Here is a 114031-nt window from a genome sequence, read left to right on the forward strand (position 1 = left end):
TTGCCGTCGGCGAAGGCCTCGTTGACCACGTCCCAGGCGTAGATCTTGCCCTTGTAGTGGGCCATGACGCCGTTGATGTGGTCGATCATCGCCTGCCGCAGACTGCTGCCGGACAGGGACTGCATCCAGCCGGGCTGCTGGCCGTGCCAGGCCAGCGTGTGCCCGCGGACCCGCTTGCCGTTCTGCACGGCCCAGTTGTAGATGCGGTCGCCGTTGCCGAAGCTGAACTGGCCCCGGTTCGGCTCGGTGGCGTCGATCTTCATCTCGTTCTCGGCCGTCACCATGTTGAACTCGCGGTTGGCGATCGTGGTGTACTGCGAGTCGCCGAGCCGGCCCGCGCTGATGGCGGTGCCGAAGTACCGCCCGCTCTGCGCGGCCGCCGCGCCGAGCGTGCTCGCCGCCGCACCGGCCGGCGTGGTCGGTAGCGTCACCGCGGTGACCACGCCGAGCACGCCGACGGCGGCGGCGATCAGAAATCGCGGGCTCCTGCGAGGCCGCGGCGGAAGTATGGCTGTGATGCCCATAGCTGAGGTGCTCCAGACTGAATCACGGAAATCGGACACGCGGGGTCACCCCGCGCAATCGACGCCGCGTCCCGGGATCAGGGAACGCACACCACAAGGGCATCGCAAACGGCGGTTCTCACCGCGCCACCACCTGGCAGGAGAAGGCCGCCTCTGGGACAGAGTCTGAAAACGCGGCCGAAAGTTGTCAAGTTCTAAAGAAAGTTTCAGAGAGACGCTCCCGCCCACACGGGCGGAGGCCCCTATAACGCCTGATGAGCCGTATGACCGCCCGCCTTCCCCCGCAGGCGCGAGGTGCCGTCCTTGACGTCGCCTCTTCGTCTCGTATTGGCTCGACCTGCCACCGCAGCCATCTGCCAGAGAAGGAACCGCGACAGGGAAGAAGATATGTGAGCGCTAACAGCCGGCCTGGGGCCACCACCCCGGCGGCCATGGCGCGGGCGGCCCGGCGGGCAGACACCACGCCCCTGGAGCCGCCCCCTCGGAGGGTCACCGATGAGGAGGTTCACTCCATTACGTGACGGGTAATCGCGCTCCCTACGTGCCGGCTGACATCGTTCAGGTGTCGCAAACAAGCCGTCGCCAAGGGAGCACGACATGGCCACCGCCCTGACCGTCACCGCCGACCGGACGAAGTTCCTGCGCCTCGCGCTGACCGCCGACGCCGTCGTCACCGGCGTCAACGGGCTGGTCTACCTCGCCTTCGCGGCCCCGGTGAGCGAGCTGCTCGGCCCCGGCCCGGGCCTCCTGCGCGAGATCGGCGCCTTCCTCCTCGTGTACGGCGCCGCGGTCGGCCTCCTGGCCACCCGCCGCGCGATCAGCCCGGCCGCCACCAAGGCGGTCATCGCGCTGAACATCATCTGGACCCTGGGCAGCGTCGCCACCGTCGTCACCGGCGTCGCCGGCCTCACCACGCTCGGCGCGATCTGGACCATCGCCCAGGCCCTGGTGGTCGGAGCGTTCGCCGAACTCCAGATCACCGGCCTCCGCAAGACCCGCAGCAACTAAGAATCCATTGAAAGCAGAAGGAATGACCATGAGCCTCATCGACCGCTACATCGCCGCCTGGAACGAGACCGACGCCGACGCCCGCGCCAAGGGCGTGGCCGAGCTGTGGACCGAGGACGCCACCTACACCGACCCGCTGGCCGACGTGAGCGGCCACGCCGGGATCGCCGCGGTGATCGAGGGCGCGCAGGGCATGTTCCCCGGCCTGGTGTTCACCCCGGGCGAGGTGTACGACGCCCACCACCACATCGCCCGCTTCACCTGGCACCTCGGCCCTGAGGGCGGGGAGCCGGTCGCGGTCGGGTTCGACGTGGTGGAGCTCGCCGAGGACGGCCGGATCCGCTCGGTCCTCGGCTTCCTGGACAAGGTCCCGGCCGCCTGACCCCCGAACGTCCCACTCTCCAGGCCCCCGCTTCCCGCGGGGGCCTGTCCGCTTTCCGGCAGGCACGCACCTGAAAACGATTTGCCCAGATCACCCGCCACCTCGGACAATTAACCCTCGTGCCCGATGGACTGAAGCGCCTGCTGCGTCACCTCTCCATAGACGTGAGCCCCCTCCGCGACTCCCGCGACTACCGCCTCCTCTTCAGCTCAGGCGTCGTCACGATGTTCGGCACGTTGATCACCATGGTGGCGGTGCCGTACCAGATGAAGGAGCTCACCGGCTCCTACCTGGCGGTCGGCCTGGTGAGCCTCGCGGAGTTCGTCCCGATGGTGGTGGGCGGCCTGTGGGGCGGGGCGATCGCCGACGCGCTCGACCGCCGCAAGATCATCGTGCTGAGCGAGCTCGGCCTGCTCGTCACCTCCGCCGTCCTCATGGTCAACGCGCTCCTCCCGAGCCCCCAGGTCTGGGTCCTGTACGTGATAGGCGGCATCTCCACGGGCATCGCCTCCCTGCAGCGGCCGAGCCTGGAGGCCGTCTTCCAGCAGGTGGTCAAGCACGACCAGCAGGGCGCGGCGGCGGTGCTCTCGAGCATGCGCTGGAACTTCGGCGCCATCGTGGCCCCGGCCCTGGGCGGCCTGCTGGTGACGGCGTACGGCCCGGCGGCGGCGTACGGCATCGACACGCTGAGCTTCGTGCTGTCGCTGGCCCTGCTGTGGCGGATCAGGTCGCTGCCGCCCGCCGAGAACGCCGCCCCGGCGTCGCTGCAGTCGCTGGTCGAGGGCATGCGGTACGCGGTGCGCCGCAGCGACCTGATGGGGACGTACCTGGTGGACATCGCGGCCATGGTGTTCGCGATGGCGACCTCGCTCTTCCCGTTCCTGGCCGACGAGCTGCACGCCCCGCAGTCGCTGGGGCTGCTGTACTCGGCGGCGGCGGTGGGCGCGCTGATCGCCTCGCTCACCGGCGCCTGGACGGCCCGCGTGCAGCGCCAGGGCCTCGGCGTGATCGTGGCGGCGACTCTGTGGGGCGCGGGGGTGGCCCTGAGCGCGCTGGCCCCGAACGTCTGGGTGCTGGTCGTCTGCATCGCGTTCGCGGGGGCGGCCGACATGATCAGCGGCATCTTCCGCACGACGATGTGGAACCAGACCATCCCCCAGGAGCTGCGCGGCCGCCTGGCCGGGATCGAGCTCCTGTCGTACGCGTCCGGCCCGATGCTGGGCAACGCTCGCGCCAGCCTGATGGCCAACATCGGCGGCACCCGCTTCTCCCTGGGGTCGGGCGGCCTGCTCTGCGTGGCCGCCGTCCTCGGCCTGGCCGCCGCGCTGCCGAAGTTCCGCAGGTACGACGCCCGCACGGACGAACACGCCCTCGCGGAGAAGGCCCGCAGGGAGGCGGCCGCGGCCTAGAGGTCGGGTCCCCTCGGCGCACCGCGCCTCTGATGACCTGGGCGTACGATCCCGCGTGCCGTGCCGCTACGGGCGCGGCGGCCGTGGCGCGGTCACGGCTGGGATGACCGGGGCGGCGGCGAGCAAGAGGCGGATGCCGACGACCGCGCCGATGATCAGCCAGGGTAGGACCGCGCCCACGGTCATGCCGTGCCCCGGCGGGGGCACGCTCACCTGCCCTCCACCCCGGCGAACACCCGCAACGCCTCCGCGTCGGAGTGAACGCCGGTCACGTAGTCGGCCACCCACTCCTCGATCCCGTCGAACCCGCTCTCCCGGACCAGCCGCTCCCCTACCTGCGCGGCATCGAACGGGGTCCGCCGCAGGGTCACGGCCCCGCTCTCCCCGTCCAGCAACGCCCAGTGCGCGCCGCTCAGCCCGTACGGCATGCCGATCGATCCCGGATTCACCACCAGCACCCGATCGGCCAGCCGCACGAACGGCATGTGCGTGTTCCCCAGCACCACGGTGTCGGCACTCTCACCCGCCAGCACCTCACTCCACCGCTCCAGTGAACTGTCCACCAGGATCATCTCGTCATCCCTGCGCGGCGTCGCATGCACGAACAACGTGCTCCCCAGCCGCCCCAGCTCCACCACCTGCCGATCGGGCAGCCCGGCCAGCAACTCGACCTGATCGTCCCGAAGCTGTTCGGCGGCCCACTGCGACACGGGATAGGGGCACTCCTTCCCCCGGACCGCCTCCACCAGCTCCCTGTCGGCGTTCCCGTTGACCCACAGCGCCCGCTCACCCAGCGAGACGAGCACGTCAAGCGTCTGGACCGGCATCGGCCCCGCGGCCATGTCCCCGGTCAACGCGATCAGATCGGCCCCGGCCACGTCGGGCTCGGCCAGCACGGCCTCGAGAGCGGGCAGGACTCCATGGATGTCGGACAACACAGCGATACGCATGCACCCACTCTCCTACGCCACACCTTCACCATGAAGCCCGTTCGCGTCAAACGAACGCTCACGCTTCGTATGTATGCATTCACAGACAGTGAGAACCCTAGATTGCTAGCGTTGGAGCATGACGGCCGAAGCGGTGATCCAGGAAACGACGCATCCCTCGCTGCCCGACTGGGTATTTCCTCCGCCGCGAGGATTCGTCGCGGAAGATCGTCGTCGCACTACGCCAAACCACCCCGAAGGACTTCCGGGTACGACGCGACATGAGCATCATTCTGGGCACACGCCAGCGCCCTGAGCCTGACCTGATGGTGATCAAGGCCGAAGCCGTGCGCGACGGCGACGAGACCTTCTACGAGGCGCGAGATGTGGTCCTCGTTGTAGAGGTCGTCTGTCCTGCGTCCGAGGTCCGCGACCGTCACCGCAAACCGCAGCTCTACGCCCAAGCCGCGATTCAACATCTGTGGCGGATCGAGAAGAACGCCGGCAAACCCGTGGTCTATGTCTACGAGCTGGACCTGGCATCAAAGACATACGCCATCACCGGCATTCACCGCGACTTTCTGAAGGTATCGGTGCCCTTCGAGATTGCCCTCGACCTGACCGAGCTCGACCAACTCTGAGTCGGCTCACCCCTCCTCCCGCCACCCTTCGTACCGCTCCACCAACTCATCCACCTTGGCCAGCGCACCCTCGTCCAGCCCTTCGACGACGACCAGCCACTGCGCGTCCTCGGCGTCATCCTCCCCGGCCAGCGTCTCCCGCACCACCTGCGGGGCCCCGAGCGCCGGGAACCACTCCTCGAGCGTCTCCGCCACCTCCTCGGCGTCGTCCCGCTCGGCGAACACCAGAAACTGCCTCATCGTCCCCCCGCCTTCACATCCACAAGCGTATGCAGTCGTTTACCTGGCGTAAGCGCAATACATTGGTAGCGTTGGATCGTGACTGCCGAAGCGGTGATCGAAAAGATGACGCCTCCCTCTGTACCCGACTGGATCATCCCGCCGCCGGAGGGCTTCGTAGCAGAAGATCTCGATCACCTTCCGGATTTGCCTGCGCACACAGAGTTGATTGATGGAAGCTTGGTCTTCGTGAGCCCCCAGCGACGCTTCCATCAGACGGTCATACATCGCCTGCACAACGAGTTGGAAGAGCTCGTGCCAGCAGGCCACGATGTGGTCCAAGAGATGAGCGTCAAGCTAGCCCGCCGGCAGCGCCCAGAGCCTGACCTCCTCATCCTGGGCCCCGACGCGCCGTCCGGCCTCGACGTCACGTGTTTCCAGCCCGAGGACGTCTTCCTTGCTGTTGAAGTGGTCTCACCCGACTCAGAGGACCGCGACCGAACTCGCAAACCTCTCCTCTACGCAGCGGCGGGGATCCCTCATTTCTGGCTGATCGAGGAAGTCAACGGCAAGCCGGTCGTCCACGTCTACGAGCTTGATCTCGTCGTGAAGTCCTATGTCGTCACCGGCGTCCATCACGACAGGCTGAAGGTCTCCGTTCCCTTCGACATCGACATCGACCTCACCAAGCTGTGCGAGCGCAGAACGCGATGAGGGCTGGTATGGCAGCCGCCATACCAGCCCTCACCCGCATCAGGCGCTGCGCAGCTGAGCCCCGACGCGGTCGGCCGCCATGGCCACCGCCGCGTCGCGAGCCGCCGTCGTCTCCTCCACCGTCAACGTCCGGTCCGCGGCCCGGAAGCGCATCGTGTACGCGAGCGACTTGTTGCCCTCGCCCACCTGCTCCCCCACGTACACGTCGAACAGCCGGATCGACTCCAGCAGCTCGCCCGCCCCGTCGCGCAGGGCCGCCTCCACGTCCGCGACGGGCGTGAAGTCGGGGACGATCAGCGCGACGTCCTGCGTGGCCACCGGGTAGGCCGACACCGCCGGCGTCTGGACCGGCCCGGGCATGGCCGCCTCCAGGCGGGAGATCTCCAGCTCCATGGCCACGGTCCGCTTGGGCAGCCCGTACGCCTCGATGACGCGCGGGTGCAGCTCGCCCGCGTGCCCCACCAGCGTGTCACCCACGTAGAGGGCAGCGCAGCGGCCGGGGTGCCAGGGCTCGTGCTGGTCGGCGCTGATCGACAGCTCCAGCCGGGCCTCGCCCGCGACCGCCCGGGCGGCCTGCACCGCGTCGGCCCACGAGGCCGCGCGCCCGCCGCCCCACCAGCCGGAGCGCTCGAACTCCCCGGCCAGCACCACCCCGACCCGCAGCGGCTGGTCGGGCAGGGCCGCCTCGATCGAGGCCAGCTCCTCGGCGGTCGGCCGGCGCTCGACCCCGAGCACCGGCGCCACCTCGGGAGCGCCCTCGCGCGGCCGGTAGACCGGCCCCGTCTCGAACAGCGCCACGTCCGAGAAGCCGCGGCCGACGTTGCGCACCAGGGTCTTGAGCAGCCCCGGCAGCAGCGTCGTGCGCATCAGCGGCTCGTCCTCCGACAGCGGGTTGGCCAGCCGCATGGCGTGGCGGCGCGCGTCGTCGGCGGGCAGCAGCAGCCGGTCGAAGTCGTCGGGGCTGATGAACGGGTAGTTGAGCACCTCGACGTAGCCGGCCTCGGCCAGCGCCCGGCCGATCCGCCTGCGCAGCCGCTGCCCTTCGGTGAGGCCCGCGCCGGCGGGGGCGGACGGCAGCACCGACGGCAGGCTCTCGTAGCCCTCCAGCCGGATGACCTCTTCGGCCAGGTCGTTGGGGTCGGTGAGGTCGGGACGCCACGACGGCGGCGTCACCGTGATCATGTCGTCGCCGGTGACGGCCAGCTTGGCCGCCAGCGCGCCGCCGGTGACGACGCCGGTCGGGTCGACACCGCCCTTGCGCACGGCCGGGTCGCTGCCGGGCGTCACGACGCAGCCGACCTGCTCCAGCCGGGCGATCACGGTGTCCCTGGAGTAATCGACGCCGGCGACGGTGCCGGGGTAGCCGGACGGGATCGCGATGCGCGGCGGCGACACCTCGACCTCGGCGTGCGTGACGCCGGGCTGGATGGTCGCGCCGCCCAGCTCGGCCAGCAGCTGCACGGCCCGCCACGAGGCGACGAGCGGCAGCTCCCGGTCGACGCCGCGCTCGAACCGCTTGGACGCCTCCGACACCAGCCCGTGCCTGCGCGACTCGCGCGAGATGCCGGTCGCGGAGAAGTGGGCGGCCTCGATGACGATGTCGGTCGAGCCGTCGGAGATCTCGGTCTCGAGCCCGCCCATGGTGCCGGCCATCGAGATCGGACCCGACTGGTCGGTGATGAGGATGTCGTCGGGGTCGAGCTCGCGTACGACGTGGTCGAGCGTCTCCAGGCGCTCGCCCGCCGCGGCCCGGCGCACGACGATCTCGCCGCGCAGCTTGTCGCGGTCGAACGCGTGCAGCGGCTGGCCCAGCTCCAGCATCAGGTAGTTGGTGATGTCGACGGCCAGCGACACGGGCCGCATGCCGGCGCGCGTGAGGCGTACCCGCATCCAGAGCGGGCTCTGGGCGGCCGGGTCGAAGCCGCGGACCTCGCGCAGCACGAACCTGTCGCAGGCGGTCGGGTCGGCGATCGAGGCCGGCCACGAGGGGCCGGTCTCGGCGGGCGGCTCGACGGCGGCGGGGTCGCGGAACTCCACCCCGAACGCGGTCGCCACCTCGCGCGCGACGCCCCTGATCGACAGCGCGTAGCCGATGTCGGGCGTGATCTCCAGCTCGATGACCTCGTCACGCAGGCCGAGCAGCTCGACCACGTCCGCGCCGATCGGGGTGCCGGGCGGCAGCACCATGATGCCGCCGTGATCGTCACCGAGCCCGAGCTCGCGCTCGGAGCAGATCATGCCCTCCGACATGCGCCCGTACGTCTTGCGCGCCCCGACCTCGAACCCGCCGGGCAGCACCCCGCCGGGCAGCACGACGGGCACGCGGTCGCCGGCGACGAAGTTGGTGGCGCCACAGACGATCTCGCGGGGCGTCGCCTCGCCCGTCTCGACCTTGCAGTGCCTGATCGGCTTCTTGAAGCCGGTCAGCTCCTCGATCTCGAGCACCTCGCCGACGACGACGTTCTTGACGTCGTGGCCGTGCGAGGTGATCGCCTCGAGCTTGAGCCCGGCGGCGGTGAGCTTCTCGGCCACCTCGTGGGCGGTGGCCGCCGGGAGATCGACATACTCCCGCAGCCAGGAAAGCGGGACCTTCATCAGATCTCCATTCCGAACGGGAGGGTGAAGCGCATGTCCCCCTCGACCATGTCACGCATGTCCTCGGCGTTGTGGCGGAACATCAGCGTCCGCTCGATGCCCATGCCGAACGCGAACCCTGAATACCGCGACGGATCGACCCCGCAGGCGATCAGCACGCGCGGGTTGACCATGCCGCAGCCGCCCCACTCGATCCAGCCCTCCGACTTGCAGGTGCGGCAGGGTGGGTTGCCGGGGACCGCCGAGGCGCCCCGGCAGACGAAGCACTTGAGGTCCATCTCGGCGGACGGCTCGGTGAACGGGAAGTAGTTGGGCCGGAACCGGGTCGTGATGCCCTTGCCGAACATCACCTCGGCGAACCGGTCGAGCGTCCCCTTCAGGTGGGCCATGGTCAGGCCCTCGTCCACGGCCAGCCCCTCGGTCTGGTGGAAGACCGGCGTGTGGGTGGCGTCGAGCTCGTCGGTGCGGAACGTCTTGCCCGGCGAGATCACGTAGACCGGCAGCTCGCGCTGGAGCAGCGCGCGGATCTGCACCGGCGAGGTCTGCGTGCGCAGCACCATGCCGGAGTCGGTGGACCCCACGAAGAACGTGTCGTGGTCGGAACGGGCCGGGTGGTCCTTCGCGATGTTGAGCGCGTCGAAGTTGAACCACTCGCCTTCGAGGTCGGGCCCCTCGGCCACCTCGTATCCCATGGCGACGAACGCGTCGGCGATGCGCTCCTGCAGCGTGGTCAGCGGGTGGCGGGCGCCGCGCGGCCGCCGGTCCCACGGCAGGGTGACGTCGACGCTCTCCTCGACGAGCACCCGCGCGTCACGCTCGGCCTCCAGCTCGGCCTGGCGGCCGGCGAGCGCCTCGTTGATCGCCTTGCGGGCGGCGCCGACGCGCTTGCCGGCCTCGGCGCGGGCGGCCGGCGGCAGGGCGCCGATCTCGCGGTTGGCCAGGGCGATGGGCGAGCGGTCGCCGGCATGCGCCAGCCTGGCCTGCTTGAGTGCGTCGAGGCTGTCGGCCGCCTTGATCGCCACGATGGCGTCGGCCTCCATGCGCGACACCTCGTCGGCATGCAACGGTGTCACCTCGACGGGGTCGTAGTCAGACAAGAGTGAGCTCCGTATCCAGGGCTTGAGCGGAAAAGAGTCTAGTGGGCCCGCCCACCGGGGCCGACTCGATCGCTACGGGGTGGCGAAGTCGGGCGTGCCGGTGGGCACGGTAAATCGGAACTCCGCCCCGCCCTCGGGCGCGCGCTGCACGGTGATCGTGCCGCCGTGCGCCTCGACCAGGCCCTTGACGATGAAGAGGCCGAGCCCGGTGCCGCCGCGCCTGCGGCTGTTGCCGCCGCGCCAGAACTGCCTGAAGACGCGCGGGGCCAGCTCGGGCTCGATGCCCTCGCCCTCGTCGCGCACCGACACGGCAACTCCCCATCCGACGGACTCGATCTCTATTGTCACAGTGCCACGCCCGTGACGCAGCGCGTTCTCCACCAGATTACCCAGGATCTGGTCGATCTTGTCCTGGTCGAGCCACATTTCCGGCAGGTCATCGCCGACCAGCAGGCGAAAGCGGTCCTCGGCCTCCCCCGCCGCGACACGCCCGGCGATGAGCCGGCGCGCCCTGGCGGGGACGTCGACGACCTGGCGGCGCACCTCCAGCCGGCCCGACTCGATGCGCGAGACGTCGAGCAGCTCGGTGATGAGCCGGGTGACGCGGTCGGCGTCGTTGTTGACGGTCTCGAGCATGACCCGCTTCTGCTCGTCGGTGAAGCGGGACCACTTGGCCAGCATGGTCGCGGTGAACCCCTTGACGCTGGTCAGCGGCGAGCGCAGCTCGTGGGCCACGGTGGAGACCAGGTCGGCGCGGCTGCGCTCCAGCCGGGCGCGGGCGCCGCCGTCGCGCAGGGTGATCGTGACGCGCTCGACCTCGCCGCAGCGCTCGGGCTCGCGTACGAGCCTGGCCGCGACGTAGAGCTCCTGGCCCCCGGGCAGGTGCAGCGGACGCTCCGGCACCCTGCTCCTGATGGGCAGCCCGCCCTCGGGGTCGAGCGCCTTCCACCAGTCGCGCCCGTCGTGGTCGCGGAAGGGGAAGACGTCGTTCATGTGCCTGCCGACGGCGCGCTCCACGGCCACGCCGGTGAGCCTGGCGGCGGCCCGGTTGACGGCCACCACGCAGCCATATCGGTCGGTCACGATGAGGCCGTCGGGAAGGTCGTCGATGGCTATCGTGCACGCGGCGGCCACTACTCGCCCGTCGGTGTCTGCGCCGTGCACGACCTGCCTCCTCCGCCTACAACGCCGACAATAGCGGGTTTCCCGCCGCCTAGGGCACTCGCTGCGCCCTAGCAGAGGAGTAAAGGCATACCGCCGCGGCGGCGGCCAGGTTCAGGCTTTCAGCCTGTCCGTAGATGGGCACTCTGACCACATCGTCCGCCTCGGACAGTATCTCCTCCGGCAGCCCCCAAGCCTCGTTGCCGAAGATCCACGCGGTGGGTCCCGTGAGATCGACATCGTCGAGCGTGTGCTTGCCCGCGCCATCAGCCGCCAGCACGCGCAGTCCCCGCTCCTTCAGTTGACGCACGGCGGCGCTCACCGGTGCACCGATGACGACGGGCAAGTGAAAGAGGCTGCCGGCGCTGGCGCGTACGCATTTCCCGTTGTACGGGTCGACGGAGGCGTCGGTGAAGATCACGGCGTCGGCGCCGGCCGCGTCGGCGGCCCGCATGACGGTGCCGGCGTTGCCCGGGTCGCGCACGTGGGCGAGCACGGCGACCAGGCGGGGCGTGCCTTGCAGGGCTTCGTCCAGGGGCACGTGCACCAGCTTGCAGACGGCCACCAGTCCCTGCGGGGTCACGGTCTGGGAGAGCTCCGACATGACCTCGCCGCTGGCCCGGTGCACGGGCACGCCCTTGAGCGTGGCCTCGGTGATCAGCTCGGGGTGGCGCAGCTCGGCGTCGGCGGTGCTGAACAGCTCGAGCGGCACGCCCTCGAGCTTGAGCGCCTCGCGCACCGCCTGCGGTCCCTCGGCCAGGAACCTGCGGTCCTGCTCTCTGAAGGCCCGCTTGGTGAGCCGCCTGGCCGCTTTCACCCGCGGCGACTTCACGTTGGTCAGCTCGGACCCGGCCATGGTCTCCCCCGTCGCATACAGCACTGTCACATACAGCAAAGGGCCCACCGTCATCGGTGGGCCCCTCTGGTTAGAGCAATTGCCTCAGCTCGCGGCTTGTCAGCTCGCGGCCGGAGCGTTCACGTTCGCCGGCAGCGCCTTCTTGGCGGCCTCGACGAGCGTGGCAAACGTCTGGGCGTCGTTGACCGCGAGGTCCGCGAGGATCTTGCGGTCGACCTCGACGCCGGCCAGGCGCAGACCTTGGATCAGTCGGTTGTAGGTCATGCCGTTCTGGCGGGCAGCGGCGTTGATCCGCTGGATCCACAGACGGCGGAACGCACCCTTACGGTCCTTGCGGTCCCGGTAGGCGTACGTCATCGAGTGGAGCATCTGCTCCTTGGCCTTGCGGTAAAGACGTGACCGCTGGCCACGGTAACCGCTCGCCCTCTCGAGGACGACCCTGCGCTTCTTCTTGGCGTTGAGCGCCCGCTTCACGCGTGCCATGTTTCTTCTCCCCGGGGAATCGCGCTACTTACTTGGCGAGCAGCTTCTTGATCTTCTTGGAATCGGCGTCGGAAAGGACGACCTCGTTCTTGAGACGGCGCGTCAGCGTGGACGACTTCCACTCGTTGTAGTGCGCGCGGTTGGCACGGCGGCGCTTGATCTTGCCGGTGCCGGTGAGCCGGAACCGCTTCTTCGCACCGCTGTGCGTCTTCATCTTCGGCATGTCGCCGTCTCTCCTCGTTTCGGTCGTGCCTGGGGCCGGGCCGGTGCTGGGCCGACCCGGTCGCGGCGTCCTTCGTCTGCTGGTGGCTGAATCGGGGTGCTCTGTAAGGCTAACCCCAACCGCAGGTCATCCTTCCTGTGGGGAAGTGTCCTCGCTGCCACGCTGTGCCTTGGCGGCGGCCTTTTCGGCCTTGGCCTCGGCCTTCTTCTTGTGCGGACCGATCACCATGATCATGTTACGACCGTCCTGCTTGGCGTGGGACTCCACGAACCCCAGCTCCTGGACGTCGTCCGCCAGCCGCTGCAGCAGCCGGAAGCCGAGCTCCGGCCTGGACTGCTCGCGACCACGGAACATGATCGTGACTTTGACCTTGTCCCCCGCCTTGAGGAACCGCACCACGTGACCCTTCTTGGTCTCGTAGTCGTGCGGGTCGATCTTCGGCCGGAGCTTGATCTCCTTGATGATCGTGTGCGCCTGATTCTTGCGCGCTTCGCGCGCCTTCATCGCGGACTCGTACTTGAACTTGCCGTAGTCCATGAGCTTGCACACGGGCGGTCGAGCCGTGGCCGCGACCTCGACGAGGTCAAGGTCGGCCTCCTGGGCGAGCTTGAGGGCGTCGTGAATCGAGACGATGCCTACCTGCTCGCCGTTCGGGCCCACGAGGCGAACCTCGGGAACTCGGATACGCTCGTTGATGCGGGGCTCAGTGCTGATGGGGCCTCCTAGGTTTGCGATCCCTACGTGCTCGTCGTGGCAGGGACTCCTCGCTGAACGCGAAAAGCCCCGCACGTCGCGCATGCGGGGCCACTGAGCTCTATGGCTTCGTGGCCTTTGAGCTCCCCGGAGTAGTCCGGCGTGATCCTGGACCCGGACGCCCTTTCGGCGACTCAGGTGGGAGGGAGACCTCCGCTTGCGCGTCCAGCAAGGCATGCCGGACCGATCAGAGAGCTACATTACCACAACCACGAGACCCTCTCGAATCATCCCTCCTGGCCAGCACCTCCGCGCTAAAATTCTGTCCAGACAGGACAGAAAGTGAGTTATATGACCCCGATCCCGGCAGAAGTGACCAGATGGCAGCTGCAGGAGGCCAAGCAGCACTTCAGCGAAGTCGTCAGGAAGGCTCACGACGAAGGCCCGCAGATCGTCACCAGGCACGGAAAGGACGTGGCGGTGATCCTGGACATGGAGGAGTACCGTCGACTCAAGGGCAAGCAGCCCGACTTCAAGGAGTTCCTGCTCAGCGATCCGGACTGGCCGGACGATCTGGAGTTCCCACGCGACAAGGGTCTACCGCGAGAAGTGGACCTCGGCTGGTGAGCGTCGGCTACATCCTCGACACCGACATCATCTCCGAGGTACGCAAGCCACACGGCAACTCGCAGGTGAAAGGTTGGGTCGACGCGTCCCTGGGACCGACTCTCTACCTCAGCGTCATCTCCATCGGCGAGATCCGCTGGGGAATCGAGCAGCGTCGCAAGAGCGATCCCCGGCAGGCCTTGGCACTCGAGAACTGGCTCGCCCGGCTCTACCGGTCGTTTCAGGATCGGATCATCCCGATCAGCACCGACGTCGTTGAGGAATGGGGGCGCATGCGTTGCATACGCCCGCTCCCCTTCTCCGACGCGTTAATCGCGGCCACAGCCAGGATTCACGGCTGGAGTGTGGTCACCCGGAACGTCAAGGACTTCGCGGACACCGGCGTGACCGTGATCAACCCGTTCGAGATGACCGCCTAGCGAGCTCCGCCTCGCCGGCCGCACGCATGGCCTCCACCGGCACGTCCGTACGGCCCGTCATCAGCTCCACCTGCCGCACCGCCTGGTGGAGCAGCATCGAGAACCCGCCGACCACGGTGCCGCCCGCAGCCCGGACGGCCGCCGCCGCGCTGGTCGGCCAGGGCGAGTAGACCACGTCGAAGAGCGCGGGCACCCGCGCCAGCCGGTCGGCGAACACGTCGGCCGCCCCGCCGGGCAGCGTCGACACCACCAGGTCCACCCGGGTCAGGGCGTCGAGCTTGTCGAACGTCTCGACCGCCAGCGCCACGCCCAGCCGCTCGGCCACCTCCACCGTCTCGCCCGCCCGTGCGGGGTCGCGCACCAGCAGCGTCGCCGAGAACAGCCCCAGGTTGCGCAGCGCCGCCAGCGCCGAGGCCGCCGTGGCCCCGCCGCCCAGCACGGTCGCCGAGCGCGGCGCGGGGACCCCGGCCTCGGCCAGCGCCTGCTCGATGCCGTAGATGTCGGTGTTGTGGCCGTGCCGCTGCCCGTCGCGGAACACCACGGTGTTGGCGCCGCCCACCTCCAGGGCGAGCTCGGACACGGTGTCGAGCAGGGGCAGCACGGCCCGCTTGAGCGGCATGGTCAGCGACAGCCCCGCCCAGGCGTCCTCGTCGCCGGCCTGCTTGCCGCGCACCGGCACCAGCTCATCCAGCAGCCCGGGCAGCCGCGCCTCGTCGCACTCGAACGCCTCGTAGCTCCACCCGTCGAGCCCCATCGCCTGGTACGCCGCCCGATGCAGGTAGGGCGAGAGCGAATGACCGATGGGCGAGCCCATCACCGCAGCCCGCATCCCTACTCCTTTCGACCAGGAAGACCTTATCGCCATCCGCCCAGAGCGCTGCGCACCTGGACGGACGGCGCTTCCCGGCCGGGACGGTCAGCCGCCGCAGCCCCCGTTCTTGGCGCACTTGGCCAGCAGCGCCTGACGCTCGGCCTCGGTGGTGGCGAACTCCGTGACGCCGCCGCCATTGGGGTCGGTGGCCACGAAGAACAGCCAGGGGCCCTTCGCCGGGTTGAGCGCGGCCTCGATGGCGTGGTCGCCGGGGTTGGCGATGGGGCCGGGCGGCAGTCCCTCGTACATGTAGGTGTTGTAGCGGGACTTGGTCTGCAGTTCGGCGTGGGTGGCGTAGGTGCGGTACTTGCCGAGCGCGTACATGACCGTGCTGTCCATCGACAGCTTCATCGGCGGCTTGCGCTCGAGCCGGTTGTAGATGACCCGGGCGATCTTCGGCATGTCCTCGGGCCGGCCGGCCTCGGCCTGCACGATGCTCGCGATGACCATGATTTCGTGCGGCGTGTGGCCGAGCGCCTTGGCGCTGCCCGGGAGGTCCATGGTCTCGGCGGTCTGGTTGAACCGCTTGACCATGGCCGCCAGCATCTGCGTGGGCGTGGTCTTGGGCTGGAACTCGTACGTGGCCGGGAAGGCGTACCCCTCGAGATTCTTCCTGGCGTACGGCGGCAGGTCGAGCGCGCCGACGTCCTTGGCCGCGGCGGCGAACTCCTTGACGGGCTTGCCCGTCGCCTTGGCGAGCGTGTTCAAGGTGTCGGAGAGGCGCAGGCCCTCCTTGATCGTCACCTTGGCCAGCAGCCGGTTCTCCGGGCCGAGCATCGACACGGCCTGCGCGGCCGACATCCGCTTGCGCAGCTTGTACGAGCCCGGCTGCAGCGAGCCGCTCTTGTTGGCGTTGCCGATCGCGTTGGTGAACGCCTTGACGCTGGCCACGACCCCCAGCCGCTCGAGCTCCACCGCCACGTCCGAGGCGCTCTGGCCGTCCTTGATCTCCACGACGACCTCGCCGCTGCCCTGACCGGTGTAGTCGTCGGGCACGAGCGCGTCGCTGAGCCACAGGTAGCCGTAGTATCCGCCGCCGCCGATGATGCCCGCCAGCACGACGAAGGCGAGCAGCGGCGCTATGAAGCCGCCCCGGTTGCGGCGTCTGCGCCGCCGGCGTCCGCCGCCGCGCTTGCCGGAACCGCGAGTACGGCGCCGGGCACGACCCTCGTCGTCCTCGGCGCCGAGCAGAGTGTTCAGATCGAGATCGTTCATAGGTGCGCTGGCCAATCTCCCGGTACGGCCAGCCGGACGTCAAGCGAAACTGCTGAACCGGCTGGTGTCGTCACCGAGCGGAACGGGGGGATCCGCCGGACATGCTCCCACGACCAGCGGAGAGCACTCAGAGTAGCCATGCTAAGGGATGGAAAGAGGGCGCATGTCCCGTTTGTGGCCATTTGCGCCGGAACGGGGGGAGTTCCGTCGAACATCAGTTCGTCCCGAGGTTCTTTTTCAACTCTTCCCGGTATCTCACGAACTCGCTCTCTTTGTTAGTGAATTTGGTGATTCTATGCGCCGGATCCGTCGTGACAAACCAGTGCCAATCGCCCTTTGCCGGGTTCAGGGCCGCTAGCAGCGCCTTCTCCCCCGGATTCGCGATGGGTCCCGGCGGCAGTCCCTTGTGACGGTAAGTGTTGTAAGGGGAGTCGACCTTGGTGTCGCTCTCCGTGATCCTCAGGCTCCGGCGGTTCTGGGCGTACAGGATGGTGCTGTCGATCTCCAGCTTGGTGCCCTTCTGCAGGCGGTTGTAGATCACTCTGGAGATCTTCGGGTAGTCCGCGTCGGTCCCGCCCTCCGCCTGGATCATGCTGGCCACCGTGACCGCCTCCAGCGGCGTCAGGTGCCTGCGCGCCGCCTGCTCCTCCAGGCCCACCTGCCGCGCGGCCACGCCGAACCGCTCCACCATCGCCGCCAGCACGTCCACGGCCGAGTCGCCGGGCTCGATCTCGTACGTCGCCGGGAACAGGAACCCTTCGAGTCCCGGGGCGTATTTGGGCAGCCCGACGAGGCCCTTGTCGACGCCCTGCAACTCCTTGAGCGGCAGCCCGGTCTGCTTGGCGACCCGGGCGAGCACCTCGGACGTGCGCATGCCCTCGGGGATCGTGACACGCCGCACGACCCTGGAGGCCGGGGCGAGGAGCAGGTCGAGCGCCGCCCCGGCCGCCATGCCCTTGCGCAGCCGGTAGTGTCCCGGCCGCAGCCGGTTGGCGACCGCGCGCTCCTCCGCCACCCGCACGAACGACCGCGCGCTCGCCACCACTCCGGCGTCCGCCAGCGTGGAGCCGACGTCCTCCGCGCTGGAGCCCGGCGCGATCCGCACCGTCACGACGCCGCTGCCGGGCCCGTCGAAGTCGTCGGGGCTGAGGTACGGCTTGAGCACCACGATCGCACCCGCCCCCAGCGCCACCAGGGACGCGACCAGGCCCGCGGAAACGATCCCGGCCTTGCGGAGGGCCTGCCTGCGGCGCGCCGGCACCGACGGGGCCTCCCCCGACCCAGCATCCGCCTTCCCAACCTCTGCCGCTTCAGGCCCTGGCGCGCCCTCCACCTCCGGTCCGCGCCCCGCTTCCGGCCCGCGCCCCGCTTCCGGCCCGCGCCCCGCTTCCGGCCCGCGCCCCGCCTCCGCGTATGGCACGGCCGGCCCTTTGAGCTCTGGCTCCGCTTCGGGCACGGCCCGCCCTTTGAGCTCGGCGTACGCTTCCGGCTCCCCTGCGGCCTCAACGGCGGCGCCGGCCGCACGAGCGGCCACTGCCTCAGGCGTGGTCTCTCCCTCACGAGCGGCCCCTGCCTCAGGCACGGCCCCCGACTCGGGCACAGCCCTCACCTCAGGTGTGGCCCCCGACTCGGCCGCGATCCCCGCTCCCGGCGAGGACTCCGTCTCGAGGTCGGCCGCTCCGGCCCCCGGCTCCGACCGGAGATCGGCATGCGGCTCGTGACCGAACTCCGCCCCGGCCTGGGGCTGCGGCGGCTCCGATTCCTCCGGCGTGGAGTCGTCGGAGCTGAACGGGATCACATCGCCGATGTCGTACTCGTCCTCAGGCGGCCGGTTCACGCGACCACCCCCGGATAGGAGACCGAGGATCGGGACTCCGGTGAGAGCCGCACGGACCGGGGTCCCATCGCGGCCTCCGACGGCCCGCATGGGCACGCCTTCGGCGCGGGTGCGACCCCCGGGACGCGCGCGCTCATGAGGCAGGTCCGTCGGCCGCTGGGGGCGGTGCGACGGGCCTGCCTGGGGGTCTTTCCGTGGCACGCTCGGAGTCGAGCGCGTCCTGCAGCAGCACGACCGCGGCCGCCTGGTCGACGACGCCGCGCTGCTTCTTGGCCTTCACGCCGCTGGCCCGCAGCCCCTGCGTCGCGGCGACCGTGGTCAGCCGCTCGTCGAAGAGCCGCACGGGCGTGGGCGCGAGCCGGACCGCGAGGTCGGCGGCGAACTGGCGGGCCAGCGCGGCCGCCTGCCCCTCGCGTCCGGACAGCGAGGTGGGCAGCCCCACGATCACCTCGATCGCCTCGTGCTCGGAGGCGATCTCGGCGATGCGGGCGAGGTCGCCCCTGCCCCGCTTGACGGTCTCGACCGGCGTGGCCAGCATCCCGGAAGGGTCGCTACGGGCCACGCCGATGCGTACGGACCCGACGTCCACGCCGATCCGTGTGCCGAACCTCATGTCAGCCGAGCTGATCGGCGATGGCCTGCTCGACCAGCTGCAGCGCCTCGCCGATCCCCTCCGGTCGTGTGCCGCCACCCTGCGCGACATCATCCTTGCCGCCACCGCCACCCCCAAGAGCCTTGGCGGCGACGCCGACCAGCCGTCCGGCCTTGAGCCCCCGCTCGCGCCCCGCCTCGTTGACCGCGGCAACCACCACTGGACGGTCGGAGGGGACGCCAGCGATCACGATGACCGCCGGCCGGTCGGCCGGGAACCTGCCACGCACGTCAAGCGCGAGCTTACGCAGATCGTCGGCACCGGTGCCATCAGGCGCGCGGTGTGTCACAACGGAGACTTCCCGCAGGTCACGGGCCTTGGCCGCCAAATCACCCGCAACCTGGAGCACCTGCGCGGAGCGGAGCTTCTCCAGCTCCTTCTCCGCGGTGCGCAGCCGGGTGACGATGCCGTCGATGCGCTCGGGCAGCTCCTCGCGGCGCGCCTTGAGCTGCTCGGTGAGCTGCGCGACCAGCACGCTCTCGCGGGCCAGGAAGCGGAAGGCGTCGATGCCGACGAGCGCCTCGACGCGGCGCACGCCCGCGCCGACCGACTGCTCGCCCAGCACCTTGACCAGGCCGAGCTGGCCGGAGCTGTGGACGTGGGTGCCGCCGCACAGCTCGCGCGAGTAGTCGCCGATCTCGACCACGCGGACCTCGTCGCCGTACTTCTCGCCGAACATCGCCAGCGCGCCCATCGCCCTGGCCTCCGCCTGCGAGGTGTAGAAGGCGTTGACCTGGAGGTCGTTGATGAGCACGGCGTTGACCTCGTCCTCGACGTCGCGCAGCACGCTCTGCGGCACCGCGCCCGCCGCGGTGAAGTCGAAGCGGAAGCGGCCGGGAGAGTTCTCCGAGCCCGCCTGCGCGGCCGTCTCACCCAGCGCGTTCTTGAAGCCGCGGTGGACGAGGTGGGTCGCGCTGTGGCTGCGTGAGATCGCGCGCCGGCGCTCGACGTCGATCTCCGCCTGCGCCTCGTCGCCGACCTTGACCTCGCCGCTGCGGACCTTGCCCCGGTGCACGACGAGACCCGCGAGCGGCGACTGCACGTCGACGATCTCGATCTCGCCGCCGCTGGTGCGGATCACACCCTGGTCGGCGAGCTGGCCACCGCCCTCGGCGTAGAACGGGGTGCGCGCCAGCACGACCTCCACGGTCGCCCCCGTGCCCGCCACCGGCACGTTCACGCCGTCGACGAGGATGCCGACCACGCTCGTGTCGGCCTCGGTCTGGTCGTAGCCGAGGAACTCGACCTTGCCGGCCTTCTCCAGCAGCTGCCCGAAGACGGAGATGTCGGCGTTGCCGGTCTTCTTCGCCGCGGCGTCGGCCTTGGCGCGCTGCCGCTGCTCCTTCATGAGCCTGCGGAAGCCCTCCTCGTCGACCTGGAGCCCCTGCTCGGCCGCCATCTCCAGCGTCAGGTCGATCGGGAAGCCGTAGGTGTCGTGGAGCTGGAACGCCTGGTCGCCGGAGAGCGAGGTGCCCGACTTGCGCTTGGTCTCCTCGACCGCCACGTCGAAGATCGCCGTGCCGGTGCGGAGGGTGCCCAGGAACGACGCCTCCTCGGCGTCGATGACCGCGTGGATCTGCGGCGCGTCGGTCTTGAGCTCGGGGTACTGCTCGCCCATGACGTTGATCGCGACGTCGGTCAGCTCGTGCATGTAGCGGTCGTCGCCGGAGCCGAGCAGCCGCAGGTTGCGTACGCTTCTGCGCAGGATGCGGCGGAGCACGTAGCCGCGGCCCTCGTTGCTCGGCAGGACGCCGTCGGCCACCAGCATGGTGCCGGTGCGGACGTGGTCGGCGATCACCCGCAGGCTCACGTCGGCCCGCTGGTCGCGCCCGTAACGGGTCTTGGTGAGCTCGGCCGCCTTGTCGAGGATCTTGTACGTGGTGTCGATCTCGTAGATGTTGTCGACACCCTGCAGGATCGCCGCCATGCGCTCCAGGCCCATGCCGGTGTCGATGTTCTTCGCCGGCAGCTCGCCCGCCACGTCGAAGTCGACCTTGGTGCGGACCGCGCTGAGCTGGTACTGCATGAAGACGAGGTTCCACACCTCGAGGTAGCGGTCCTCGTCGGCGACGGGGCCGCCCTCCTTGCCGTATTCGGCGCCGCGGTCGTAGTAGATCTCCGAGCAGGGGCCGCCGGGGCCGGGCACGCCCATGTGCCAGTAGTTGTCCTCCAGGCCGCGGCGCTGGATGCGGTGCTCGGGGAGGCCGACCTTGTTACGCCAGATGTCGAACGCCTCGTCGTCCTCGAGGTAGACGGTCGCCCACAGCTTGTCCTCGGGGAAACCGAAGCCGCCGTCGGACTCGGAGCGGGTGAGCAGCTCCCACGCGAACGGGATCACTTCGGACTTGAAGTAGTCGCCGATCGAGAAGTTGCCCAGCATCTGGAAGAACGTGGCGTGGCGGGTCGTCTTGCCGACCTCGTCGATGTCGGGGGTCCGCACACACTTCTGCGCCGTGGCCAACCTGGACGCCGGAGGCTTGCGCTGCCCCAGGAAGTACGGCTTGAACGGCGCCATACCGGCATTGACCAGGAGAAGCGTGGGGTCCTCAGCGATCAGGCTGGCCGAGGGCAGGACCTTGTGCCCACGCTCCTCGAAGAAGCGCAGGAAGCGGCGGGCGATCTCTGCCGACTCCATGTTGGCCATCCTTTGCGTTAGTTGTTTTCTTCAGCCTTGTCGAGCCCGAAGCGGGCTCGCAACTCGGTTTCGCGCTCCGCGGCCTCGCCGAGCGCGTCGAAAGTAAAGTCTCTCACCTGCCGGAGCATCCCCGCGGCGCTGTCGGCCGTCCTGCGCGCGACGTGGTTGGGGTGCAGCGCCTGCAGCCTGCGCATCACCCAGAAGGTGATGAACGCCCCCAGCGACAGGTAGAACAGCCGCCTGATCATCGGGTCCGCCTCGGTGCGGCCTTGAGCCTGGGCGCCCGCCGGGCCTCGAGGGCGCGCCGCACGCCGTACGCGAGCGACGACACCTTGACCAGCGGCCCGGTGAAGATCGTCTGGGTGACCGCGCTGAGCTTGGCGGCGTGCCCGCTGACCTGCTTGACGTCCTTGGCGATGGCCTCGACGGCGACCAGCTGCCTGTTGGTCTCGTTGACCGTGACGCTCATGTCGTCGAGCAGCGGCATCAGGCGTTCGTTCAGGTCGGACACCGCCTTGGTGGTCTCGGTGAGCAGCCTGGCGAGCTTGACGAGCACCATGGCGAGAACGCAGACCAGGACTATCCAGCCGGTGGCCGCGATCAGCCCGGCGAGCTCTCCAGCGGTAAGCATCCGCTCATCTCCCTCGTACGCTGGGCCGGAACGGCAAGACCCTATCGCGTCACGGCGACAACCTTGGTGAGGTCACCGAGCTTGATCGGCACGCCGCGCCGGACGCCGGCACTCTTGCGACCACCTGCCCGCCGCGCCCGCCCGGCTTCGCGAGCCACTGCGAACCTCATGAGCCGAGACCGCGCGCCGCCTGGACACCATGGGCCGCAGTCGGGCGGGGCCTGGCACGTCCGCACACCCAAACTTACGCCATCTCGGACCCTGGCCCGCCGTCCGTGCGCCGTGGTCCCGACGTCGACGCCTTTACAGTGTAGATCAAATAGTGGGGTCAGGATCCCCGGAGGAAGTCGCGGATCTTGGCCCAGCGGTCGGCCACCGGAGCCTCGGCGCCGTGGCGGGTCGGCTCGTAGTAGCGGCGGTCACGCACCTGCTCCGGCGCGTACTCCTGCCGCACGAGCCCGTGCTCGAAGTCGTGCGGGTACTTGTAGCCGTCGCCGTGGCCGAGCTTGGCCGCGCCCGGATAGTGGGCGTCGCGAAGGTGGCCGGGCACCTGGCCGATCAGGCCGCGCCGGACGTCGCCGACGGCCGCCCCGATCGCCTTGACCACGGCGTTGGACTTGGGGGCCATGGCGCAGTGGATGACGGCGTGCGCCAGGTTGATCTGCCCCTCGGGCAGCCCGATCAGCTGCACCGCCTGGGCGACGGCCACCGCGGTCTGCAGGCACGTGGGGTCGGCCATGCCCACGTCCTCGGAGGCGAAGATGACGATGCGGCGGGCGATGAAGCGCGGGTCCTCCCCCGCCTCGATCATGCGGGCCAGGTAGTGGAGCGCCGCGTCGGCGTCGGATCCGCGCATCGACTTGATGAACGCGCTGATCACGTCGTAGTGCTGGTCGCCCTGCCGGTCATAGCGTACGGCCGCCTTGTCGACGGCCTTCTCCACCACCTCGACGGTGATGTCGTCGGCCAGCAGCGCGGCGGCCTCCAGGTACGTCAGCGACCTGCGCGCGTCGCCGCCCGCCAGGCGTACCAGGTGATCGAGGGCCTGCGGCGCGAGCGTGGCGCGCCCGCCGAGGCCGCGCGGGTCGGAGACGGCCCGCTCCAGCACGGCGCGCACGTCGTCGTCGGAGAGCGACTCCAGGGTGAGCAGCAGCGAGCGCGACAGCAGCGGCGAGATGACGGAGAAGAACGGATTTTCGGTGGTGGCGCCGATGAAGGTGACCCAGCGGTTCTCGACGGCGGGCAGCAGCGCGTCCTGCTGGGCCTTGTTGAAGCGGTGCACCTCGTCCACGAAGAGCACGGTCTGGCGGCCCGTCATGCCCAGCTCGCGCCGCGCGTTGTCGATGGCGGCCCGCACGTCCTTGACGCCGGCGGAGACGGCGGAGATCTCGACGAAGCGGCGCTTGGTGACGTTGGAGACGACGTAGGCGAGCGTGGTCTTGCCGGTGCCCGGCGGCCCCCACAGGAACAGCGACATGGGAGCCTCGCTCTCGACCAGGCGTCGCAGCGGGGTGCCGGGGCCGAGCAGGTGCCGCTGGCCGATCACCTCGTCGAGCGTGCGCGGGCGCATCCGCACCGCGAGGGGCTGCGGGGTGGCCTCCTCGGCCGCCGAATCGAACAGGCTATCCACAACGCGAGATTACAGGCCCCAGACGGCTCTCGCTCCCGAGTCGCCGGCACGGAAGACGTAGTAGCCGGCGACTCCGGCCAGCACCAGCGTCACCGCCGACAGGGCCAGCGTGGTGGGCCGGCCGAACCTGTCGCGGCCGAGCGAGTCGCGGGCGGGACGGGTCGCGTACACGAGCAGGAGCGCCGAGGCGGCCAGCCCGAGCACCGACAGCAGCAGCGGATCGGCGAAGCTCTCGTGCGTGGAGATGCGGCTCCCGAGCTCGCCGTCCGCCGTCGCGAAGCGGGCCTCCTTGAGGCGCTCGCCGCTCTCCTTCGCCGCGAAAACCGTCACCGGCGCCGCCAGGGAGAGCAGGACCACCGCCCAGGCCGCGTAGGTGCGCCAGCGCGGCACCAGGGCGTAGCCGGCCGCGGTGGCGACCAGCAGCGGGGTCAGCACCACGGCGAAGTGGATGATCAGGGGGTGTGCCGGCAGGCCGAGGATCTGGTCGAACACGAGGGGCTCCTTAGTTCTCATTTCAACTACGAATCGGAGCACCATATGGTTCGCGACCTCAGCTGTCGCATGCGCGGCTTTCGCCACTTACGTCCGGCACATATCGGGGGCCGGTAGCATGCGCGGAAGCTGTTTGGTCATGCACTGGCAAAATGAGAGGACATAGCGGTGAGCGGCGACGACCGCCAGAACGAGGAAGACCGCCAGAAAGAGCTGGCGCGGGAGCACAAGGAACGGCAGGCGCAGCGCGCCGCCGCCCAGACCGCCAAGGCGAGGCGGAACACCTTCATCGGCGCCGGCGTGGCCGTCGTGGTGGTCGCGGGCGGCGTCTTCGCCGCGACCACGCTGGTCAACAGGAACCCCGCGAACGAGGTGGCCGCCAAGAGCAGCGCCTCCCCGAGCGCGAGCGCCTCCCCCAGTGAGCCGGCGCCGTCCACTCCGGCCAAGACGGGCCCGGTGACCTGCACCTACAAGCGGGACACCTCGGTGCCGAACAAGTTCGTCGGTCTGCCCGGCAAGAAGCCCAACATGAAGCTGAAGAAGATGACGGTGGTCACCAACCGCGGCACCGTCGTCGTCGACCTCATGACCGACGCCGCGCCGTGCTCGATCAACTCGCTCGCCTTCCTCGCGAAGAAGAAGTTCTACAACAACATGAAGTGCCACCGCCTGGTCACGCCCGACGTGTCCGGCGTGCACATGCTGCAGTGCGGCGACCCGCAGGCCAAGGCCGACGGCAAGAACCCGACCGACGGCCAGGGCACCGCGGGGTACGTCTACGGCGACGAGAACATCGACATCCCCCTGGGCAAGGGCGTGGTGTTCATGACGCAGCCGGGTGAGGCGGCGGGCCAGAACAACAGCCAGTTCGCCTTCTCGCTGTCGGACGAGAACACGCAGATCGGCTCGGGCTACAACGTCATCGGCATGGTCAGCGAGGGCATGGACATGCTGCTGGGGCTGGCCTCCAGCGGCAAGGACCTGCTCGTCAACGACGCCGACATCACCGGTGACGGCGGCACCACCGCGCCCAAGAACCCGGTGATCATCAAGAGCATCACGTTCAAGTAGGAGACACGAGAACGGCGGGCACCCCACCACGGGGCGCCCGCCGTTCTCACATGCCTAGACCTCGGCCTTGGGCTGGGCGTCGACGCCCGCCTCCTTGCGCTGCTCGGCCGTGATCGGCGTGGGCGCGCCCGTGAGCGGGTCGAAGCCGGAGGCGGTCTTCGGGAACGCGATCACGTCGCGGATCGACTCGCCGCCGGACAGCAGCATGCAGATGCGGTCCCAGCCGTAGGCGATGCCGCCGTGCGGCGGGGGGCCGTACTTGAACGCCTCCAGCAGGAAGCCGAACTTGCTCTCCGCCTCCTCCTTGGAGATGCCCAGCACGTCGAAGACGCGCTGCTGCATCTCGGCCCGGTGGATACGGATCGAGCCGCCGCCGATCTCCATGCCGTTGCAGACCATGTCGTACGCGTAGGCCAGCGCCTCGCCCGGGTGGTCCTGGAAGTTGTCGGCCCACTCCGGCTTGGGGCCGGTGAACGGGTGGTGCACGGCCGTCCAGCCGGTCTCGCGGCCCACCTCGTCGTGCACGGGCTCGAACATGGGGGCGTCGACCACCCACAGGAACGCCCACGCGGACTCGTCGATCAGGCCGCAGCGGCGGCCGATCTCCAGGCGGGCGGCGCCGAGCAGCTCGCGGGAGGCGTGCTGGAGGCCGGCCGCGAAGAAGATCGCGTCGCCCGGCTCGGCGCCGACCTTGGCCGCGAGCCCGGAGAGCTCCTCCTCCGAGAGGTTCTTGGCGACCGGGCCGCCCAGCGTGCCGTCCTCCTGGACGAGCACGTAGGCCAGGCCCCTGGCGCCGCGGCTGCGGGCCCACTCCTGCCAGCCGTCGAGCTCCTTGCGCGTCTGGGAGGCGCCGCCGGGCATGACCACGGCGCCGACGTACTCGGCCTGGAAGACGCGGAAGGAGGTGTTGGCGAAGTAGCCGGTCATCTCGACCAGCTCCTGGCCGAAGCGCAGGTCGGGCTTGTCGGAGCCGTAGCGGGCCATGGCGTCGGCGTACGTCATGCGCGGCAGCGGCGTCGGCAGGTCGTAGCCGGCGATCTCCTTCCACAGCCGGCCGATCAGCCGCTCACCGACCGCGATGACGTCCTCCTGGTCCACGAAGGACATCTCGACGTCGATCTGGGTGAACTCCGGCTGCCGGTCGGCGCGCAGGTCCTCGTCGCGGTAGCACTTGGCGAGCTGGTAGTAGCGCTCGAGACCGGCGACCTGGAGCAGCTGCTTGAACAGCTGGGGCGACTGGGGCAGGGCGTACCAGCTGCCGGGCTGCAGGCGCACCGGGACCAGGAAGTCGCGCGCGCCCTCGGGCGTGGAGCGGGTCAGGGTCGGCGTCTCGACATAGACGAAGCCGAGCTCGTGCATCACCTCGTGGGCGAGGTAGGTGGCCTTGGAGCGAGTGCGCATCGCGTTGGCCACCTGCTGGCGGCGGATGTCGAGGTAGCGGTACTTGAGCCGGGCCTCCTCCGACACGCCCACGTTGCCCTCGATGGGGAACGGCAGCGGCGCGGACTCGCTCAGCACCTCCACCCGCTCGGCCACGACCTCGATCGCGCCGGTGGGCAGGTCGGGGTTCTCGTTGCCCTCGGGGCGCACCCTGACCTGGCCGACGACCTTCACGCAGTATTCGGCCCGCAGGTCGTGGGCGTGGTCCTCCTCGCGGAAGACCACCTGCGCCGAGCCGGAGGCGTCGCGCAGGTCGATGAAGACCACGCCGCCATGGTCACGGCGGCGGGCCACCCATCCTGCGAGCGTCACCTGCTGCCCGGTGTGCTCCTCGCGGAGCGACCCGGCCTGATGCGTGCGGATCACTGCACTTTCCCTTTCAAAATGTCGACGACCTCGGCCAAGGGCACCTCGGTCTGCTCAGCGGTGGTCAGGTCCTTCACTTGCACGGCCTCGGCCGCCAGATCACGCTCGCCCAGGATCAGCGCGAAGCGGGCCCCGGAACGGTCGGCCCCCTTCATCGCCCCCTTGAGCCCCTTGCCGCCGAAGGACATGTCGGCGGCGACACCGGCCGCGCGCAGCTCGCTCACGAGCTTGAACATGGCCCGCGCCGCCTCGTCGCCCAGCGCCACACCGTACACCTCGCAGCGGGCCCGGGTGGCGAGCTCGATGCCTTCGCGCTCAAGGGCGATGACGGTGCGGTCGAGGCCGAGCCCGAAGCCGATGCCGGGCAGCGGCGGCCCGCCGATGGCCTCGGAGAGCCCGTCGTAGCGGCCGCCGCCGCCGATGCCGGACTGCGCGCCCAGCAGCGGGTGGTCGAACTCGAAGGTGGTGCGGGTGTAGTAGTCGAGCCCGCGCACCAGCCTGGGCGTGTCCTCCCACGGGATGCCGAGGTCGGCCAGGAGCTGCTTGACCCGGTCGTGGTACGCCTTGCAGTCGGCGCAGAGGTGGTCGCCGATGAGCGGCGCGTTCTCGAGCTGCGCGCGCACCTCGGGGCGCCGGTCGTCGAGCACGCGCAACGGATTGATCTCGATCCGCGCCCTGGTGGCCTCGTCGAGGTCGAGCCCGCGCAGGAACTCCTGCAGCCGCGCGCGGTAGATCGGCCGGCACTCCTTGCAGCCCAGCGAGTTGAGCAGCAGCCGGACCTGCGTGAGACCGAGCGCGGAATACCACTGCCAGGCCAGGGCGATCGTCTCGGCGTCGACGGCCGGGTCCTCGCTGCCGATGGCCTCCAGGTCGAGCTGGTAGAACTGCCGGTAGCGGCCCTCCTGGGGCGCCTCGGCGCGGAACACCGGGCCGTCGGTCCAGACCTTCACCGGGAGCTGGCCGCGGTGCAGGCCGTACTCCAGGACGGCGCGCAGCACGCCGGCGGTGAACTCCGGGCGCAGCGTCAGCGACCTGCCGCCGCGGTCGGTGAAGGTGTACATCTCCTTGCTCACGACGTCGGTGGACTCGCCGACGCCGCGCGCGAACAGCTGGGTGTCCTCGAAGACCGCGGTCTCGAGGTAGGCGTATCCCGCGCGCCTGGCCGTCTCCGCGAACGCTCCGCGGATCGCGTAGAACGTCGAGGCCTGCGGTGGAACGTATTCCTTGACCCCTTTGGGTGCTTGGAAGCTCATTAGATCCCTCGTGTGGGACCGGCTTGCGGCGCCGCTTCCTTCAAGTATGGATTGGTAGCGCGCTCGCGGCCGATCGTGGTCTGTGGTCCGTGGCCCGGCAGGACGACCGTATCGTCAGGCAGCGGCAGACACTTGGTGGCCAGGCTGCTCAGGATGGTCGCGTAGTCGCCGCCGGGAAGGTCGGTGCGGCCGATGGAGCCGGCGAACAGCAGGTCGCCCGAGAACATGATCTCGTCACCGGGCAGCCGGAAGCTCACCGACCCCCTGGTATGGCCGGGCGTGTGGTCGACCACGAGCTCGAGGCCGGCGAGCTCGAGCACGGCGCCGTCGGACAGCTCGCGCACGTCGTCGGGCTCGCTCAGCTCCAGCCCGCCGAAGAGGGAGGCGCTCGTGCCGGACCAGCCCGCGGCCGGGTCGCTCAGCAGGTGACGGTCGTCCGGGTGGATCCACGCGGGGACGTCGCGCGCGCCGCAGACCGGGGCCACCGACCAGACGTGATCGAGGTGGCCGTGGGTGAGCAGGACCGCGACCGGCTTGAGCCGGTGCTCGCGCAGCAGCTCGTCGACGCCTTCTGTCGCGTCCTGACCTGGGTCGACGATCACGCATTCCTCGCCGGGGGCAGGCGCGACAACGTAACAATTGGTCTGGAAGGCCCCTGCGGGGAAGCCGGCGATGAGCATCTGCCTCAGGTGATCTCGTCGAAAAGCCAATGGGAATGTAACCGAAGGGTACCGGTGCGGGTCGCCGGGCTGCGAATCATTACCCGTTGGCCGATACGATTCGCCCACCTCAGTTGATTGACTATGGGAGGCAAAGCGGTGGCCACGGGGAAGGACCGGCAGAAGCAGCTGGCGCGCGAGCACTACGAGCGGCAGATGCAGCGCCGGCTCGAGCGCGAGCAGAAGGCCAAGCGCACGGCGATCATCGGCTCCACTGTGGGCGTCGTGATCGTCGTCGGCGGCATCGTGGCCGCGGTCGCGCTGTTGGGCGGCAACAGCACGGGGACCGACGCGGCCTCCTCGCCCACGGCGTCCGCCGCCGACAGCGCCACGGCGGCGCCGAGCGCGAGCGCGAGCGCGAACACGGGGCCCAAGCCGTACGACGCGGCCACGGGCACCTGCGACTACGTCAAGGACACGGCCGGCGGGCAGATCAAGGACGTCGGCCTGCCGCCGAAGAAGGTCAAGACCACCCCGGCGACGAAGACGATGACGCTCAAGACGAACCTGGGCGACATCGTGGTCGAGCTCAACAACGCCAAGGCGCCCTGCACGACCAACTCGCTGGAGTACCTGGCGAAGAAGAAGTACTACGACGGCAGCAAGTGCCACCGGCTCGGCAGCGACAAGTTCCCGATGCTGCAGTGCGGCGACCCGGCGGCCAAGGCCGACGGCAAGAGCCAGGACGGCACCGGCGGCCCCGGCTACGTCATGGCCGAGGAGAACCTCCAGGGCGCCCAGTACAAGCGCGGCGTGATGGCGATGGCCAAAACGCAGGCGCCGGGGAGCACGGGCAGCCAGTTCTTCCTCGTTTTCGGAGACATCGGACTCACCCCGGATTACACGCCGGTGGGTACGATCACCAAGGGACTCGACATCCTGGACAAGGTGAACAAAGCGGGCGTCATCGCCGACATGGGCGACGGGACGGGAGCACCGAAGCAAACCGTCGAAATCAAAGACGTGACAATCGCCAGCAAGAGCTGACGTAATACAAACTAGGGACGAAGTAGTCCCGAAGGGTCTGATGGAAAGTGCGGGAGGACACGGTGAGCACCGACCCGTGGGGCCGGGTAGACGACGACGGCACCGTCTACGTGCGTACGGCTGAGGGAGAGCGGGCCGTCGGCTCCTGGCAGGCCGGTGAACCCGAAGAGGCACTGGCCTACTTCCATCGCAAGTACGACGAGCTGGCCGGTCAGGTGCAGCTGCTGGAGCAGCGCGTCAAGGGCACGGACCTGGCTCCGGCCCAGGCCGAGTCGAGCATCGCCAAGCTGCGGGAGGCCGTCGCCGACGCCCACGCCGTCGGCGACCTGGCCGCGCTGACGGCCCGGCTCGACGGCCTGACGGAGCTGGTCGCCCAGCGCCGCGAGGAGGTCAAGGCCGCGCGCGAGCACGCGCGCGCCGAGGCCAGGGCGGTCAAGGAGCGCATCGTCGCCGAGGCCGAGCGCATCGCCGACGAGACCACTCACTGGAAGTCCGGCGGCGAACGGCTGCGCCAGCTCGTCGAGGAGTGGAAGGCCGCCGACCGCATCGACAGGGTCACCGAGGCCGCGCTGTGGAAGCGGCTGTCGGCGGCGCGCACGGCGTTCGCCAAGCGGCGCAAGGCGTACTTCGCGGGGCTGGACGAGCAGCGCGAGGGCGTTCGCGCGGCCAAGGAGCGCATCGTCGCCGAGGCCGAGGCGCTGGCCGACTCGACCGACTGGGGCCAGACCGCGGCCGTCTACCGCGAGCTGATGCAGCAGTGGAAGAGCGCGGGGCGGGCCTCGCGCGAGGTCGAGGACGAGCTGTGGGCCCGCTTCAAGGGCGCTCAGGACCAGTTCTTCCAGGCCCGTTCGGCCGTCTTCGCCGAGCGGGACGCCTCGCTGGCCGCCAACGCGGAGGTCAAGGAGGTGCTGCTCGCCGAGGCCGAGAAGATCCTCCCGGTCACGGACGTGCGCACGGCCCGCGCGGCGCTGCGGAGCATCCTGGAGCGCTGGGAGGCGGCCGGCCCGGTGCCGCGCGAGCAGCGCGACCGGCTGGAGGGCGGCCTGCGCAAGGTCGACGAGGCCGTGCGCAAGGCCGAGGACGCGGAGTGGAAGCGCTCCAACCCTGAGGCCAGGGCCCGGGCGCAGAGCACCGTCGACCAGCTGCGCACCTCGATCGAGCAGCTGGAGAAGCGGCTGGCCAAGGCGCAGGACGCCGGTCGCGCCAAGGACATCAAGGAGACCGAGGAGGCGCTGACCGCCCGCCGTTCGTGGCTGGAGGAGGCCGAGCGCACGCTCGCCGAGTTCAGCTGACCCGGTGGAGGCCCCGCACGGCCTCCACCGGCTCACGGCCCTACGGCCGGTTTCGGCGCTACGGCTGGGGCTGGCTTCGGCGCTCCAGCCTGCTTCGGCGGCCGGGCTTCTGCGGCTCGGCGGGCGCGCGTCCTGCATGTGCCCCCCGGCGTGTGCCGCCCTCCCCATGCCACGGTGCCCGGAGCGCCGCCTCGACGGCGCGAGGGGCCGGTGCGGGAAATGGGGCAACGGCGGAGGGGGCGGAGACCTAGGCTGGCGGGCATGGATCCGGTCAGCGCCGCGCGTGCCCTCGTCGAGGACATGTTCCCGGGAGCCCTGTACGCCTTCGTCGGCGGCAGCGCGCTCACCGAGCACCGCACCAGCACCTCCGACCTCGACGTCGTGGTGGTGCTCGACGGTCTGCCCACCCCCTATCGCGAGTCGCTGCGGTGGCGCGAGTGGCCCGTCGAGCTGTTCGTGCACAGCGAGACCAGCCTCCACGCCTATCTCGACAAGGACTTCGACAGGCGCCAGCCGAGCCTGGCCCGCATGTGCGCCGAGGGCGCGGTGGTGACCGACCGGACGAGCGGACGGGCCAGCGACCTGCAGGCGGCGCTGAGCGAGCGCCTGGCGGCCGGACCGGGCGGTCTGACCAGCTCACAGGCCGAACGGTCCAGATACGCCCTCTCTGACCTCCTGGACGACCTGTCGGGGGCGACCGATCCGGGCGAGCAGACGTTCATCCGCTGGCAGGTGGTGCAGGAGACGGCCAGGATGGCGCTCGGCCTGGGGCGCAGGTGGCAGGGGAGCGGCAAGTGGCTGCTGCGCGAGCTGCGCGCCCACGACCCCGAGCTGGCCGAGAAGCTGCTCACCGCGCACGACGACTCCGTACGGCTGTCCGGCGTGGCCTCGGACGTGCTGGAACGCGCCGGAGGGCGCCTCTGGGAGGGTTACCGGGCCGAGGGGGACCCCTTCCACCGGCCGCTGCGTCACGTGCCCTCTGGGGAGCTCTCAGGCGATACGGCGCAGAGCTCCGGCATGCGCCGGCTGGCCGCGATCAGCGGCGCCACCGCCGGGTCCTCGCGCCTGTGGATGGGCCAGACCCACGTCGCCCCCGCCACCCGCTCGTCCGACCACCACCACGGGGCCTCCGAGACGGCCATTTACGTGGTCAGCGGCACGCCGTCGTTCGTGTTCCTGGAGGACGACCAAGAGGTGCGCCTGGACACCAAGCCGGGCGACTACATCTTCGTCCCGCCCTACGTGCCCCATCGCGAGGAGAACCCCGATCCGTCCCAGGAAGCCGTGGTCGTCATCGCCCGCAGCACCCAGGAGGCCATCGTGGTCAACCTCCCCGACCTCCGCCCTCGCTGAGCCAGGTCGCGGGGAGGGTCAGCCGCCCGCGCCGCTGACCCGGTAGACGTCGAACACGCCCTGGATGCTGCGCACCGCCTTGAGCACGTGCCCCAGGTGCTTGGGGTCTCCCATCTCGAACGTGAACTTGCTGATCGCCACCCGGTCGCGCGACGTCGTCACGGACGCGCTCAGGATGTTGACGTGCTGATCGGAGAGCGTACGCGTGACGTCCGACAGCAGCCGCGGCCGATCCAGCGCCTCCACCTGGATCGCCACCAGGAACACGCTGTCGTCGCTGGGCGACCACGACACCTCGACCAGCCGGTCCGGCTGCGTCTTGAGCTGCTGCACGTTGGTGCAGTCGGCCCGGTGCACCGACACCCCGTGCCCTCGGGTGACGAAACCGACGATCTCGTCGCCGGGCACCGGGGTGCAGCACTTGGACAGGCGTACCCACACGTCGGCGTCGCCGGCCACGACCACGCCCGCGCCGCCGCCGCGGGGGCGGCCGCGGAGCCGGGTGGGCAGGGAGGTCTCGGCGATGTCCTCCTCGGCGCTGTCGACGCCGCCGATCGAGGCCACGAGCTTCTGCACGACGGCCTGGGCCGCGATGTGCCCCTCCCCCACGGCCGCGTAGAGCGCGGACACGTCGGGATAGCGCAGGTCGCGGGCGAGCGCGAGCAGCGCCTCGCCGGACATCAGCCGCTGCAGCGGCAGGCCCTGCTTGCGCATGGCCCGCCCGATGGCCTCCTTGCCCGCCTCGATCGCGGTCTCGCGGCGCTCCTTGGAGAACCACTGCCGGATCTTGTTACGGGCCCGGCCCGACTTGACGAACTTCAGCCAGTCACGCGACGGCCCGGCGTCGGGCGACTTGGAGGTGAAGATCTCGACCGTGTCGCCGTTGCCGAGCCGCGACTCCAGCGGCACCAGCCGGCCGTTGACCCGCGCGCCGATGCAGCGGTGGCCCACCTCGGTGTGCACGGCGTACGCGAAGTCGACCGGCGTGCCCCCCTCGGGCAGCGCGATGACCTGCCCCTTCGGGGTGAACACGTAGACCTCGGAGACCGACAGGTCGAAGCGGAGCGACTCCAGGAACTCGCCCGGGTCGGAGGTCTCCTTCTGCCAGTCGAGGAGCTGGCGCAGCCAGGCCATGTCGCTGCCCGGCTTGACCTTGCCCGTGGGACCGGCGGAGCCGACCTCCTCCTTGTACTTCCAGTGGGCGGCCACGCCGTACTCGGCCCTGTGGTGCATCGCGTGGGTGCGGATCTGCAGCTCCACCGGCTTGCCCTCGGGACCGATCACCGTCGTGTGCAGCGACTGGTACATGTTGAACTTGGGCATCGCTATGTAGTCTTTGAACCGCCCCGGCACCGGGTTCCACCGGGCGTGGATGGTGCCGAGCGCGGCATAGCAGTCGCGCACGCTGTCGACCAGCACGCGGATGCCCACCAGGTCGTAGATGTCGTCGAACGCCACGTCACGGGCGATCATCTTCTGGTAGACCGAGTAGTAGTGCTTGGGCCGCCCCTTGACCACGGCGCGGATCTTGGCCTCGCGCAGGTCCCCGGAGACCTTCTCGATGACCTCCTGCAGGAACAGGTCGCGGCGCGGCGCGCGCTCCGACACCATGCGGGCGATCTCGTCGTAGCGCTTGGGGTAGAGCATCGCGAAGGCGAGGTCCTCGAGCTCCCACTTGATCGTGTTCATGCCCAGGCGGTGGGCCAGCGGGGCGAAGATCTCGAGGGTCTCGCGCGACTTCTGGTGGCGCTTGTGCTCGGGCAGGTAGCGCATGGTGCGCATGTTGTGGAGCCGGTCGGCGAGCTTGATGATCAGCACCCGGATGTCGCGCGACATGGCCACGACCATCTTGCGCACGGTCTCGGCCTGGGCGGCGTCGCCGAACTTCACCTTGTCCAGCTTGGTGACGCCGTCGACCAGGGAGCCGATGGTGTCGCCGAAGTCGCCGCGCAGCTCGTCGAGGCTGTAGGCGGTGTCCTCCACCGTGTCGTGCAGCAGCGCGGCGCACAGGGTCTCGTCGTCGGTGCCGAGCTCGGCCAGGATCGTGGCCACGGCCAGCGGGTGCGTGATGTACGGGTCGCCGGACTTCCGCTTCTGGTCGCGGTGGTGGTAGGCGGCGACATCGTACGCACGCTCGATCAGGCGCAGGTCAGCCTTGGGGTGGGTGGCGCGGACCGTGCGGAACAGCGGCTCCAGCACCGGATTCATGGCCCCACCCCCAAACCGCCTTCGACGCACCGCCGGAACGCCGGGCGCCTCGGCACCACCGGCGTCGGTTACGTCGGATGCGACCACGTCACGGGGCACACAGACTCCTCACGCAATGGCTCCTCACGTTCGAGTCCAGGCTCCCCAGTGTATCCAGGCGGCGAACCTGGACCGTCGCGGGCCGGGCTCAGACGATCACGAGGGAGTGCAGCTCCACTCCCGGCAGACGCTCGCGTCCCTTGAGAAAGGCCAGCTCCATGAGGACGGCGATGCCGACGACCTCGCCTCCGGCCCTCTTCACCAGCTCCACCGCCGCCTGCGCGGTGCCGCCCGTCGCGAGCACGTCGTCGACCACGAGAACGCGGTCGCCGGGCCTGAACGCGTCACGGTGGACCTCGATGGTGGCGGAGCCGTACTCCAGATCGTAGGACTCCTCCAGGGTCGCGGCGGGCAGTTTCCCCTTCTTGCGCACGGGCACGAACCCGGCCGCCGCCCGGTACGCCACCGGCGCCGCGAGGATGAACCCGCGCGCCTCGATCCCCACGATCTTGTCCACTTCGGCGAGGCCGGCCAGCTCCTCCACCACGGCCGCCATGGCGACCGGGTCGGCCAGCAGCGGGGTGATGTCCTTGAACAGCACGCCCGGCTTGGGATAGTCGGGCACGTCCCTGATCTTCTCCAGGATCATCGTGCTGAGCTCGGTCATGACATTTCCTCGCAATTCTCCACCGGCGGTCTGCCGGGCTCCATGATGCTGCATTCTCACCGCACACGACGACGCCCCCGGCCGGTGAAGACCGAGGGCGTCGTACGTGTGCTCTGGCTACCCCTTGGCTACGGCTGCGCTTTTGGGGCCCTTCGGGCCCTTGCCCCCTCCCGTGGAGGCGAGCCTCTTGGCGATGGCCTGGTACTTCGGCTCCCGCTCCTTCAGCGTCACCAGCAGCGGCGTGGCGACGCAGAGCGAGGAGTACGTACCGACGATCATGCCGACGAACAGCGCCAGCGACAGGTCCTTCAGCACGCCCGCGCCCAGCAGCGTGGTGCCGATGAACAGGATCGCCGCCACCGGCAGGATCGCGACCAGCGAGGTGTTCAGCGACCGGATCAGCGTGTGGTTGAGCGCGTTGTTGGCCGCCATCGAGTACGTCATCTTCGACGTGTGGCCCAGCTTGGCCGTGACCTCCTTGATCATGTCGAACACCACGACCGCGTCGTAGAGCGAGTAACCGAGGATGGTCAGGAAGCCCAGCAGGGTCGCCGGCGTCACCTCGAAGCCCGACCACGCGTAGATGCCGGCCGTGATGACGAGGTCGTGGACGAGCGCGACGATGGCGGCCAGCGCCATCTTCGGCTCGAACGCCATCGACAGGTACAGGATGATCGCCAGCATGAACACGCCCAGGCCGATCCAGGCCTTCTGGGAGACCTCACCGCCCCAGGAGGCGCCGATCGACTGCACGCTGATCTGGCTGGCCGGGACGTTGAAGTCCTTCGCGACGGCCGTCTGCACCTGGCCGAGGGTGCCCTCCTGGAGGGTCTCGGTGGTGACCCGCCAGCCGCCGCTGGTCGACTGCACGATCGGCTGGTGCACGCCTTGCGCGGAGAACTCCTCACGGAGCTGCTCGATGGTGGCGGTCGGCGCCTTGAAGGAGAAGACCGTGCCGCCCTTGAACTCCACGCCCAGGTTGAGGCCGTTGATCAGCAACCCGGCCAGGGAGACGACCAGCAGGAAGCCGGAGAGGCTGTACCAGAGTCTCCACTTGCCGACGAAGTCGACGTCGATCTCGCCGCGGTAGAGGCGTCGCGCGAGTCCCATCTCAGGCCTCCTGCGGTTTGGTCGGGCGGCTGGGCGTGTGCGCCTCGCTCATGCGCTCGGAGTCGAGGCCGGAGAGCGGGTGACCCTTGGCGAAGAACTTCAGCCTCGCCAGCAGGGCGATGAACGGCTTGGTGAACAGGAACACCACGACGATGTCGATCAGCGTGGTGAGGCCCATCGCGAACGCGAACCCGGCCACGCCGCCCACCGCGAGGAAGTAGAGCACGATCGCGGCGATGAACATGACCGCGTCGGCGATCAGGATCGTGCGCCGGGCGCGGACCCAGGCCACCTCGACGGCCGCGCGGAGCGACCTGCGGCCCTCCTTCATCTCGTCACGTATGCGTTCGAAGTACACGATGAAGGAGTCGGCGGTGATGCCGATCGAGACCACGAGGCCGATGATGTGCGGCAACGAGAGCCGGAAGTTGGCGTTGTGGCCGAGGACGACCACCGCCGTGTAGGTGAGGATCGTGGCGACCACGAGGCTCAGCACCGCCACGATGCCCAGGCCGCGGTAGTAGAGCATCGAGTAGACGACCACGAGCGCGAGGCCGATGGCGCCCGCGATCAGGCCGCCCTTGAGCTGGTCCTGGCCCAGGGTCGAGGAGACCGTGTCGATCGAGCTGCGCTTGAACTTCAGCGGCAGCGCGCCGTACTTCAGCTGGTCGGCCAGCTGGGTGGCGCTGGTCTGGTCGAAGTTGCCGGTGATCTGCGCCTTGCCGCCGGGGATGGGGCCCTGGATGTTGGGGGCGGTGATGACGACGCCGTCGAGCACGACCGCGACCTGGTTACGCGGCGGCTGGGCGCTGTAGGCCTCCTGGGTGAGCTTGGCCCACGCGTCCGCGCCCTTGCTCTTGAAGTTGAGCTCGACGGCCCAGTTGACGCTGCTCTGGGGGATGCCCGCGGAGGCCGAGTCGATGTCCGTGCCGACGACCTTGGCGACGTCGAGCACGTACTTGTAGCTGCCGTCGCTCTCGCAGGCGGCGTACTGCTTCTTCGGGTCGTCCTGGACGCCCTGGCCGCGGTTCTCCGGCTTGGAGCAGTCGAGCTTGTTGAACTGGGCGAGCACCGCGGGGTCGATGCCCTGGGTGTTGATGCCCTGGTCCTGCGTGGTCGGGGTGCTGGGCTGGGCGCTCGGCGCCGCCGACGGCGTGGCCTTGGCGTTCTGGCCCTTCTTCTCCTGCTTCTGGGAGCTCTGCGTGGCGGGCGGCTGCGTGCTCGCCGAGGCGGAGGGCGCCTCCGCCGACGCGGTGGGGGTCGGCGCGGTCAGCGCTGACGACAGCGCCTTGCCCGTCGGGGACGTGCTGGGCTTGGGGGTGGAGACCTGGCTGGACTTGCCGGACTTACCCGACTTGGGGGTGGCGGTCGGGCTCGCCGAGCCCGACGGGGTCGGCGTCGGCGCGTTGGTGGCCAGATCCTGCGGCACCTGGGTGGGCGCGCTGGCGAGCACCTGGCGGAAGCGCATCTCCGCAGTGGTTGAGACCAGCTTGAGGGCCTCGTTCTGCCCGACGCCCGGGATCGAGATGATGATGTTGGGGCCGGACTTGGCGACCTCCGCGTCGGAGACGCCGGTGCCGTTGACTCTGTCGCGGATGATGCTGACCGCGCGGTCGAGGATCTCCTCCGGCGGTGCCGCATTGTTGAGAGTCACCGGGGACAGAGTCATCGTCGTGCCGCCGGCGAGGTCAAGCCCCAACTTCGGCGTGAACGCCTTCTGCAGGAACATCGTCCCGCCCAGGGCGAAGATGAGCGCCAGCAGCACCAGGAGCGTGCGCCCCGGTCTGCTGTGGCGGCTTGTCGGTCGGGCCACTGGTCGTCAGTTCTTTCGGGTAGAGGTTTGTGGCAGAGCTTAGTCAGGACTGCTTGGTGCTGGAATCCTGGCCGCCTTCGCGCTCAACGGTGGCTCCGGACTCGTTCTTGCCCTCCTCGCCGGTCTCTCCCTCCTCAGCAGGGGACTCGTCGGACTCGGAAGCGTCGCCCGGCGTGACGACGCGGCCGATCGCGGCCTTCACCCAGCGGGTCTCGATCCCGGGCGCCACCTCGAGGATCACGTCCTCGTTCTCCACCGCGACAACGGTGCCGAACAGCCCGGTCGTGGTCATGACCCGGGCGCCGGGAGTCAAGGAGTTCTGCATCTGGGCCGCCTCCTGCTGGCGCTTGCGCTGGGGGCGGATCAGCAGGAAGTAGAAGACCACCACCAGAAGAATCAGCGGCAGGATACTTCCGAGTTGTCCCATGTCCATAAGGGGCACACCCTTCATTGTCGTACAAGGAAGTTGACACCGGCCTCGCGCCGGAAATTCCGTGCGTTGCGTCGGGCCGCGCCGCATCAGCCCGTCAGCCTACACAGCCAGCCAAGCCACGGAGTGTAGGCGCTTGTTGCGAAACGCGGCAACGAAGCAGCGTTTCGGCGCGCGGGGAAGTTCCCATTGTGAAACGGTTGCAACCGTTCTGTGATCAGTCGGAAAGGGATGCTCCGAACGCGTCGGGGGGCGGGGTCATGCCGAGGTGGCTCCAGGCGGCCGCGGTCGCGACCCGGCCGCGCGGGGTTCTGGCCAGCAGGCCCTGGCGTACGAGGAACGGCTCGGCCACCACTTCGACGGTCTCCGGCTCCTCCCCTACGGCCACGGCGAGCGTGGACAGCCCGACCGGGCCGCCGCCGAACTTCTTCAGCAGCACGCCGAGCACCGCCCGGTCGAGCCGGTCGAGCCCTTCGGCGTCGACCTCGTACAGGTTGAGCGCCGCCGCGGCGATTTCCCGATTTATCACCCCATCGGCCCTTACGTCGGCAAAATCTCGCACCCGCCTGAGCAGCCGATTCGCGATTCGGGGCGTACCCCTGGAGCGCCGGGCGATTTCGTGCGCCCCGTCGTCCGGCAGCGTGACGCCGAGCAGCGTGGCCGACCGGTAGAGCACCTGTTCGAGCTCGCCGACCTCGTAGAAGTCCATGTGCGCGGTGAACCCGAACCGGTCGCGCAGCGGCGCGGGCAGCAGCCCGGCCCGGGTGGTGGCGCCGACGAGCGTGAACGGCGCGATGTCCAGCGGGATCGCCGTGGCACCCGGGCCCTTGCCGACGACGATGTCGACCCGGAAGTCCTCCATGGCGAGGTAGAGCATCTCTTCGGCGGGCCTGGCCATCCGGTGGATCTCGTCGATGAACAGCACCTCGCCCTCGGTGAGCGTGGAGAGGATGGCGGCGAGGTCCCCGGCCCGCTCCAGCGCGGGCCCGGAAGTGATCCGGAGCGGCGCGTTGAGCTCCGCGGCGATGATCATGGCCAACGTGGTCTTGCCCAGTCCCGGCGACCCGCTCATCAGCACGTGATCGGGCGGCCGCTGCCTGCGCAGCGCGCTCTCGAGCACGAGGGAGAGCTGCTCGCGCACGCGGCCCTGGCCGATGAACTCGCTCAGCCGCTTGGGCCGGAGCGCCGCCTCGATCTGCAGCTCGTCGCCGCCGGCGTCGGGCGAGACCAGCTCCCGGTCAATCCCCACGTCCCCACCTCCTCCAGGCACCGCCGTGCGGGCGAGCGGCGGGCGCGGTCACGTCGGCACCGCCGTGAAAACCAGCGGTCGTGGCGGTCCCGTTGTGGGAGCGGGCGGCGCGGGCGGTCATCGCAGGCTCAGGGACTGGAGCGCGGCCTTCAGCAGCGCGGCGACCTGGGGCTTGCGGCCGGCGGCGAGGTCGGCGTCGGCGCGCGGCTCCACGGCGGCGACGGCTTCGTCGGCGTCCTTGCTGGAGTAGCCCAGCCCGACCAGCCCCGAGTGGACCTGCTCGCGCCAGGCCGCCTCCCGCCGCTCTCCGTTGAGCGCGGCGTTGACGGCCTCCTCGGGCGTGCCGAGCCGGTCCTTCAGCTCCAGCACGATCCGCTGCGCCCCCTTCTGCCCGATCCCCGGCACCTGCGTGAGGGCCTTGAGGTCGGCGCCGGCGACGGCGACGCGCAGGGCGTTGGGCGTGTGCACGGCGAGCATCGCCAGAGCCAGCTTGGGACCGACCCCGCTGGCCGTCTGGAGCAGCTCGAACACGGCCCGCTCATCGTCGGTGGCGAACCCGTAGAGGGTGAGCGACTCCTCCCGCACCACCAGCGACGTGGCCAGGCGCGCCTCCTCGCCGATCCGCAGCGTGGCGAGCGTGCCGGGGGTGCAGTGGGTGAGGATGCCGACGCCACCGACCTCGATCACGGCTCCGTCGGGAGCGATCGCGGTCACCTTGCCAGCCACCGACGCGATCACAGCCCACCATCCTTCCACGCCGCCGCGGCCCGCACGCCGCCGCCATAAGTCCCGCCAAAAGTCCTGTCGAGAGTCCTGTCGAGGGTCCCGGCAAGGGTCACAGCCCGACATCCTCTCGCATGACCGGCGACGACACGCCGCGAGCACGCGGTGCGGCGGCGCATCGCATCGCCCGTCTCCCGGAAGGTCACGACCTGGCGTCCTTCCTGGTGGCCCTGGCCAGGGCCTCGGCGAGGCGGTGCTGGGCGCCGCCGCGCCAGACGTGGCAGATGGCCAGGGCGAGGGCGTCGGCGGCGTCGGCGGGCCTGGGCATCTCCGTCAGGCGCAGCAGCCGCGTGACCATGGCGCCGATCTGCTTCTTGTCGGCCGTGCCGCTGCCGGTGATGGCCGCCTTGACCTCGGACGGCGTGTGCAGCGCCACCGGCAGCCCGCGCCTGGCCGCGCAGAGCACGGCGATCCCGGCGGCCTGGGCGGTGCCCATGACGGTGCGTACGTTGTGCTGGCTGAAGACGCGCTCGACCGCCACCGCGTCGGGCCGTACGTCGTCGAGCCACTGCTCGATCCCGGCCTCGATGCCGACGAGCCGGGCGCCGAGCTCCTCGTCGGCTCCGGTGCGCACCACCCCGACGGCCACCAGCCGCAGCGGCGCGCCCGGACGCCCCTCCACGGCGCCCACGCCGCACCGGGTCAGCCCCGGATCGACGCCCATCACCCGCACCGGCCCACCCCTCACGCGCTGCCGAACACCTGTTCGGCACGAGACTCTACCCCGGCAGAGGTGTCCACGCACCGGGAATCGCCCGCGCACCGGCCGGCGCGCCGGATCAGAAGGAGTCCAGCATGTACGGCCTGGCGGCGAAGGCCGTGTCGAGGGCCTCGTCGTACCGTTCGTCGCCGGACATGAGCCCGCACATCCGCAGCGTGGCCGTCGGAACCCCGGCGTAAAGCGCCGAGAACCCGTTCACGCTGAGCACGGCCCCCGGCTCGGAGACCTCGGTGGCCGAGCCCGAGCCGCCCGCGAACTCCAGCCGCCATGTCCCCCCGCTCCCCAGCGGGTCCTCCACGGTGACCACGGCGTCGCAGGCCACGTACGCCGGATAGCCCCGGCGCTCGACGGCGGCGGCCACGTCGAGCACCCTGAACATCCACCGCGCCTGCGTCACCTTCTCCTTGGACCGCTCGGGCAGCAGCCACAGCACCGGGTCGTCCGGCGCCACGGAGGCGACGACGTCGTGCGCGATCGAGGAGGCGCTGCCCACCAGGGACCACAGGGCCCTGGCGGTCTCGCCGGAGCCGGCGACGAGGTTGTCGACCAGGATGTCGTCGCCGCTCCACCGGTAGACGGCGAAGCCGTCCTCGGCGAGGTAGAGGAAGTCGTCCGGGTTGCCGAGCCACAGGCTCCACGTGGCCTCGTCCCAGCAGATCGGCCCGCTGGAGCGGGCGGCGGCGTGGACGCGGTGGAGGACCGAGACGACCTCGGCCGCGTCTGCCGGGCCCATCCTGCGCAGCTTGACCTGCCCGGACGGGCGGATCCTGCGCAGCGACTCGGCGGGCAGCCGCACGCTGTGCTGGGCTCCGGCGTGCTCGAAGCCGACCGAGCGGTAGATGGGCGTGGTCGCCGGGAAGAGGGCGGAGACCGCGTCGCCGAGCGCGGTGGCCCGTTCGACGACGGCCCGCATGAGCTGCGAGCCGAGGCCGCGGCCGCGGTCCTCCGGGCTGATGGTGACCCCCGCGACGCCCGCCATCGGCTGGGGCTTGCCGTGCCACCACTGGGTGAACCGGCGCAGCCGGGCGGCGCCGGTGAGCCTGGTGCCGTCGAAGGCGCCCAGGTAGCGGCCCTCGCCGAGCGCCGGGAGCACCGCCTGGCGCCACCTGTCGCGGTCGCTGGCGGAGATCGGCCCGAAGGAGCGCTTGCGGAGGTCGAAGACGTCGTCCAGGTCTTCAGAAGTCAGGTCGCGGATTTCCACGAGCACCAAACCTATGCGGCGGGCGTACGCGGTCGCGAACCCTTTGTGGTGATGACGAGCCTGTCGAGGTAGAGCAGCTGGGCGGCCGCGACGGCGATCAGCGCGAGGGCGACGACGATCAGCGGCGTGGCCGCGCCGGCGTCGGGGCTCGCGGCGGAGAAGCCGCCCAGCTGCGACAACTGCGCGACCGGCGAGGTGTACAGGGCCGGCTTCTGGGCCACGAGCAGCGGCCAGAGGAGGTCCTGGGCGTTCACCAGGGCGACGGCTCCGGCGAGGATGCCCGCCATGGGCAGCGACGGGAGGAAGACGCCGCTGAAGAAGTCCTTGTCGGTGCGCTCCGCGAGCCCCTTGCACAGCAGCGTGAGCACGAGCAGGGCGGGGACGCTGACCAGGAGGGGCGGGAAGAGGGCCACGAAGGAGTCGATGAGGCCCATGTTGCGGACGTTCTGCCAGTTGGCGACGCCCAGCGGCCCCGGGCCGACGAACAGCCACGGCGCGAACACCAGCAGCAGCCACTCGCTGCCCCGCCCGAGCGGGCGCAGGCCGCCGATGCCGAGCGCGGCCAGATAGGCGACGCCGACCGAGACGATCGCACCGGCGACCGCGGGCACCCAGGTGTTCACCTGGGCGCGGAGGGTGCCCGCCGGGCTGTCGGGCGAGGCGAGCACGCCGTCGATCCACGGCCAGGCGCACACCAGGGCGACGGCCACGAAGACGACCAGCGCCGCCACCCCGACGGCCACGCCGACGGGGCCGTGCCCGCGCTCGGCGGCCTCTTCGTCGCCTTCCTCCGCCGCCGGCGTGGCGCGCGGGGTCAGCGTGATGGTCAGCCGGGAGACGGCCACGATGACGACCGCGACGATGCCCAGCACGCCGAGGATCACCCCTGTGAGGGTCGCAACGGACGCGCCAGGGCCGAACTGGGCCGCTCTGAAGGCATGGTCGTACTGGAGGCCCGCGAGCGTCTCTGTGGAGCGCTCAGGGCCGCCCCTGGTGAGCACGAGCCCCATCGAGAACGCCTGGAGCCCGACGGCGAGCATGGTGATCGCGAGAAGCGTCCCCACGACCAGCATCCCGGACGCCACGCCACCACCGCCCGCGCCGGGGGCGCCCGCGACGGTCCCGGCGCGCAGGGCGGGCAGGAACGCCATGACCGCCAGCGCGCACACCACCCCGAACGTGGCCGCGGCGACGATCAACCGGAGCGCTCCAGGGGCGGTCGCCGGCTCGCGCAGCCCCTGGGCCAGGCCGGCCAGGCCCGAGGCCTCCGGCAGGAGCCCGCGCAGCCACGCCGCCGCCACCCCCACCGGCGAGAACGTGACGACGGCCAGCGACAGCGCGATCCGCCCGGCCCGCCGCGGCCAGGCACCCGCCCGGTCCAGCGCGAACGCCAGCAGCGGCGCCACCACCACGGCCACCAGCAGCGGCACCACCGCCAGCGACAGCGTGAACCACAGCGCCCGCCAGACCTGCCCCGTCCTCGCCAGCTCGTGGTAGTTGTCGACCCCCACGAAGTGGCTCTCCGTCAGGACGCCGCCGCTCTGGAGGCTGAGCCAGATCGTCTGGACGGTCGGCAGCACGAGCGTGATGAGGGTGCCGAACAGCGCGGGCACGGCCAGCAGCCAGCCCAGCGCGTGAGAAGGTGCCTGTGTCGGGGTGGGGGAAGTCACGTCGCCCGACCCTACGCCGACCGGCCGCCTTCGCGCATCCGGAGGCCGGCCGGGAGCCCCGGCGGGAGCCCGGCGGGGGCTCACGAAGCCGCGTACGCACGAGCAAGGGCCCGGCGACGAGCCGGGCCCTCCACCGAAAGACGGGTCGCGCTAGTCCAGCGCCGCCAGCACGTCGTCCGGGACGTCGAAGTTGGCGAAGACGTTCTGGACGTCGTCGCTGTCCTCCAGCGCGTCGATGAGGCGGAACACCTTCTTGGCGCCCTCCTCGTCCAGCGGCACGCTCATCGTCGGCAGGAAGCTCGACTCCGCGGAGTCGTAGTCGATCCCCGCCTCCTGCAGCGCCTTGCGCACCGGGACCAGGTCACCGGCCTCGCAGACGACCTCGAAGGAGTCGCCGATGTCGTTGACCTCCTCGGCGCCCGCGTCGAGCACGGCCATCAGCACGGTGTCCTCGTCGAGCCCGTTCTTGGGGACGATCACGACGCCCTTGCGGTTGAACATGTAGGAGACCGAGCCGGGGTCGGCCAGCGAGCCGCCGTTGCGGGTCAGCGCCACGCGCACCTCGGAGGCGGCGCGGTTGCGGTTGTCGGTGAGGCACTCGATGAGCACCGCGACGCCGCCGGGCGCGTAGCCCTCGTACATGATCGTCTGCCAGTCGGCGCCGCCGGCCTCAAGGCCGCCGCCTCGCTTGCGGGCCCGCTCGATGTTGTCGTTGGGCACGGAGTTCTTCTTCGCCTTGAAGATGGCGTCGAAGAGGGTGGGGTTGGCGTCCGGGTCAGGGCCACCGGTCCGTGCCGCCACCTCGATGTTCTTGATGAGCTTCGCGAACAGCTTGCCCCGCTTGGCGTCGAGCGCGGCCTTCTTGTGCTTCGTCGTCGCCCATTTGGAGTGGCCGGACATTACCTAGAGCTCCCTCACCATGTCTACGAAGTAACGGTGCACGCGCGTGTCCCCCGTCAGCTCAGGATGGAACGACGTCGCGAGCAACGGCCCTTGACGGACCGCGACGATCCTATCCCCAGGCTCGCACCTGCCCAGCACTTCGACGTCGTCGCCCACGGATTCGACCCAGGGCGCGCGGATGAACACCGCGTGCACCCGCTCCCCCGCGAAGTCCAGATCGGACTCGAACGAGTCGACCTGACGGCCGAACGCGTTGCGCCTGACCACCATGTCGATGCCGCCGACGGTCTGCTGGCCGGCGATGCCGTCCTCGATCCTGTCGGCCAGCATGATCATGCCGGCGCAGGACCCGTAGGCGGGCAGGCCTTCCTTGACCCGCATCCGCAGCGGCTCGAGCATGTCGAACGTCTCGGCGAGCTTCCACATGGTGGTCGACTCCCCGCCGGGGATGACCAGCCCGTCGACCGCGTCCAGCTCGGCCGGCCGGCGCACGGCGGTCGCCGCAGCGCCTGCCTCCTGAAGCATGCGCACATGCTCGCGCACGTCTCCTTGGAGAGCGAGTACACCGATCGTGGGCACAGCCGATCCTTCCGTCTGGGTGCGGGTTCCGACCATTCAACACCAGGATGGCCTGGGATCTTCCTGTTGGGCCATCTTGAGGTTCCTGCGCGCAGGTCAGTACGTCGGAACCGGCGCGGTGTCGTGCGCCGTGTGGTCCTCGTCCACCCGGGACAGGGCGCGCAGGTGGTGGCGCCTGACGTACAGGATGGCCATGCCGACGAGGCAGCAGCCGGCGCCGAGCGCGTACGGGACGGCGACGCCGATCTCCTCGCCCAGCTTGGTGGCGATGAACGGGGCCAGCGCTCCGCCCATCCAGCGCACGAAGTTGTACCCGGCGGAGGCGACGGGCCTTGGCGCGTCGGAGACCTCCATGGCGGCCTCGGTGAAGACGGTGTTGTTGAGGCCGATGGGGATGCCGGACAGGACGGTGAACAGGATGATCCCGGCGTGTCCGGACAGGGCGATGCCGATCTGGAACACGGCGAGCAGCGCCAGCGCCAGGTGGAGCACGTTCACCGAGCCGATCCTGCGTTGCAGCGGCGGCGCGGCGAACACCGACGACAGCGCCACGCAGACGCCCCAGCCGAAGAAGACGGCGCCGATGCCGTAGGGGGACATGTGCAGGATGAACGGGGTGAAGGCCAGCACCGTGAAGAACGCGAAGTTGTAGAAGAGCGCGGTGAAGGCCGTGGTGGACAGGCCGCCGTGGGCGAGCGCCCTGATGGGGGCGGTGAGGCCGGTCCTGGCCGCCGGTCTGGCCGGCGCCTTGAGCAGGGTGACGATCAGGACGAGGCCGACGGCCATGAGGGTGGCGGTGCCGAAGAACGGGGCCCGCCAGTTCCAGTCGCCGAGCAGGGCGCCCACCAGGGGGCCGGCGGAGATGCCCAGGCCGAGCGCGGCCTCGTACAGGATGATCGCCGACTCCGCGCCGCCGCTGGCCGCGCCCACGATGACCGCCAGCGCGGTGGCCACGAACAGCGCGTTGCCGAGGCCCCAGCCGGCGCGGAAGCCGACGAGCTCGGCGACGCTGGTGGAGGTGCCGGCGAGCGCGGCGAACACGATCACCAGCGCCAGCCCGGCCAGCAGGGTCCGCTTGCCGCCGATGCGGCTGGAGACCCAGCCGGTGACCAGCATGGCCACCGCCGTCACCAGGAAGTAGCTGGTGAACAGGAGCGAGACCTGGCTGGGCGTGGCCTTCAGGCCCTGGGCGATGGAGGGGAGGATGGGGTCGACGAGACCGATGCCCATGAAGGCCACGACCGCCGCGAACGCGGTGGCCCAGACGGACATGGGCTGGCGAAGGATTCCGCCGCCGGATTGCATGGTGCTCCTTACCGGGGGTTGCTGCCGAGCTTGGCCAGGACCGGCAGCGCCGCCGCGAGCGTGGCGCGCTCGTCGTCGGTGAGGGCGGCCAGTTCCTGGCTGAGATGGGCGATCCTGGCCCGCCGCACGGCGAGCAGCCGGTCGCGGCCCTCGCCGGTCAGCTCGACCGTCCTGACGCGCGCGTCGGCCGGGTCGGAGCCACGTGCCACCAGGCCCGCGTCCTCGAGCCGGTTGATCTGCACGGTCATGGTGGGGAGCTGGACGGCGTGCTCCTCCGCCAGCTCGGTCATGCGGCGCGGGCCGTGTTCGAGCGAGCCGAGCACGGCGTACTGCTGGCTGGTGACGGGCTGGCCGGCGACGGTGCGCCGGAGCAGGAGGACCAGGTGGCGCAGCACCGTGGAGACCTGCTCGGCCAGGCGGGTGGGATCGTCCCTCATGCTTAGCCCAACTAACTTAGTCTGGCTAATATTCCCCTCGAAAGAGGGCGGCATCCCCCGTGGGGATGCCGCCCTGCGCGGAGATCAGGGGCGCTCGGTCTCCCAGCGGACCGTGTCCTCCACCGTCATGTCCTGCGCGGCGCGCAGCGACGGGTCCATCGGCCGCAGGTACGTCTGCTGCACCCCCGGCACCCGGTCCTCCACGACGAACGTGGCCCGCGTGTAGGCCTCGCCCCCGGGCTCCTGCACCCGGGGCACCACCTTGAAGTCCGCCGTCATCAGCTCTCGCTCGATCTTGGTCAGCACGTAGCCGCGCTGGTTGTTGTAGAACTTCAGATGCGGGTTGATCTTCAGGAACGGATGCGTGGCCGGGTCGGAGTCGGCGCCGTCACCGCCGGTCGAGATCGAGGTGGCCACCAGCTCGGACCCCACCGAGGGCCCGGTCGGGTCGTCGTAGTCCAGCTTGAGGTCGCTGGCCCAGTGCGCGTGCACGTCGCCGGTCAGCACGACCGCGTTGCGCACCTTGGCGTCCACCCAGCCCTGCGTGATGCGCTGCCGGGAGGCCACGTAGCCGTCCCAGGCGTCCATGCTGGTGACCTTGGCGGGCCCGGCGTTGTTGTCACGCTGGGCGAAGAAGACCTGCTGGCCGATGATGTCCCATTGCGCCCGCGACTTGTGGAAGCCGTCCACCAGCCACGACTCCTGCTCCGCCCCCGTGATCGAGCGGGCGGGGTCCACGGCGGCCGGGCAGTCGCGGTAGCCGTCGCCGCAGCCCTGGTCGTCGCGGTACTGGCGGGTGTCGAGCATGTGGAACGTGGCCAGCCGCCCCCACCGGATGCGCCGGTAGAGCTGCATGTCGATGCCCCGCGGGATGGAGGTGCGGCGCAGCGGCATGTTCTCGTAGTAGGCGCGGAAGGCGGCCTCGCGCCTGGCCAGGAAGTTCGGCTGGGGGACCTCCGGCTTCTCGGGGATCTCGTCGGCCCAGTTGTTGTCGACCTCGTGGTCGTCCCACACCACCAGCCACGGCGCGGCGGCGTGCGCGGCCTGGAGGTCGGGGTCGGCCTTGTACTGGGCGTGGCGCTGGCGGTAGTTCGCCAGGGTCTCCGTCTCGGGGCCCTCGTGGTCGCGGACGTTGCCGCCGGGGATGGTGTAGGTGTCCTTGGTGTACTCGTACTGGTAGTCGCCCAGGTGCAGGACGAGGTCCGGGCGGTCCTCGGCCAGCCTGCGGTACGAGGTGAAGTAGCCGTGCTCGTACTGGGCGCACGAGACGAACGCCATGGCCAGCGGGCTCCCGTACGAGAGCGGGTGCGGGGCGGTGCGGGCGCGCCCGACCGGCGAGACGTACCTGCCGACGCGGAAGCGGTACCAGTAGTCGCGGTCGGAGCTCAGCCGGTCCACCTCGACGTGCACGCTGTGCCCCCACTCGGGAGTGGCCACGCTGACGCCCGAGCGGACGACGCGGCGGCAGTGCTCGTCGGCGTAGACCTGCCACTGCACCGTGAACGGTCGCTGCGGCATGCCGCCGAACCCGTCCTCGGCCAACGGCTGCTGGGCCAGCCTGGTCCACAGCACGAAGCCCTCGTGGTCGGGGTCCCCGGAGGCGACGCCCAGCGTGAACGGGTCGGTGGTCAGGTCGCGGGAGGCGGCGGCGTACGCGGCGGTGGCGGGGATGGTCGCGGCGGCGCCTGCTGCTAACCCCGTGACGAGGAAGTGCCGGCGGTTCAGCTGGGACATGGTGCTCCTGTGACGTTCGAGGGTGAGGGGGACGCCGGGTAGCTTGACCGAGGATCATGACCAGCGGGTGAACATCACACAACACGAAAAAGGCGACATCCTTCGTGGATGTCGCCTTTTTCGGCAATTATCCCCGTCGCATCGTGGTGCACCCTGCCTGCCGTACGGCAGGCGCCACGCCCTGCGGTGAGCCGCGGGACGCGGTCTCACCACGTGTGATCATGTCACGGGGGAAGGTCAGGTGACCTGCAACGACGCGCCGACTACCAGCCGCGTTCGGCCAGCCGGTGCGGCTGCGGGATCTCGTCGACGTTGATGCCGACCATGGCCTCGCCCAGGCCGCGCGAGACCTTGGCGATGACGTCGGGGTCGTCGTAGAACGTGGTGGCCTTGACGATGGCCGCGGCGCGCTTGGCCGGGTCGCCCGACTTGAAGATGCCCGAGCCCACGAACACGCCCTCGGCGCCGAGCTGCATCATCATCGCGGCGTCGGCCGGGGTGGCGATGCCGCCCGCGGTGAACAGCACGACGGGCAGCTTGCCGGTCTTGGCGACCTCGGCGACCAGCTCGTACGGGGCCTGCAGCTCCTTGGCGGCGACGTACAGCTCGTCCTCGGGCAGCGAGGTGAGGCGCTTGATCTCGGCGCGGATCGTGCGCATGTGGGTGACGGCGTTGGAGACGTCGCCGGTGCCGGCCTCACCCTTGGAGCGGATCATCGCCGCGCCCTCGGTGATGCGGCGCATGGCCTCGCCCAGGTTGGTGGCCCCGCACACGAACGGCACGGTGAACTGCCACTTGTCGATGTGGTTGGCGTAGTCGGCCGGGGTCAGCACCTCCGACTCGTCCACGTAGTCGACGCCGAGCGCCTGCAGCACCTTGGCCTCGACGAAGTGGCCGATGCGGGCCTTGGCCATCACGGGGATCGACACGGCGCTGATGATGCCGTCGATCATGTCGGGGTCGCTCATCCGGGACACGCCGCCCTGGGCACGGATGTCGGCGGGCACGCGCTCGAGGGCCATCACGGCGACCGCGCCGGCGTCCTCAGCGATTTTGGCCTGCTCGGGGGTGACGACGTCCATGATGACGCCGCCCTTGAGCATCTCGGCCATGCCGCGCTTGACACGGGCGGTTCCGGTGACGGGGGTGCTTTCAGGCGTGCTGGTGGACACGGTCATCCTCACGGCTCTCACGGCTGGTCGGTAAGTTATCAACCCCATGGTAGGTCCTGGTGGACCCCTCCCCCGACATGCCAAGATGTCATGATTTATCGCCGTACTTAGACACATCGGCGACCAGGAACCGCCGCCGCAGCACTAGGGGATGACGGGCTTGCGGCTGGCCAGCGCGATCCACACCTGGCCCGGCGCGAAGTTCATCGGCTCGCCGCTCTCCGTGGTGAACGTCGTGCCGACGTCCTCGGACTTCCGCTCCCAGTTGGCGTTGTACGCCTTACCGTCGCGCAGCACGACGGCCTTGCCCTTGCCCGTGGTGTGCACGAGCGGCGTGTAGCTCTGGTTCTTGTCGTGGAACTCCGAGCGCTCGGTCTTGGTGTACTGCACGACGATCGTGGGCGCGCTCAGCTGGCCGCCCTCGGCCGCCATGTCCTTCTTGCCGTCCTGCCAGATCAGCCACTGCTGCTTGGCCTCCGACCAGGCGAAGGTGAAGCGCGCCGCGGGCCACTTGACCGTGTACGACTTCTTGTCCACGCCGCCCTCGGCCGGCGCCTCGCCGAAGGTGAGGCCGATGTCCTTGGCCTTGCTCGCCTTGGGCGCCTTGGCCAGGAGATCCTTGGTGTTGGCGAACAGGTTGTACGGGGCGAAGCGGCCGGGCTGGCGGAAGAACGCGCCCGGGTTGCGCGTGTCACCCACGTCGAACAGCGACGCCTTGGCCACGAACGGCAGCATCTTGGTCTGCACGCCCGAGTAGGCGAAGGCCGGCTTGCCGAACTGCGGAGTGATGTGCAGGTCGGAGATCCGGGCGCTGCGGACGGGGCCCACCTTGGGAGGCAGCTTGGAGGAGAAGATCGCCATGAGCCGGGTCAGGCCCGCCTCGACCTGCTCGATGTAGACGAGGTCCGCGCTCTTGAGCCCGAGCTGCGGCTTGCCCGCCGCGGTGTTCTCGATCTTCACCGCGAGCACCGGCTTCAGCGCGTCGTACGGCTTGCCGGTGAACGGGTGCCCCTTGGCCTCCTCGGTGGGCTCCGCGCTGGGCTCCGCCGTGGCCGCCTGGGGCGCCTTCCCCGGGGCGGGCTCGTCCGAGGAGCAGGCCGACACGGGCAGCAGCACGGCCACGCCCGCCAGCGTGACCGTGATCATCCGGGATAGCCGCACGTCAAACACACTCCTCGCTTCAGCCCAGAAAACGGGATGAAGCTTACTGGCTTCCTCAAATCAGGTCATTCAGTTGCCATAGTCGCCGGCGGATTGTCATCGATCTCGAAGAATCGCGGATATTCCGTATGCCCCGCCAGGCGCAGGGTTCTGGCAAGCCAGCGCCGCTGCGCCGTACGGGTGACCGCCACGGCGTTGTTGTAGAAACGGCGCGAGTAGACCACCTTGGCCACCGCGGCGTCGAGCTCCTCCAGCAGGTCGCCGCCGCCCGGCGCCTCCGCGAGCTTCTCCCTGAACCGCTCCTGGTCCACGGCGGCGCGCAGGGCGCGCGACAGGTCGCTCTCGGCGTGCTCGCGCTCCTCCGGCCCGGCCGTCCGCGCCTCGTGCGCCGCGGCGGCCAGCACCAGGGACGTGGCGGGGTCCAGCAGGCGCGACCCGGCCAGCTCCAGCACCACCGCCCTGCGCCGCATCAGCGCGGCGTCCAGCGACTCCTGGGCCAGCTCGAGCCGGATGTGCAGGCGGTCGAGCCGGCCCGCCCGCCAGGAGATGTAGACGGCCGTGAGCACCACGACGATGCCCACGATCAGCACGATCATGGTCGAGGTCAACGGTCACCCTCCACGTGCCGACCAGCCCGCCCCAGAATCACAGGTCACCCTCCACACGCCCGCAAGCGCGCCGCAGCGTCACAGGTCACCCTCCACACGCCCGTAGGCGCGCCGCAGCGTCACAGGTCCTCCTCCACGCGTCCGGCGCCGCCCGTGGTGACGGTCTCGTAGACGCGTACGACGTCGCGTGCCACCGTCGACCAGTCGTACTTCCGCACCGCCACCAGCGCCTCGGCGGCCAGCTTGGCGCGGCGCTCCGGCGCGTCGAGCAGCGCGGCGGCCTCCCGCGCCAGCGAGGCCGCGTCGCCGTTGGCGAACAGCGCCCCCGCCTGCCCGTCGCCGAGCACCTTGCGGAAGGCCGGGATGTCGCTGGCCAGCACCGTCGCCCCGGAGGCCATGGCCTCGGCCAGCACGATGCCGAAGCTCTCGCCCCGCGTGTTGGGGGCGCAGAAGACGTCGACCGAGTGGTACGCGCGGATCTTGTCGGCCTCGCTCACCATGCCCAGCACGGTCACCCGGTCGTGGAAGCGCTTGGGCAGCCGCTCGTACACGTCCTTGGCGTCGCCCGGCCCGGCGATCAGCAGCTTCAGCCGGGGCCGCTCCTCCGCCAGCGTCCGGAACGCGTCGAGCAGGATCGGCAGGCCCTTGCGCTCCTCGTCCATCCGGCCCAGGAAGCCGATCGTGGCGCCGTCGGGCCCCCATCCGTCGAGCGGCTCGGCCTCGGTGTAGCGGGAGACGGTGACGCCGTTGGGGATCAGTACGGCGTCGCCGCCGAACTGCTCCACCAGGCTCTTGCGGGCCGCGTCGGAGACCGCGATGCGGCCCATCAGCTTCTCCAGCGCGCTGCGCAGCAGCGGCTCGGCCACCGCGATGGCCCGCGAGCGCGTGAACGACGCGTGGAACGTGGCCACGATCGGCCCCTTGGCGGCCCAGCAGGCCAGCACGCCCAGGCTCGGGATCAGCGGCTCATGGATGTGCAGCACGTCGAACTCCCCCGTGCGCACCCACCGCCGCACCCGCGCGGCCGACAGGAAGCCGAACGACATCCTGGCCACCGAGCCGTTGTACGGCACCGGCACCGCCCGGCCCGCGCCCGTCACGTAGGCGGGCAGCTCGTCGTCGTCGGCCGCCGGCGCGATCACCGAGACGTCGTGCTCCTGCGCCATCAGAGCCTGGGCCAGGTCGTCGATGTGCTGTTTGACCCCGCCCGGCATGTCCCACGAATAGGGGCAGACGATGCCGACTCTCATCGGGGGAGGTCTTCCAGCCAGAGCCGCTGCAACATGTGCCAGTCCTCCGGATGCTCGGAGATGCCCTTCTCGAAGACGTCGGCCAGCGCCTGGGCCACCGCCGCGACCTTCTCTTTCCTGGTGCCCTCGGCGGGGACCGGGATCTCCTCGTGGATGTGGATGCCCCAGTCGTCGCCCACGTTGTAGACGATGGCCGGCAGCAGCGCGGCGCCCGTCTGCACGGCCAGCAGCGGCGGCCCCGCGGGCACCTTGGTGGCCGCGCCGAAGAAGCGCACCTCGACGCCGCTCTTGGTCAGGTCGCGCTCGGCGGGCAGGCACACCACGCCGCCCCTGCGCACCCGGATGGCCAGCGTGGCGAAGTTGTGACCGTCGCCGCCGGTGAGCGGCAGCACCTCCATGCCGAGCCCCTCGCGGAAGGCCACGTACCGGCGGAACAGCGACTCCGGCTTGAGCCGCTCGGCCACGGTCGCGAACGGGTGGCCGACGCCCACCAGCCACGCGCCCGCCTGGTCCCAGTTGCCCATGTGCGGCAGCGCGAGCACCACGCCCCTGCCGGCCGCCACGGTGGTGTGGACGTGCTCGGCGCCGATGACGTGGGTGCGGCGCACGATCTCCTCGACGTTCATCGACGGCAGCCGGAAGATCTCGTGGAAGTAGCGGAAGTAGGAGCGCATGCCCGCCCTGCTGAGCTCGCTCAGCTCGCGGCTGCCCACCTCGAGCCCGGTCACCCTGGCCAGGTTGGACTCCAGCCGGCGCACGGACCTGCCCCGCCTGCGCCAGATCCGGTCGGCCGTGAAGCGGAAGAGCGCGGCCGTGGGGCGCTCGGGCAGCAGCGGCACGAGTTTCCAGCCGGCCGCGAAGCCCGCGGCCACGACGCGGTCGGCGAAAGACGCGTTATCGCTCATCTCTCCTCGTCTGCTGGTAGACCGCCACCACACGCTGCGCCACGGTGATCAAGCTGGCCGCCGCGAGCAGCCACATGCCCACAGGAAGGACGTACGGAACGCCGAGCCCGGAGAGAAAGGCCGCGACGAGCGCCACGACCAGCCGCTCCGGCCGCTCGGCCAGCCCCACGTCGGCCGTCAGCCCGAGCCCTTCCGCCCTGGCCTTGGCGTACGAGACGAGGGCGCCCGCGATCAGGCACACCAGCGTCACCGCGGCCATCAGCGTGTCATGCCGGGAGATGAAGTAGAGGATCAGCCCGGCGAAGATGGCCGCGTCGGCCACCCGGTCGAGCGTGGAGTCGAGGAACGCCCCCCAGGTGGTGCCGCCCTTCCCGCCGAGCCTCGCCACCACTCCGTCGAGCAGGTCGAACAGCACGAAAACGGTGATCACGAGGGCGCCCCAGGTCAGCTGCCCCAGGGGGAAGAAGAGCAGGGCCGACACCACCGTGCCGAGGGTGCCGATCGCCGTGACAGCGTTCGGGCCTATCCCGCGGCCGACGAGGGCCCTGCCCAGCGGGGTGAGTATCCGGGTCATGGCCGGGCGCAGGAGTTTGAGCATCGCCGTCCGATCGTAGGCCATGGAATGCCTGACGACTTTCTTTGCCCCACCCCCCTTGTGATATCCGCCACACGGGTATTTGGTGAACACACCGCGTCCACGCGGTTTCTGTCACGTTACGCGCGGGCGCGGTCACGGACTGTCGCCTGCACTGACCAGGGAGAGCGTAGCGACCAGCGATGAGGGAAGGCGACGGGTCCCGGCGACGGAGCCAGAGCCTCACCAGGTGAGGCCGTAAAAACAGGAGGCCGAAGTGGCAGAACGGAATCCGGGCGGCACCGTGGGAGCCGCCGGCAGGGCACCCGCGGCCGACAGGGCGGATGCGATACGCAATGTCGTGCTGGTCGGCCACTCAGGAGCGGGTAAGACGACCCTCGTCGAGCAGTTGCTGGCCGCGACGGGCACCATCCAGCGCCCGGGACGCGTGGAGGACGGCAGCACGGTCAGCGACTTCGACGAGGTCGAGGTGCGCCAGCAGCGGTCGGTGAACCTCTCCGTGGCGCCGCTGGTCCACAACGGCATCAAGGTCAACCTGATCGACACCCCCGGGTACGCCGACTTCGTGGGCGACCTGCGCGCCGGGCTGCGCGCGGCGGACGCCGCCCTGTTCGTGGTGTCGGCCGCGGAGGGGATCGACGGGCTGACGCAGATGCTGTGGGAGGAGTGCGCCCAGGTCGGCATGCCGCGGGCGGTCGTGATCACCAAGATCGACCACCAGCGCGCCGACTTCGACGAGGTGCTCACCACCTGCCAGGACGTCTTCGGCGACGGGGTCGCGCCGCTCTACCTCCCGGTGATCACCAACGGCAACGTCAACGGGCTGATCGGGCTGCTGTCCGAGAAGTTCTACAACTACGCCACGGGCAAGCGTACGGAGAAGGAGCCCGGCGCGGAGTACGCGGCGCAGATCGAGGAGCGCCGCGGCGAGCTGATCGAGGGCATCATCCAGGAGAGCGAGGACGAATCGCTCATGGAGCGATACCTCGGCGGCGAGCACCTCGACACCAAGGTCCTCGTGGCCGACCTGGAGAAGGCCGTCGCGCGCGGCAGCTTCTACCCGGTGCTGTGCAGCGGGCTCGGCGTCGGCGCGGAGGAGCTGCTGGAGATCGTGACGCAGGGCTTCCCGTCGCCTCTCGAGCATCCCATGCCGGAGATCACCGACCTGTCGGGCAAGCCGGTCAAGTACATCACGTGCGACGCGGACGGCCCGCTCGTGGCCGAGGTCGTCAAGACCACCAGCGACCCGTACGTGGGCCGCATCAGCCTCGTACGCGTCTTCTCCGGCACGCTGCGCCCCGACATGACCGTGCACGTGTCCGGCCACGGCCTGGCCGACCGCGGGCACGAGGACCACGACGTGGACGAGCGCATCGGCACGCTGACCAGCCCGCTGGGCAAGCAGCAGCGCCCGGCGGCCAAGGGCGTCGCGGGTGACATCGTGGCGGTGGCCAAGCTGTCGCGGGCCGAGACCGGGGACACGCTGTCCGACGCCGACCACCCGCTGCTGATGACCTCGTGGGCCATGCCCGACCCGCTGCTGCCGGTGGCGATCAGGGCCAGGTCGAAGGCCGACGAGGACAAGCTGTCGCAGGCCCTCGGCAGGCTGGTGGCCGAGGACCCGACGCTGCGCCTGGAGAACAACGCCGAGACCAAGCAGCTCGTGCTCTGGTGCATGGGCGAGGCGCACACCGACGTGCTGCTCGACCGCCTGGCCAAGCGCTACGGCGTCGAGGTGGAGCGGGTGGAGCTGCGGGTGCCGCTGCGCGAGACGTTCGGCGGCAAGTGCCAGGCGATGGGCCGCAACGTCAAGCAGACCGGCGGCCACGGCCAGTACGCGATCTGCCACCTCGAGGTCGAGCCGCTGCCGTCGGGCACCGGGTTCGAGTTCGTGGACAAGATCGTCGGTGGCGTGGTGCCGCGGCAGTTCATCCCGTCGGTGGAGAAGGGCGTGCGGACCCAGATGGAGCGGGGCGTCGTGGCCGGCTACCCGATGGTGGACGTGCGCGTCACCCTGTACGACGGCAAGGCCCACTCGGTCGACTCGTCCGACATGGCCTTCCAGATCGCCGGCCAGCTCGCGCTCAAGGAGGCGGCGTCGAAGGTGCCGACGCTGCTGCTGGAGCCGGTGGACGAGCTGTCGGTGCTGGTGGCCGACGATTACGTGGGGTCGGTGATGTCCGACCTGTCGTCGCGGCGCGGGCGGGTGCTCGGCACCGAGCCGGTCGGCACCGGGCGCACGCTGGTCAAGGCGGAGGTGCCCGAGCTGGAGATCACGCGGTACGCCATCGACCTGCGATCCATGTCACACGGCACCGGGACGTTCCAGCGGACGTTCCTGCGTTACGAGCCGCTGCCGCCGAACCTGGCGAGCAAGGTGGCATCCTCGGGAGAGTAGGGCCTGGAGCGAGGCGGTGCGGAGCCGGGAGGGGACATCACTCCCTCCCGGCCCAGCCCGGCTCTTTTGTCACAGTAATATCACGAGTCGATTTCGATTTTCCGTCCCGAGCATCCCGGAGCAGCTGCCACACTGGGTGGCACTATGCGAACTGGACGCCCACTCCTGGCCGCTGCCGCTCTCGCGGTCGTCACCACCGCCGCCGCATACGTCTTCGGCCCCGGAGCCGGGGAGAGCCCCGCAGCGAGCAAGAAGAAGACGGCCACCACCACCGCCGCCGCCCCGGTCGCGGCCTGCAAGGCCGACGCCCGCTATCCCAAGCGCCAGCTGCGCGGGTTGTGGATCGCCACGACCACCAACCTCGACTGGCCCTCCAAGCCAGGGCTCTCGCCCGACCGGCAGCGGGCCGAGTACATCAAGATCCTGGACGCCGCCGCCAAGCGCAACTTCAACGCGCTCTTCGTCCAGGTACGGCCCGCCTCCGACGCGCTCTACAAGTCGTCATTGGAGCCGTGGACGCAGTACCTGACGGGCAAGGCGGGCAAGGACCCGGGGTGGGATCCGCTGCCGTTCCTCATCGACGAGGCACACAAGCGGGGCATGGAGTTCCACGCCTGGTTCAACCCGTACCGCGCCTCCTACGGCGACGACCCCGCCAAGCTGCCGGCCAATCACCCGGCGCGCCGGCACCCGGACTGGACGGTCAAGTACGGCGGCCGCCTCTACTACAACCCGGGGCTGCCCGCCGTGCGCGACCACGTGACCAAGGTCATCACCGACGTGGTGTCCCGGTACGACGTCGACGGCGTGCACTTCGACGACTACTTCTACCCGTACCCGGAGCCGGGGCAGACGTTCGACGACGCGGCGGCGTTCGCGAAGTACGGCGACGGCAAGAAGCTGGCCGCCTGGCGGCGCGAGAACGTCAACAAGCTGATCGCCCAGGCGGACAAGGCCGTCCACGCCACCAAGGACTACGTCAAGTTCGGCATCAGCCCCTTCGGCATCTGGCGCAACAAGTCGAACGACCCGACCGGCTCCGACACCTCCGGCATGTCCGCGTACGACTCGATCTACGCGGACGCGCGCGCCTGGATCAAGGCCGGCACCGTCGACTACGTGCTGCCCCAGCTCTACTGGCCGCGCGGCCACAAGCTGGCCGACTACGACACGCTGGTCTCCTGGTGGTCCAAGGAGGTCAAGGACACGGACGTGCAGCTGTACATCGGCGAGGGCCTCTACCGGGTCGGGGCCAAGGACGACAAGGCCTGGACGAAGCCCGGCGAGCTGGCCGCCGAGGTGGGCGCGAACCGGGAGCAGAAACAGGTGAAGGGCGAGGTCTACTTCAGCGCCGCCAACCTGCTCGCCAACCCTCTCGGCGCGATGGACCGCGTCGCCAAGACCTACTACGCCCGCCCTGCCCTGCTGCCCCTGATCGAGGCGCGCGGCGGCGACGCCCCGGCCCCGCCCGCCGGGGTGAAGGCCTCCGGCTCCCAGCTGTCGTGGACGCCTTCCCAGGGGGCCCGGGCGTACGCGGTGTACCAGGTGCCGAAGTCCGGCAAGGACTGCCACACCACGGACGCCCGCAACCTGGTGGCCATCGTCACCAGCCCGTCCTTCGCGGCCAAGTCGGAGGGCACCTACCTGGTCACGGCGCTGGACCGGCTCCAGCACGAGAGCAAGGGGGTCAAGGTGAAGGTGGAGGCCGTCTGACCTCGTAACAGCGCCGGCCGGCGGGCGAATGCGCCGTAACGCAGGGACAGCCATTGGCGGCCAGCTGTCTCGCGGACGCCCGCCCGGTCGCGGCGGACAGGCTCCGCCGCGACCGGGGTCACGGCGGAGCGGGATCAGACCAGCGAGCCGACCGCTATCAGCAGGCCGGCTCCGACCCTCGGCGTCTTTCGCGGCGTGCAGTACGGGCAGTCCGGCGCAGGATCGACGCAGACCTTGACGCTGTCGCTGTCGTTGGACGGGTCGAGATCCAGTTCCCTGCCGCCGACCGTGGCCGTGTTGACGGTCTCGGCGACCGCGGTGGCCTTGGCCCGGACGGTCAACGTGGCGGTGTCGCCGGCGGCGAGCGTGCCCACCGTCCACATGTCGCCGGCGTACGTGCCCGTGGAGGGCGTGGCCGACAGGAGGGTGAGATTCGCGGGCAGCGCGTCCTCGACCACGACACCAGTGGCGTCGTTCGGCCCGGCGTTGCGGACGGCCATCTGGTAGGTGACCGTGCCGCCGACGGTGACCCGTGTGTGCTCGGCGGCCTTGACCACGCTCAGGTCGACGGCGGGATTGACCTCGGTCACGGCGTCGCCGCTGGTGGAGGTCGACGGCTCGGGCTCCGGCCCCAGTCGGTTCTCGTAGTCGACCGCGGCCCGGTTGGTGACCTTGCCGCCCGCGGCCGTCCGGCCGACCTTGACCTGGAACTCCACGGTGGTGCCGTCGGGCAGGACGCCGCTGTCGGGCAGCCGTCCGCCGTCCGCGGCGGTCGCCCCGTCGCCCAGAGTGAAGGTGATCCTCCCGGTGGCGGGGTCGAACTCGGCCTGGTCGTCGCCGGCCTGGTCGGTCTTGGCTCCGCCGTTGGGGCCGTCGACGACCTGGAGCGAGCCGGGCACGAAGGTCGTGCCCACGGGGATGGTGTCGGTCAGCCGGGTGTCGTCCGCCGCGCCGCCGCCCTTGTTGACGGCGGTCAGCCGGTAGGTGATCACGTCCCCGACGTTCACGGGCCCCTCGGGACTCGCGGACTTGGTCACGATGACGCAGGGCGGGGTGCCGAAGAAGATGTCGTCGAGCAGGTTGCCGAAGGTGGGGTTCCCCCCGGCGGCGGAGATGGAGCGGAAGGCGAACCTGGTGGTCGTCTGCCCGGCGGGGACGGTGTAGGTGCCGGCGTAGGAACCCCACCGTCCGTTGCCGTCGGACAGGGTCGCCTGCTCCGCCGGCTGTGCGGGATCGCCGATGTCCAGGGCCATCGTGTCGGTGCCGAGGCGTCCCCGGTGAGAGAGCCGCCAGTACAGCTTCTGGCCCGGGGTGGTCGGGCGGTCCTGGTAGAGGGTCGAGACCTGGTTCGCGTTCAGCTCGGCGAACTGCCCGCCCTCGGCGGGTGGGACGCCCATCCGCGTGGTCCAAAATTCGATCATGTGGTCGGTGGCGGTCGTCCGCCACCCGGGGACCGAGTTCGCGCCGCCCTGCGAGGCGTCGGGGAGCGGCGCCCACGGCCTGCCGGTGACGACGGGCGCCTCGAAGCCGCCGTTGACCAGCGACACCTGCTCAGGGCAGGAGGTCGGGTCCTGCACGGCGCGCCGGCCGGCCGGGGCCTGGGCGGAAGGTCCGGCGTTCGCCTGGGCCGCGGTGAACAGTGTCAGGGGTAGGGCCACCGCCAGGGCGACCGGATAACACATCCGTGGGATGCGCCTCATGATGATGTTCCTCTCGTCGAGCGGGAACCGCCTTCGGCCGCCAGGGCCGGAGGCCCGGCACCGGCGCCGAACGGCAGATTCGCCCCACGGGGTCATCACCGGGCATTTGACACGTGCCTTCTGTCAACACTTGGCACGATCTTGCTCTCTGCGGACACTCCTGTCCGCCTCGCTTTCCAGCCCGCATGTGCGAGGTCGACGCGCCGCCCGCGGGCCCGTCAGGCCAGGGAAACCGTGCACGTGATACATGCAGCGCATGAGAGGGTAGTCGGGTCTGGTGGCGCCGGAACATGACCTTGCTCTACCGTGCCACGCAACATCGATCGCGGGAGGTCATCGGGGTGAGGCGCGCGCTAGTCGTACTGGCCGTGCTGATCGGCCAGATACTGGCCGGTCAAGGGCTGTTCACCGGACCGGCCCAAGCCAGACAGGAGGCCACCGGCCGGGTGGCGCTCATCGGCGTCTCCGGGCTGCACTGGAACGACCTCACCCAGGCCGACACCCCCAACCTGTGGGAGCTGGCCAGGTCGAGCGCGATCGGCTCGCTGTCGGTACGCACCGTCGGCGGTGTGACCTGCCCCTACGACGGATGGCTGACCGTGTCGGCGGGCACCAGGTCGGCGGCCGGATACTGGTGCGGCGCGCCCCCCACGCCCGAGCAGCGGGGCGCGGGCGCGGTCATCCCCGACTACCGCTACCTCACCGACGTCGCCGGGCAGCGCAACGCCGGCACCCTGGGCGAGTCGCTGAAGGCGGCCGGGCAGTGCTCGATCGCGATCGGTCCCGGCGCCGCTCTGGCGCTGGCCGACCGGCAGGGCGCGGTCCAGCGGTACCACCCGTCCCCGCTGCAGGTCGGCACCGCGGACCTCCAGCAGTGCCGGATGATCGCCATGGACGTGGACGACCTGGTGCTCCCCTACCTGACCGGCGGCAAGCTGCCCAAGGTCCCCGACGCGCTCGGCCCCGCCGAGCGGCGCGACGCGCTGCGGATGGCCGACGCCAAGGCGGGCGCCCTGCTGTCGGTGCTGCCCGCCGACACGACGGTGCTGCTGGCGGGCCTGTCCGACCACGGCTCGGTACCCCATCTGCGGGTGGCGGCGCTGCGCGAGCCCGGCGCGCAGGGGCATCTGCTGGGCGCGGCCTCCACGCACCGCGAGGACATCTCGATCCTGCCCGACCTGACCGCCACCGTGCTGACCAAGCTCGGCGTGCCGGTCCCGAGCACCGTGATCGGCGTGCCGCTGCAGGTGGGCGGGGCCGGCGCGACGTTCCAGCAGCTGCAGCGGGCCGACGCCACCGCGCAGGCCATCCGCTCGATCAAGGGCATCTACTTCACGGCCGTGGCGGTGCTGCAGGTGCTGTTCTACCTGATCGCGTTCCTGCTGCTGCGCCGGCGCAAGGGCCTGGCACCGGTACGTTTCGCGGCCGTCGCCCTGGCCGCCCTGCCCGTCTCCAGCTACCTGGTCAACCTGCTGCCCTGGTCGAGCCTGCCGCAGCTGGTCGCCGGGGTGCTCGGGTGGGCGGCGGTGGTGACGGGGGTGGCCTTCGCGGGGCCGTGGCGGCGCAGGCCGCTCGGCCCGCTGGCGGTGGTGGCCGGGCTCACCGCGCTGACGCTGGCGGGCGACCTGCTGACCGGCACGACCTTGCAGCTCAACAGCGTGATGGGCTACAGCGCCGACGTCGGGGCCCGCTACTACGGCCTGGGCAACATCCCGTTCGCGCTCCTGGCCACCGGCACCCTCCTCGCCACCACGGTCATCGCGCACCGGTGGCCCGGCAAGGTGGGGCTGGCCGCGATCGTGGTCCTGGGGGCGTTCGCGATGGTCCTCGGCGGCTCCGGGATGGGGAGCGACTTCGGCGGCGTGATCGCGTTCGTCCCGGGCATCGCGGTGACCGCGCTGATCCTGGCGGGCAAGCGGGTCTCGCTGGTCAAGCTGGGCGCGTTCCTGGTGGCCGGTGGGGTGATCGTGATGACGTTCGCCTGGATCAACTACCTGAAGCCGGCGGACGAGCAGACGCACCTGGGCAGGTTCGTGGGGCAGGTGCTGACCGGCGAGGCGTTCGACGTCATCCTGCGCAAGCTGCAGGCCATGCTGGCCACCCTGCTCAGCCCCAACCTGATGCCGATCGTGATCGCCGCCGCCGCGTTCCTGGTGTACGCGATCATGCGGCCCGAGCAGGCGTCCGCCGGTGTGGTGCCGGCCGCGTTCGAGCACTCCCCCGCGCTGCGTGCCGGCCTGATCGGCACGCTGGTCAGCGGCGTGGTGGGCATGCTGGTCAACGACTCGGGCGCGGCCGTGCTCTCCATGGCGCTGGCGCTGGCCGTACCGCTCCTGCTGTCCACCGGCATTGGGGTCCTGCGGCGGGACCGTGAGGAGCAGGTCGCCGGATCCGTCTCGGACTTAACGCCCGCGACGAAGTGAAGCCGCCCCTGGGCCGGCGCCCCGGCGGCCTGCCCCCGGCGCGTCGCAGGGGTGCGGTGGGCCCGGGTCAGTCCCAGGCGTCGGCGAGCAGCTGGCGGGTGTCGCGGAGCAGCTGCGGCAGGACCTTGGTCTGGGCGACGACCGGCATGAAGTTGGTGTCGCCGCCCCACCTGGGCACCACGTGCTGATGCAGGTGCGCGGCGATGCCCGCCCCGGCCACATGGCCGAGGTTCATGCCGACGTTGAAGCCCTGCGCCCCGCTGGCCTTGCGCAGCGCGCGCAGCGACTTCTGCGTGAACTCGCCCAGCTCCACCAGCTCGGCCGCCACCAGCTCGTCGTAGTCGGACACGTGCCGGTAGGGGACCACCATCAGATGGCCGGAGTTGTACGGGTAGAGGTTGAGCACGGCGTAGACCGTCTCTCCCCTGGCGACGATCAGGCCGTCCTCGTCGCTCATCTTGGGGATCGCGTCGAACGGGCAGCCGTCCTCGGGGCCGTTGCCCGTCGGTTTGTTCTCGCCCTTGATGTAGGCCATGCGATGCGGGGTCCACAGACGCTGGAAGTTGTCGGGGGCCCCTGCCCCTGCCTGATCGTGCATAACTAGCAGCATAGGACCACGGACGAAAAGTGGACCGCCATCCCCCGGGCGCCGGCCTCCGGCATTCTCGCCAAAGCCGTATCAAGATCAACGGCGAGGTCCCGCCTGACCGGTGCGGGCCACCTTCGTTCATTCAGCGTGAAAATCTAAAGGAATGGGGTCATTCGCTATCGGACCCCTGGTGGCAACAGGGCGCGGAGCGCGGCGTGTACGGCGCCTAGGTCCACCGCTTCGGGAGCGACCCGCCACTGGGCGTGAACGCCGATGATGGCCCCTACCACCACCACTGTGAACGCCTCCGGGGTGGCCCCCGCGGGTAGCGCCTCCTTCGGCGTCCAGGCTTGTACCCCCTGCCGGAGCGCCGCGTGGAGCCGCGCGTAGTGCTCGCGGATCGGCGAGCCGACCTCCACGGCCTCGGCGAGCAGGGTGATGAACAAGCGCGTGCCAGGCAGCCGGATGAACTCTATGACCTGCTCGAGCGGATCATCGGGACGCTCCCCGGCGGGCGGCGGGAAACCGGCGAGCACGGCTTGGAGCTGGTCGTCGACCACCGCTTCCAGCAGGCCCAGTTTGTTGCCGAAGTGCCAGGGGATGGAGCCGCGGCTGATGCCGGCCTTGTCGGCGATGTCGATGAAGCTCGTCTGCCGGTATCCCCTCTCGGCGAAGAGCTCGGCGGCGGCCGCCACCAGCATCCGGCGGCTCTCCTGAGTCCTCTCGATACGTCGTGTGGCCATGTGGACCATCTAACCAGCTATGCCGAGCGACAGAGCAAATGATGGCTGGTATAGCCTGTGTTAATCAACATAGAAACCGAGGAGGTTCTCATGCGTTGGGTGACTTATGCGACGGACACCGGAGACCGCGTCGGGGTGATCGATGAGGACCGCATCCATCCCGTGGCACCGGGCGTCAGCTTGGTCGAGCTCATCGGCGGGGGCGCGGAGGAGTTACGGGCGATGGGGGAGGCGGCCTTAGCGTCGGCGGCGCAGACGGTCCCACTGGCCGAGGCCAGACTGCGCGCGCCGATTCCGCGCCCGCCGTCGGTCCGCGACTGCCTGTGCTTCCTGGACCACATGCGCAACTGCCGGCAGGCGTCCGGCCGGCCGCGCACGCTCGAGGACGCCTGGTACCAGATCCCGGCCTTCTATTTCGCCTGCCCCTCGGCGATCACGGGGCCGTGCGACGACGTGACCGTCTCGCCCGGCAGCGCCTGGTTCGACTTCGAGCTGGAGATCGCCGCGGTCATCGGGCCGGGGGGCCGGGACCTCACCCCGGGGCAGGCCGAGGAGCACATCATCGGCTACACCATTTACAACGACTGGTCGGCACGCGACCTGCAACTGCGCGAGATGCCGCTGGCGATCGGCCAGGCCAAGGGCAAGGACGGCGCGGCCACGCTCGGCCCGTTCCTGGTCACACCGGACGAGCTGGCGCCCTACCGCCGCGACGACAGACTTGCCCTGCGGGTCGAGGCGACCGTCAACGGCCAGACCATCGGCTCCGGCCGTACCGACGCCATGGACTGGAGTTTCGGCGAGGTCATCTCCTATGCCTCGCGCGGCGTGGACCTGGTGCCCGGTGACGTGTTCGGCTCCGGCACGGTGCCCGGCTGCTGCCTCATCGAGCACCTGTCCCTCACTGATCCGGCCGCCTTTCCCGGCTGGTTGCGGGACGGCGACGTCGTCGAGTTGACGGTCGAAGGGCTGGGCCGCACCCGCCAGACCGTCCGCGCGTCCGCCGCGCCGTACCAGCTCACGCCCCGGCACAACCCCGACAGCCGGCCGCCACGCCCGCGCGTCAACCGGGCCGCGTCGAAGCTGCCCTATACCCGCGGGCTGCACGAGATCGCCGCGGGCGTGTGGGCCTGGTTGCTCCCCGACGGCGGGTACGGCTTGAGCAACGCGGGACTGGTCGCGGGCGAGGGCGCATCCCTCCTGGTGGACACCCTGTTCGATCTGCCGCTGACGGCCGAGATGCTCGAGGCCATGCGCGAGATCACTGACCGGCGTCCGCTCACCCACGCTGTCATCAGCCACTGCAACGGCGACCACACCCACGGCAACCAGTTACTGGGTGACTCGGTGCAGATCATCGCCGCGGAGGCCACCTGCGCGGAGATGCGGCACGAGTTGCCTCCGGAGATGCTGACCGCCGCCCAGGTCATGGACTTCGGCCCGGCGACCCTCTACTTCCGCGAACGCTTCGGCGCCTTCGACTTCAGCGGCATCCGCCTGCGGCTGCCCGACCTGACCTACGAGGGGGAGCTGACCCTGGACATCGGCGGCCGCGACGTACGCGTGATGAACCTCGGGCCAGCCCACACCGGCGCCGACTCCGTCGTGCACGTGCCGGACGCGGGCGTGCTCTTCGCGGGCGACCTCCTGTTCACCGGCTGCACCCCGATCGTGTGGAGCGGCCCGATCGCCAACTGGATCGCCGCCTGCGACACGATGATCGCCACCGGCGCCGACACCATCGTCCCGGGCCACGGCCCGGTCACCGGCCCCGACGGGATCCGCGCGGTGCGCGGCTACCTCACCCATGTGATCGAGCAGGCGGACGCCGCTCACGCCCGCGGCCTCTCCTTCTTCGAGGCGGTCGAAGCGGTGGACCTCGATGAGTACGCCACCTGGCTGGACGCCGAGCGGATCGTCGTCAACCTCCACCGCCGCTACCGCGAGCTCGACCCCGCCGCCACACCCGATCTGGACCAGCTGACGCTGATGACCATGATGGCCGAGAGGGCGCTCTCGTGAGGCTGTCGAAGACCGCGCACACCTCCCAGCCATGGCGCATCCATGAACTCACGAGCGACTTCTCGGTCGAGGATGTGTGGTCGTACCGCACTCCCGGAGCCGGGCTTGGCGACTTCCCGACGATGGTCGCAGCGTTGCGGACCGCCGGCGGACTCGCGAAGCAGCCCTGGCCGGTGAAGTTCTTGTTCGCCGTCCGGTGGAAGCTCGGCGCACTCCTCGGCTGGGACGAACCATCAGCGGGCGTCGGCGCACGGGTCGCCTCGCTCCGCGACCGCCTGCCCAGCGACATCCGCGACGCTCCGCGCGGCTGGGACAACCGGAGCATGCCCCTCAAAGCGGTCTACGAGCTCGACATGGAGTCCGCTCGCGAGCTGGCGAACAAGACGGTGCACACCGTCATGCATCTCGGCTGGGTCCAAGGAGCGAACGGCGACCATGAGCTGCGGATGGCCGTCCTGGTCAAGCCCAACGGATGGTTCGGGCGGCTCTACATGGCCGCCATCGCGCCTTTCCGGTACCTCGTCGTCTACCCGGCTCTGACCCGGCGTTGGGAACGGGCCTGGCGCGATCGCGATCAGGAAGGGGCGGCACGATGAACCCCAGAAAGCGGCTGCTCCGCTGGGCGAGCGGGATCATGCTCGTGCTGGGAACAGGACACCTGTCCTTGCTAACGCTCATCGCCTGGGACGACATGACCCGCTGGGCGGATCGAGGGATGTGGGCAGCCGTCCCGCTCGTCCTCACGGACGCCCAGACGGTGGAGTCCCTGCAGAATGACGTCACCTTCTGGGGCGGTCCGGGAAGCTTCGCCGTGCCCCTGATTCTCCTGGGTTGCCTTACCTGGCACCTGGCTGGACGCGGGGTGGCTGTGCCCGCCGGACTCGGCTGGGGCCTGGCGGTGTGGTGCGCGTTGGGCGGCGTCCTTCTTGTGCCGTCCCCGTTCTTCGCCGGGATCGTCCCCGGGGCACTCATCATCTTGGCGGCGCGGAGCAATGATTGATCGACGTGGGGCTTTGATGCGTCAGGCGGCAGCCGGCGGGGACACGGCCGAAGAGCTCTCCGACATGCCGGCGCGGCGTCCGGAGAACCCGAGGTCTACTCCCGCGACCTGATCGAGGGTTTCGGCGGCCGCCCGGCCATGACATTCCGCCTATTCACCGCTTGACTCATGAGAACGGCGGAGCCGGTGGCTCCGCCGTTCTTCAGCAACGGGTCAGACCTGGACGCGGCGCTCCACGGCGCTGACGATCTCGGCGATGGCCTCGTCGATCGCGACGCCGTTCTTCTGCTCCCCGCTCCGGTAGCGGAACGACACGGCGCCGTTGGCGATGTCGTCGTCGCCGGCCAGCAGCATGTACGGGACCTTGGCCTTCTGCGCGTTGCGGATCTTCTTCTGCATCCGGTCGTCGGAGGCGTCCACCTCGATCCGGATCCCGCGCTCGCGCAGCTTCTTGGCCACGTCCTGCAGGTAGGGGACGTGCGCGTCGGCGATCGGGATGGCCGTCACCTGCACCGGCGCCAGCCAGGCCGGGAAGGCGCCCGCGTAGTGCTCGGTGAGCACGCCGAGGAAGCGCTCGACCGAGCCGAACAGCGCCCGGTGGATCATGACCGGGGTCTGCCGGCTGCCGTCCGCCGCCTGGTATTCGAGCCCGAAGCGCTTGGGCTGGTTGAGGTCGAGCTGGATGGTGGACAGCTGCCACGTGCGGCCGATCGCGTCCTTGGCCTGCACGGAGATCTTCGGCCCGTAGAACGCCGCGCCGCCCGGGTCGTCGACCAGCTCCAGCCCCGACTCGCTAGCCACCTGGTGCAGCGCCTGGGTGGCCTCCTCCCACTCGGCCGGGTCGCCGATGAACTTGTCGGAGTCGTCGCGGGTGGACAGCTCGAGGTAGAAGTCCTCCAGGCCGAAGTCACGCAGCACGCTGAGCACGAACCTCAGCAGCGACTTGATCTCATCGGCCATCTGCTCCCTGGTGGTGTAGATGTGCGCGTCGTCCTGCGTCATGCCGCGCACCCGGGTCAGCCCGTGCACCACACCGGACTTCTCGTACCGGTAGACCGAGCCGAACTCGCACAGCCGCAGCGGCAGCTCGCGGTAGGAGCGCCCGCGCGCCCTGAAGATCAGGTTGTGCATCGGGCAGTTCATCGGCTTGACGCGGTATTCGATGCCCTCCAGCTCGAAGGCCGGGAACATGTCGTCGGCATACCAGGGCAGGTGGCCCGAGGTCTCGAAGAGCGACGACTTGGTGATGTGCGGCGTGTTGACGAACTCGTAGCCCGCCTCCGCCTGCCGCCGGCGCATGTAGTCTTCCATCTCCTTGCGGATGATGCCGCCCTTGGGATGGAAGATCGGCAGGCCGCTGCCCAGCTCCGGCGGGAAGCTGAACAGGTCGAGCTCCGCGCCCAGCTTGCGGTGGTCGCGCTTCTCGGCCTCCTCCAGCAGCTTGAGGTATTCGTCCTGCTTGTCGCGGGACTCCCAGGCGGTGCCGTAGATGCGCTGGAGCTGCGGGTTCTTCTCACTGCCGCGCCAGTAGGCGCCGCCCGAGCGCATGAGCTTGAACGCCGGGATCGACCTGGTGGACGGCACGTGCGGGCCGCGGCACAGGTCCTTCCACTGCAGCTCGCCGCTCTTGGGGTCGAGGTTGTCGTAGATGGTGAGCTGCCCGGCCCCGACCTCCACGGACTCCTCGTCCGCCGCGCCGCCCTTGAGCCCGATCAGCTCCAGCTTGTACGGCTCCGCCGCCAGCTCCTCGCGCGCCTCGTCGTCGGAGACGGGCCGGCGGGAGAACAGCTGCCCCTGCTTGACGATCTCCCGCATCCGCTTCTCGATGCGCTTGAGATCGTCCGGGTGAAACGCCTGGGCGACGTCGAAGTCGTAGTAGAAGCCGTTGTCCACGGGCGGCCCGATGCCCAGCTTGGCCTCGGGGAACAGCTCCTGCACCGCCTGTGCCATGACATGGGCGGTGGAGTGGCGGACGATCGCCCGGCCTTCCTCGCTGGAGATCTCGATCGGCTCGACCGAGTCACCCTCGGACAGCGGGTGGGCCAGGTCGCGCGCCTCGCCGTTGACCCTGGCCGCGATGACCGTGCGGCCGTCGGCCTCGAGTGCCTCGCCGGCCGTCGTGCCGGCCGCGACCACACGCTCGGCTCCGGCGAGGGTGATGCGTAGCTCGGCTGACACGGTGACTCCCTTTGATCGCGCCCCGGCGCTCGACACCGGAGCTGCTTCGATGGTGAACACCGATGCTATCGCGGGTGAAACCCCAGCTTTGTCAGCTCCTGCCGGCTCCCGTGGAAGACGTTGCGGTCGAGTGGACTGTGGATGTACTGGTGAATCGTCCAGTCCCGCCAGGGTGTCGGCGTTATGGGCCTACCGCGCGGTCTCTCGGGAGCGGCGATCCACAGCGGGTATTCGCCCAGGCCCGCGCAGTTCCCGTCGCGCGCGAACGACGGGAAGGTGTAGACGAACGGCCGCACGCCGCCGTGCCGCTCGATGTGGTGGCACCAGCGGCGCGCGTAGCGGGCGACCTGCTCGGGCCGGAGCCCGTCGCCGGTCTCCAGGTCGAGGGCGACCAGGTCGCCGCGGCGCAGCCCGCCGGCGGTCCTGATCGTGGCCAGGAAGTGCCGCGCCTGCTCGACGGGATCGCCCTTGGGCCTGGCGAAGTGGTACGCGCCGCAGACGAGCCAGCTCGCGCGCATGCCGTTCCAGTTACGCGCGAACCGCTTGTCGGTGTAGTCGCCGCCCTCGGTGGCCTTGGCGAACGCGAAGGACACCCCTGCCTCCGCGTGATCGGCCCAGTCGACGGTCCCCTGCCAGTTGGACACATCTATGCCATGGAGCAAACGGTTCACCCCGCCGAAGCTTATCGATCTCGCTTCTGATCAGCCCTTTGCCGCGCCGATCAGGAGGTTTCGCGTGCGTTCCCTGCCCGCGAACACCGACCCCACGAAGTCGGTCACGCCGGCCTGCCGCAGCTGGTCGATCTTGGCCAGCACGGTCTCCTCGTCGCCGACGATCGCGATGTCACCCGGGGTGGCCGCGCCCTCCTTGTCGAGCATCGCACGGTAGGAGGGAAGCTGTCCGTAGACGGCGAAGATCTCGTTCGCGCGATCGACGGCGGCGGCGGGGTCGTCGGTGACGCAGATCGGCAGCGCGCAGACGATCCTGGGCGCCTCGCGGCCCGCCTCGGCGGCGGCCGCGTTGATGGTGGGCGCGACGTGCTCGGCGACCGTCCTGGGGCCGGTCATCCAGAGGACGGTGCCGTCGGCCACGGTGCCGGCCAGCTTGAGCATGCGCGGGCCGAGCGCGGCGATCAGCACGGGGAAGCCGGCGCCCGGCGTCGTGAGCTGGAGGTCGGCCTTGAGCGTCTCGCCCGCGTACTTGACGTGCTCGCCCCTGCGGGCCGGGAGCAGGATGTCGAGGTACTCCTTCATGTGCCGGTAGGGGCGCTCGTAGCTGTAGCCGTACATGCCCTCGATGACCAGCTGGTGTGACAGGCCGATGCCCAGCGCGAGGCGCCCGCCGAGCGCGGCGTTGACGGTCATGGCCTGCTGGGCCAGGACGGCCGGATGGCGCGGGTAGGTGGGCACGACGGCGGTGCCGAGCTCGATGCCGGGCACCTGGCTCCCGGCGGCGGCCAGGGCGGTCAGCGCGTCGAGGCCGAAGATGTTGGAGAGCCAGGCGGAGGTGAAGCCGTCCTGCGCCGCCTGGGCGATCTGGTCGCGCAGCCCGCCGATCGGGTCTGGCCCTTTCGGCTCGGTCAGGTAGTAGCCGAATCTCATGACAGAACCCCGTTCTAGTGACTGAGGCGACTGTACCGTCCCACGCCGACGTGCGGTCATCCGCCGGGCCGGGCCGGATTTGTAAAGTGGCCTTTATGACGCACGAACGCGCAGGACAGCCCGCCCAGCCCGCCGATCTCGTGGACGTCGCCAGGCTCGTGACGTCCTATTACGCCCTGCATCCCGATCCCGGCGACGCGGGGCAGCGGGTGGCGTTCGGCACGTCGGGCCACCGGGGGTCGTCGCTGAAGACGGCGTTCAACGAGGAGCACATCCTGGCGACCACGCAGGCCATCTGCGAGTACCGGCGGTCGAAGGGGACCGACGGGCCGCTCTTCCTCGGCATCGACACGCACGCGCTCTCCGAGCCCGCGCGGGTGTCGGCGCTGGAGGTGCTCGTGGCCAACGGGGTCGAGGTGCTGATCGACACGCGCGACGGCTACACGCCGACCCCGGCCGTCTCGCACGCCATCCTGCGGCACAACCAGGGGCGCACCACGGGGCTCGCGGACGGCGTCGTGATCACTCCGTCGCACAACCCGCCCGGTGACGGCGGCTTCAAATACAACCCGCCGCACGGGGGTCCCGCCGACACCGACGCCACCACCTGGATCCAGGACCGCGCCAACCGGCTGCTGGCGAGCGGGCTGGAGAGCGTGCTGCGGGTCTCGTACGCCAAGGCCGTGAGCGCGGCGGGACGTTACGACTTCCTCGGGATGTACGTGGACGACCTGCCGTCCGTGATCGACCTGGACGCGATCCGGGCCGCCGGGGTGCGCATCGGGGCCGATCCCCTGGGCGGGGCCAGCGTGGCGTACTGGGGGGAGATCGCCGAGCGGCACCGGATCGACCTGACCGTGGTCAATCCGCTGGTGGACCCGACGTGGCGGTTCATGACGCTCGACTGGGACGGCAAGATCCGGATGGACTGCTCGTCGCCGTACGCGATGGCCTCGCTGATCGCCAACCGGGATAAATACGATATTTCCACCGGAAACGACGCCGACGCGGACCGGCACGGCGTCGTCACCCCCGACGGCGGCCTGCTGAACCCCAACCACTACCTCGCCGTCGCCATCTCCTACCTCTACACGCACCGCGACGGCTGGCCCGCCGACGCCGGGGTGGGCAAGACCATGGTCAGCAGCCAGATCATCGATCGGGTCGCGGCCTCTCTCGGGCGACGGCTCTACGAGGTGCCGGTCGGCTTCAAGTGGTTCGTCCCGGGGCTGCTGGACGGGTCGCTGGGGTTCGGGGGCGAGGAGAGCGCGGGCGCCTCCTTCCTGCGGCGGGACGGGTCCGTGTGGTCCACCGACAAGGACGGGATCATCCTGGCGCTGCTGGCCTCGGAGATCCTGGCCGTCACGGGCAGGTCGCCGAGCGCGCACTACCGTGAGCTGGTCGAGCGGTTCGGGGAGCCCGCGTACGCCCGGGTGGACGCCCCGGCGACGCGCGAGGAGAAGGCGGTGCTCGGGAAGCTGTCGGCGAAGCAGGTGACGGCGTCGTCGCTGGCGGGCGAGCCGATCACGGCCGTGCAGACCGCCGCGCCCGGCAACGGGGCGGAGCTGGGCGGGGTGAAGGTCGCGACGGAGAACGCCTGGTTCGCGGCGCGGCCTTCGGGGACGGAGGACGTCTACAAGATCTACGCCGAGTCGTTCCGGGGGGCCGACCACCTGGCCAAGGTCCAGGAGGAGGCCCGCTCCCTGGTCTCCGCCGCCCTGGGCTGACCTCCCACGGCGCGGCTCGCCGATCAAGCGCCCCGGTCCCCGCACGGGCCGCCTACCGCTCTCTGACGCGGGGGCGGCCGCCGTCCCTTCGCCATGAGCGGCCGTCGGCGCACCGCATATGTGACGCGGCCGGGCGAGCGGCGGAAGGGGCGTGCGGCGGGGTCAGCCGCCGGTCAGTTCGGGGGCGGTGGCGGTGGGCATGCCGGTGCGGCCCAGGTCGGCGCGGCGGCCGGCCGCCACCCCGTCCCGGTAGCCCGTGCCGCTCGTACGGGGCACGCTCACCCGGATGTTCGGATAGTGAGCCGCCACCACCCGCTCCACCTCGGCCCGCCGGTCCGCCAGCACCAGCGCGGCACCCGTACCGACCGTCTCCTCGGCCCGGGACTCCGCGGCGCACAGCAACCGGTACACCTCGTCCGTGAAGCCCAGCAGCCACGACCGCCGGTACGCCCGCACGGAGGTCACCTCGCCGGGCACCCGCACGCGCGCCAGCCCGGTCGCCATCTGCAGCAGCAACGAGGTGGCCAGCAGGTCGGCCCGCTCCAGATCCGCGGCGAACCCGAACACGTGCACCCGCTGGCCGCCCGACTCCCCGCGCCCGACGAGCAGCGGACGGCACCGCACGGCCTGCGCCACCAGGCTGACGAGGCGGGCCTTCTCCCTGGCCCAGGGGTTGGGCAGGGTGACGATCCGGTCGCCGGGCGTCTGCCGGGTGCCCGCCGGCGGGAGCGAGTCGATGCCGTGCCTGGCCATCAGCGCCGACGCGGCCGCCATGAACGTCGCGCGCTCGTGCTCGTTGTCCGTGCGTTCGGCCTTGGCCAGGAGTTTCCTGACGCGTTCGAGCGTGCGCTCCCGCAAGCGTGCTCCCCCCTGCGACCCCTGCGACCCCTACGACCCCTACGACTTGGTCAGCACCCTCCCGTCGGCCGCGATGGCGGGGAAGGCGCCCGTGTCGACGATGCCGTGCTGCTGGAACAGCGCCTCGATGAGGGCGTGCGCCTGCGGCTCGAGCTTCCACAGGGCACGATACTCGCGCGCCGTGGCCAGCGAGATGCCGATCTCCTGGGCGATGTCCACCGTACGGGGCACGATGCCCTTGGCGATCTGGCGGTCCCAGTACGCGCGGGCCTGGCGCATCAGCGCCGCCCGCTGGGCGGTGTCGACCACCTGCGGGGTGGTGTCGAGCACCTCGATGTCCTCGTCCTCCTCCTCGACCAGCTCGGCCAGCGCGGGCGGCAGCGCCGGGCGGGCGGGCACCGGCTGCTGCTCGGGCTCGGGCTCCCACGGCACGCGGGGGTCGGCGTCGATGAGGGCGGTGGTGTTGTACAGGGCGGCGATCTGGGCCAGCAGGGCCTCCTGGCGGGCCTGGTCGACGGCCAGGCCGGTGTGCTCGACGGCCTGGTCCATGGCCTTGTCGAGCTTGGCCAGCGCGGCGCGCATCTTGCGCTCGGAGGCGCCCCCCTCGCGCAGCGCCTTGGCCCGCTTGGCGGCCAGCGCGACGCGGGTCAGCCTGCGGTGCGCGTCGACCTCGCTCGCCGTACGGTCGCTGACCTCGGCCAGGCCCATCCGGACCAGCAGCCGCTCGGGCGTCAGGCGCCAGTTGATGCGGCCGGTGCCGCGGATGCGGTGGCGTTCGATGGCCATGCCGCGCTCCCACAGCCAGGCGGCCACGAGGGGGGCGGCGAGCCTGAACACCGCCTCGGGGAGGCTGCGCGCGTCCATGCTGGACAGCACGGCGGTCAGGCACGTCAGTGCCCACACGGCGATGCCGTCGATCCCGGCGGAGAAGTTCTCGCGCATGTTGCGGCGGGCGCGTACCGCGCTCGTGATGATCGCGACCTCGATGAACGCGAACAGCAGCAGCCTGAGCGGCCCGTCCAGGCCCAGCACGTCCCCGGAGAAGCGCCACATGCCCTGCGCGGACACGCCGGTGGCGATGGACGCGGCGACGACGGTCAGCACGTCCTCAATGGGACGGGGGGCGACGTATCGCGCGAACAACCAGGCGACCACGCGCCAGGCGATCCTGAGCACCAGGAAGGCCAGCACCAGCCCCGCCAGGCTCAGCAGCGCGATGAGGGCGGTGGCGAGCGGCTTGTCGGTGACGAAGGCTGTTATTTCCTCAAATGTCGGCATCAGTCACTATCCGTGATGGCTCAAACTCCGGCTCTATGCGACGAGATCATCGCAGAATGTCGTCATCTTGTACGCCAAACGACGGCTGGCGCCCCATTTTGCCCCTGTTTCCCTGCTGTTCCGGGCTTGATGGGAGGTGCGTCCCGCCCCCGAGGGCGGAGGGAGGACGGCGCTACCCGGAATCTCCTCCTTTGGTATGGCAACATCCGCCGTTCCGGGTGGGACCATCTATGCAGGGATTTATCCCGACATGGTGTGATGCATCCCAGCAGGACGGATATCGATGTCAGACAATGAGTTCCCACTCGTCCAGTTCATGCGTGAGGGGTTCGACCCCGTAGGCGAACTCGGGCGCATCCGGACCGAGCACCCGGTCTTCCCCATGGAGATCCCCGGCGGCCAGACCGTCTACCTCGTCACTCGCTGGGAGGACGTACGGGGCGTCCTGAGCGACCATGAGCGCTTCAGCAACGACTTCGCCGGGGTGATCGGCCTCGGCTCCAACCAGGAGGACCCGGGCGGCCTGGGGTTCCGCGACCCGCCCGAGCACACCCGGCTGCGCAAGTACCTGACCCCCGAGTTCACCATGCGCCGCCTGCGCAGGCTGGAGCCGCGCATCGAGGCGATGGTCGAGGAGTACCTGGACCGCATGGAGGCCAAGGGCTCCCCGGTGGACCTGGTCGAGGAGTTCGCGCTGCCGATCCCGTCGCTGGTGGTGTGCGAGCTGCTCGGCGTCCCGTACGAGGAGCGCGCCGGCTTCGTCAAGATCAGCAAAGACCGGTTCGACCTCTCGGCCGGGCCGGAGGCGTCACTGCAGGCGATCAACGACGCCATGACGTACCTGATCGACCTGGTCGCGCGTGAGCGGCAGAACCCGGGCGAGGGGCTGCTCGGCCAGCTGCTGCGCGAGCACGGTGACGAGCTCGACGACCGCACGCTCGCCAGCATGGCCGACGGGCTGCTGACCGGCGGTCACGACACCAGCACCAGCATGCTCGCCCTCGGCACCCTGTGGCTGCTGCGCAACCCCGAGCAGGCCGCCAAGGTGCGCGAGGTCGACGGGTACGTCAACGACGTCGTCGAGGAGCTGCTGCGCTACATGACGGTCGTCCAGGTGGCCTTCCCGCGCTTCGCCCGCGACGACCTCGAGCTGCACGGCGTGCCGATCAAGAAGGGCGAGATGGTGCTCTGCTCGCTCACCGGCGCCAACCGCGACCCCGCCCTGGGCGAGGACATGGACGAGGTGCGGCCCGGCAGGGAGACGGCGGGCTCGCACATGGCCTTCGGCCACGGCATCCACCGCTGCATCGGCGCGCCGCTCGCGCAGATGGAGATGCGCATCGCCTTCCCCGCCCTGCTGCGCCGCTTCCCGGGGCTGCGCGTCGCGGGCGAGGTGCCGTTCAGGGAACTCGCCATCGTCTACGGAGTCAAAGAGCTACCCGTCGCCTGGTAGAGGGGCTACGTTCGCAATGTGAACGAGCCTGTCATCGATCTGACCTCGATCAACGCCGTCGTGTTCGACACCGACGGCGTCGTCACCGACACCGCTCGGGGGCACGCGGCCGCCTGGAAGCACGTCTTCGACGCCTTCCTGCGCGGCCGCTCAGAGCCGTTCGACATCCGCGACGACTATCTGCGCCACGTGGACGGCCGCCCGCGCCTGGACGGCATCCGCGCCTTCCTCAGGGCACGCGGCATCACGCTGCCCGAGGGCTCGCCGGACGACGAGCCGGGCGCGGCGACCGTGCACGGGCTCGGCCTGGCCAAGGACGAGATCTTCATGGGCCAGGTGGAGAAGTACGGGGTGGCCGCGTTCCCGTCCACGGTGGCGCTCCTGCACGAGCTGCGGCAGCGGGGCGCCCGTACGGCGGCGGTCTCCGCCAGCCTGCACGGCCGCAAGCTGGTCACGTCGGCCGGCGTGCTGCACCTGTTCGACCTGCTGGTGGACGGCAACGACGCGGAGCTGATGAACCTGCCGGGCAAGCCCGACCCCGCGCTCTTCCTGGAGGCGGCGCGCCGCCTGGCGATGCCCGCGGCCAGGGTCGCGGTGGTGGACGCGGCGCTGCCCGGCGTGGAGGCGGGCAGGAAGGGCGCGTTCGGGCTGGTCGTCGCGGTGGCCAGGGAAGGCTCCGCCGCGGCCGGGCTGCGCGCGGCGGGCGCCGAGGTCGTGCTCTCCGACCTGGCCGAGCTGGTGATCAAAGGCAAGGTCCCGCCCGTCTAACCTTGGGGTCGTGACCGTTCTCATCGACCCGCCCAACTGGCCGGGGCCGCGTGGCCTCATGTGGTCTCATCTGGTCAGCGACAGCTCACTGGCGGAGCTGCACGACTTCGCCGCGCGGCTGGGGGTGCCGGAGCGGGCGTTCGACCGCGATCACTACGACGTGCCGGAGACCGTCCACGCCCGGGCGGTGGAGCTGGGCGCGGAGGCGGTCAGCTCGCGGGAGCTGCTGCTACGCCTGGTCGCCTCCGGGCTGCGCCGCCGCAAGCGCCGCCAGCTCCCGTGACATGTTCGCCCGCGCCCGCTCCTCCCACAGCTCGCGCGCGCGTCCGGTCCGGTAGAGCCGCGGTACGGCCAGCAGCCGGCGCAGCACCTCGGCCCGTCCCTTCCTGAACAGGTCGTCGGGCACGTGGGCGTACTCCTGCCGGATCCTGGCGGCGTACTCGTCATATCCGGGCCGGCCGAGCACGGCCAGGTCGGCGTCGCACAGGACGGCGCCGTTGCGGTCACCGGCGGCCGGCGTGTCGTGGGCCGCGGTGAGACGTACGAGCCGGGCCACCTCGGCCACCCGCGCGGCGGGCACGCCGCACGCGGGCAGGCGTGCCTGGGCGAGCTGGGCGCTGCGCTCCTCGTCCCAGCCGGGCCGCCCGTCGTAGACGGCGTCGTGGAACCAGGCGGCGAGGCGTACGGCGGCGGGATCGTCGGCCGGCGCCGAAAGCTCGGAGATCGCGCCGAGCACGGCGGCGAGGTGGTCGAGGGTGTGGTAGCGGCGGTGCGGCTCCGACCAGCGGGCGACCAGCTCCGCCCGCGTGGCCAGGCTGGCCGGTGACTCCCCCGCCAGCGCGGTCCAGTCGTCGATCACCACCCCACCGTACCTTTGATAGCGTCCTGGGTATCGAGCGGAACCAGCGGGAGCCCCGGCGCCTGCCCCGATGGCGGGAGCTGCGCGCGGTCATGCCCGCGCGGCCCCGGCTCTCCAGGGCGCGGCGGGTGGCGGACGCCGCCGATGTGGCCGACCTCCGGCTGCTGGCCAGGAGGCGCGCCCCGCGGATGGTGTTCGACTACGTGGACGGCGCGGCCGAGGGCGAGCGGTCGATGGCCAGGGCGGTGGAGGCGTTCGACCGGGTGGAGTTCGGCCCGCGGGTCCTGCGCGACGTCGCCGTGGCCCCGACCGCCGTCGAGATCCTGGGCCGGCGGATCGCGATGCCGCTCGTGCTGGGGCCCACCGGGTTCACCCGGATGATGCACCGCGAGGGCGAGCGGGCCGTGGCGCGGGCGGCCGAGCGCGCGGGCGTGCCGTACACGCTGTCCACCATGGGCACCACGACCGCCGCCGGCGTGGCCGCCGCGGCGCCCGGCGGGTGGAACTGGTTCCAGCTGTACGTGGTCCGCGACCGCGCCCGCACGCTGGAGACGCTCTCCCTGGCGCGGGAGGCCGGCATGGACGTGCTGGTGGTGACCGTGGACGTGCCGGTGGCCGGGGCGCGGCTGCGTGACGTGCGGCACGGGCTGACGGTCCCGCCCGCCCTGCGCTGGCGCAGCGTGCTGCAGGCGGTGCGGCGTCCGGCGTGGTGGTTCGACTTCCTCACCAGCGAGCCGCTCAGGTTCGCCACGGTGGACGGGGCGCCCGACGATCTGGCGGGGATCACGAACATGATGTTCGACCCTTCCGTGACCGTCGCCGACCTGGAGTGGATCCGGTCGGCGTGGCAGGGCCGGCTGCTCGTCAAAGGGGTGCAGCGGGTGGACGACGCCAAGGAGCTGGCGGCCGTGGGGGTGGACGGCGTCGTCGTGTCCAACCACGGCGGGCGGCAGCTCGACCGCGCCCCGACGCCGCTGGAGCTGCTGCCCCACGTGGTGGCCGCCGTGGGCGACCGCACGGAGGTCTTCCTGGACGGCGGCGTGCGGAGCGGGGCCGACGTGGCCGCGGCGGTCGCGCTGGGCGCCAGGGCCTGCTTCATCGGCCGGGCCTACCTGTACGGGCTGATGGCCGGCGGCGAGCTCGGCGTGCGGCGGGCGCTCGACCTGCTCCACGCCGAGCTCGTACGCACCCTTCAGCTGCTGGGCGCCGGCGGGGTCGCCGAGCTCGGCCCCGACATGGTGCGCATCAGGGAAAGGTGACGCCCCCGGCGCGCCCCATACCCGTCATCCATTGACAACACGGACGCGTATTTCGCCGCCTCCATCGCCACTCTGCTCCTTCACACGGGGACGACGTTCCCACCGCACAAGGAGATCGGAATGGCTACTGGAGAATTCCAGGTGATGAAAGTATCGGCCGAGCAGTTAGCCGGTGTTCTCCACAGCCAGGTTGTCGACCCCGGCGCTCAACCCACGAACGTCGTGTGCAGCGCCGAGGGTTGGACCGTGGACGTGAGCTGGGAGGTCACCGGCGAGCTCGTCGACTGGCTGGCCGGCCGCTGGAATGTGGAGATCATCGCCGACCTGGTGGGAGGTGGCGAGTCGAGGCACCCCTCATCTCCTGTGGAACTGACCTTCACCCCCGGCTCCGGCCGGTACACCGCGTCCGTCCCCATGCGCGGTCAGCTCGCCCCCGGCATCTATGACCTGGTGGTCAACCTCACCACCACGACCGCCGCCGGCACCGCGGGGGCGCTCGGCGGGTTCGTGGTGCTCAGCAAGATCGTGGTGAAGGAATGACGCGCGCCGCCCCGGGCGAGCCGTCCGGGGCGGCGCCCGCTGCCGCTCGGCGGCCTGCAAGCCCGTCGCAAGTCGGGCCCCCTACGCTCCTGGCGTGGCGGCCACGGGGGAAAGGAGGGCCGCCGGACGTATCTGACGCCGCTGGAGACACTCTTAACTCCTCGAGGCGAACCAACGGGAGATTCCATGGCCGACACAACGATGACCGCGGACGACGTTCTGCGCATCGCCGCGTACAAGGACCGGAGTCCGGCTCTTGAGGCGATGGTCATCGCCTACAGCTACCACCGCGTCGCGGGGGACCTCGCCGAGCACCTGGGCAAGGACGCGAACAACTGGTACTGCTACGCCACCTGGACCTCCAAGGCCATCGGAGAGAGCCTCGACCTGGGCCCCGACTCGCCGTTCATCATGGACTTCAGCCGGCGGATGAGGGTGCCCCACCGCTTCAGGAGGGTGTTCAGGGGGGTGCTGCTCACCCTGCTCGGCCCCAGCTACCAGCTCGGGCTCGCGCTGGCCAACCGGGCCATCTTCCTGGAGACCGCGAGTCTGGCCGTCAACCTGTGGAACGACTCGCCCGACCGCTATCTCCGGGTGAGCCCGGAGTCGGACCTGACGCCGACCCCGCCGGAGTTCCTGACCGAGCTGCTGGCCGAGGCCGACGACCGCTACCTGAAGGACGCCGCGCAGCTCCTGGTCGAGGCCAGGCAGGCCACCGACCCCGAGGCGCGGGCCGAGCTCATGTTCGGCGCCAGCATCGCGCTGTCCGCCTACGAGCAGGCCCGCGCGCAGAAGGCCCTGGAGCTGGTGCTCTACCGGCCGGTCAGGTGGCTGACCCGGGTGTCGTGGCGGTCGCTGCGCTCGCTGCTCACCCGGCGGCCCTTCCCGCGATTCCGCCTGTACGCGGCGCGGCACGAGGACCAGCCCTGGCTGACGCGCCAGCTGGAGAAGCGGTGGTCCTCGCTCTACACCCGCCACCTGTTCGCCGTGAAGACGCCGCTCAGCGACATCAAGGTCGGCAGGCCGCTCACGGCGCCGGCGGGGGTGGACATGGCGAAGGTCTGGGCGCCGATCCAGAACGAGAAGGTGCGCAAGCTGGCCGAGGAGTTCATCACCGAGGACCAGGAGGCGTCCACGGCCGGGGTGGCCGACTGGGTCTCCTACCCCGACCGCATGCGCTTCATCGTCAGCTATTTCCGCGTCTACCAGCACGTCGCCGCGCTCTACGACGTGCCCTTCGCCAAGGACGTCGCCGACGGCCTCGCCGAGGAGATGCGGCGCGGGCTGGTCCCCCAGGCCGTCAGCGGCATGCTCGCCCGGGGCGGCCGCAAGGTCTACCGCTATCCGGCGGAGTCCGACCCGGACGCGTACGAGATGGCGCACTTCGACTTCGAGCCGTTCCTGGAGGCGATCCAGCTTGACCCGTCCGCGAAGTGAGCGAAGCGCGTCAGTCCAGGAAGTCGCGGGTGATCTCGCGGGCCTGAAGGAGGCCGCGTAGCTTCGCGAAACAGCGGGCTCGGGTGGGCCCGATGCTCCCTACCGGCCTGCCCAGCCTGCGTGCCACGTCCACGTAGTGCGGCTCGGAGGTTTCCGTGAGCGCCCTGAACAGCACCCGCTGCGCCGCCGGCAGCTCCTCGACCAGCTCGGCCAGCGTGCCGGCCAGCCAGATCCTGGCCAGCTCCCTGTCCACGTCGTCCGTGCTGCCCAGGGTGTCGAGGTCGGGGGTGCAGATCTCCTTGGTCCGCTTGCTGAGCTTGAGGCACTCGCGGAAGGCGATCGTGGCCAGCCAGCCCGCCATGCGCTGGCCGTCCTCGACGCTCCTGAGGTTCTGCCAGGCCAGCAGCCAGGTCGTCTGGAGCACGTCCTGGGCGTCCTCGTGGCTGAGCCTGAACCGGCGGATGCGTGCCCTGAGCATGGGGCTGAACTCCTCGACCAGCCGCTCCCACGCCTCGGCGTCGCCGTCCTGCGCGGCCGAGACCAGAGTTGCCGTGTCGGGCCGTTCGATGGTGTCCACGTACATGTCGATCTCCCTGCCTGGCCGGGTGTCCGGGGGGTCGCCATTACCGGCCGGCACCCCTACGGTGCTCCGGGTGATCGCCTGGAGCTGTCTTGCGCGTGACAGTCCAGATGTGTTCCGCATCACACCGCGGAGATCGCTTGTCGCCGGCTGCCCGCGCCCGGAATGCGGCCTAGAGTTCTCGCATGAGCGGGTTTCCACGCGACATCCAGCCGGTCGCCGCCGTGCTGGCGGAGATCCCGCTGTTCCGCGTACTCGGAGAGAGCGGCATCGAGACCACGGCGCGGGCCGGGCTGTCGAGGCGCTACCGGTCAGGGCAGATCATCTGCCACCAGGGGGACCCGGGAGAGTCCTTCTACGTGCTGCTGGACGGCCTGGTGAAGGTGGTGTTCACGACCGAGCACGGCGACGAGATCGTGCTCAACATGCTCGGCCGCGGCGACACCTTCGGCGAGATGGCCCTGCTGGACGGCTCGCCGCGCTCGGCGTCGATCGTGACGGTGCGCCCCGCGTGGGCGTTCGTGCTGCCCAGGGCGCGGCTGCTGGAGCTCATGCGGGAGCATCCGGCGCTGGCCGACGAGTTCCTGCGCATGCTCGGCCACATGGTGCGCAGGCTCACCGACCAGGCGGCCGACCTGGCCTTCCTCGACCTGGGCGGGCGGCTGGCCAAGCTGCTGCTGCAGCTGGCCGACAAGCACGGCCAGTCCGACGGGGTGGTGGACCTGCCCGGTCTGACCCAGTCCGACCTCGCCGCGCTGATCGGCGCGTCGCGGCCGGCGGTCAACCGGGCGCTGCAGTCCCTCGTCGCGCGGCGCCTCATCGCCGTCAAAGGCCGCACGATCACGCTGCTGGATGTCGCCGCCCTGCGGAAACGGGGTGGCCTCTGACCGAGATCTGGAGTACGGGGTAGATGAACGATCAAGACCGCTGGCCGGAGGAGAGGTTCCGGCAGCTGAGGCAGCAGGCCGACCCGGACATCGACAAGGTGGTGGCCGGCTATCTGGACGACCAGCCCGCAGGGACAGGGCCGCTCGAGCTGGTGAAGGCGGTGATCCAGGAGCTGTCGGCGGCCAAGCAGGAGGCCAGGGCGCCCTCGGGCGAGCCGCCCGCCTCGGAGATCTTCGAGGCCATCGACTTCGCCGCGGACCTGCCCGAGTGGGGCGACGACCGCGAGCTGCTGGCCAAGGGGCAGGCCGTGTTCGCCGACTACGGGCTCTACCAGGCGGCCGCGCTGTTCTGCAAGTGCCTGCCGATGGCGTACGTCGAGGTGTCCAGCGCCAAGGTGCTGGCCGGCGTCTCGCGGCTGGCCACGCACGGCCTCACCCGCCGGGTGGCCGAGACCGGGCAGATGCTGGTCGACGTGATGGGGCTGAAGGCCGTCAACAGCCTGGAGCCCGGCCGTCCCGGCCACACCACGGCGATCGGGCTGCGCATCCTCCACTCGTTCGTGCGCGCGCTGGTCAACGAGCGCTTCGCCGGCCACTGGGACACCGCGCGGTTCGGCCCGCCGGTCAACCAGGAGCTCCTGCTGGCCACCATCTTCGACTTCTCCGTGGTGACGTGGGAGGCTCTGGAGAGCATGGGCGTGACGCTCTCCGAGGAGCAGCGCGCGGCCCACCTCTACACGTGGAGCGTGTTCGGCCACCTCATGGGTGTGGAGGCCTGCCGCGACGGACCTCTCACGCTCGACGACGTCGAGCCGGTCAGCGAACGCCTGGGCCGCCTGTACGAGTCCAGCGACGAGGGCCGCCGGCTGATGGCCAGGCTGCTGGAGGAGATGGAGGGGTTCATGCACCTGGGGTGGCGCAAGCTGCCGCGCAGCCTGGTGCACTGGGTCTTCCGCGACGCCGCGTACGGCGCCGACCGCGTGCCCGAGCTCCTGGGCGTGCCGAAGCCGGCCTGGTGGTTCACGGGGCTGTTCACGGTGGCGCGCGCGGCGCACCGGCACTCCAAGCTGGCCGGGCCGGTCGACGGCGTGGTGCGCTGGCTGGTGCGCAGGGTCGGCCGGCAGCTGGTGATCGCCCTGGTCGACCGCCACTCCGACGGGCAGGCGGCGTTCCGGATCCCCGAGGAGCTGGCGCGTGCCTGGCGGATCAGGCAGTCGCGTCCGGCGGTGAAGACGCGCGCGATCCGCCGCACCGTCCGCAGGACGCTGCGAGCGCCCGTCCAGGGAGGGTCGCGCACGTGACCATGCGGCACCCGCCAGGCACGCTGACCACGGCGACGATCCTCTTCACCGACGTGGTCAGCTCCACCGCCATGCGGATCAGGCTCGGCGAGGAACGCGCCAACGTCGTCTTCCGCCGCCTCTACCAGCTGCTCCGCTCCGTGGTGACGGCCAACGGCGCCACGTTCACCAAGAGCCTGGGCGACGGGCTGATGGCCGTCTTCGACTCGGCGACGGCCGGGCTCGACGCGACCATCGCGGTGGAGCAGGCGGTGGCCGACGAGAACGAGCGCGCCCAGGAGAAGATCTCCATCAGGGCCGCGCTCGCCGCGGGTGACGTGTGCTGGGGCCACGACGACGTCAGCGGGCTGCCGACCGTCGAGGCGGCCCGCCTGGTCGCCATCGCCGAGGGCGGCCAGGTGCTCTGCACCGATCTCGTGCGGCGGCTGGCGCAGGGGCGGAGCCGGCACGAGTTCAAGGACCTGGGGCGGCTGCCGGGCAAGGGCCTGCGCGAGCCGATGCACACCTACGAGCTGCACTGGCAGGCCGCCGACCACCACGAGATGGGCGGGCTGGCCCCGTGGCTGGACGACGGGCACGTGCTGCCGTTCGTGGGCAGGGAGGAGCAGCTGCGGGCGCTCGACAGGGAGCTGGCGACGGCCGAGTTCGGCAGCGGGCTGGTGGTCCTCCAGGGCGACCCCGGGGTCGGCAAGACCCGGCTGGCGTCGGAGGTGGCCAGGCGGGCGCTCAAACGGCAGTTCACGGTGCTGGCGGGGCGGTGCACCGATCCGGCGCGGCAGGCGTACGAGCCGATCGCCGGCGCCGTGGAGCGGCTGGCCCGCACCTCGCCCGCGCTGCTGCTGCGGGCCGGGGTCGACCAGCAGTGCGGCCAGCTGGTCCGCCTCGCGCCCTCGCTGGCCGCTCCCCCGCTGTCGCTGGAGGTGCCGCCGGCCACCGAGCCGGTGTCCGAGCGCTACCACCTGATGGCCGCGGCACGCACGCTGATCGAGCGCCTGGCCACCGTACGGCCGGTGCTGCTGGTGATCGACGACCTGCAGTGGGCCACGCTGGAGTCGCTGCAGATGCTGAACGCCCTCATGTGGGACGCCGACGCCCTGCCGCTGCTGGTCCTGGCCACCTCGCGGCCCGTGCCGGTCGAGTCCGCCATGCCGGAGCTGCACAAGCTGACCGCCGACGGCCACCTGATCGAGGTCCCCTCCTTCGGGCCGGACGAGGTCTCCCACGCTCTGGCGGAGGTGCGCGGCAAGGGCGACTCCGCGCTGCTGCACCGGATCACCGGCGGCAACGCCTTCCTCATCAGCGAGGTGGTCAGGGAGCTGGCCGCGGGCAAGGACCTCGACGCGCTGGCCGTGCCCGACTCGGTGACGCGGATGGTCATGGCGCGGCTGGCGCAGCTCCACCCGGACGCCAGGGACCTGGTCAACCTGCTGGCCGTGGGCGAGCGCATGGACTCGGCCGAGCTGCGGCTCGGGCTCGACCTCGACGAGGGCAGGTTCGTGGCCGCGGTGGAGGAGGCCATGGGCGCGGGCCTGGTGGCCATGTCGGACGGCGGGGCCTTCCAGTTCTCCCACGAGCTGACCAGGAACGCCCTCTACTCCAAGCTCTCCGCGCCGCGCGCCGGGCTGCTGCACGGCCGGGTGGCCGACGCGCTGTGCCAGACGGATCCGCGCGCCATGGAGACCCGGCCGTACGTCGTGGCCGCCCACCTGATGGCCGCCGCCGAGCACGGCCGCGACCCGGCCCGCGTCGGCGCCGCGGCCGAGGCGGGCGCGCACGCCGCCCAGCACGCGCTGGCCGGGCTGGCGCACCGCGAGGCGGTCACCTGGTACCAGCGGGTGCTCGACCTGCTGCAGGACTTCCCCGGCGGCACGCTGGAGCGGCGCGCGGAGCTGCTGGTGGAGTGCGGCAGGGCCAAGTGGCTGGCCGGCGACCCCGACGCCCGGCAGACCCTGGCGCAGGCGGCCGACCTGGCCAGGCAGTGCGAGCGCAACGACCTGATCGTCATGGCGGCGCTCGGCGGCGACCGCGGCTTCTCCACCATCTCGGCGGCGCCCGACCAGCAGCGCATCGCGCTGCTGACCGAGGCGCGCAGGCTGGTCGACTCCACCGACCTGAGCACGCGGGCGCTCCTGGCGGCCAAGCTCGCCTCGGAGCTCATCTGGGCGCCCGACGGCGAGCGGCGCTTCGCGCTGAGCGATGAGGCGGTGGCCCTGGCCCGCAAGTCGGGCGATCCGCGCACGCTCGCCGGGGTGCTCGGGCTGCGCAGCCTCACGATCATCCCCGCCGACCCGCTGCACCAGCGCCACCGCGACGGCGACGAGATGCTGGAGGCCGCCCGCCGCACGGGCGACGACCTGGCCCTCTTCCACGCGTACGTGCAGCGCACGCCCCCGGTGCTCGACCACGGCGACGTGGCCAGGGCCGCGACGCTGCTCGATCGGGCCGACGAGCTGGCGCACCGGCTGGCCCAGCCGCACCTCAACTGGCTGATCGGCTACTCCAAGGCCGGGCTGACGCTGATGCAGGGCGACCTGGCGCAGGCCGAGTCGGAGGCGGTGTCGGCCATGCGGCTCGGCTCGGAGATCGGCCGCCGCCTGGAGGCCGTGGCCATCTTCTCTGAGCAGATCGCCGAGATCCGGCGGCTGCAGGGCCGGCTGTGGGAGCTGGGCGACCGGCTCCGCCGCGCCGCCCAGGCGCCGCGCGTGGACCCGGTCCACGCGGTGCTGCGCTACCTGTGCGAGATGGCCGACGAGGAGGCCGCTCCCCTGCTGGAACGCATCCTCGCGTACGGGGGCGCGACGCCGCCCCGCAACATGGCCCACCGGCCCGCCCTGGACAACCTCGCCGTGGCCGCCTCCCGCCTGGGGCGGGCCGATCTGGCGGGGCAGCTGTACGACGCGCTGGCCTCCGACGGGGAGACGTTCGGGCACGGCACGGTGGCCCACCACTGCGGGCACCACTACCTGGCGCACCTGTGCGTGGCGACGGGCTCGCCGCAGCGGGCCGCGGAGCACTTCGAGGCCGCGGCCGAGGTGCACGAGCGGCAGGGGGTTCCGCTCATGCTGGCGGAGTCGCTGCTGGACTGGGCCGACCTGCTGGAGCAGGAGTCGATCAGCGGGCCCAAGCCGGCGGACCTGCGCAAATGGTGCGCCTCGCTGCTGTCCGGCCGGGGTGCGCTGCTGCTGGAGCGGCGGCTGCGCTGATCAGCAAGGGCTGATCTCGGGGGGTCAGCGGAGGTAGGAGGCCCCGTTGAGGTCGAGCACCGCGCCGCTGGCCCATTCGGCGGCCGGGGAGGCCAGGTAGACGACGGCCGCGGCGATCTCCTCGGGCCGCGCCACCCGCCCGAACGGGCTCTGCGCCCGGATCTCGTCCCCGCTCGGGGCCGTGAGGTACTCGGTGGTCATGTCCGTCTCCACGAACCCGGGCGCCACCCCGGCCACCGCGATCCCGCGCGGGGCCAGGGCGATGGCCAGCGACTGGCCCAGCGCGTTCAGCCCGGCCTTGCTCGCCCCGTACGCCGGGGCGTCGGGCTCGCCGCGGACGGCGCCGCGCGAGGAGACGTTGATCACGCGGCCGCCGGCGGGCATGTGCCGGACGGCGCACCAGGTGACGTTGGCCGGGCCGATCAGGTTGATGTCCAGCGTGCGCTGCCAGGCCGCCCGCCACTCGTCGTAGGACGTCTCGGTGAGGGGGTGGAGGAAGTAGACGCCGGCATTGTTCACCAGCACGTCGATCCCGCCCAGCTCCTGCGCCGCCGCGTCCGCCATGCGCCGCACCGCCTCGGGATCGGCCAGGTCGGCCTGGACGATGACATGGCCCTGGCCGGGCAGCTCCGTGAGGAGGCTCTCGGCGTCCTTCGCCGAGTCCCGGTGGTGGATCGCCACCCGGTCGCCCTGCGCGGCGAACGCCGCCGCGATCGCCCGGCCTATGCCCCTCGACGCACCCGTGACAAGAACTCCACGCCCGCTCATGCGCCGCACCCTAGCAGGGCCCTTGATCGCGGCGGAGAGCGGGTGCCGACCGCTCAGAGGCGGTGTTCGGGCTCGCGGGCGGGTGGCGCCCAAAGGGGCGGTGTGCCGGCCTGGCCGGCCGGGAGGCGGACGGTGAAGGTGGCGCCGGCACCGGGGCGGCCATCCGCGGTGACGGTGCCGCGGTGGCCCTCCACCACCTCGCGGACCAGCGCCAGCCCCAGCCCGAACCCTCCTCCCACGTACCGGGTGAAAAGGCGTTCGGCCTGCGCCGGATCGAGCCCCACCCCGTCGTCCCTGACCTTGAGCAGGACGGTCTCGCGCTCCCTGGAGAGGGTCAGCCAGATGTGGCCGCCCACGCGCGTGTGGCCCAGGGCGTTGTCCAGCAGGGCCGAGATCACCCGGCGCAGCGCGGACTCCACGCCACGCACCACATGATCACCCGGGCCCTCGCACCGGACCACGATCGTCACCCCCTGGGCCTCCGCCCTGGCGTTCTCGGCCACCGCCAGCTCCGAGGCCAGCACCGCCAGGTCCACCGGGCCGAACGGGCGGCGGAGCCGCTGGAGCTGGGCCGACTGGAGCAGGTCCTCCACCACCTCGCCCAGTTGCCTGGTGCCGGTGACGAGCTGGTCGACCTCGTCGATGAGCAGGATCCGGTCCGTGTCGCCCCGCAGCCGGCGGGACAGGAGCTGGGCGCGGGTGTGCAGGCGGGTCAGCGGGGTGCGCAGCTCGTGGCTGACCTCGGCGGCGAAGCGGCGCTGGCGGGCCAGGGCCTCGCCCAGCGGCGCGATGGCGCGGCGGGAGATGACCTGGCCGACCAGCAGCGCGGCCAGCAGGCCCGCGACCTCGGCGCCGCCGAGCGTGCGCAGCAGCCGCCGGCGCTCCGCGACCTGGTAGCGCAGGTCCATCGCGGCCTGGACCGTCGTGTCGCCGCGCCGCTGGGTGCGGATGAGGTACGCGTGCCCGGCCACCTCGACCTGCTCGACCCGTGGCGGGGAGCCGGCGGCCAGGTCGGCCAGGCGTACCGGGAGCTCCCACGGTGTGCCGGGAGAGCTCCGCACGGCGCCGTCGCGCAGCTCGGAGAGCCACACGCAGGGAGGAGGCTGATCGATGGAGGCACGGGTCACGGCGACGGCCAGGTCGCGCCGCGCCGCGTCGGCCTGCTGGTGCACCACGAAGCAGTAGACCAGCATGCCGACGAGCATGAGCACCACCGAGATCGCGCCCGCGACCTGAACGGTGAGGCGGCGACGGGCCCGCGTCAGCAGCCGCTTCTCGAGGTCCTGCCGGTGCGGATCGGCCCGCCAGCCCCACGCCGGCAGGTTCATAACTCACCCAGGCGGTAGCCCACGCCGCGCACCGTGTACACGACCCCCGAGCCGAGCTTGTTGCGCAGGTAGTAGACGTACGTGTCCACGATCGACTCCTTCTTGGCGCCGTCGAAGACCCGCTGCCGGAGCGACGTGCGGGTGTGCACCTGCCGCGGCCGGGCCGCCAGGGCGCTGAGCAGCCGGCATTCCTGCCCCGACAGCGCCACCTGCTCGCCGCTCGGCAGCCGGACGATGTGCGACTCGGAGTCCAGCCAGCCCGCGCCGAGCGGCAGCAGCCTGGCCTGGTCGATGTTCCTGCGGTGCAGGGCCCGCACCCTGGCCAGCAGCTCGTCGATCTCGAACGGCTTGACCAGATAGTCCTCCGCGCCCGCGTCCAGCCCGGCGACCCGGTCGGCGAGCGAGCCGAAGGCGGTCAGCAGGAGCACGGGCGTGGTGACGGCCCGCCGGCGCAGCCGCCGGAGCAGGTCCATCCCGTCGAGCGAGGGCAGGCCGCGATCGACGATCAGCACGTCGTACGAGCGGCTCAGCCCCAGGTGCAGCCCCCGCTGCCCCTCCAGCGCCAGGTCGACGGCATAGCCCTGCTCCGTGAACAGCTCGACGAGCATGTGCCCCAGCTCACGGTCGTCCTCGATGATCAGCAGCCCGCTGGCCGCACCCGGTGAAGCAGCCATGTGACCACGGTTACACCACTGCTGGTAAAATTACTAGATCCACTCGTCAGGAACCCGCGCGCACCCTGGCTCACCTGCGCGTTCACGACGGATTGGATCTGACAAGCTCAGGGGGTTCGGCCACCTTGGTCGCGCTCTCGAGGCGCTCGGGCAGGGCCGCCTTGTACAGTGGTAGGGCCGCCGCCGTGGTGATGACGGCCACGAGCACCAGCATGGCGAAGAGCGCGTCGGTGATCATGCCTTGGGCCAGGCCGATGTTGATGAAGATGAGGATCATCAGCCCGCGGGCGTTCATCAGGGCGCCCACCGCGTACGACTCCCGCCGGCCGAACCCGAGCCCGCGCATCGCCAGCGAGCACCCGAAGTACTTGCCGCAGAAGCCGGCAAGCAGGATCACCCCGAACGCCAGCAGCATGCCGCCGCCCGCGATGCCGCCGAGATGGGTGTTCAGCCCGGAGAAGGTGAAGAACGTCGGCAGCAGCAGCGTCGAGACGACCTCCATCATGCGGCCGTGCAGCGCCTGGCGGAACGCCGGGTCGCGGGGCATGGCGAGGCCGGCGAAGAAGCCGCCGAAGACCGAGTAGACGCCGATCCAGTCCGTCAGCCAGCCGGCGGTGAGCGGCACGAGGATGACGACGTACATGCCGGTGGCGCCGAGCCGGCCGGTGCGGGCCACGGTCCTGCCCAGGGGGCGCAGGGCGGGGGCTACCACTTTGAGCATCACGACGGCGAACACCGCGGTCAGGCCGATGGTGGGCAGCGCGCCGGTGGGGCCGGAGCCGAGGTGCATGGCCGACAGGACGGCGAGCAGGCACCAGGCCAGCGCGTCGTCGATGGAGGCGGCGAGGAGGGTCAGGCGGCCGAGGGGTGAGTTCTCCAGGCCGCGTTCGTACAGGATCCTGGCCAGCATGGGGAAGGCGGTCAGCGAGAGCGCCCCGCCGACGAACAGGGCGAACTGGAACGGGCTGACGTCGGGGCGAGAGAGCATGTCGTACAGGAGGAGCGCGGCGCCGGAGCCGAGCAGCAGCGCGGGGACGATGCCCGCGGCGGCCAGGGCGGAGGCCTTGCGGACCTCGCCGGACGTCCGCGCGCTGTGGTCGAGGCCGGCGCCTACCAGGAACATGTAGAGCGTCAGCCCGATGGTGCTCAGCACGTACAGGACGGGCCTGACCTCCCGGGGGAAGAGCGCCGCCTGCGCCTCCGGGAAGAGCCAGCCGAAGAACGTCGGGCCGAGCAGCACGCCGGCGACCATCTCGCCGAGCACGCGCGGCTGCATCACCATTTGCGCCAGGCGGCCGCAGATCGCCGCCGTGATCAGGATGACGACGAGGGCGGGCAGGACCTTGAGGATGAGGGCGAGGTTCGGGTCGGGGGGTGTGGCGTTGGCGAGCAACAGGACGGGCATGTCAGTTCTCCGCTGTGTGATGGAAGTGGCGCTCGCAGAGCCGTTGCCGGCGGGCGTCCCAGACCATGTACGTGCCGAAGACGAGTTGCACGAGGCTGCGCCAGACGTCCTCCCAGCGGTCTCGGACCCGCATGAACGCTAGTACGGGCCGCACCCGCTGGGACGCGCCCAACGGTGTGAGCAAGCAGGGTCCCCGATTGGGCAGGGAGCGGGTGTGGGCGGCCGAGGAGTGCAGGGCGTACCGGCGCAGGACCTCCCGCGCCGTGCTGCGCATGGCGATGGGGGCGAGCCGCCAGGCGGGACAGGGGCGGTTGGCGGCGACCCCGAACGGGATGTGGTTGAGCTCCCTGACCGGGGAAGAATGCGCGAAGCGGTCAGGGTCGAAGCGGTCGGGATCGGTGAACCCGGCGCGGTGGAACTCGGGGTAGTTGAAGCAGAGCACCGACCCGGCCGGGATCGCGGTCCGCTCGTCGAGCGGGATCTCACCGGTGGTGATGCGGTGGGCGATGCCGAAGAGCGGGTAGAGCCGCAGCGTCTCGGCTATCACATGGTCGAGGTAGCGGTCGTCGCCCGTGCGTGCCCTGTCCTGCACGCCGGGGTGCTGGGCGAGGACCATCAGCAGGTGGGCCGTCGCCTCCGACATCTGGACGACGGCGGTGGTGAAGAAGGCGCCGTGCAGGTAGTACGCCTGCTCCTGGGGCGACAGGCCGGCCGGGAGGGGGATCCGCACCTGTGGCAGGCGGCCGAGCAGGTAGCGGGTCAGGCGCCGGCGGCGCTCCATGTGCCGGAGACCGGTGCATTTGAGGGAGCTGACCACGTCGTTCGCGTTGCCGACGATCAGGTCGCGGGCCTCGCGCGGGCATGGCTCGGCGAACACCAGCTCGTACGAGAACTCCGCCCACAGCGGCATCATCACGTCGCGCAGCCGCACCAGCCCCCGGACGCCCGCCAGCGTGCGGGCGGAGCAGCGGCGCGTGAGCTCCTCGGCCTCCGCGCGCGGCAGGGCGAGCAGCCCGCGCGTCGTCCTGGCCACGGCGTCGTACCGCTCCCCCGCCTCCAGATGCTCCTGGTGCATCTCGGGGCCGGGCGACAGCCAGTACCAGAACAGGTCCGACAGCGCGGCGCCCTTGCTCCGCCCGTTCGCGTTGGGGTGCGAGTAGACCTCCTTGAAGCGGTCGAGGCCCACGAGGTCGCCGGGGACGGGGATCGCCTCGTCGCCGTTGATCCGGTTGAACACGCGTACGCGCAGCGCCACGACCCTGCCGGGCAGCCACCACGGCAGGCTCACGACGACGGCCAGCGCGATCATCGCGATCAGCACGATCAGCACGACCGTCGCACCATGCCCGGTTCGAGATCACCGATGGACGCGCAGCCGCACAGGGTGAGCGCGCGCTCGACCTCCGCGCGCAGCAGGGCGAGCACGCGGGCCACCCCCCGCTCGCCGTCCGCGGCCAGCCCCCAGATCACCGGGCGGCCGACCGCGACCGCCGCGGCCCCGAGCGCCAGCGCCTTCAGCACGTCGGTGCCCCGCCTGACGCCGCCGTCCAGCAGCACGGGCACGGCCCCGCCGACCGCCGTGACGATCTCCGGCAGCAGGTCGATCGTGGCGGGAACGGTGTCGAGCTGCCGCCCGCCGTGGTTCGAGACCATGATCGCGGCGACGCCGTGGCCGAGGGCGAGCCGGGCGTCCTCCGGATGCGTGATCCCTTTGAGCACGATCGGCAGCGCGGTCATGTCCCTGAGCCGGTCGATGTGCTCCCACGACAGCCCGGGCGACATGGCGATCGGGCGCACCCGGTCGCCGTCGCGCAGGTTCTCGCAGCACAGGTGCCCGGGCAGGTCGTGGAAGCCGTTGCGCAGGTCCCGCTCGCGCAGGCCGAGCACGGGCGAGTCCACGGTGACGACCAGTGCCCCGCAGCCGGCCGCCTCGGCGCGGCGCACGACGGCCTCGGTGAAGGCCAGGTCCGGCTGTACGTACAGCTGGAACCAGAGCGCGGCTCCGGGCGCGGCGGCGGCCACGTCCTCGACGGCGACGGTCGCGGCCATGCTCACGATCATGATCGTCTCGGCGGCGGCGGCCGCCCGCGCCGTGGCCCGCTCCCCCTCCTCCGGGTCGGCGAGCCGGTGGAACGCGGTCGGCGCTATCAGCACGGGCATGGCCGCGCGGCTGCCGAGCAGGGTCACGCCCGTCTCCAGCTTGGCCGCGCCGCGCAGCACCCTGGGCACCAGGCCGAGCCGGGCGAACGCCTTCTCGTTCGCGCGCAGGGTGACCTCGTCACCTGCCCCGCCCGCGAAGTAGTCGTAGTGGGCGGGCTCGAGGCGGTCGCGGGCCGCGGCCTCGAACTCGCGCAGGCTCCACCGCTCCATCACACCGCGACCGCGGCCGTGCGGCGGGCGAAGAAGGCGCGCAGCGGCTCGACGTGGATCTCCGGGGAGTTCCACTCGTTCTCCAGGTTCTCGGTGATGTGGTGGGCCGCCGGGGGCTGCCCCGGCAGGTGGTGGCGGACCACGGGGTGGAGGTAGTGGCCCTCGTGGGCGCGGGCCGAGTCGCTCTGCCGGATGCGGCCCACCTCGATGTCGAAGGGATCGATCTTGTCGTGGTCGGGGCCGTACTCGAGGGTGATCGAGAAGTGGCCGAGATCGCCGATCGGCGGGCCCTGCAGGTCGTACGGCACCTCCTCCATGTAGCGGGCGGCGCCGCCGTCGAGCACGATGACGTCGGCGAGCAGGCCGAACTGCTGCCACAGCGCCGACGTGCGATTGACCCGCTCCAGGACGGCCGCCGCGAGCGCCGCCGGGTCGGCGGGCAGCTCCCTGGCGGGCCAGGGCACGTCGTGGTAGCGGGACTCCAGGATGCGGTGGAGCGCGCGGACCCCGTACCTGAAGCCGTGGATGAAACCGCTGGTGCCGTGCTTGAAGTCGCGCGACTGGGTGATCGTCCCGGCGAAGTAGAGATCCGGCACGTTGACGGACTCGTAGGCCGGGGTGAGCGCCGGGAACCGGTCATTGATCGTCAACTCCGGGCGGCAGCCGTCGCCGAAGATCGAGGCGTCGAAGCGGAAGCCGGTGCAGAGGATCACGCGGTCGTACGGGATGTCCTTGGTGACCTCGTTCACCCGGGCGAAGGAGACCGTCACCAGGTACGTGCCGTCCGGGTTCCGGTCGATGCGCTTGATGTCGCCGTCGAGGATCGCGTTCTGGGACTTGAGCTGGTACGTGTCCAGCAGGCCGTTGTTGACCGCGCGCAGGTGGCCGACGTAGTGCGTGCGCCAGGCCAGTTGCACCGAGTGCGGGCCCGCGACGTGGATCACCGCGGCGGTCTCGATGAGGTTGTCGGCCGTCTCGAAGGCCGAGTTGCCCTTGCCGATGATGAGCACTCGCTGGTTGAGGTAGTCGGCCGGGTCGATGGAGGCGGTGCCGTACAGGTCGGCCGTCTCGATGCCCGGGATGGGCGGGATGTTGGCCTGGGAGACGCCGGTCGCGACGGTGACCCGCCTGGCCTCGTACGTGCGGCCGGACTCGTCCGTCACCTGGAACACGCCCTGCCGGTCGATGCGGACCACCCGCGAGCCGTACGCGATGCGCAGGGCGCACTTGCCGGCGAAGTCGGACAGGTAGCGGAGCATGTCGTCGGCGTGCGGGAAGTACCGGTCGCTGTAGCGGGTGAACAGCAGGTCCGGGTCGTCCGACAGCAGCGAGTTCCAGTCCATCCTGAGGTTGAGCTCGGGATCGTCCCACCCGGTGTTCTTCTTGTTGGTCGAGATGAGCGTGCGATGGCGCGGGAAGGTGCGGAAGAACTCGCCCGGTGCGGGACCCGCCTCCAGGATCAGGTAGTCCCGCCCTTGCTGCTGCAGGAAGTACCCCAGTTGCAGGCCCGCCGGGCCCGCGCCGATCACCAGGTGGTCCAGGGTCGTGTCCGGCACTGACGCCTCCGTCACAGCGATGTGATTGAACGAACAACATCAGTGTTGGCGGGCAATTCTCAGAATTTGCTCAGAGAGCGACGCTGAGCCGGACGGCGCGCACCACGGCACTCCTCGTGCCCGGAAGTTTCTACCTTCCCGCTATGCCGGTGAGCATGATCCCCCTGATGAAGTACTTCTGCGCCGCCAGGAACACCACGATGACCGGGATCAGCGCCAGCACGGACACCGCCATCATGAGGTTGTAGTCGTCGGAGTACTGGCCGCGGAAGAGCGAGATCCCGAGCGGGATCGTGTAGTTCTCGGTCGAGCGCAGGTAGATGAGCGGGTCGATGTACTCGCCCCAGGCTCCGACGAACGACAGCAGCGTCACGGTCGCGATCGCCGGTTTGGAGAGCGGGATCATGATCCGCCAGAGGATCCGCAGCTCCCCCGCCCCGTCGATGCGGGCCGCCTCCACCAGCTCCTGCGGGATCGTGGTGAAGAACTGCCGGAGCAGGAAGATGTAGAGCGCGGTGCCGAAGAAGTTGGGCAGGAACAGCGGCCAGAAGGTGTCCACCAGGTCCAGCTTGGAGAACAGCAGGAACCTCGGCACGATGACCACCTGCGAGGGGATCATCATCGTGCCCAGCATCAGCGCGAAGGCCATGCCGCGCATCCGCGAGCGCAGCCGCGCGAAGGCGTAGGCGGGCAGGATGCAGGAGATGAGGTTGCCCACGATCGACAGCGTGGTCACCACCACGCTGTTGACCAGGAAGGTGTTGAAGGGCAGGCTCATCCACGCGTCCGGGAAGTTCGACCAGGTGAAGACGTCGGGGAGGAACCTCGGCGGAAACTCCAGCACGGCTCCGGCCGGTTTGAGCGCGGTGGTGAGCATCCACAGCAGGGGAAGCAGGCTGGCCGCCGAGGCCAGGACGAGGAGCGCGTAGGCCGTCATACGCTGGACCCGGCGGATCTGCTCGGCCTGGGCGGGGGCCACGGGTCGCTTCTCCACCGGGCGGGCCGGTGCGGGCAGGGCCTTGATTGCCATCTCGTGACCTACTTGACCTCGTAGTGGACCCAGCGGCGCGCGAGCCCGAACTGGATCACGGTGAACACGATGACGAGGAAGAACAGCGCCCAGGCGATCGTCGAGGCGTAGCCCATCTCGAAGTACTTGAAGGCGTACCGGTAGACGTACAGGCCCAGGACCAGGGTGGAGTTGGCCGGCCCTCCGTCGGTCATGAACAGGATGAGCTGGTAGGCCTGCAGGCTGCCGATGAACCCCACGACCAGGTTGAAGAAGATGACCGGCGACATCATCGGGACCGTCACGTTCCTGAACCTGCTCCACCAGCCGGCGCCGTCGATGTGCGCGGCCTCGTACAGCGAGACGGGCACGCCCTGCAGTCCGGCCAGAAAGATGATCATCGCGTTCCCGGTGGTCCACGTCGTCATGATGACCAGGCCGGGGATCGCCCAGCTCGCGTCGGTCAGCCACCCGGGCCCCTGCACGCCCAGCAGGCCGATGAGGTAGTTGACCAGGCCGTAGTCGGGATGCAGCACGTGGATCCAGAGGAGGGCGGTGGCGATACCGGAGATCACCGACGGCATGTAGATGATGGTGCGGAAGATCGCCTGTCCGCGCAGCTTGACATTGAGCAGCAGCGCCGCGGCGAGGCTGTAGACGACACCGGCCGTGGCGGAGGCGGCGCCGAAGTAGATGGTGTTCCTCGTCGCCACCCAGAAGTCGGGGTCGCGGAGCAACTGGACGTAGTTGTCCAGGCCCACCCACTCCGGGACCGACAGCAGCTCATAGCGGGTGAAGCTGAGCACCAGCGACACGACGATGGGCCCGCCGGTGAAGAAGACGAAGCCGATGGTCCACGGCAGGGCGAACAGGTGGAACCGGCGGGCCTCGCGCCGGACGAGCGGGGAGGCGGCCATGATCAGACGTTCTCCGCCAGCAGTGGCGTGACGCGCTCGGTGACCTGCTTGAGCCCCTCGTCGACCGACAGTGACCCCGACATGACCCGCTCCCAGATCGGCTTGGTCAGGTCCTCGAGCTTGGGCGTCGCGGGCAGCCTCAGCACGCCGTCGCTGGTGCCGTACTTGTGCAGCGACTCCTTGGTGGTGTCGATCACCTCCTTGACGAGCTTGAGCGCCTGCAGGTTCTCCTCGAACGCCGACAGCCGCGACGGCGGGGTGTCGAGGAAGAAGCGGTGGCCGGCGTAGGAGCGCAACGAGTTGAGCACGATCCAGGCGGCCTCGGGGTTGCGGGTCCTGCTCGTGATGCCGAAGGCGCTGCCCAGGACCGGGGTGAACCGGCCCTCGGGACCACTGGGCACGTGCGTCAGGCTCCAGTCGAACTGCTGCTCGGCAGGCAGGGTGAGCAGGGTGACGATGTTCCACGCGCCGCCGACGTACAGGGCGCCCCGGCCCAGCGTGAAAGGCTCGACCTTCGCCGTCGCCTGCGTCTCGGCCAGGTCCGGCATCGCCTTGTCCTTGATCAGCAGGTCCATCCAGCGCTTGAGCACGTCGCGGCTGGCCGGCTCCTGGATCACGCACTTGCGCTCGTCGGCCGTCAGGTAGCGGCCGCCGTGCGCGAGCAGGAACGTCGCGGTGAGGTCGCTGGTGGGCTTGGGCACCGGCGTGAACCCGAAGACCTTCTGCGCGCCCGTGCCCGAGACCAGCCCGCGCGCGGCCTCCATGAGCTTGTCCCAGGTCCAGGAGGCGTCGGGCACCTTGGCGCCCGCCTTGTCGAAGATCTCCTTGTTGTAGAAGAGCAGCTTGGGCGCCGAGTCGGTGCCCAGCGCGTAGAGCTTGCCGTCACGCTCCCAGTAGCTCAGCGCCGCCTTGGAGAAGTCGGCGCGATTGAAGTCAGGCGTTTCCGCGATGAAGTCGTCCAGCGGGAGGTACAGGTTGTTCTTGATGAAGCTCTGCCCCCACTGGAACTGCGAGTACATGATGTCGGGCAGCACGCCGCTGGCGGCTCCCGTCAGGTACTTGGTGCGGAAGTCGTCGAACGGCGTGACCTCCACCTTGATCTCGATGTTCGGATGCCGCTTCTTGATGAACTTGGCGAACTGGGCGTGCCGCACCTCGTGCCGCTGACCGGGGATGATGGCGACGGTGACGGTGACCTTGGAGGTGGGTTCCGGCACCTTGGTCGTGGGCCACGGCAGCGAGTCGAAGAGCTTCTCCGCCTCGTCGTAGGGGAACAGCGCGCTCTCCGGCCGGTCCGGGTTGATCACCTCGGAGCCGCTCGACGCCGAGGAGGTCGGCCCGGCCTGGCGGGTGCGCCCGCCACTCCCGCAGGCGCTGAGGGGTACGGCGGCCGCCGCCATGGCGGCCAGGCTGAGAAGCTGGCGCCGGTTCAGGCCGGTGGTGTCCAGGCCGCGCAGGGGGTTGTGCATGGGGGGTAACGCCTTTCAGAGGAAGAGCTCGATCACCGGGACGGCGACATCCGGCGGCTGTACGGGAAGCTCGAGGGTGAGGGTGCCCTCGGGGATCGTGAAGAAGTTGACGTTCCCGTTGTCGACCTTGGGGTCGGGCGTCCACATGCGGATCTCCGACCTGTCGTTGAGCAGCTGCGCGTAGCGGACCTTGCCCGCCAGACCGGGCAGGTGCAGGTGCCGGTACGGCCAGGAGAGGACGTGCACGTACAGCCGGTCGCCGCGCTGGGTGTAGCGGCAGTCCTGCGGAGCCTCGAACTGGCTCGCCCCGGCGCCGTGGATCGACTGGCTGTGCAGCCGCATCCAGTCGCCGATCTCCCGCAGCGTGTCGAGCGCCCGCGGCTCGAACTCGCCCCGGCCGTTGGGGCCCACGTTGAGCAGGAGGTTGCCGTCCTTGGAGACCGAGTCGATCAGCATGCGGATGAGCAGGCCGGGTGACTTCCACCCGTGGTTGTCCCGGTCATAGCCCCAGCTTCCGTTCAGCGTCTGGCAGGCCTCCCAGACCGTCGACAGCGGGCCAGGGGGCTGGAACTGCTCCGGTGTGGTGAAGTCGCCCGGCAGCTCCAGACGGTTGTTGATCAGGATGTCCGGCTGGATGCGGCGGATCTTCTCCACCAGCTCCTCGGAGCGCCACTCGGCCTTGCCCTTGCCGCCGTAGACCGGCTTGCCCTGCCTGACCCGGCCGGCGTAGGAGAAGTCGAACCAGAGCGTGTCGAGGGGGCCGTACCGGGTGAGCAGCTCCTCGACCTGCCCGTGCAGGTAGTCCGCGTACTTGGTGACATCCCGGTCGGGGAAGGTGCCGCCCTCGACGTACGCCGGATGCAACCCGTCGATCGGGAAGCCCGGGTGGTGCCAGTCCAGCAGCGAGTAGTAGAACCCGACTCCGAGCCCTCTGCTCCTGAACGCCTCGACGAAGGGGCCGATCAGGTCCTTGCCGTACGGCGTGCCGCTCACGCAGTAGTCGGTCAGAGCCGAGTCCCACAGGCAGAAGCCGTCGTGGTGCTTGGCGGTCAGCACGGTGTAGCGCATCCCTGCCCGCTGGGCGGCCTCGGCCCAGGCGTCGGGGTCGTACAGGTCGGGGTCGAAGCGCTCGAAGTATCGCTGGTACTGCTCATCGGTCTGGTTCTCGCGCTGCTTGACCCACTCGTGGCGGGCCGCCAGGGCGTAAAGCCCCCAGTGGACGAACAGGCCGAACCTGCGCTGCCGGAAGTCCTCGATACGGGAATCTGACATCCGTGACACCCTCTGCCGTTAGGGAGGTGCGAAATATTTCGCACGTCTCGACTTGCGGGTAACGTAGGCGAAACATCGGATGTGGTCAAGGCTCTCGAGTCAGACGTCGAGCGGGAGCCCCCGCTCCGGCCCTGATGCCCCGGAGAGGCCCTCAGGGCTGCTGATCCCATAGGGGACGGGTGGACTGGCGGCACCGCCACGGCGTTCCATGCCGCGCTGCCAAGTGTCGCGATGGCGCGCTCACATCCGATGTTTCCACGGCAGCGGCTTGCGAAACATCCCGCAGACGGTACGGCGGCCCCGCACCCCGCGGCGAACCTCCCGGCCATCGGCGCCAGGGAAAGAGGCGGCTATTTCGCACTTCGCCCTGCAGAAATATCTTTTTCCGCGAATTATAGGGCGACGAATATCCCCAACTTTAGGGATGCCGATATTTCCTCAAGGCCTTTTATCGTGAAGTTACCAGGGAGGCCCCCAAACCCCCGGATTCACAGCCAACCACACCGCAAGGAGTACGACGATGTCAAAGTTGTACGCATCATGGCACCACGGCTTCACGGCGGTGGCCGAGAACCCCAGCACGACTGCGCTTCGTCAGGGATTCGGCGTAACCTTCTCGCTTCCGGCGAACGGCGGCGACTGGATCCACCTGCCCATCCCCACCCCGGTCATCGTCGAGGACCGCCGGGCCACTCTGGACAGGGTGCTGATCCTCTTCGACGCCCGGGAGACCAGCGCGCTCCTGGCGGTGCACGTGTGGGACGGCCCCAACCGCATCCTGGTCAGAGAGGGCCTCAGGATCGAAGGCGATCACGCGCACGGCCTCAGCGGCGACAACGTCTTCCCCGTGGGCCACGACGGCATCGCCTGGGGGTGCGGGATCTCGATGTTCTTCAGCGCCGGCCAGATCGACAGCCACGTCTTCATCGCCGGCTTCGGCGGCGACTTCTCGCACAACATCTGACCGGACCGGCGCTCCTCGGCGGGGATACCCCTTGCCGAGGAGCGCCGCTCCGCTTCTGGCTCGCGGCCGGGCACAGCCCTTCGCGCGGCGGCCAAGGCACAGCCCCTCGCATGGCAGCGGCCAAGGCACAGCCCCTCGCGTGCCAGCGGCCTGGACACGGCCTTTCGCATGGCAGCGGCCGGTTCGCGTGGCAACGGCCGGTCCGCATGGCAGCGGCCGGTCCGCGTGGAGCAGGCGGACCGGCCGGTGTCGCGGGCGATCGTGAGGCAGGGTCAGGCGACCAGGCGCAGCCAGGCCGCCGCGAGTGCGGCGTGACCGGCCGGCGTCGGGTGCACGCCGTCCGCAGCCCAGTACTCCGGCCCGGTCGTCGCGGCGAGCTGGGCGAACATGCCGTCGGCGGCGAGCAGGTGCGCGCCGTACTTGCGGGCGAGCTCGCGCACAACCTGGATCTTCGGGTCCAGGTCGGCGCGCCACTCCTTCCGGACCTCCTCACCGAGGTGCACATCGCCGACCTCGACAAGGCCGCGAATCGGCAGGAGGAACGGCTCGATGAGGATGAGCTCGGCGCCGGTCTCAGCAAGCGGCGTCAGCAGGCGGTCGTACCCCGCCGCGAAGTCCTCCGCCGGGATCACGTAGCCGTCCGGGTCGTACGAGTGCCAGCCCACGTCGTTGCCGCCGACGAGGATCGACACCACGTCCAGGCGCGCGTCCAGCACGTCCGCCTGCCACCGGGCTTCGAGGTCCATCACCTTGTCGCCCCCGATCCCGGAGTTCAGCCAGGTCACGGCCCGATCCGGGTGCCGGAGCCCCCACTCCCCCGCGATGCGCAGCGGGTAGCCGGACCCGAGGCCATCCTCGCTCTCCAGCCGCCCGCAGTCGGTGATCGAATCGCCGGTGAACATCACGGTGCTTCCCGCTCGTAGAGTGATCGTCATGTGCGCTCCTTGAACTCAGTCGAGAAGAAAAAGGTTTACATCGATGCCAACATTGGCATTCAGCCGCTTATGATTCCGCTGCCTAATACCGAGCGGGGTCCGAAAAGCGGGCACCGGCTGCGAAAATGGCAGCTGCTGTTAAATTTCCGGCCTCCCGAACCAATGGCCGGCGGCCCGCTCGAACGCTTCACGGTCAGGCTCGCGATCACCGGCCCAGGCGACTATGCCGTCGGGCCGGACGAGCACGGCACCCAATCCGAGGTCGTTTCTCGCCGGCCCGGCCGCATAACGCATCCGGGTCCCCCAGCCCATCGCTGAAGCGTGCAGGCGTCGGTCGATGCTGAAGTCGAGCGCGACGCCCCGTCCGTCCTGCATCAGGTCGCCGAGGCGGGTGCCGTCCTCCAGACGGAGGTCCGGGGTGTTCCGGCCGACCAGCGGCTGGTCGCTGCCGAGGTCGTAGCGGATCGACGATCCCGACGTCTTGTCGTACACGTAGGTCGTTCCGTCACGGGTCCCGATCAGGTCGCGGATCACCGCCTGGATCGCCTGCGCGTGCGGGTCCGGCCGCATGGCCGCCGCCTGGGCGCGCGTCCAGTCGAGCACCCATGCGCCGATCGGACGGCGCTCGCGGGTGTAGGTGTCGACAAGCCCGTCCGGCGCGTACCCGTGCACGGTCGCCGCGAGCTTCCATCCCAGGTTCATGGCGTCGCCGAGGCCGAGGTTGAGTCCCTGCGCCCCGAGCGGAGAGTGGATGTGGGCGGCGTCGCCCGCGAGCAGGACGCGCCCCTGCCGGTAGGTCGTCGTCTGCATCGCCCGATCGGTGAAGCTCGAGGCGAGGCGGACGTCGCTCAGCGTCACGTCGGTGCCGGACACCCGGCGCAGAACCGCCTGGAGATGCTCGCGAGCCGGCCGCTGCGAGCGATCGAACGAGCCGCCGTCGAACTCCAGCATGCCGATGTACCCTTCCGCGGGCGTCCGGAGGTACATGCCGGTCGGCGTCAGGTTGAACCCAGGCCGTAGCTTCTCGGGATCGGCGATGGTGGCGAGCGCGATGTAGCCGGTGAACTGCGGCTCGGTGCCGACGAAGTCGAAGCCCGCGAGCCCGCGTACGGCGCTGCGTCCGCCGTCGCAGCCGACGAGCCAGCGCGCCGCGTACTCGTGCTCGCCGGCTCGCGCGACCACGATCTCATCGTCCTGCGCGATGGCCGAGACCGTGACGCCGCGCCTGACCTCCACGCCCAGCATGGATGCCCGCTCGGACAGCACGGACTCCACCGCTTCGAGGTTCGTCATCACGCCCTCCATCGCCGGGCTGGGCAGCCGGAACGGCAGGGCGGCGACGTCGACCTTGGCCGGATCGAGCATCATGCCGGCGAAGTGGCCCGCGCCACGCGGGGGTGCCGGCTCTTCCGCGTCGGGATAGTCGTCGACGCCCGACGCCTTCAGCAGCGGATGCAGCATCCCGCGGCGGTAGAACGCCTCGACCGACGTGGCGGACAGGCCCCGCATCCCGAGCGGCTCCGCCTTCCACGGGGAGCGGGGCTCCGGCTCCCGTTCGAGCACCAGAACAGAGCAGCCCGCGAGGCCCAGCTCACAGGCAAGGAACAGACCGACCGGGCCGGCACCCACGATCACTACGTCATGCACGAGAAGCTCCCCTTCCGAAGCTCGCCACCCTCGTTCACCCAAAGACTGAGGTGGGCCGCTCACACGAGGCACACACGGCACTCACGCGGGCGCACACGGGCGCTGACAGTCCCGTCCTGCGACGCGTCAGGGCCGCTTTCGAGCACCCGGCTGACCGCGACATGGAAGGGGAAGTCAGGCATCCCCTGGTTTGGGGGCTCGAGGGTCCGTGCGCGACGATCGGGAGATGAACGGGGATGCGCGGCTTCGCGTCACGCTGCTCGGCGCCTTTCAGGCGTCCCGCGGTGACCTCGCCCTCCCCGTACGGGGTGCGCGGTTGCAGGGTCTGGTCGTACGCCTGGCGCTCGCCGGCGGGCGTGCGGTCGAGCAGGGCGTCCTGGTCGACGCGATCTGGCCCGAGGACCCGCCGGCCGGGCCCGCCCACGCCCTGCAGTCCCTCGTCTCGCGGCTGCGCCGGAGCCTCGGCTCGGCCGGCGACGTCGCGCAGGTCGCGGGCGGCTACCGGCTGGACGTGGACGCGGCCGACGTGGACGCGCTGCGGTTCGAGCAGCTCGCCGCCGCCGGCCGTGACCGCCTGCGCGCCGGCGACCCGAACGCGGCGGCGGCCGTGCTCGGCGAGGCCGTGGCGCTGTGGGGCGACCGTCCCCACGCCGAGCCCGCGGTCGTCGCCGCGGTGGCGCCCGCCGCCGCGACCCGGCTGGCCCACGCCTCGGTCGAGGCCGTCGCCGACCTCGCCGACGCCGAGCTCTCCCTGGGCCGTGCCGACGCGGCCGCCGCCCGCCTGACCACCCTGCTCGCCGAGCACCCCGTCCACGAGCGGGCGGCCGCGCTGCTCATGGACGCGCTCGCCGCCCAGGGCCGCCAGGCCGACGCCCTGGCCCTGTACGAGCGCGTCCGCGAGACCCTGGCCCACGTCCTCGGCACCGACCCGGGCAGCGCCCTGCGCGAGCGCCACCTGCGCCTGCTGCGCGCCGAGCGGCCCGCCCCGGCCGCCGACGCCGCGCAGAACCGGCCGGGTAACCTGCCCGCGCCGCTGACCAGCTTCATCGGACGCGACGACGACCTCGCCCGGATCGACACGCTGCTCGCCGCCGGGCGCCTGGTCACCGTGCTCGGTCCCGGCGGCGCCGGCAAGACGCGCCTCGCCGTCGAGGCCGCCCGCCGCCACCGCCACGAGTACCGCGACGGCGCCTGGATGATCGACCTCGCCTCGGTCGCCGAGCCGGCCAAGGTCGGCGCGGCCGTGCTCGCCGGGATCGGGCTGCGCGGCGGCGCGATGTTCGAGGCCCGGCTGCGGGTCGGGGAGTCCGACCTGGACGTACTCGCCGACCATCTCGGCGGCCGGGAGAGCCTGCTGCTGGTCGACAACTGCGAGCACCTGATCGACGCCGTGGCGCACCTGGTCGCGGCGCTGCTGTCCCGATGCTCCGGGCTGCGCGTGCTCGCCACCAGCCGCGAACCCCTCGCGATCGACGGCGAGGCGCTGGTTCCGCTCGGCCCGCTCGCGCTGCCCGGGCCCGACGACGGCGTCGAGCAGGCCCGGCTGGCTGCGTCGGTACGCCTGTTCACCGAGCGGGCCGCGGCCGTGCGCCCGGGCTTCGGCGTGGACCAGACGACGCTGCCCGACGTCCGGCGGGTGGTCCGCGGCCTGGACGGGCTGCCGCTGGCGCTGGAGCTGGCCGCGGCCCGGCTGCGGACGCTCTCGCTGCCCGAGCTGGCCGACGGGCTGACCGACCGGTTCCGGCTGCTCACCACCGGCAGCCGTACCGCGCTGCCCCGGCACCGCACGCTGCGCGCGGTCATCGCCTGGAGCTGGGAGCTGCTGAGCGAGCACGAGCGTACGGTCGCCGAACGCATCTCGATCCTGCCCGGCGGCGTCACCCCCGCCTCGGCCGCCGCGGTCTGCGCCGGCACCGCGGTGCCGGCGGCCGAGATCCCCGAGCTGCTCGCGGCCCTGGTCGACCGGTCGCTGCTGCAGCTCGCCCCCGACCCGGGCCGCTACCGCATGCTGGAGACGCTGCGCGAGTACGGCATCGACCGCCTGACGGGGGCGGGCGACCTCGGCACGGCCCGCGATCTGGCCGCCGGCTACTTCGCCGAGCTGATGGCCCGCTACGACCCGCAGCTGCGCGGGCCCGGCCAGCTGGCGGCCATGCGGGTGATCAGCGCCGAGTACGACAACGCGCTGGCCGCACTGCGCCGGCGGTGCGACACCGGCGACGCCCCCGGCGCGCTCGCTCTCGCCCTGAACCTGACCTGGTACTGGCACATGTTCGGCCGGCACCGCGACGCGGCCTACTGGCTGGGCGAGGCACTGGCGGTCCCCGGCGGCGGGCCGACGCCCGACCGCGACTGCGCCCACGCGATCTACCTGATCAACCGGGCGGACGCGCGGCCAGGAACGAACGCCGAGGCCGCGCACGGCCAGGCGCAGATGCGCGAGCTGGCCGACCGGCTGATCGCGTACCCGGAACTGCCGGGCCCATACGCGGCGCTCACCGCGCTCCCGCCCGCGTTCCTGCCGGAGAGGACCGCGCTGGCGATCATCGAGCGCCTGGCCGACGGCGACGACGTGTGGCTGTCCGGGCTGGCCCGCATGTTCCGGGCCCAGTTCGCCGAGAACGCCGGTGAGCTCGACAAGACGCGCCCCGACGTGGAGGCGGCCCTGGCCTGCTTCCGGCAGGCCGGCGACCGCTGGGGCCAGGCCACCGTGCTGCCGCTACGCGCCCAGCTGCGGCAGTACGACGGCGACCTCGACGGCGCGCTGGCCGACCTGCGCGAGGCCCGATCGCTCGCCGGCGAGTTCGGCTCGCTCAGCCTCGGCGACGAGGTGCTCGACGACCTGCGCTGGATCGACCTGCACCTGCGGCGCGGCGACACCGACCTGACGACCGCGATGATCGACTCGGCCCGGGAGCGGGCGTTGCGCGCGGCCTCACCGGAGATGCTGGCCCTGGTCGACGCGTGGGAGGCCATCTTCTGCGTGCGCCTCGGCGACCTGGACCGGGCGCGCCGAGTGCTCGACGACGCCGAACGGGGTCTGCACGGCGACACCGCGTTCCCCGGTGACCACGCGCGGACGCTGGTGGGCAGCGTACGGACCTCGCTCTGCCTGGAGACGGGTGACCTGGCCGGCGCGGAGGAGGCGTTGGAGAAGGCGTACGCGGCGGCGCTGGAGACCCGGGACCGGCCGATCCTGTCGCTGGTGGCGGTGAACGCGGCCGCGCTCGCCGAGGCGCACGGGCGGCATCACGAGTCGGCCGTCCTGCTCGGGGCCGCCTCCCGGCTGCGCGGCGCTCACGACCGCACCGATCGGCAGGTTCGCGAGCTCACCCGCCGAGGGCGGGCCGCGCTGGGCGAGGAAGCGTTCGCCGCGGCGTACGGGAAGGGCTGGGAGCTGGACGGGAAGACGGCCGTGACCGAGGTCGACCCCGTCCGGCAGCAACGGAGACGTATCGCCACGCCGCCACGGTCGTAGGCGAGGACGGCGCTCGAACCACCGCACGGCCGCGCCCCCGGTGTGCGACGGAACGGAAAAGAGGCCATCAGTCAGACGTCGCCGAACATGCGGCTCCTGTCGCTCTCCGGAGCATCAAGAGCACGGAGTGCCTGGTTCAGGGAGCCTTCCTCAAAGCCGAAATGAGCCTTCATCGAGCCCTTGATCTCGTTGATCTGCCGGAAGAGCTGCTGCGGTGATGAGTGCGGATCGTCGAGGCTCAGCTGGAAGTCGGCCAGGAGGCGCGCGAGAACCTCGTGCTCGCGACCCAGGCGGGCGATCGTCGGCTCCAGCCCGGGCATCTGCTGCAGGAGAGCCGGGAAGAAGTCGCTGTCCTCGCTGCGGTGATGGCTGCCCAGGGCGGAGCAGAAGGTGTAGCAGAAGTCGCGGAGCTCGGGTCTGAGGCTCTCGGCGCGTTCGCCGGAGCGGATGGCCCTGCGGGCGTCCTCCAGCGCCTTTTCCAGGCGGTGGTGCACGTCCTGCAGCTCCCGATGCCAGGCGAAGATCCGGTTGCGCAGCACTCCGGTCCTCAGAATCATTCTTGCCGTCCTTCCCCTGTCGGCGCTTGGCCGCGGTCACGCGTGGCGAGCAGTTTCGGTAGCTGCTCCAGCAGGCTCTCGTGCCAGGCGATCTCGGCCCGCAGGCGTGCCGTGGTGTGATCGAAGGTCATCGGCTCCAGCCCGCGCAGGTACGGCTCGGCCTGCTCGCGCTGGTGCAGCCAGGCCGCCAGCCGGACGATCAGCGCGTCGCGCCGGTCGCCGATCAATGCCCGCAGGTCCTCTTCGGCGAGATCGCCGGCGTAGTGCAGCGCGAGGTCCACCGGGTCGGGCCGCAGCCGGACCTCGCGCAGCGTCCGGTCGCGCAGCGCGATGAACTCCTCGCGCCCGGAAGGGGTGAGCGCGTACACCGTCCGCGCCGGTCCCGCCGCCTGCTCGGTGCGCACCACCTCGATCGCGCCCTCGGCGACCAGCCGGTGCAGTGCCCCGTACAGCGAGCCCACCTTGATGTCGGTCCACAGCTCGGTGCGGTCCAGTTGCGCTTGCCGGCGGATCTGATGCCCGTGCATCGGACCGCGCAGCAGGGCTCCGAGCACGAACATGCGCGCGTCACTCACCCAACTACTCAAACACGAGTACTTCGAGCTAGTCAAACGCGAGTAGTTCAGGCGAAGGGACCGAGCCGCCAGACGCAGCTGTACGCGCTGAAGAACCTGCACGACCAAGAGGCAGCTCAGTCACCGCGACCAAGATCCTTCTCAGCGCCCACGGCCGTCCGCCGGTTCCTTACCCCGAGGGTGACACCCCTTCGCTCGGGCTTTTCGTTCGCGGCCAGTTGAGGGCGACGGTCCCTGCGCCGGCCGCGAAGAGTGTCGCGGCGAGGAGCATGGTGCCTCCGGTTCCGAAGGTCCCGGCAAGGGCGGCGAGGGGGCGGCGCAGAGGATCTCGCCGGCGTATTCGGCCTGCGTCAGGAAGGAATGGGTGGTGGCCCGGATGTCGCTGTCGGTGTGACGGTTGACCCAGATGGTGGTGACGGTCCGCACCAAGGGCATGGCGATGCCCTTCGTGGTGATCACGGCGGCAACCCCGAGGGGGAGGCTCGACGCCAAGTCGAGGAGGACAAGGCTGACAGGAAAGGCCAAGAAGGTGCGGGCGCCGCCATCGGAGTCGAGTCGGCGCTGTGCGGCGGCGAGGGCGAGGCCGCGGTGGCGTAGATCGCCGGTCCAGGAGACGCCCCACAGCATCTGGGCCGGCATCAGCGGAACGAAGCTGGGGAACAGGCCGGTGACTGCCATGGCGGTGGCCATCAGAACGTGTGACGCGACGATCGCCTTCTTGCGTCCGAAGGTGTCGGCCACAACCCCGGCCGGGACCTCGGAGAGGATGCTCGCCACCCCCTGTGCGGCGGCGATGAGCAACCGCTGCGCAGGGGACAGCCCCACATCGACAGCCATGTAGAGGCTGGTGACGAGCCACCAGCCGTTGTGCGGCACTGCCCGGGGAAGGCGTCAGAATCCTGCTGGCGTCGGCGGATTCGAACGGCTCATGGCTCCTCGCGCAGGTCGGCGGTGGCTTCTGGGCACACGAGTCCGCGCATGGTTCGTCCCCCGCCCCTCTCACTGGGTCGCATACGACTGTTCGCCGAGATACCGCTGAGGCCAACTCCGTGCTGTCAACGCATTTCGGCGCGGTCCGCCCCACGAGGTTCGCCAGCTACGTGTGGCGTGCCGTCCGGGATGGAGGCGACACCAAAACCCGCAAATCGCGGCGCATGCTGGCGATCAAGGGCTCGCTGTATACGTGGGCCCCCTGGCCGCCCAGAAACTGCTCATAGCACTTCTCCATGTTACGAGCCTATTGTCGCTGGCCTCATTCTCGAAGATGCCGGTAGCAATGACATCCGGTGGGCGGTCTGCCAACGAGGGCTGGACAGCCTGAGGGAGTTGAGCGACAGAGTCCTCAGTGAGGAAGCCGCGGCTGCTCTTAAAGCTTCTCAATGTCGCTAACGTGATCGCGGGGTCATGTGCCCTGGATGCGCCCCGTTATAGATCAATCTTCAGTTGGATGAGGTCCGATTCAAATCCTTGGGCTTGGTAGAAGCGAATTGCATCGGTGTTGGAGGCGTACGCGGAGACCGTTGCCTGGTTGGCTTCTTGCGTCTTCGCCCAGGCGAAGAAGTCATCTACCAGCTTCGCGCCGACACCATGTCCACGCTCGTTCTCCATTACGCGCAGGCTTACGAGTTCGGCGACGACCGCGTTCGGCCTGAGTTCGTTCGGAGCCTTGATCTGACCCGTGAGATGGCCTACGACCTCTCCCTCAATTGAGTCACGGCGGGCGAGAAGTACCAGACTTTTTGGATTAGTGATCATCCCCATGTAGTAGTCGTGCCCCTTCTGCGTCGGCCAGTTCGCATCCACGAACGGATCCCGCCGACCTCCGTCCTCCCGAAAGAGAGACTCAGCCGATTGGATCAGAGCGGATACATCTTCGACACGCGCGACTGCGATGACAAAACTCATGTCCGAGATCCTAACGATCACGATTAATCATGTAAATGGCTGGTCCAGAGTGGAGTGCAGTACGAACTGCAGATAGCGACGGAGCGAGGGATAAATAACTGCGGCATCCCTGTGAGGGTCGCGTGGCACTAGTCTGCTGGAATGGCGATCTCCAAGGAGACGGTCGAGGCGCTGCAGAACGCTGCCGAGGGCGGTGACGTGGATGCGGCGCTCGAAGTGGGTCGGCTGCTGTGCATGCTGCGCGTCGGACCCGACGACGATCCTGATGAGCCGGAAGTCATCCAGTCCTGGCCGGAGGAACCGTGGCTGAGGGCGGCGGTAGAGGCGTGTCCCGATGACACGCGCGTGGCCACTCTGCTGGCCAGCCGACTGGTCCAGCAGATCGCCGTTTTCGAGAACGATGTGGACCTTGCCGCCCACTATGGGGAGGACGAGATCACGTTGGCCCGGCGCCGGGACGAGGCGAGGAACCTTTATGGGCGCGTGCTGAGATCCGCTCCAGGTGATCCGGCCGCCTCGGCCGGGATGGCGATGTTGGACGCGTCGTCCGGCGAGGTTGGCGATTCAGGACAGTTTCCCGGACCGTTCAGCTACTACGAGCTGAGTCTTGACCATTGGTCCGGCTCGTTCTGCCACTCCGAAGTTGTCATCGTCACCGGGCTGGACGAACTTCGGTGGGCCTACGAGCAGATGATGCGGCCCCACATCCCCACCCCTGCCGCCTATCCCACCCTGCAGGTGTACTTCGGCGGAGAGGAAGGGGAGTTCGTCAAGCTCGAAGGTGTCCTCGACCTGGGCACCGTAACGATCCCGCCGCTGACCGGTACACCTCTGCCACTGGGGCATCCCGTCCAAGGCGGCTTGGCTCACTACGGATACTCCTGCAACTGGGGCTGAGCGGTGTGCGACCGCTCAGCGCTCCGCTGCGACGTCATGCGGGGTTGTTGCCGACAGGGCTGCGGGTTGTCTTGATCCACTCGTTCATGCAGCGGCCAGGGTGGAGCACCATGAGCGACACGTGCGAGATCGTGACCTCGGGCTCTTTCGTACGCACACCCCGGGGAGGGTGGCACACTCCCGCCAGAAGCGGGACGAGGGGATGTCAGCGGGTCACGCCCACTCGACCCCGCACAGTTCGGTGGCTTCCACTGTCGGTGGCAGGGACGACTCGGCGAAGGCGGCCATCTCTTCGTTGAGCAGTTCCATTGCTCGCCGGTCCAACCGCTCAAACGCGGCGTCCTCGTAGGGCGTCAGGTCGTGGCAGGTGAAGTTGCATCGTTCGGAGCCGGCGTACACGCAGCCGTGGACGCAGTCGTCGTCCGCCTGCTCGATGGTGGGCAGGAGCCCTTCAGGGCGCAACTCGCGGGCGAACTGACGCTTCTCCCGGGCTCTCTCCACCTTCACACTCCTCGGACCGTTGCAGCAGGTGCAGAAGACGCCGAACCAGACCTTCCTGCCGAGCATGCGGGCCATCGTCTTCCTCCTGTTACGCCTGTGGTCGAGGTGCGGCAACGACATGGGGAAAGAAGGATGGGAACTGGTGGGCATCACCCCAGAGATAAGGAAGCTCAAGAACGGGAAGCCCGTCTTCTACCTCGTATTCAAGAGGGCTGCGAAGGAAAAGACCTGACAACGCGCAGAAAGGCCGGGCCACCCGTGGGTGTCCCGGCCTCCGACGAGGATTCCCGGCCCGGGACCGTGGTCCGAGGCCGGGCCCTAAGTAGCAGGCGAGGTCCACGCGGACACGTCTGCCCGGCTTCGCCACCCTCCACCGCCGCCCGTCGGCACCGGTTGAAGCGACTCGGAGCCCGAAGACTCCGCCTCCCCGCGTACCTGCACCGAGACTCGAACTCGGGACCTTCGCGTTATGAGTGCGACGCTCTCGCCAACTGAGCTATGCAGGCAGCCCGACTATCCCAGAGAGGAAAGCGTGGCTTCCACCTGTTTTCGCCGAGCTTGTGAAACACCGGATTCGGGACTGCCGCCGTCCGGGGGTGCTACGCAGACAGCGGTACGAACTCTGCGCCTTTACGCTGGTAGTACTCCGCTACACGCTGTTCTGGTTTGCCAATCGCCCATCGCGCTATTGGCGCGGCATCCACGATCCGGCCATCGCGTACGACGATCGCGAACGTGGCATAGGACAACGACACCCCGATCCAGCGGTCCACGCGCGAAGGCTAGCGAACCGTGCCGACACTCTTCGCACGGGCGAAGTTCGGGTCCGGGTCCGCTGCTGGCGTGACGCTGTTGGACAGCACCATGCCCATGATGAACGTGAACGCTGCCACCAGGGCAGCCGACGTCTGCTCGCCGAGCGGCAGGCCGAAGAACACAGCGGCGGTCAGCACCGTGCGTACGCCACCGGCCAGCGTGGACACGACGATGGGTCGCGTCATGGCGGCCTCGATGATCGTGAACACGCCAGACACGCCGACGATGATCCAGCCCGCCACCGTCTCGGTGACGCCCAGGTCGGGCAGCGTCACCAACCGCCAGCACGGCTTGCAGAGCGCCCAGCCAGACAACCGGTTCACGCCCGAAGATGGTGAACTTCATGCCAGCCTCCTACGGCTTGACCGTGTACCCGTTGTCGAACGCGAACGACTCCGAAGCCCCGCCCAGGACGATCCACGCGGTGTCGCCGCCGTTGCCCCAGATGTGGCCGTGGTAGCCACACCGGGAGTTCATGAACACGGCGTGCAGCGTGCCACTCGCCGACACGGCAGCGGTGCCGCGCCCCGAGTAGACGCGAACCGTGTGGCCGGCGGCCAGCATGACGCTGCCGTCCGCTCCGGTGGCGACGCCGGGCAGGCTGGTCACCTTGTAGGTGTTGCAGCCGCGGTCGTTGTCAGCCAGGTGGGACTTGCCCCACTGGACTTGCCCCACTGGTCGGTGACGACCAGGTCCTTGACGTTGACGGCGGTGGCGCCGTCGTTCTTGACGTCCACGAACTCCTGGTTGCGGTTCCAGACGGTGTCCGCGCCGTAGGCGTTGTAGCCGACCTGCGTGATGGACAGGCCATCCACATCAGCGGAAGCGGCCGAAGCGGACAGGCCTGTGACACCCAGCGCGCCGACGACAGCCAGAGAGAGGATCGCGCTCTTGTTGAGACGCATTTGAGGATGCTCCTACGTTGGTGAACATGAAGAGAGCGCCCACCGCCGCGCGGGGACGCTCTAGGGAACGCGCAGGTCAGGACCTAAAGAATCGACGTGATAAAACCACGCGGAAAGTTAAGGTTCCGAACGGCGTTCAGTTCGCCTCATCTACGAGGCTTGGGATACGCCCGTCTTCGGGCCCATCAACCGCGGGCTCGGGATGCCGCGGAAGCTGTGACGGGTAGAGGATCGGCCACCAGCGGGCGAACAGGCCGTCGCTCACGAGACCCGCAGCAGGGCCGGCCAGGTCGCCTTCCCAACGATGCCGTCGTCCTTTAGCTGCGCCCGGCGCTGGAACGCCTTCACGTCCTCGCTGAGCGCCGCGTCGAACTTGGTGGACTTCCGCACTGGCAACGGCCACCTGAGTGAACAGCATGTGCCCGCGCCGATCTCGGCCCGCAGGAATGAGATGTTCGCGCTCAACCCACGTGCGGATCGTTGCCGGCTTCACCCCGGCCAGTTCGGCTGCGCCAGCCGTCGTCAGATAGACCTCGTCGGGGTCCAGTTCGGGGCGAGGCACAAACATCACCTCCGCACACACGAAAAGCCCCTGACCGGGA

Annotated in this window: 108 protein-coding genes, 1 tRNA gene and 1 pseudogene (1 of these 110 cut by a window edge); 31 read left to right on the forward strand and 79 right to left on the reverse strand. The window is 70.2% G+C overall.

The features are described from left to right. On the reverse strand, positions 1–524 hold a 524-nt coding region (locus AB0H84_RS18620), incomplete at its 3' end, for an endo-1,4-beta-xylanase (RefSeq protein WP_357605082.1). Positions 525–1121: 597 nt separating this feature from the next. On the opposite strand from AB0H84_RS18620, the gene AB0H84_RS18625 reads away from it, so the two are divergent. The 3 genes from AB0H84_RS18625 to AB0H84_RS18635 all read left to right on the forward strand — a co-directional run bounded on the left by AB0H84_RS18625 (position 1122) and on the right by AB0H84_RS18635 (position 3323). Beyond that, the gene (locus AB0H84_RS18625; RefSeq protein WP_357605084.1) at positions 1122–1532 is read left to right on the forward strand and encodes a hypothetical protein; all 411 of its coding nucleotides are present in this window, start codon (positions 1122–1124) and stop codon (positions 1530–1532) included. 28 nt (positions 1533–1560) lie between these two features. Continuing rightward, positions 1561–1914 carry a nuclear transport factor 2 family protein gene (locus AB0H84_RS18630; RefSeq protein WP_357605087.1) on the forward strand — a complete coding sequence of 118 codons (354 nt, stop codon included), beginning with the start codon at positions 1561–1563 and terminating at the stop codon, positions 1912–1914. 119 nt (positions 1915–2033) lie between these two features. Beyond that, positions 2034–3323 (forward strand): MFS transporter, encoded by a 1290-nt coding sequence (locus AB0H84_RS18635; RefSeq protein ID WP_357605090.1) that lies wholly within the window; start codon positions 2034–2036, stop codon positions 3321–3323. A gap of 66 nt (positions 3324–3389) precedes the next feature. Here AB0H84_RS18635 and AB0H84_RS18640 read toward each other — a convergent pair whose 3' ends face one another. Both AB0H84_RS18640 and AB0H84_RS18645 read right to left on the reverse strand, forming a co-directional pair. Then, positions 3390–3536, reverse strand: coding sequence for a hypothetical protein (locus AB0H84_RS18640; protein WP_357605093.1), 147 nt, complete (start codon positions 3534–3536; stop codon positions 3390–3392). Next, positions 3533–4273, reverse strand: a complete 741-nt coding sequence (locus tag AB0H84_RS18645) for a metallophosphoesterase family protein (RefSeq protein WP_357605095.1) — start codon at positions 4271–4273, stop codon at positions 3533–3535. The genes AB0H84_RS18640 and AB0H84_RS18645 overlap by 4 nt, the downstream gene beginning before the upstream one ends. A 260-nt stretch (positions 4274–4533) precedes the next feature. On the opposite strand from AB0H84_RS18645, the gene AB0H84_RS18650 reads away from it, so the two are divergent. Continuing rightward, positions 4534–4893 (forward strand): Uma2 family endonuclease, encoded by a 360-nt coding sequence (locus AB0H84_RS18650; protein WP_357605098.1) that lies wholly within the window; start codon positions 4534–4536, stop codon positions 4891–4893. A 6-nt stretch (positions 4894–4899) separates the two neighbouring features. Here the strand turns inward: AB0H84_RS18650 and AB0H84_RS18655 are convergent, their stop codons facing one another. Further along, the gene (locus tag AB0H84_RS18655; protein ID WP_357605101.1) at positions 4900–5133 is read right to left on the reverse strand and encodes a hypothetical protein; all 234 of its coding nucleotides are present in this window, start codon (positions 5131–5133) and stop codon (positions 4900–4902) included. Positions 5134–5211: 78 nt separating this feature from the next. Between AB0H84_RS18655 and AB0H84_RS18660 the strand changes: the two genes are divergently transcribed. Beyond that, positions 5212–5826: a Uma2 family endonuclease gene (locus tag AB0H84_RS18660; protein WP_357605104.1), complete on the forward strand. Its 615-nt coding sequence runs from the start codon at positions 5212–5214 to the stop codon at positions 5824–5826. A gap of 39 nt (positions 5827–5865) precedes the next feature. Here the strand turns inward: AB0H84_RS18660 and AB0H84_RS18665 are convergent, their stop codons facing one another. From AB0H84_RS18665 to infC, 7 genes are all read right to left on the reverse strand, one after another. Then, positions 5866–8421: a phenylalanine--tRNA ligase subunit beta gene (locus tag AB0H84_RS18665; protein ID WP_357605105.1), complete on the reverse strand. Its 2556-nt coding sequence runs from the start codon at positions 8419–8421 to the stop codon at positions 5866–5868. Further along, positions 8421–9461: a phenylalanine--tRNA ligase subunit alpha gene (pheS, locus tag AB0H84_RS18670; protein ID WP_357605828.1), complete on the reverse strand. Its 1041-nt coding sequence runs from the start codon at positions 9459–9461 to the stop codon at positions 8421–8423. The genes AB0H84_RS18665 and pheS overlap by 1 nt, the downstream gene beginning before the upstream one ends. Before the next feature lie 129 nt (positions 9462–9590). Further along, the gene (locus AB0H84_RS18675; RefSeq protein ID WP_357605108.1) at positions 9591–10682 is read right to left on the reverse strand and encodes an ATP-binding protein; all 1092 of its coding nucleotides are present in this window, start codon (positions 10680–10682) and stop codon (positions 9591–9593) included. 49 nt (positions 10683–10731) lie between these two features. Beyond that, positions 10732–11535: an RNA methyltransferase gene (locus AB0H84_RS18680; RefSeq protein WP_357605832.1), complete on the reverse strand. Its 804-nt coding sequence runs from the start codon at positions 11533–11535 to the stop codon at positions 10732–10734. Positions 11536–11634: 99 nt separating this feature from the next. Next, positions 11635–12018: a 50S ribosomal protein L20 gene (gene rplT, locus AB0H84_RS18685; RefSeq protein WP_344994834.1), complete on the reverse strand. Its 384-nt coding sequence runs from the start codon at positions 12016–12018 to the stop codon at positions 11635–11637. A 28-nt stretch (positions 12019–12046) separates the two neighbouring features. Beyond that, positions 12047–12241 (reverse strand): 50S ribosomal protein L35, encoded by a 195-nt coding sequence (gene rpmI, locus AB0H84_RS18690; RefSeq protein WP_043622108.1) that lies wholly within the window; start codon positions 12239–12241, stop codon positions 12047–12049. A gap of 126 nt (positions 12242–12367) precedes the next feature. Next, positions 12368–12955 carry a translation initiation factor IF-3 gene (infC, locus tag AB0H84_RS18695; protein WP_090945400.1) on the reverse strand — a complete coding sequence of 196 codons (588 nt, stop codon included), beginning with the start codon at positions 12953–12955 and terminating at the stop codon, positions 12368–12370. Positions 12956–13306: 351 nt separating this feature from the next. Between infC and AB0H84_RS18700 the strand changes: the two genes are divergently transcribed. Together AB0H84_RS18700 and AB0H84_RS18705 are read left to right on the forward strand one after the other, a co-directional pair. Beyond that, positions 13307–13561 (forward strand): type II toxin-antitoxin system Phd/YefM family antitoxin, encoded by a 255-nt coding sequence (locus AB0H84_RS18700; RefSeq protein WP_357605110.1) that lies wholly within the window; start codon positions 13307–13309, stop codon positions 13559–13561. Then, positions 13558–13980 carry a type II toxin-antitoxin system VapC family toxin gene (locus tag AB0H84_RS18705; RefSeq protein ID WP_357605112.1) on the forward strand — a complete coding sequence of 141 codons (423 nt, stop codon included), beginning with the start codon at positions 13558–13560 and terminating at the stop codon, positions 13978–13980. The genes AB0H84_RS18700 and AB0H84_RS18705 overlap by 4 nt, the downstream gene beginning before the upstream one ends. On the opposite strand, the gene AB0H84_RS18710 is transcribed toward AB0H84_RS18705, so the two are convergent. From AB0H84_RS18710 to AB0H84_RS18750, 9 genes are all read right to left on the reverse strand, one after another. Further along, complete coding sequence (locus tag AB0H84_RS18710) at positions 13955–14809, reverse strand: shikimate dehydrogenase (RefSeq protein WP_357605115.1); 855 nt, start codon at positions 14807–14809, stop codon at positions 13955–13957. The two genes, AB0H84_RS18705 and AB0H84_RS18710, sit on opposite strands and share 26 nt — an antisense overlap. 87 nt (positions 14810–14896) lie before the next feature. Continuing rightward, on the reverse strand, positions 14897–16066 hold the full coding sequence (mltG, locus tag AB0H84_RS18715; RefSeq protein WP_357605118.1) for an endolytic transglycosylase MltG: 1170 nt from the start codon (positions 16064–16066) through the stop codon (positions 14897–14899). Positions 16067–16280: 214 nt separating this feature from the next. Then, on the reverse strand, positions 16281–17903 hold the full coding sequence (mltG, locus tag AB0H84_RS18720) for an endolytic transglycosylase MltG (protein WP_357605120.1): 1623 nt from the start codon (positions 17901–17903) through the stop codon (positions 16281–16283). A gap of 133 nt (positions 17904–18036) precedes the next feature. Further along, the gene (gene ruvX, locus AB0H84_RS18725) at positions 18037–18516 is read right to left on the reverse strand and encodes a Holliday junction resolvase RuvX (RefSeq protein WP_357605123.1); all 480 of its coding nucleotides are present in this window, start codon (positions 18514–18516) and stop codon (positions 18037–18039) included. Between the two features lies 1 nt (position 18517). Further along, on the reverse strand, positions 18518–21190 hold the full coding sequence (alaS, locus tag AB0H84_RS18730) for an alanine--tRNA ligase (RefSeq protein WP_357605126.1): 2673 nt from the start codon (positions 21188–21190) through the stop codon (positions 18518–18520). Positions 21191–21207: 17 nt separating this feature from the next. Continuing rightward, complete coding sequence (locus tag AB0H84_RS18735) at positions 21208–21438, reverse strand: hypothetical protein (protein ID WP_344994811.1); 231 nt, start codon at positions 21436–21438, stop codon at positions 21208–21210. After that, a complete protein-coding gene (locus AB0H84_RS18740; RefSeq protein ID WP_357605128.1) occupies positions 21435–21821 on the reverse strand; it encodes a DUF948 domain-containing protein in 387 nt (128 codons plus the stop codon). Before AB0H84_RS18740 ends, AB0H84_RS18735 begins: the two co-directional genes overlap by 4 nt. A gap of 328 nt (positions 21822–22149) precedes the next feature. Then, positions 22150–23451: a replication-associated recombination protein A gene (locus AB0H84_RS18745; protein ID WP_357605131.1), complete on the reverse strand. Its 1302-nt coding sequence runs from the start codon at positions 23449–23451 to the stop codon at positions 22150–22152. 9 nt (positions 23452–23460) lie between these two features. Further along, positions 23461–23943, reverse strand: a complete 483-nt coding sequence (locus AB0H84_RS18750; protein WP_357605133.1) for a DUF2231 domain-containing protein — start codon at positions 23941–23943, stop codon at positions 23461–23463. Between the two features lie 168 nt (positions 23944–24111). Here AB0H84_RS18750 and AB0H84_RS18755 point away from each other — a divergent pair, with 168 nt between their 5' ends. Further along, positions 24112–25014, forward strand: coding sequence for a peptidylprolyl isomerase (locus AB0H84_RS18755; protein WP_357605136.1), 903 nt, complete (start codon positions 24112–24114; stop codon positions 25012–25014). A 54-nt stretch (positions 25015–25068) separates the two neighbouring features. On the opposite strand, the gene aspS is transcribed toward AB0H84_RS18755, so the two are convergent. Genes aspS through AB0H84_RS18770 form a run of 3 tightly spaced genes read right to left on the reverse strand, consistent with a single transcriptional unit; the run spans position 25069 to position 28753 of the window. Further along, positions 25069–26820 (reverse strand): aspartate--tRNA ligase, encoded by a 1752-nt coding sequence (aspS, locus tag AB0H84_RS18760; protein WP_357605139.1) that lies wholly within the window; start codon positions 26818–26820, stop codon positions 25069–25071. Further along, entirely contained in the window at positions 26817–28073 is a 1257-nt protein-coding gene (gene hisS, locus AB0H84_RS18765; RefSeq protein ID WP_357605142.1) for a histidine--tRNA ligase, read from the reverse strand. Before hisS ends, aspS begins: the two co-directional genes overlap by 4 nt. Next, positions 28073–28753 (reverse strand): MBL fold metallo-hydrolase, encoded by a 681-nt coding sequence (locus AB0H84_RS18770; protein WP_357605145.1) that lies wholly within the window; start codon positions 28751–28753, stop codon positions 28073–28075. Before AB0H84_RS18770 ends, hisS begins: the two co-directional genes overlap by 1 nt. A gap of 138 nt (positions 28754–28891) precedes the next feature. Here AB0H84_RS18770 and AB0H84_RS18775 point away from each other — a divergent pair, with 138 nt between their 5' ends. From AB0H84_RS18775 to AB0H84_RS18785, 3 genes are all read left to right on the forward strand, one after another. Beyond that, positions 28892–29779 carry a peptidylprolyl isomerase gene (locus tag AB0H84_RS18775; protein ID WP_357605147.1) on the forward strand — a complete coding sequence of 296 codons (888 nt, stop codon included), beginning with the start codon at positions 28892–28894 and terminating at the stop codon, positions 29777–29779. Positions 29780–29841: 62 nt separating this feature from the next. Continuing rightward, positions 29842–31071 (forward strand): DUF349 domain-containing protein, encoded by a 1230-nt coding sequence (locus AB0H84_RS18780; protein WP_357605150.1) that lies wholly within the window; start codon positions 29842–29844, stop codon positions 31069–31071. A 261-nt stretch (positions 31072–31332) separates the two neighbouring features. Continuing rightward, on the forward strand, positions 31333–32424 hold the full coding sequence (locus AB0H84_RS18785; protein WP_357605153.1) for a cupin domain-containing protein: 1092 nt from the start codon (positions 31333–31335) through the stop codon (positions 32422–32424). Between the two features lie 18 nt (positions 32425–32442). Here AB0H84_RS18785 and AB0H84_RS18790 read toward each other — a convergent pair whose 3' ends face one another. The 21 genes from AB0H84_RS18790 to pgsA all read right to left on the reverse strand — a co-directional run bounded on the left by AB0H84_RS18790 (position 32443) and on the right by pgsA (position 54988). Continuing rightward, positions 32443–34632, reverse strand: coding sequence for a bifunctional (p)ppGpp synthetase/guanosine-3',5'-bis(diphosphate) 3'-pyrophosphohydrolase (locus AB0H84_RS18790; protein ID WP_357605156.1), 2190 nt, complete (start codon positions 34630–34632; stop codon positions 32443–32445). Between the two features lie 187 nt (positions 34633–34819). Beyond that, the gene (locus AB0H84_RS18795) at positions 34820–35338 is read right to left on the reverse strand and encodes an adenine phosphoribosyltransferase (protein WP_357605159.1); all 519 of its coding nucleotides are present in this window, start codon (positions 35336–35338) and stop codon (positions 34820–34822) included. A 117-nt stretch (positions 35339–35455) separates the two neighbouring features. Continuing rightward, positions 35456–36448, reverse strand: a complete 993-nt coding sequence (gene secF / locus AB0H84_RS18800; protein WP_357605161.1) for a protein translocase subunit SecF — start codon at positions 36446–36448, stop codon at positions 35456–35458. A 1-nt stretch (position 36449) separates the two neighbouring features. Then, positions 36450–38261 (reverse strand): protein translocase subunit SecD, encoded by a 1812-nt coding sequence (secD, locus tag AB0H84_RS18805; RefSeq protein ID WP_357605163.1) that lies wholly within the window; start codon positions 38259–38261, stop codon positions 36450–36452. Between the two features lie 43 nt (positions 38262–38304). Then, the gene (gene yajC / locus AB0H84_RS18810; RefSeq protein ID WP_357605166.1) at positions 38305–38694 is read right to left on the reverse strand and encodes a preprotein translocase subunit YajC; all 390 of its coding nucleotides are present in this window, start codon (positions 38692–38694) and stop codon (positions 38305–38307) included. A gap of 214 nt (positions 38695–38908) precedes the next feature. Beyond that, a complete protein-coding gene (ruvB, locus tag AB0H84_RS18815) occupies positions 38909–39940 on the reverse strand; it encodes a Holliday junction branch migration DNA helicase RuvB (protein WP_357605169.1) in 1032 nt (343 codons plus the stop codon). A gap of 117 nt (positions 39941–40057) precedes the next feature. Continuing rightward, positions 40058–40678, reverse strand: a complete 621-nt coding sequence (ruvA, locus tag AB0H84_RS18820) for a Holliday junction branch migration protein RuvA (RefSeq protein WP_357605172.1) — start codon at positions 40676–40678, stop codon at positions 40058–40060. 187 nt (positions 40679–40865) lie between these two features. Then, on the reverse strand, positions 40866–41396 hold the full coding sequence (gene ruvC / locus AB0H84_RS18825; protein WP_357605835.1) for a crossover junction endodeoxyribonuclease RuvC: 531 nt from the start codon (positions 41394–41396) through the stop codon (positions 40866–40868). A gap of 106 nt (positions 41397–41502) precedes the next feature. Further along, positions 41503–42645: a GNAT family N-acetyltransferase gene (locus tag AB0H84_RS18830; protein ID WP_357605175.1), complete on the reverse strand. Its 1143-nt coding sequence runs from the start codon at positions 42643–42645 to the stop codon at positions 41503–41505. A gap of 11 nt (positions 42646–42656) precedes the next feature. Next, on the reverse strand, positions 42657–44315 hold the full coding sequence (locus AB0H84_RS18835; protein ID WP_357605178.1) for a hypothetical protein: 1659 nt from the start codon (positions 44313–44315) through the stop codon (positions 42657–42659). 150 nt (positions 44316–44465) lie between these two features. Then, positions 44466–45215, reverse strand: coding sequence for a YebC/PmpR family DNA-binding transcriptional regulator (locus AB0H84_RS18840; protein ID WP_357605181.1), 750 nt, complete (start codon positions 45213–45215; stop codon positions 44466–44468). Positions 45216–45218: 3 nt separating this feature from the next. After that, positions 45219–45833, reverse strand: coding sequence for a pyridoxal 5'-phosphate synthase glutaminase subunit PdxT (gene pdxT / locus AB0H84_RS18845; RefSeq protein ID WP_357605184.1), 615 nt, complete (start codon positions 45831–45833; stop codon positions 45219–45221). 60 nt (positions 45834–45893) lie between these two features. After that, complete coding sequence (locus AB0H84_RS18850; RefSeq protein ID WP_357605186.1) at positions 45894–47069, reverse strand: MFS transporter; 1176 nt, start codon at positions 47067–47069, stop codon at positions 45894–45896. Between the two features lie 41 nt (positions 47070–47110). Further along, a complete protein-coding gene (locus AB0H84_RS18855; protein ID WP_357605189.1) occupies positions 47111–47539 on the reverse strand; it encodes a MarR family transcriptional regulator in 429 nt (142 codons plus the stop codon). An 84-nt stretch (positions 47540–47623) separates the two neighbouring features. Beyond that, the gene (locus AB0H84_RS18860; RefSeq protein WP_357605192.1) at positions 47624–49273 is read right to left on the reverse strand and encodes an alkaline phosphatase D family protein; all 1650 of its coding nucleotides are present in this window, start codon (positions 49271–49273) and stop codon (positions 47624–47626) included. Between the two features lie 263 nt (positions 49274–49536). Then, on the reverse strand, positions 49537–50451 hold the full coding sequence (gene pdxS / locus AB0H84_RS18865; protein ID WP_344996011.1) for a pyridoxal 5'-phosphate synthase lyase subunit PdxS: 915 nt from the start codon (positions 50449–50451) through the stop codon (positions 49537–49539). Between the two features lie 138 nt (positions 50452–50589). Then, positions 50590–51606: a DUF3048 domain-containing protein gene (locus AB0H84_RS18870; RefSeq protein ID WP_357605194.1), complete on the reverse strand. Its 1017-nt coding sequence runs from the start codon at positions 51604–51606 to the stop codon at positions 50590–50592. A gap of 65 nt (positions 51607–51671) precedes the next feature. After that, on the reverse strand, positions 51672–52214 hold the full coding sequence (locus AB0H84_RS18875) for a hypothetical protein (protein ID WP_357605197.1): 543 nt from the start codon (positions 52212–52214) through the stop codon (positions 51672–51674). 119 nt (positions 52215–52333) lie between these two features. Continuing rightward, positions 52334–53464: a glycosyltransferase family 4 protein gene (locus AB0H84_RS18880; RefSeq protein WP_357605200.1), complete on the reverse strand. Its 1131-nt coding sequence runs from the start codon at positions 53462–53464 to the stop codon at positions 52334–52336. Next, positions 53461–54369, reverse strand: a complete 909-nt coding sequence (locus AB0H84_RS18885) for a phosphatidylinositol mannoside acyltransferase (RefSeq protein WP_357605203.1) — start codon at positions 54367–54369, stop codon at positions 53461–53463. Before AB0H84_RS18885 ends, AB0H84_RS18880 begins: the two co-directional genes overlap by 4 nt. After that, positions 54359–54988: a phosphatidylinositol phosphate synthase gene (gene pgsA, locus AB0H84_RS18890; protein ID WP_357605205.1), complete on the reverse strand. Its 630-nt coding sequence runs from the start codon at positions 54986–54988 to the stop codon at positions 54359–54361. The genes AB0H84_RS18885 and pgsA overlap by 11 nt, the downstream gene beginning before the upstream one ends. A gap of 232 nt (positions 54989–55220) precedes the next feature. On the opposite strand from pgsA, the gene AB0H84_RS18895 reads away from it, so the two are divergent. Continuing rightward, the gene (locus AB0H84_RS18895; RefSeq protein WP_357605209.1) at positions 55221–57362 is read left to right on the forward strand and encodes an elongation factor G-like protein EF-G2; all 2142 of its coding nucleotides are present in this window, start codon (positions 55221–55223) and stop codon (positions 57360–57362) included. 144 nt (positions 57363–57506) lie between these two features. Next, positions 57507–59075 carry a family 10 glycosylhydrolase gene (locus AB0H84_RS18900; protein WP_357605212.1) on the forward strand — a complete coding sequence of 523 codons (1569 nt, stop codon included), beginning with the start codon at positions 57507–57509 and terminating at the stop codon, positions 59073–59075. Between the two features lie 134 nt (positions 59076–59209). Here the strand turns inward: AB0H84_RS18900 and AB0H84_RS18905 are convergent, their stop codons facing one another. Next, positions 59210–60775 (reverse strand): hypothetical protein, encoded by a 1566-nt coding sequence (locus tag AB0H84_RS18905; RefSeq protein WP_357605214.1) that lies wholly within the window; start codon positions 60773–60775, stop codon positions 59210–59212. Between the two features lie 341 nt (positions 60776–61116). Between AB0H84_RS18905 and AB0H84_RS18910 the strand changes: the two genes are divergently transcribed. Continuing rightward, positions 61117–63198 carry a hypothetical protein gene (locus tag AB0H84_RS18910; protein ID WP_357605217.1) on the forward strand — a complete coding sequence of 694 codons (2082 nt, stop codon included), beginning with the start codon at positions 61117–61119 and terminating at the stop codon, positions 63196–63198. Positions 63199–63265: 67 nt separating this feature from the next. Here AB0H84_RS18910 and AB0H84_RS18915 read toward each other — a convergent pair whose 3' ends face one another. After that, complete coding sequence (locus AB0H84_RS18915; RefSeq protein ID WP_344994723.1) at positions 63266–63796, reverse strand: HIT domain-containing protein; 531 nt, start codon at positions 63794–63796, stop codon at positions 63266–63268. A 167-nt stretch (positions 63797–63963) separates the two neighbouring features. After that, positions 63964–64530 (reverse strand): TetR/AcrR family transcriptional regulator, encoded by a 567-nt coding sequence (locus tag AB0H84_RS18920; RefSeq protein WP_357605219.1) that lies wholly within the window; start codon positions 64528–64530, stop codon positions 63964–63966. Positions 64531–64620: 90 nt separating this feature from the next. Between AB0H84_RS18920 and AB0H84_RS18925 the strand changes: the two genes are divergently transcribed. Genes AB0H84_RS18925 through AB0H84_RS18935 form a run of 3 tightly spaced genes read left to right on the forward strand, consistent with a single transcriptional unit; the run spans position 64621 to position 67552 of the window. Further along, positions 64621–66552 (forward strand): fumarylacetoacetate hydrolase family protein, encoded by a 1932-nt coding sequence (locus AB0H84_RS18925; RefSeq protein ID WP_357605222.1) that lies wholly within the window; start codon positions 64621–64623, stop codon positions 66550–66552. Continuing rightward, positions 66549–67148 carry a DUF2867 domain-containing protein gene (locus AB0H84_RS18930; protein ID WP_357605225.1) on the forward strand — a complete coding sequence of 200 codons (600 nt, stop codon included), beginning with the start codon at positions 66549–66551 and terminating at the stop codon, positions 67146–67148. The genes AB0H84_RS18925 and AB0H84_RS18930 overlap by 4 nt, the downstream gene beginning before the upstream one ends. Then, positions 67145–67552: a DUF6463 family protein gene (locus AB0H84_RS18935; RefSeq protein ID WP_357605227.1), complete on the forward strand. Its 408-nt coding sequence runs from the start codon at positions 67145–67147 to the stop codon at positions 67550–67552. The genes AB0H84_RS18930 and AB0H84_RS18935 overlap by 4 nt, the downstream gene beginning before the upstream one ends. Before the next feature lie 213 nt (positions 67553–67765). On the opposite strand, the gene thrS is transcribed toward AB0H84_RS18935, so the two are convergent. The 3 genes from thrS to AB0H84_RS18950 are packed head-to-tail and all read right to left on the reverse strand — an operon-like array spanning position 67766 to position 71331. Next, positions 67766–69766: a threonine--tRNA ligase gene (gene thrS / locus AB0H84_RS18940; RefSeq protein WP_357605229.1), complete on the reverse strand. Its 2001-nt coding sequence runs from the start codon at positions 69764–69766 to the stop codon at positions 67766–67768. A gap of 29 nt (positions 69767–69795) precedes the next feature. Next, a complete protein-coding gene (locus AB0H84_RS18945) occupies positions 69796–70401 on the reverse strand; it encodes a glycoside hydrolase family 25 protein (protein WP_357605231.1) in 606 nt (201 codons plus the stop codon). A 30-nt stretch (positions 70402–70431) separates the two neighbouring features. Then, positions 70432–71331 carry a TIGR03564 family F420-dependent LLM class oxidoreductase gene (locus tag AB0H84_RS18950; protein ID WP_357605234.1) on the reverse strand — a complete coding sequence of 300 codons (900 nt, stop codon included), beginning with the start codon at positions 71329–71331 and terminating at the stop codon, positions 70432–70434. 95 nt (positions 71332–71426) lie between these two features. Here AB0H84_RS18950 and pgm point away from each other — a divergent pair, with 95 nt between their 5' ends. Continuing rightward, positions 71427–73058, forward strand: coding sequence for a phosphoglucomutase (alpha-D-glucose-1,6-bisphosphate-dependent) (pgm, locus tag AB0H84_RS18955; protein WP_357605237.1), 1632 nt, complete (start codon positions 71427–71429; stop codon positions 73056–73058). A 162-nt stretch (positions 73059–73220) separates the two neighbouring features. Here the strand turns inward: pgm and AB0H84_RS18960 are convergent, their stop codons facing one another. Next, complete coding sequence (locus AB0H84_RS18960) at positions 73221–73916, reverse strand: DUF2786 domain-containing protein (protein ID WP_357605240.1); 696 nt, start codon at positions 73914–73916, stop codon at positions 73221–73223. A 39-nt stretch (positions 73917–73955) separates the two neighbouring features. Continuing rightward, positions 73956–75194, reverse strand: coding sequence for a hypothetical protein (locus AB0H84_RS18965; protein ID WP_357605243.1), 1239 nt, complete (start codon positions 75192–75194; stop codon positions 73956–73958). A 283-nt stretch (positions 75195–75477) separates the two neighbouring features. Here AB0H84_RS18965 and AB0H84_RS18970 point away from each other — a divergent pair, with 283 nt between their 5' ends. From AB0H84_RS18970 to AB0H84_RS18980, 3 genes are read left to right on the forward strand one after another with little or no spacing between them, the layout of a single operon-like run. Then, positions 75478–76647, forward strand: coding sequence for a cytochrome P450 (locus AB0H84_RS18970; RefSeq protein WP_357605245.1), 1170 nt, complete (start codon positions 75478–75480; stop codon positions 76645–76647). A gap of 18 nt (positions 76648–76665) precedes the next feature. Further along, the gene (locus AB0H84_RS18975; protein WP_357605249.1) at positions 76666–77415 is read left to right on the forward strand and encodes an HAD family hydrolase; all 750 of its coding nucleotides are present in this window, start codon (positions 76666–76668) and stop codon (positions 77413–77415) included. 10 nt (positions 77416–77425) lie between these two features. Then, positions 77426–77698, forward strand: coding sequence for a DUF4031 domain-containing protein (locus tag AB0H84_RS18980; RefSeq protein WP_357605252.1), 273 nt, complete (start codon positions 77426–77428; stop codon positions 77696–77698). On the opposite strand, the gene AB0H84_RS18985 is transcribed toward AB0H84_RS18980, so the two are convergent. Continuing rightward, the gene (locus AB0H84_RS18985; protein ID WP_357605253.1) at positions 77645–78274 is read right to left on the reverse strand and encodes a metal-dependent phosphohydrolase; all 630 of its coding nucleotides are present in this window, start codon (positions 78272–78274) and stop codon (positions 77645–77647) included. The genes AB0H84_RS18980 and AB0H84_RS18985 overlap by 54 nt on opposite strands. Before the next feature lie 92 nt (positions 78275–78366). On the opposite strand from AB0H84_RS18985, the gene AB0H84_RS18990 reads away from it, so the two are divergent. From AB0H84_RS18990 to AB0H84_RS19000, 3 genes are all read left to right on the forward strand, one after another. Then, complete coding sequence (locus AB0H84_RS18990; protein WP_357605256.1) at positions 78367–79533, forward strand: alpha-hydroxy acid oxidase; 1167 nt, start codon at positions 78367–78369, stop codon at positions 79531–79533. Between the two features lie 120 nt (positions 79534–79653). Beyond that, complete coding sequence (locus AB0H84_RS18995) at positions 79654–80073, forward strand: hypothetical protein (protein WP_357605259.1); 420 nt, start codon at positions 79654–79656, stop codon at positions 80071–80073. Positions 80074–80259: 186 nt separating this feature from the next. Then, positions 80260–81510: a hypothetical protein gene (locus AB0H84_RS19000; protein ID WP_357605262.1), complete on the forward strand. Its 1251-nt coding sequence runs from the start codon at positions 80260–80262 to the stop codon at positions 81508–81510. Positions 81511–81520: 10 nt separating this feature from the next. Here AB0H84_RS19000 and AB0H84_RS19005 read toward each other — a convergent pair whose 3' ends face one another. Beyond that, entirely contained in the window at positions 81521–82093 is a 573-nt protein-coding gene (locus AB0H84_RS19005) for a sigma-70 family RNA polymerase sigma factor (protein ID WP_357605264.1), read from the reverse strand. A gap of 182 nt (positions 82094–82275) precedes the next feature. On the opposite strand from AB0H84_RS19005, the gene AB0H84_RS19010 reads away from it, so the two are divergent. From AB0H84_RS19010 to AB0H84_RS19020, 3 genes are read left to right on the forward strand one after another with little or no spacing between them, the layout of a single operon-like run. Next, positions 82276–82977, forward strand: coding sequence for a Crp/Fnr family transcriptional regulator (locus tag AB0H84_RS19010; protein ID WP_357605266.1), 702 nt, complete (start codon positions 82276–82278; stop codon positions 82975–82977). A gap of 23 nt (positions 82978–83000) precedes the next feature. Next, on the forward strand, positions 83001–84278 hold the full coding sequence (locus tag AB0H84_RS19015; RefSeq protein ID WP_357605269.1) for an oxygenase MpaB family protein: 1278 nt from the start codon (positions 83001–83003) through the stop codon (positions 84276–84278). Positions 84279–84280: 2 nt separating this feature from the next. After that, positions 84281–87481, forward strand: a complete 3201-nt coding sequence (locus AB0H84_RS19020; RefSeq protein WP_357605838.1) for an AAA family ATPase — start codon at positions 84281–84283, stop codon at positions 87479–87481. 24 nt (positions 87482–87505) lie between these two features. Here AB0H84_RS19020 and AB0H84_RS19025 read toward each other — a convergent pair whose 3' ends face one another. From AB0H84_RS19025 to AB0H84_RS19075, 11 genes are all read right to left on the reverse strand, one after another. Continuing rightward, positions 87506–88249 (reverse strand): SDR family oxidoreductase, encoded by a 744-nt coding sequence (locus tag AB0H84_RS19025; RefSeq protein ID WP_357605272.1) that lies wholly within the window; start codon positions 88247–88249, stop codon positions 87506–87508. Positions 88250–88302: 53 nt separating this feature from the next. Beyond that, positions 88303–89577 (reverse strand): HAMP domain-containing sensor histidine kinase, encoded by a 1275-nt coding sequence (locus AB0H84_RS19030; protein WP_357605275.1) that lies wholly within the window; start codon positions 89575–89577, stop codon positions 88303–88305. Beyond that, the gene (locus tag AB0H84_RS19035) at positions 89574–90251 is read right to left on the reverse strand and encodes a response regulator transcription factor (protein WP_357605278.1); all 678 of its coding nucleotides are present in this window, start codon (positions 90249–90251) and stop codon (positions 89574–89576) included. Before AB0H84_RS19035 ends, AB0H84_RS19030 begins: the two co-directional genes overlap by 4 nt. Before the next feature lie 82 nt (positions 90252–90333). Then, positions 90334–91656 carry a cation:proton antiporter gene (locus AB0H84_RS19040; RefSeq protein WP_357605281.1) on the reverse strand — a complete coding sequence of 441 codons (1323 nt, stop codon included), beginning with the start codon at positions 91654–91656 and terminating at the stop codon, positions 90334–90336. Position 91657: 1 nt separating this feature from the next. Continuing rightward, positions 91658–92986, reverse strand: coding sequence for a cytochrome P450 (locus AB0H84_RS19045; protein WP_357605283.1), 1329 nt, complete (start codon positions 92984–92986; stop codon positions 91658–91660). Then, entirely contained in the window at positions 92980–94026 is a 1047-nt protein-coding gene (locus tag AB0H84_RS19050) for an alpha-hydroxy acid oxidase (protein ID WP_357605286.1), read from the reverse strand. The genes AB0H84_RS19045 and AB0H84_RS19050 overlap by 7 nt, the downstream gene beginning before the upstream one ends. Continuing rightward, positions 94026–95582, reverse strand: coding sequence for an NAD(P)-binding domain-containing protein (locus tag AB0H84_RS19055; RefSeq protein WP_357605289.1), 1557 nt, complete (start codon positions 95580–95582; stop codon positions 94026–94028). The genes AB0H84_RS19050 and AB0H84_RS19055 overlap by 1 nt, the downstream gene beginning before the upstream one ends. Before the next feature lie 130 nt (positions 95583–95712). Next, complete coding sequence (locus AB0H84_RS19060) at positions 95713–96612, reverse strand: carbohydrate ABC transporter permease (protein ID WP_357605292.1); 900 nt, start codon at positions 96610–96612, stop codon at positions 95713–95715. An 8-nt stretch (positions 96613–96620) separates the two neighbouring features. Then, the gene (locus AB0H84_RS19065; protein WP_357605295.1) at positions 96621–97508 is read right to left on the reverse strand and encodes a sugar ABC transporter permease; all 888 of its coding nucleotides are present in this window, start codon (positions 97506–97508) and stop codon (positions 96621–96623) included. Between the two features lie 2 nt (positions 97509–97510). After that, positions 97511–98977: a sugar ABC transporter substrate-binding protein gene (locus AB0H84_RS19070; protein ID WP_357605298.1), complete on the reverse strand. Its 1467-nt coding sequence runs from the start codon at positions 98975–98977 to the stop codon at positions 97511–97513. A 15-nt stretch (positions 98978–98992) separates the two neighbouring features. Next, positions 98993–100249 carry an alpha-L-fucosidase gene (locus AB0H84_RS19075; RefSeq protein WP_357605300.1) on the reverse strand — a complete coding sequence of 419 codons (1257 nt, stop codon included), beginning with the start codon at positions 100247–100249 and terminating at the stop codon, positions 98993–98995. A gap of 520 nt (positions 100250–100769) precedes the next feature. Here AB0H84_RS19075 and AB0H84_RS19080 point away from each other — a divergent pair. Further along, positions 100770–101213, forward strand: coding sequence for a DUF6623 family protein (locus AB0H84_RS19080; protein ID WP_357605303.1), 444 nt, complete (start codon positions 100770–100772; stop codon positions 101211–101213). Positions 101214–101485: 272 nt separating this feature from the next. Here the strand turns inward: AB0H84_RS19080 and AB0H84_RS19085 are convergent, their stop codons facing one another. Together AB0H84_RS19085 and AB0H84_RS19090 are read right to left on the reverse strand one after the other, a co-directional pair. Beyond that, complete coding sequence (locus tag AB0H84_RS19085; protein WP_357605305.1) at positions 101486–102148, reverse strand: SGNH/GDSL hydrolase family protein; 663 nt, start codon at positions 102146–102148, stop codon at positions 101486–101488. 138 nt (positions 102149–102286) lie between these two features. Beyond that, positions 102287–103795, reverse strand: coding sequence for an FAD-dependent monooxygenase (locus tag AB0H84_RS19090; protein ID WP_357605308.1), 1509 nt, complete (start codon positions 103793–103795; stop codon positions 102287–102289). 226 nt (positions 103796–104021) lie between these two features. Between AB0H84_RS19090 and AB0H84_RS19095 the strand changes: the two genes are divergently transcribed. Next, positions 104022–107273 carry a BTAD domain-containing putative transcriptional regulator gene (locus tag AB0H84_RS19095; RefSeq protein WP_357605311.1) on the forward strand — a complete coding sequence of 1084 codons (3252 nt, stop codon included), beginning with the start codon at positions 104022–104024 and terminating at the stop codon, positions 107271–107273. A 71-nt stretch (positions 107274–107344) separates the two neighbouring features. Here AB0H84_RS19095 and AB0H84_RS19100 read toward each other — a convergent pair whose 3' ends face one another. The 4 genes from AB0H84_RS19100 to AB0H84_RS19115 all read right to left on the reverse strand — a co-directional run bounded on the left by AB0H84_RS19100 (position 107345) and on the right by AB0H84_RS19115 (position 110310). Beyond that, complete coding sequence (locus tag AB0H84_RS19100; RefSeq protein ID WP_357605314.1) at positions 107345–107830, reverse strand: hemerythrin domain-containing protein; 486 nt, start codon at positions 107828–107830, stop codon at positions 107345–107347. Further along, a complete protein-coding gene (locus tag AB0H84_RS19105) occupies positions 107827–108405 on the reverse strand; it encodes a PadR family transcriptional regulator (RefSeq protein ID WP_357605317.1) in 579 nt (192 codons plus the stop codon). The genes AB0H84_RS19100 and AB0H84_RS19105 overlap by 4 nt, the downstream gene beginning before the upstream one ends. A 141-nt stretch (positions 108406–108546) precedes the next feature. Beyond that, positions 108547–109242 carry a hypothetical protein gene (locus tag AB0H84_RS19110; RefSeq protein ID WP_357605319.1) on the reverse strand — a complete coding sequence of 232 codons (696 nt, stop codon included), beginning with the start codon at positions 109240–109242 and terminating at the stop codon, positions 108547–108549. Between the two features lie 588 nt (positions 109243–109830). Beyond that, complete coding sequence (locus AB0H84_RS19115) at positions 109831–110310, reverse strand: GNAT family N-acetyltransferase (RefSeq protein WP_357605322.1); 480 nt, start codon at positions 110308–110310, stop codon at positions 109831–109833. 141 nt (positions 110311–110451) lie between these two features. On the opposite strand from AB0H84_RS19115, the gene AB0H84_RS19120 reads away from it, so the two are divergent. Beyond that, complete coding sequence (locus tag AB0H84_RS19120) at positions 110452–111207, forward strand: hypothetical protein (RefSeq protein ID WP_357605325.1); 756 nt, start codon at positions 110452–110454, stop codon at positions 111205–111207. Positions 111208–111420: 213 nt separating this feature from the next. Here AB0H84_RS19120 and AB0H84_RS19125 read toward each other — a convergent pair whose 3' ends face one another. Continuing rightward, entirely contained in the window at positions 111421–111708 is a 288-nt protein-coding gene (locus AB0H84_RS19125) for a hypothetical protein (RefSeq protein ID WP_357605328.1), read from the reverse strand. A 28-nt stretch (positions 111709–111736) separates the two neighbouring features. Here AB0H84_RS19125 and AB0H84_RS19130 point away from each other — a divergent pair, with 28 nt between their 5' ends. Further along, positions 111737–111940: a hypothetical protein gene (locus AB0H84_RS19130; protein ID WP_357605331.1), complete on the forward strand. Its 204-nt coding sequence runs from the start codon at positions 111737–111739 to the stop codon at positions 111938–111940. Between the two features lie 200 nt (positions 111941–112140). Here AB0H84_RS19130 and AB0H84_RS19135 read toward each other — a convergent pair. The 7 genes and pseudogenes from AB0H84_RS19135 to AB0H84_RS19165 form a co-directional block, all read right to left on the reverse strand. Further along, positions 112141–112214: transfer RNA gene (locus AB0H84_RS19135), tRNA-Met, on the reverse strand. Positions 112215–112307: 93 nt separating this feature from the next. Further along, a complete protein-coding gene (locus AB0H84_RS19140) occupies positions 112308–112481 on the reverse strand; it encodes a hypothetical protein (protein ID WP_357605333.1) in 174 nt (57 codons plus the stop codon). Positions 112482–112490: 9 nt separating this feature from the next. Further along, complete coding sequence (locus AB0H84_RS19145) at positions 112491–112847, reverse strand: hypothetical protein (protein WP_357605335.1); 357 nt, start codon at positions 112845–112847, stop codon at positions 112491–112493. A 31-nt stretch (positions 112848–112878) separates the two neighbouring features. Further along, the gene (locus tag AB0H84_RS19150; RefSeq protein ID WP_357605338.1) at positions 112879–113133 is read right to left on the reverse strand and encodes a hypothetical protein; all 255 of its coding nucleotides are present in this window, start codon (positions 113131–113133) and stop codon (positions 112879–112881) included. Then, entirely contained in the window at positions 113130–113429 is a 300-nt protein-coding gene (locus AB0H84_RS19155) for a hypothetical protein (protein ID WP_357605340.1), read from the reverse strand. The genes AB0H84_RS19150 and AB0H84_RS19155 overlap by 4 nt, the downstream gene beginning before the upstream one ends. 261 nt (positions 113430–113690) lie before the next feature. Continuing rightward, the gene (locus tag AB0H84_RS19160; RefSeq protein WP_357605343.1) at positions 113691–113819 is read right to left on the reverse strand and encodes a peptidoglycan-binding domain-containing protein; all 129 of its coding nucleotides are present in this window, start codon (positions 113817–113819) and stop codon (positions 113691–113693) included. Between the two features lie 13 nt (positions 113820–113832). Beyond that, a pseudogene (locus tag AB0H84_RS19165) lies at positions 113833–114031 on the reverse strand (MerR family transcriptional regulator); its annotated part runs 20 nt beyond the window's last position; the annotation flags it as partial.

This window comes from Nonomuraea sp. NPDC050786 (genome assembly GCF_040654115.1).
Classification (GTDB): domain Bacteria; phylum Actinomycetota; class Actinomycetes; order Streptosporangiales; family Streptosporangiaceae; genus Nonomuraea.

Bases quoted from the DNA above. Each gene is read 5' to 3' on its own strand.
- AB0H84_RS18965 (WP_357605243.1), bottom strand. From the start codon at position 75,194: ATGCCGACATTTGAGGAAATAACAGCCTTCGTCACCGACAAGCCGCTC.
- AB0H84_RS19115 (WP_357605322.1), bottom strand. From the start codon at position 110,310: ATGAGTTTTGTCATCGCAGTCGCGCGTGTCGAAGATGTATCCGCTCTG.
- AB0H84_RS19070 (WP_357605298.1), bottom strand. From the start codon at position 98,977: ATGCACAACCCCCTGCGCGGCCTGGACACCACCGGCCTGAACCGGCGC.
- AB0H84_RS18880 (WP_357605200.1), bottom strand. From the start codon at position 53,464: ATGAGAGTCGGCATCGTCTGCCCCTATTCGTGGGACATGCCGGGCGGG.
- AB0H84_RS18735 (WP_344994811.1), bottom strand. From the start codon at position 21,438: ATGATCAGGCGGCTGTTCTACCTGTCGCTGGGGGCGTTCATCACCTTC.
- AB0H84_RS19110 (WP_357605319.1), bottom strand. From the start codon at position 109,242: ATGGCTGTCGATGTGGGGCTGTCCCCTGCGCAGCGGTTGCTCATCGCC.
- AB0H84_RS19005 (WP_357605264.1), bottom strand. From the start codon at position 82,093: ATGTACGTGGACACCATCGAACGGCCCGACACGGCAACTCTGGTCTCG.
- pdxT (WP_357605184.1), bottom strand. From the start codon at position 45,833: ATGGTCGGAACCCGCACCCAGACGGAAGGATCGGCTGTGCCCACGATC.
- AB0H84_RS19155 (WP_357605340.1), bottom strand. From the start codon at position 113,429: ATGCGTCTCAACAAGAGCGCGATCCTCTCTCTGGCTGTCGTCGGCGCG.
- AB0H84_RS19015 (WP_357605269.1), top strand. From the start codon at position 83,001: ATGAACGATCAAGACCGCTGGCCGGAGGAGAGGTTCCGGCAGCTGAGG.
- AB0H84_RS18925 (WP_357605222.1), top strand. From the start codon at position 64,621: ATGCGTTGGGTGACTTATGCGACGGACACCGGAGACCGCGTCGGGGTG.
- AB0H84_RS19040 (WP_357605281.1), bottom strand. From the start codon at position 91,656: ATGCCCGTCCTGTTGCTCGCCAACGCCACACCCCCCGACCCGAACCTC.
- AB0H84_RS18795 (WP_357605159.1), bottom strand. From the start codon at position 35,338: ATGACCGAGCTCAGCACGATGATCCTGGAGAAGATCAGGGACGTGCCC.
- pdxS (WP_344996011.1), bottom strand. From the start codon at position 50,451: ATGACCGTGTCCACCAGCACGCCTGAAAGCACCCCCGTCACCGGAACC.
- AB0H84_RS19035 (WP_357605278.1), bottom strand. From the start codon at position 90,251: ATGGCTGCTTCACCGGGTGCGGCCAGCGGGCTGCTGATCATCGAGGAC.
- mltG (WP_357605118.1), bottom strand. From the start codon at position 16,066: ATGAACGATCTCGATCTGAACACTCTGCTCGGCGCCGAGGACGACGAG.
- AB0H84_RS18785 (WP_357605153.1), top strand. From the start codon at position 31,333: ATGGATCCGGTCAGCGCCGCGCGTGCCCTCGTCGAGGACATGTTCCCG.
- AB0H84_RS18840 (WP_357605181.1), bottom strand. From the start codon at position 45,215: ATGTCCGGCCACTCCAAATGGGCGACGACGAAGCACAAGAAGGCCGCG.
- AB0H84_RS18995 (WP_357605259.1), top strand. From the start codon at position 79,654: ATGGCTACTGGAGAATTCCAGGTGATGAAAGTATCGGCCGAGCAGTTA.
- AB0H84_RS18885 (WP_357605203.1), bottom strand. From the start codon at position 54,369: ATGAGCGATAACGCGTCTTTCGCCGACCGCGTCGTGGCCGCGGGCTTC.
- AB0H84_RS18710 (WP_357605115.1), bottom strand. From the start codon at position 14,809: ATGCGGGCTGCGGTGATGGGCTCGCCCATCGGTCATTCGCTCTCGCCC.
- AB0H84_RS19030 (WP_357605275.1), bottom strand. From the start codon at position 89,577: ATGAACCTGCCGGCGTGGGGCTGGCGGGCCGATCCGCACCGGCAGGAC.
- AB0H84_RS19095 (WP_357605311.1), top strand. From the start codon at position 104,022: ATGAACGGGGATGCGCGGCTTCGCGTCACGCTGCTCGGCGCCTTTCAG.
- AB0H84_RS19010 (WP_357605266.1), top strand. From the start codon at position 82,276: ATGAGCGGGTTTCCACGCGACATCCAGCCGGTCGCCGCCGTGCTGGCG.
- AB0H84_RS18860 (WP_357605192.1), bottom strand. From the start codon at position 49,273: ATGTCCCAGCTGAACCGCCGGCACTTCCTCGTCACGGGGTTAGCAGCA.
- pgsA (WP_357605205.1), bottom strand. From the start codon at position 54,988: ATGGCCTACGATCGGACGGCGATGCTCAAACTCCTGCGCCCGGCCATG.
- AB0H84_RS18665 (WP_357605105.1), bottom strand. From the start codon at position 8,421: ATGAAGGTCCCGCTTTCCTGGCTGCGGGAGTATGTCGATCTCCCGGCG.
- hisS (WP_357605142.1), bottom strand. From the start codon at position 28,073: ATGAGCTTCCAAGCACCCAAAGGGGTCAAGGAATACGTTCCACCGCAG.
- rplT (WP_344994834.1), bottom strand. From the start codon at position 12,018: ATGGCACGCGTGAAGCGGGCGCTCAACGCCAAGAAGAAGCGCAGGGTC.
- AB0H84_RS19050 (WP_357605286.1), bottom strand. From the start codon at position 94,026: ATGGAGCGGTGGAGCCTGCGCGAGTTCGAGGCCGCGGCCCGCGACCGC.
- alaS (WP_357605126.1), bottom strand. From the start codon at position 21,190: ATGGAGTCGGCAGAGATCGCCCGCCGCTTCCTGCGCTTCTTCGAGGAG.
- AB0H84_RS18920 (WP_357605219.1), bottom strand. From the start codon at position 64,530: ATGGCCACACGACGTATCGAGAGGACTCAGGAGAGCCGCCGGATGCTG.
- AB0H84_RS19085 (WP_357605305.1), bottom strand. From the start codon at position 102,148: ATGACGATCACTCTACGAGCGGGAAGCACCGTGATGTTCACCGGCGAT.
- AB0H84_RS19080 (WP_357605303.1), top strand. From the start codon at position 100,770: ATGTCAAAGTTGTACGCATCATGGCACCACGGCTTCACGGCGGTGGCC.
- AB0H84_RS18625 (WP_357605084.1), top strand. From the start codon at position 1,122: ATGGCCACCGCCCTGACCGTCACCGCCGACCGGACGAAGTTCCTGCGC.
- AB0H84_RS18915 (WP_344994723.1), bottom strand. From the start codon at position 63,796: ATGCACGATCAGGCAGGGGCAGGGGCCCCCGACAACTTCCAGCGTCTG.
- AB0H84_RS19075 (WP_357605300.1), bottom strand. From the start codon at position 100,249: ATGTCAGATTCCCGTATCGAGGACTTCCGGCAGCGCAGGTTCGGCCTG.
- AB0H84_RS18650 (WP_357605098.1), top strand. From the start codon at position 4,534: ATGAGCATCATTCTGGGCACACGCCAGCGCCCTGAGCCTGACCTGATG.
- AB0H84_RS18645 (WP_357605095.1), bottom strand. From the start codon at position 4,273: ATGCGTATCGCTGTGTTGTCCGACATCCATGGAGTCCTGCCCGCTCTC.
- secF (WP_357605161.1), bottom strand. From the start codon at position 36,448: ATGGGACTCGCGCGACGCCTCTACCGCGGCGAGATCGACGTCGACTTC.
- AB0H84_RS19020 (WP_357605838.1), top strand. From the start codon at position 84,281: ATGCGGCACCCGCCAGGCACGCTGACCACGGCGACGATCCTCTTCACC.
- AB0H84_RS18740 (WP_357605128.1), bottom strand. From the start codon at position 21,821: ATGCTTACCGCTGGAGAGCTCGCCGGGCTGATCGCGGCCACCGGCTGG.
- ruvX (WP_357605123.1), bottom strand. From the start codon at position 18,516: ATGAGGTTCGGCACACGGATCGGCGTGGACGTCGGGTCCGTACGCATC.
- rpmI (WP_043622108.1), bottom strand. From the start codon at position 12,241: ATGCCGAAGATGAAGACGCACAGCGGTGCGAAGAAGCGGTTCCGGCTC.
- AB0H84_RS18935 (WP_357605227.1), top strand. From the start codon at position 67,145: ATGAACCCCAGAAAGCGGCTGCTCCGCTGGGCGAGCGGGATCATGCTC.
- AB0H84_RS18855 (WP_357605189.1), bottom strand. From the start codon at position 47,539: ATGAGGGACGATCCCACCCGCCTGGCCGAGCAGGTCTCCACGGTGCTG.
- AB0H84_RS19025 (WP_357605272.1), bottom strand. From the start codon at position 88,249: ATGAGCGGGCGTGGAGTTCTTGTCACGGGTGCGTCGAGGGGCATAGGC.
- AB0H84_RS18770 (WP_357605145.1), bottom strand. From the start codon at position 28,753: ATGCTCATCGCCGGCTTCCCCGCAGGGGCCTTCCAGACCAATTGTTAC.
- AB0H84_RS18850 (WP_357605186.1), bottom strand. From the start codon at position 47,069: ATGTCCGTCTGGGCCACCGCGTTCGCGGCGGTCGTGGCCTTCATGGGC.
- AB0H84_RS18790 (WP_357605156.1), bottom strand. From the start codon at position 34,632: ATGAATCCGGTGCTGGAGCCGCTGTTCCGCACGGTCCGCGCCACCCAC.
- AB0H84_RS18905 (WP_357605214.1), bottom strand. From the start codon at position 60,775: ATGAGGCGCATCCCACGGATGTGTTATCCGGTCGCCCTGGCGGTGGCC.
- AB0H84_RS19100 (WP_357605314.1), bottom strand. From the start codon at position 107,830: ATGATTCTGAGGACCGGAGTGCTGCGCAACCGGATCTTCGCCTGGCAT.
- yajC (WP_357605166.1), bottom strand. From the start codon at position 38,694: ATGGACATGGGACAACTCGGAAGTATCCTGCCGCTGATTCTTCTGGTG.
- AB0H84_RS19065 (WP_357605295.1), bottom strand. From the start codon at position 97,508: ATGGCCGCCTCCCCGCTCGTCCGGCGCGAGGCCCGCCGGTTCCACCTG.
- AB0H84_RS18950 (WP_357605234.1), bottom strand. From the start codon at position 71,331: ATGAGATTCGGCTACTACCTGACCGAGCCGAAAGGGCCAGACCCGATC.
- AB0H84_RS19000 (WP_357605262.1), top strand. From the start codon at position 80,260: ATGGCCGACACAACGATGACCGCGGACGACGTTCTGCGCATCGCCGCG.
- AB0H84_RS18655 (WP_357605101.1), bottom strand. From the start codon at position 5,133: ATGAGGCAGTTTCTGGTGTTCGCCGAGCGGGACGACGCCGAGGAGGTG.
- AB0H84_RS19060 (WP_357605292.1), bottom strand. From the start codon at position 96,612: ATGGCAATCAAGGCCCTGCCCGCACCGGCCCGCCCGGTGGAGAAGCGA.
- AB0H84_RS19120 (WP_357605325.1), top strand. From the start codon at position 110,452: ATGGCGATCTCCAAGGAGACGGTCGAGGCGCTGCAGAACGCTGCCGAG.
- AB0H84_RS18990 (WP_357605256.1), top strand. From the start codon at position 78,367: ATGCCCGCGCGGCCCCGGCTCTCCAGGGCGCGGCGGGTGGCGGACGCC.
- pheS (WP_357605828.1), bottom strand. From the start codon at position 9,461: ATGGAGGCCGACGCCATCGTGGCGATCAAGGCGGCCGACAGCCTCGAC.
- AB0H84_RS18970 (WP_357605245.1), top strand. From the start codon at position 75,478: ATGTCAGACAATGAGTTCCCACTCGTCCAGTTCATGCGTGAGGGGTTC.
- AB0H84_RS18680 (WP_357605832.1), bottom strand. From the start codon at position 11,535: ATGGCCGGGTCCGAGCTGACCAACGTGAAGTCGCCGCGGGTGAAAGCG.
- AB0H84_RS18630 (WP_357605087.1), top strand. From the start codon at position 1,561: ATGAGCCTCATCGACCGCTACATCGCCGCCTGGAACGAGACCGACGCC.
- pgm (WP_357605237.1), top strand. From the start codon at position 71,427: ATGACGCACGAACGCGCAGGACAGCCCGCCCAGCCCGCCGATCTCGTG.
- AB0H84_RS18900 (WP_357605212.1), top strand. From the start codon at position 57,507: ATGCGAACTGGACGCCCACTCCTGGCCGCTGCCGCTCTCGCGGTCGTC.